Origin of the sequence: Mycobacterium sp. D16Q16 (assembly GCF_002013745.1) — a bacterium.
In the GTDB taxonomy this organism is placed as follows: Bacteria; Actinomycetota; Actinomycetes; order Mycobacteriales; family Mycobacteriaceae; genus Mycobacterium.
The window spans coordinates 56,088-153,687 of the sequence record NZ_MAEY01000023.1 but is presented as its reverse complement, the minus strand read 5'-3'; the positions used below and the strand labels follow the sequence as shown (position 1 = coordinate 153,687).

At 64.4% G+C, this 97,600-nt stretch carries 98 protein-coding genes, 2 pseudogenes and 1 riboswitch (1 of these 101 running past the window's edge); of the genes and pseudogenes, 69 read left to right on the top strand and 31 right to left on the bottom strand.

What is annotated here, in order from left to right:
• The 6 genes and pseudogenes from B4394_RS25570 to B4394_RS21410 form a co-directional block, all read left to right on the top strand.
• Positions 1-322: pseudogene (locus B4394_RS25570) on the top strand (hypothetical protein); the annotation flags it as partial.
• Between the two features lie 69 nt (positions 323-391).
• On the top strand, positions 392-823 hold the full coding sequence (locus tag B4394_RS21425; protein ID WP_078316223.1) for a hypothetical protein: 432 nt from the start codon (positions 392-394) through the stop codon (positions 821-823).
• Positions 820-969 (top strand): hypothetical protein, encoded by a 150-nt coding sequence (locus B4394_RS25565; RefSeq protein ID WP_217697781.1) that lies wholly within the window; start codon positions 820-822, stop codon positions 967-969. Before B4394_RS21425 ends, B4394_RS25565 begins: the two co-directional genes overlap by 4 nt.
• Complete coding sequence (locus B4394_RS21420) at positions 966-2,174, top strand: hypothetical protein (RefSeq protein WP_502688538.1); 1,209 nt, start codon at positions 966-968, stop codon at positions 2,172-2,174. The genes B4394_RS25565 and B4394_RS21420 overlap by 4 nt, the downstream gene beginning before the upstream one ends.
• A gap of 88 nt (positions 2,175-2,262) precedes the next feature.
• The gene (locus B4394_RS21415; protein WP_078316222.1) at positions 2,263-3,303 is read left to right on the top strand and encodes a hypothetical protein; all 1,041 of its coding nucleotides are present in this window, start codon (positions 2,263-2,265) and stop codon (positions 3,301-3,303) included.
• 45 nt (positions 3,304-3,348) lie between these two features.
• The gene (locus tag B4394_RS21410; RefSeq protein ID WP_078316221.1) at positions 3,349-3,777 is read left to right on the top strand and encodes a hypothetical protein; all 429 of its coding nucleotides are present in this window, start codon (positions 3,349-3,351) and stop codon (positions 3,775-3,777) included.
• On the opposite strand, the gene B4394_RS21405 is transcribed toward B4394_RS21410, so the two are convergent.
• Positions 3,763-4,692, bottom strand: a complete 930-nt coding sequence (locus tag B4394_RS21405; RefSeq protein WP_502688539.1) for an HNH endonuclease — start codon at positions 4,690-4,692, stop codon at positions 3,763-3,765. The two genes, B4394_RS21410 and B4394_RS21405, sit on opposite strands and share 15 nt — an antisense overlap.
• A 278-nt stretch (positions 4,693-4,970) precedes the next feature.
• The gene (locus tag B4394_RS21400) at positions 4,971-5,201 is read right to left on the bottom strand and encodes a hypothetical protein (RefSeq protein WP_139360355.1); all 231 of its coding nucleotides are present in this window, start codon (positions 5,199-5,201) and stop codon (positions 4,971-4,973) included.
• Between the two features lie 82 nt (positions 5,202-5,283).
• On the opposite strand from B4394_RS21400, the gene B4394_RS21395 reads away from it, so the two are divergent.
• The 30 genes and pseudogenes from B4394_RS21395 (at position 5,284) to B4394_RS21255 (ending at position 32,338) form a co-directional block, all read left to right on the top strand.
• Complete coding sequence (locus tag B4394_RS21395) at positions 5,284-5,685, top strand: hypothetical protein (RefSeq protein WP_286142224.1); 402 nt, start codon at positions 5,284-5,286, stop codon at positions 5,683-5,685.
• Positions 5,682-6,038 carry an MFS transporter gene (locus B4394_RS21390; RefSeq protein WP_078316218.1) on the top strand — a complete coding sequence of 119 codons (357 nt, stop codon included), beginning with the start codon at positions 5,682-5,684 and terminating at the stop codon, positions 6,036-6,038. The genes B4394_RS21395 and B4394_RS21390 overlap by 4 nt, the downstream gene beginning before the upstream one ends.
• Positions 6,019-6,408 carry a hypothetical protein gene (locus B4394_RS21385; protein ID WP_286142222.1) on the top strand — a complete coding sequence of 130 codons (390 nt, stop codon included), beginning with the start codon at positions 6,019-6,021 and terminating at the stop codon, positions 6,406-6,408. The genes B4394_RS21390 and B4394_RS21385 overlap by 20 nt, the downstream gene beginning before the upstream one ends.
• Positions 6,405-6,857, top strand: coding sequence for an AAA family ATPase (locus B4394_RS21380; RefSeq protein ID WP_078316217.1), 453 nt, complete (start codon positions 6,405-6,407; stop codon positions 6,855-6,857). The genes B4394_RS21385 and B4394_RS21380 overlap by 4 nt, the downstream gene beginning before the upstream one ends.
• Positions 6,858-7,020: 163 nt before the next feature.
• The gene (locus B4394_RS21375) at positions 7,021-7,416 is read left to right on the top strand and encodes a hypothetical protein (RefSeq protein ID WP_078316216.1); all 396 of its coding nucleotides are present in this window, start codon (positions 7,021-7,023) and stop codon (positions 7,414-7,416) included.
• A complete protein-coding gene (locus tag B4394_RS21370; RefSeq protein ID WP_078316215.1) occupies positions 7,388-9,025 on the top strand; it encodes a terminase large subunit domain-containing protein in 1,638 nt (545 codons plus the stop codon). The genes B4394_RS21375 and B4394_RS21370 overlap by 29 nt, the downstream gene beginning before the upstream one ends.
• Positions 9,026-9,037: 12 nt before the next feature.
• On the top strand, positions 9,038-10,477 hold the full coding sequence (locus tag B4394_RS21365; RefSeq protein ID WP_078316214.1) for a phage portal protein family protein: 1,440 nt from the start codon (positions 9,038-9,040) through the stop codon (positions 10,475-10,477).
• A complete protein-coding gene (locus tag B4394_RS21360) occupies positions 10,471-11,715 on the top strand; it encodes a head maturation protease, ClpP-related (protein WP_078316213.1) in 1,245 nt (414 codons plus the stop codon). Before B4394_RS21365 ends, B4394_RS21360 begins: the two co-directional genes overlap by 7 nt.
• A gap of 3 nt (positions 11,716-11,718) precedes the next feature.
• Positions 11,719-12,096 (top strand): DUF2190 family protein, encoded by a 378-nt coding sequence (locus B4394_RS21355; RefSeq protein WP_078316212.1) that lies wholly within the window; start codon positions 11,719-11,721, stop codon positions 12,094-12,096.
• Positions 12,097-12,112: 16 nt separating this feature from the next.
• Complete coding sequence (locus B4394_RS21350) at positions 12,113-13,024, top strand: major capsid protein (protein ID WP_078316211.1); 912 nt, start codon at positions 12,113-12,115, stop codon at positions 13,022-13,024.
• A complete protein-coding gene (locus B4394_RS21345) occupies positions 13,024-13,506 on the top strand; it encodes a hypothetical protein (protein ID WP_078316210.1) in 483 nt (160 codons plus the stop codon). Before B4394_RS21350 ends, B4394_RS21345 begins: the two co-directional genes overlap by 1 nt.
• A 3-nt stretch (positions 13,507-13,509) precedes the next feature.
• On the top strand, positions 13,510-13,872 hold the full coding sequence (locus B4394_RS21340; RefSeq protein WP_078316209.1) for a hypothetical protein: 363 nt from the start codon (positions 13,510-13,512) through the stop codon (positions 13,870-13,872).
• On the top strand, positions 13,872-14,279 hold the full coding sequence (locus B4394_RS21335; RefSeq protein ID WP_078316208.1) for a hypothetical protein: 408 nt from the start codon (positions 13,872-13,874) through the stop codon (positions 14,277-14,279). Before B4394_RS21340 ends, B4394_RS21335 begins: the two co-directional genes overlap by 1 nt.
• Entirely contained in the window at positions 14,279-14,638 is a 360-nt protein-coding gene (locus tag B4394_RS21330; RefSeq protein WP_078316207.1) for an HK97 gp10 family phage protein, read from the top strand. Before B4394_RS21335 ends, B4394_RS21330 begins: the two co-directional genes overlap by 1 nt.
• Positions 14,638-15,048: a hypothetical protein gene (locus B4394_RS21325; protein WP_078316206.1), complete on the top strand. Its 411-nt coding sequence runs from the start codon at positions 14,638-14,640 to the stop codon at positions 15,046-15,048. Before B4394_RS21330 ends, B4394_RS21325 begins: the two co-directional genes overlap by 1 nt.
• A 98-nt stretch (positions 15,049-15,146) precedes the next feature.
• Positions 15,147-16,232, top strand: a complete 1,086-nt coding sequence (locus tag B4394_RS21320) for a hypothetical protein (RefSeq protein WP_078316205.1) — start codon at positions 15,147-15,149, stop codon at positions 16,230-16,232.
• Positions 16,233-16,329: 97 nt separating this feature from the next.
• Positions 16,330-16,785: a hypothetical protein gene (locus B4394_RS21315; RefSeq protein ID WP_078316204.1), complete on the top strand. Its 456-nt coding sequence runs from the start codon at positions 16,330-16,332 to the stop codon at positions 16,783-16,785.
• Positions 16,786-16,846: 61 nt separating this feature from the next.
• Positions 16,847-17,209 carry a hypothetical protein gene (locus B4394_RS21310; protein ID WP_078316203.1) on the top strand — a complete coding sequence of 121 codons (363 nt, stop codon included), beginning with the start codon at positions 16,847-16,849 and terminating at the stop codon, positions 17,207-17,209.
• 15 nt (positions 17,210-17,224) lie between these two features.
• Positions 17,225-20,926: a phage tail tape measure protein gene (locus tag B4394_RS21305; protein WP_078316202.1), complete on the top strand. Its 3,702-nt coding sequence runs from the start codon at positions 17,225-17,227 to the stop codon at positions 20,924-20,926.
• Positions 20,923-22,653, top strand: coding sequence for a DUF7257 domain-containing protein (locus B4394_RS21300; protein WP_078316201.1), 1,731 nt, complete (start codon positions 20,923-20,925; stop codon positions 22,651-22,653). The genes B4394_RS21305 and B4394_RS21300 overlap by 4 nt, the downstream gene beginning before the upstream one ends.
• 40 nt (positions 22,654-22,693) lie before the next feature.
• A pseudogene (locus B4394_RS21295) lies at positions 22,694-24,455 on the top strand (hypothetical protein).
• Positions 24,456-24,470: 15 nt separating this feature from the next.
• Positions 24,471-25,310: a hypothetical protein gene (locus B4394_RS21290; RefSeq protein ID WP_078316200.1), complete on the top strand. Its 840-nt coding sequence runs from the start codon at positions 24,471-24,473 to the stop codon at positions 25,308-25,310.
• Between the two features lie 8 nt (positions 25,311-25,318).
• Positions 25,319-27,868 carry a hypothetical protein gene (locus tag B4394_RS21285; RefSeq protein WP_078316232.1) on the top strand — a complete coding sequence of 850 codons (2,550 nt, stop codon included), beginning with the start codon at positions 25,319-25,321 and terminating at the stop codon, positions 27,866-27,868.
• An 18-nt stretch (positions 27,869-27,886) separates the two neighbouring features.
• On the top strand, positions 27,887-28,048 hold the full coding sequence (locus B4394_RS25510; protein ID WP_176138352.1) for a hypothetical protein: 162 nt from the start codon (positions 27,887-27,889) through the stop codon (positions 28,046-28,048).
• Positions 28,049-29,101, top strand: coding sequence for a glycine-rich domain-containing protein (locus tag B4394_RS21280; RefSeq protein WP_286142216.1), 1,053 nt, complete (start codon positions 28,049-28,051; stop codon positions 29,099-29,101).
• A gap of 19 nt (positions 29,102-29,120) precedes the next feature.
• A complete protein-coding gene (locus B4394_RS21275) occupies positions 29,121-29,492 on the top strand; it encodes a hypothetical protein (protein WP_078316199.1) in 372 nt (123 codons plus the stop codon).
• Positions 29,493-29,628: 136 nt separating this feature from the next.
• Positions 29,629-30,309 carry a hypothetical protein gene (locus B4394_RS21270; protein ID WP_078316198.1) on the top strand — a complete coding sequence of 227 codons (681 nt, stop codon included), beginning with the start codon at positions 29,629-29,631 and terminating at the stop codon, positions 30,307-30,309.
• Complete coding sequence (locus B4394_RS21265) at positions 30,306-31,541, top strand: peptidoglycan-binding domain-containing protein (RefSeq protein ID WP_078316197.1); 1,236 nt, start codon at positions 30,306-30,308, stop codon at positions 31,539-31,541. Before B4394_RS21270 ends, B4394_RS21265 begins: the two co-directional genes overlap by 4 nt.
• A gap of 111 nt (positions 31,542-31,652) precedes the next feature.
• On the top strand, positions 31,653-31,949 hold the full coding sequence (locus B4394_RS21260; RefSeq protein ID WP_078316196.1) for a holin: 297 nt from the start codon (positions 31,653-31,655) through the stop codon (positions 31,947-31,949).
• A complete protein-coding gene (locus tag B4394_RS21255; protein WP_078316195.1) occupies positions 31,946-32,338 on the top strand; it encodes a DUF2746 domain-containing protein in 393 nt (130 codons plus the stop codon). Before B4394_RS21260 ends, B4394_RS21255 begins: the two co-directional genes overlap by 4 nt.
• An 80-nt stretch (positions 32,339-32,418) precedes the next feature.
• On the opposite strand, the gene B4394_RS21250 is transcribed toward B4394_RS21255, so the two are convergent.
• The 4 genes from B4394_RS21250 to B4394_RS21235 are packed head-to-tail and all read right to left on the bottom strand — an operon-like array spanning position 32,419 to position 37,622.
• Positions 32,419-32,874 carry a hypothetical protein gene (locus B4394_RS21250; protein ID WP_078316194.1) on the bottom strand — a complete coding sequence of 152 codons (456 nt, stop codon included), beginning with the start codon at positions 32,872-32,874 and terminating at the stop codon, positions 32,419-32,421.
• A gap of 9 nt (positions 32,875-32,883) precedes the next feature.
• Entirely contained in the window at positions 32,884-33,375 is a 492-nt protein-coding gene (locus tag B4394_RS21245; RefSeq protein ID WP_286142212.1) for a hypothetical protein, read from the bottom strand.
• 33 nt (positions 33,376-33,408) lie between these two features.
• Positions 33,409-37,326 (bottom strand): alpha/beta hydrolase, encoded by a 3,918-nt coding sequence (locus B4394_RS21240; protein WP_286142210.1) that lies wholly within the window; start codon positions 37,324-37,326, stop codon positions 33,409-33,411.
• Positions 37,326-37,622 (bottom strand): WXG100 family type VII secretion target, encoded by a 297-nt coding sequence (locus B4394_RS21235; RefSeq protein ID WP_078316192.1) that lies wholly within the window; start codon positions 37,620-37,622, stop codon positions 37,326-37,328. Before B4394_RS21235 ends, B4394_RS21240 begins: the two co-directional genes overlap by 1 nt.
• Before the next feature lie 218 nt (positions 37,623-37,840).
• On the opposite strand from B4394_RS21235, the gene B4394_RS25965 reads away from it, so the two are divergent.
• Positions 37,841-38,416, top strand: a complete 576-nt coding sequence (locus B4394_RS25965; protein WP_078316191.1) for a TetR family transcriptional regulator — start codon at positions 37,841-37,843, stop codon at positions 38,414-38,416.
• A 3-nt stretch (positions 38,417-38,419) separates the two neighbouring features.
• Here the strand turns inward: B4394_RS25965 and B4394_RS21225 are convergent, their stop codons facing one another.
• Entirely contained in the window at positions 38,420-38,686 is a 267-nt protein-coding gene (locus tag B4394_RS21225) for a hypothetical protein (RefSeq protein ID WP_078316190.1), read from the bottom strand.
• Between the two features lie 98 nt (positions 38,687-38,784).
• The gene (locus B4394_RS21220; protein ID WP_078316189.1) at positions 38,785-39,531 is read right to left on the bottom strand and encodes a tyrosine-type recombinase/integrase; all 747 of its coding nucleotides are present in this window, start codon (positions 39,529-39,531) and stop codon (positions 38,785-38,787) included.
• Positions 39,532-40,386: 855 nt separating this feature from the next.
• Between B4394_RS21220 and B4394_RS21215 the strand changes: the two genes are divergently transcribed.
• The 3 genes from B4394_RS21215 to B4394_RS21205 are packed head-to-tail and all read left to right on the top strand — an operon-like array spanning position 40,387 to position 43,207.
• Complete coding sequence (locus tag B4394_RS21215) at positions 40,387-40,908, top strand: hypothetical protein (RefSeq protein ID WP_078311662.1); 522 nt, start codon at positions 40,387-40,389, stop codon at positions 40,906-40,908.
• Positions 40,908-42,056 (top strand): hypothetical protein, encoded by a 1,149-nt coding sequence (locus B4394_RS21210; protein WP_078316188.1) that lies wholly within the window; start codon positions 40,908-40,910, stop codon positions 42,054-42,056. Before B4394_RS21215 ends, B4394_RS21210 begins: the two co-directional genes overlap by 1 nt.
• Positions 42,053-43,207, top strand: a complete 1,155-nt coding sequence (locus tag B4394_RS21205) for a hypothetical protein (protein ID WP_286142208.1) — start codon at positions 42,053-42,055, stop codon at positions 43,205-43,207. The genes B4394_RS21210 and B4394_RS21205 overlap by 4 nt, the downstream gene beginning before the upstream one ends.
• Here B4394_RS21205 and B4394_RS21200 read toward each other — a convergent pair.
• A complete protein-coding gene (locus B4394_RS21200; RefSeq protein WP_078311548.1) occupies positions 43,147-43,569 on the bottom strand; it encodes a helix-turn-helix transcriptional regulator in 423 nt (140 codons plus the stop codon). The genes B4394_RS21205 and B4394_RS21200 overlap by 61 nt on opposite strands.
• A gap of 262 nt (positions 43,570-43,831) precedes the next feature.
• Positions 43,832-44,524, bottom strand: coding sequence for a GAP family protein (locus B4394_RS21195; RefSeq protein WP_078311547.1), 693 nt, complete (start codon positions 44,522-44,524; stop codon positions 43,832-43,834).
• A 204-nt stretch (positions 44,525-44,728) separates the two neighbouring features.
• On the opposite strand from B4394_RS21195, the gene B4394_RS21190 reads away from it, so the two are divergent.
• Complete coding sequence (locus B4394_RS21190; RefSeq protein ID WP_078311660.1) at positions 44,729-45,424, top strand: CPBP family intramembrane glutamic endopeptidase; 696 nt, start codon at positions 44,729-44,731, stop codon at positions 45,422-45,424.
• Here B4394_RS21190 and B4394_RS21185 read toward each other — a convergent pair.
• Entirely contained in the window at positions 45,421-45,855 is a 435-nt protein-coding gene (locus B4394_RS21185; protein WP_078316230.1) for a DoxX family protein, read from the bottom strand. The two genes, B4394_RS21190 and B4394_RS21185, sit on opposite strands and share 4 nt — an antisense overlap.
• An 81-nt stretch (positions 45,856-45,936) precedes the next feature.
• On the opposite strand from B4394_RS21185, the gene B4394_RS21180 reads away from it, so the two are divergent.
• Entirely contained in the window at positions 45,937-46,497 is a 561-nt protein-coding gene (locus B4394_RS21180) for a TetR/AcrR family transcriptional regulator (protein WP_078316187.1), read from the top strand.
• Here the strand turns inward: B4394_RS21180 and B4394_RS21175 are convergent.
• Genes B4394_RS21175 through B4394_RS21165 form a run of 3 tightly spaced genes read right to left on the bottom strand, consistent with a single transcriptional unit; the run spans position 46,494 to position 50,483 of the window.
• The gene (locus tag B4394_RS21175) at positions 46,494-47,057 is read right to left on the bottom strand and encodes a DUF4352 domain-containing protein (RefSeq protein WP_078316186.1); all 564 of its coding nucleotides are present in this window, start codon (positions 47,055-47,057) and stop codon (positions 46,494-46,496) included. The genes B4394_RS21180 and B4394_RS21175 overlap by 4 nt on opposite strands.
• Positions 47,054-48,700 carry a CocE/NonD family hydrolase gene (locus B4394_RS21170; RefSeq protein WP_078316185.1) on the bottom strand — a complete coding sequence of 549 codons (1,647 nt, stop codon included), beginning with the start codon at positions 48,698-48,700 and terminating at the stop codon, positions 47,054-47,056. The genes B4394_RS21175 and B4394_RS21170 overlap by 4 nt, the downstream gene beginning before the upstream one ends.
• 10 nt (positions 48,701-48,710) lie before the next feature.
• Positions 48,711-50,483, bottom strand: coding sequence for a hypothetical protein (locus B4394_RS21165; RefSeq protein ID WP_078316184.1), 1,773 nt, complete (start codon positions 50,481-50,483; stop codon positions 48,711-48,713).
• 105 nt (positions 50,484-50,588) lie between these two features.
• Between B4394_RS21165 and B4394_RS21160 the strand changes: the two genes are divergently transcribed.
• Entirely contained in the window at positions 50,589-51,533 is a 945-nt protein-coding gene (locus B4394_RS21160; protein WP_078311542.1) for an NAD-dependent epimerase/dehydratase family protein, read from the top strand.
• Here B4394_RS21160 and B4394_RS21155 read toward each other — a convergent pair.
• Together B4394_RS21155 and ppgS are read right to left on the bottom strand one after the other, a co-directional pair.
• Positions 51,477-51,845, bottom strand: coding sequence for a DUF2304 domain-containing protein (locus B4394_RS21155; protein ID WP_078292552.1), 369 nt, complete (start codon positions 51,843-51,845; stop codon positions 51,477-51,479). The genes B4394_RS21160 and B4394_RS21155 overlap by 57 nt on opposite strands.
• Complete coding sequence (gene ppgS, locus B4394_RS21150) at positions 51,842-52,540, bottom strand: polyprenyl-phospho-N-acetylgalactosaminyl synthase PpgS (RefSeq protein WP_078311541.1); 699 nt, start codon at positions 52,538-52,540, stop codon at positions 51,842-51,844. Before ppgS ends, B4394_RS21155 begins: the two co-directional genes overlap by 4 nt.
• Before the next feature lie 111 nt (positions 52,541-52,651).
• On the opposite strand from ppgS, the gene B4394_RS21145 reads away from it, so the two are divergent.
• A complete protein-coding gene (locus B4394_RS21145; RefSeq protein WP_078311540.1) occupies positions 52,652-54,037 on the top strand; it encodes a WS/DGAT/MGAT family O-acyltransferase in 1,386 nt (461 codons plus the stop codon).
• A 19-nt stretch (positions 54,038-54,056) separates the two neighbouring features.
• On the opposite strand, the gene B4394_RS21140 is transcribed toward B4394_RS21145, so the two are convergent.
• The 4 genes from B4394_RS21140 to B4394_RS21125 all read right to left on the bottom strand — a co-directional run bounded on the left by B4394_RS21140 (position 54,057) and on the right by B4394_RS21125 (position 61,874).
• The gene (locus B4394_RS21140; protein WP_078316183.1) at positions 54,057-55,349 is read right to left on the bottom strand and encodes a polysaccharide biosynthesis protein; all 1,293 of its coding nucleotides are present in this window, start codon (positions 55,347-55,349) and stop codon (positions 54,057-54,059) included.
• Positions 55,346-56,710 (bottom strand): M1 family metallopeptidase, encoded by a 1,365-nt coding sequence (locus B4394_RS21135; RefSeq protein ID WP_078311538.1) that lies wholly within the window; start codon positions 56,708-56,710, stop codon positions 55,346-55,348. The genes B4394_RS21140 and B4394_RS21135 overlap by 4 nt, the downstream gene beginning before the upstream one ends.
• The gene (locus B4394_RS21130; protein WP_078316182.1) at positions 56,707-60,711 is read right to left on the bottom strand and encodes a Pls/PosA family non-ribosomal peptide synthetase; all 4,005 of its coding nucleotides are present in this window, start codon (positions 60,709-60,711) and stop codon (positions 56,707-56,709) included. The genes B4394_RS21135 and B4394_RS21130 overlap by 4 nt, the downstream gene beginning before the upstream one ends.
• 191 nt (positions 60,712-60,902) lie before the next feature.
• Positions 60,903-61,874 carry a TerC family protein gene (locus B4394_RS21125; protein ID WP_078316229.1) on the bottom strand — a complete coding sequence of 324 codons (972 nt, stop codon included), beginning with the start codon at positions 61,872-61,874 and terminating at the stop codon, positions 60,903-60,905.
• Positions 61,875-62,130: 256 nt separating this feature from the next.
• Positions 62,131-62,243, top strand: a riboswitch (SAM riboswitch).
• Positions 62,244-62,275: 32 nt separating this feature from the next.
• Here B4394_RS21125 and B4394_RS21120 point away from each other — a divergent pair.
• From B4394_RS21120 to B4394_RS21105, 4 genes are all read left to right on the top strand, one after another.
• Positions 62,276-63,571 (top strand): aminotransferase class V-fold PLP-dependent enzyme, encoded by a 1,296-nt coding sequence (locus B4394_RS21120; protein WP_078311536.1) that lies wholly within the window; start codon positions 62,276-62,278, stop codon positions 63,569-63,571.
• An 82-nt stretch (positions 63,572-63,653) separates the two neighbouring features.
• A complete protein-coding gene (locus tag B4394_RS21115; protein ID WP_078311535.1) occupies positions 63,654-65,243 on the top strand; it encodes a flavin-containing monooxygenase in 1,590 nt (529 codons plus the stop codon).
• On the top strand, positions 65,240-66,199 hold the full coding sequence (locus B4394_RS21110) for an SDR family NAD(P)-dependent oxidoreductase (RefSeq protein WP_078311534.1): 960 nt from the start codon (positions 65,240-65,242) through the stop codon (positions 66,197-66,199). Before B4394_RS21115 ends, B4394_RS21110 begins: the two co-directional genes overlap by 4 nt.
• 52 nt (positions 66,200-66,251) lie before the next feature.
• The gene (locus tag B4394_RS21105) at positions 66,252-66,689 is read left to right on the top strand and encodes a hypothetical protein (protein WP_170914974.1); all 438 of its coding nucleotides are present in this window, start codon (positions 66,252-66,254) and stop codon (positions 66,687-66,689) included.
• A gap of 3 nt (positions 66,690-66,692) precedes the next feature.
• On the opposite strand, the gene B4394_RS21100 is transcribed toward B4394_RS21105, so the two are convergent.
• Positions 66,693-67,214, bottom strand: coding sequence for a 2-oxo-4-hydroxy-4-carboxy-5-ureidoimidazoline decarboxylase (locus B4394_RS21100; protein ID WP_078316181.1), 522 nt, complete (start codon positions 67,212-67,214; stop codon positions 66,693-66,695).
• A gap of 114 nt (positions 67,215-67,328) precedes the next feature.
• On the opposite strand from B4394_RS21100, the gene B4394_RS21095 reads away from it, so the two are divergent.
• Positions 67,329-68,015, top strand: coding sequence for a hypothetical protein (locus B4394_RS21095; protein ID WP_078311532.1), 687 nt, complete (start codon positions 67,329-67,331; stop codon positions 68,013-68,015).
• A gap of 6 nt (positions 68,016-68,021) precedes the next feature.
• Here B4394_RS21095 and B4394_RS21090 read toward each other — a convergent pair whose 3' ends face one another.
• A complete protein-coding gene (locus tag B4394_RS21090) occupies positions 68,022-68,510 on the bottom strand; it encodes an inorganic diphosphatase (protein ID WP_078292562.1) in 489 nt (162 codons plus the stop codon).
• Positions 68,511-68,666: 156 nt separating this feature from the next.
• On the opposite strand from B4394_RS21090, the gene dacB reads away from it, so the two are divergent.
• The 3 genes from dacB (at position 68,667) to tilS (ending at position 72,066) form a co-directional block, all read left to right on the top strand.
• A complete protein-coding gene (dacB, locus tag B4394_RS21085) occupies positions 68,667-70,064 on the top strand; it encodes a D-alanyl-D-alanine carboxypeptidase/D-alanyl-D-alanine endopeptidase (RefSeq protein WP_078311531.1) in 1,398 nt (465 codons plus the stop codon).
• A 68-nt stretch (positions 70,065-70,132) separates the two neighbouring features.
• Complete coding sequence (locus B4394_RS21080; protein WP_176138356.1) at positions 70,133-71,134, top strand: Rv3626c family coenzyme F420 biosynthesis-associated protein; 1,002 nt, start codon at positions 70,133-70,135, stop codon at positions 71,132-71,134.
• Positions 71,113-72,066: a tRNA lysidine(34) synthetase TilS gene (gene tilS, locus B4394_RS21075; protein ID WP_078311529.1), complete on the top strand. Its 954-nt coding sequence runs from the start codon at positions 71,113-71,115 to the stop codon at positions 72,064-72,066. The genes B4394_RS21080 and tilS overlap by 22 nt, the downstream gene beginning before the upstream one ends.
• Positions 72,067-72,075: 9 nt before the next feature.
• Here tilS and B4394_RS21070 read toward each other — a convergent pair whose 3' ends face one another.
• On the bottom strand, positions 72,076-73,572 hold the full coding sequence (locus B4394_RS21070; protein WP_078316179.1) for a flavin-containing monooxygenase: 1,497 nt from the start codon (positions 73,570-73,572) through the stop codon (positions 72,076-72,078).
• Positions 73,573-73,661: 89 nt separating this feature from the next.
• Between B4394_RS21070 and hpt the strand changes: the two genes are divergently transcribed.
• Complete coding sequence (gene hpt, locus B4394_RS21065) at positions 73,662-74,243, top strand: hypoxanthine phosphoribosyltransferase (protein ID WP_078311527.1); 582 nt, start codon at positions 73,662-73,664, stop codon at positions 74,241-74,243.
• A 55-nt stretch (positions 74,244-74,298) separates the two neighbouring features.
• Here the strand turns inward: hpt and B4394_RS21060 are convergent, their stop codons facing one another.
• The 7 genes from B4394_RS21060 to B4394_RS21035 all read right to left on the bottom strand — a co-directional run bounded on the left by B4394_RS21060 (position 74,299) and on the right by B4394_RS21035 (position 80,083).
• On the bottom strand, positions 74,299-74,907 hold the full coding sequence (locus B4394_RS21060; protein WP_078311526.1) for an SIMPL domain-containing protein: 609 nt from the start codon (positions 74,905-74,907) through the stop codon (positions 74,299-74,301).
• Between the two features lie 3 nt (positions 74,908-74,910).
• Complete coding sequence (locus B4394_RS21055; protein WP_078311525.1) at positions 74,911-75,660, bottom strand: SIMPL domain-containing protein; 750 nt, start codon at positions 75,658-75,660, stop codon at positions 74,911-74,913.
• A gap of 24 nt (positions 75,661-75,684) precedes the next feature.
• Positions 75,685-76,716, bottom strand: a complete 1,032-nt coding sequence (locus tag B4394_RS21050) for a zinc-binding dehydrogenase (protein WP_078311524.1) — start codon at positions 76,714-76,716, stop codon at positions 75,685-75,687.
• Complete coding sequence (locus B4394_RS21045) at positions 76,716-77,909, bottom strand: LLM class flavin-dependent oxidoreductase (RefSeq protein WP_078311523.1); 1,194 nt, start codon at positions 77,907-77,909, stop codon at positions 76,716-76,718. Before B4394_RS21045 ends, B4394_RS21050 begins: the two co-directional genes overlap by 1 nt.
• Positions 77,906-78,871, bottom strand: a complete 966-nt coding sequence (locus B4394_RS21040) for an alpha/beta fold hydrolase (protein ID WP_078316178.1) — start codon at positions 78,869-78,871, stop codon at positions 77,906-77,908. The genes B4394_RS21045 and B4394_RS21040 overlap by 4 nt, the downstream gene beginning before the upstream one ends.
• A 10-nt stretch (positions 78,872-78,881) precedes the next feature.
• Entirely contained in the window at positions 78,882-79,025 is a 144-nt protein-coding gene (locus B4394_RS25505; protein WP_170914968.1) for a hypothetical protein, read from the bottom strand.
• Positions 79,026-79,264: 239 nt separating this feature from the next.
• On the bottom strand, positions 79,265-80,083 hold the full coding sequence (locus B4394_RS21035; protein ID WP_078311520.1) for a Coq4 family protein: 819 nt from the start codon (positions 80,081-80,083) through the stop codon (positions 79,265-79,267).
• Positions 80,084-80,145: 62 nt separating this feature from the next.
• On the opposite strand from B4394_RS21035, the gene B4394_RS21030 reads away from it, so the two are divergent.
• Positions 80,146-80,808, top strand: coding sequence for a TetR/AcrR family transcriptional regulator (locus B4394_RS21030; protein ID WP_078311519.1), 663 nt, complete (start codon positions 80,146-80,148; stop codon positions 80,806-80,808).
• On the opposite strand, the gene B4394_RS21025 is transcribed toward B4394_RS21030, so the two are convergent.
• The gene (locus B4394_RS21025; protein ID WP_139360359.1) at positions 80,805-82,373 is read right to left on the bottom strand and encodes a substrate-binding domain-containing protein; all 1,569 of its coding nucleotides are present in this window, start codon (positions 82,371-82,373) and stop codon (positions 80,805-80,807) included. The two genes, B4394_RS21030 and B4394_RS21025, sit on opposite strands and share 4 nt — an antisense overlap.
• A 205-nt stretch (positions 82,374-82,578) precedes the next feature.
• On the opposite strand from B4394_RS21025, the gene B4394_RS21020 reads away from it, so the two are divergent.
• The 15 genes from B4394_RS21020 to clpC1 all read left to right on the top strand — a co-directional run.
• The gene (locus B4394_RS21020; RefSeq protein WP_078311656.1) at positions 82,579-83,004 is read left to right on the top strand and encodes a hypothetical protein; all 426 of its coding nucleotides are present in this window, start codon (positions 82,579-82,581) and stop codon (positions 83,002-83,004) included.
• Positions 83,005-83,165: 161 nt separating this feature from the next.
• Complete coding sequence (gene ftsH, locus B4394_RS21015; RefSeq protein ID WP_078316176.1) at positions 83,166-85,457, top strand: ATP-dependent zinc metalloprotease FtsH; 2,292 nt, start codon at positions 83,166-83,168, stop codon at positions 85,455-85,457.
• A gap of 1 nt (position 85,458) precedes the next feature.
• Entirely contained in the window at positions 85,459-86,073 is a 615-nt protein-coding gene (folE, locus tag B4394_RS21010; protein WP_078311516.1) for a GTP cyclohydrolase I FolE, read from the top strand.
• Positions 86,074-86,080: 7 nt separating this feature from the next.
• The gene (folP, locus tag B4394_RS21005) at positions 86,081-87,109 is read left to right on the top strand and encodes a dihydropteroate synthase (protein WP_078316175.1); all 1,029 of its coding nucleotides are present in this window, start codon (positions 86,081-86,083) and stop codon (positions 87,107-87,109) included.
• Entirely contained in the window at positions 87,106-87,492 is a 387-nt protein-coding gene (gene folB, locus B4394_RS21000) for a dihydroneopterin aldolase (RefSeq protein WP_078292579.1), read from the top strand. The genes folP and folB overlap by 4 nt, the downstream gene beginning before the upstream one ends.
• A complete protein-coding gene (gene folK, locus B4394_RS20995) occupies positions 87,489-88,025 on the top strand; it encodes a 2-amino-4-hydroxy-6-hydroxymethyldihydropteridine diphosphokinase (RefSeq protein WP_139360353.1) in 537 nt (178 codons plus the stop codon). The genes folB and folK overlap by 4 nt, the downstream gene beginning before the upstream one ends.
• The gene (locus B4394_RS20990; RefSeq protein WP_078316174.1) at positions 88,025-88,492 is read left to right on the top strand and encodes a DUF3180 domain-containing protein; all 468 of its coding nucleotides are present in this window, start codon (positions 88,025-88,027) and stop codon (positions 88,490-88,492) included. The genes folK and B4394_RS20990 overlap by 1 nt, the downstream gene beginning before the upstream one ends.
• Positions 88,493-88,562: 70 nt before the next feature.
• Entirely contained in the window at positions 88,563-90,056 is a 1,494-nt protein-coding gene (locus tag B4394_RS20985; RefSeq protein WP_139360352.1) for a DUF6779 domain-containing protein, read from the top strand.
• A gap of 154 nt (positions 90,057-90,210) precedes the next feature.
• The gene (locus B4394_RS20980; protein ID WP_078316173.1) at positions 90,211-91,164 is read left to right on the top strand and encodes a Rossmann-like and DUF2520 domain-containing protein; all 954 of its coding nucleotides are present in this window, start codon (positions 90,211-90,213) and stop codon (positions 91,162-91,164) included.
• Positions 91,165-91,173: 9 nt separating this feature from the next.
• Positions 91,174-92,118 (top strand): pantoate--beta-alanine ligase, encoded by a 945-nt coding sequence (panC, locus tag B4394_RS20975; protein ID WP_078316172.1) that lies wholly within the window; start codon positions 91,174-91,176, stop codon positions 92,116-92,118.
• A 12-nt stretch (positions 92,119-92,130) separates the two neighbouring features.
• Entirely contained in the window at positions 92,131-92,553 is a 423-nt protein-coding gene (gene panD / locus B4394_RS20970) for an aspartate 1-decarboxylase (protein ID WP_078311653.1), read from the top strand.
• 2 nt (positions 92,554-92,555) lie between these two features.
• On the top strand, positions 92,556-93,371 hold the full coding sequence (locus B4394_RS20965) for a type III pantothenate kinase (RefSeq protein ID WP_078311511.1): 816 nt from the start codon (positions 92,556-92,558) through the stop codon (positions 93,369-93,371).
• Between the two features lie 65 nt (positions 93,372-93,436).
• Positions 93,437-94,939, top strand: a complete 1,503-nt coding sequence (lysS, locus tag B4394_RS20960) for a lysine--tRNA ligase (RefSeq protein ID WP_078311510.1) — start codon at positions 93,437-93,439, stop codon at positions 94,937-94,939.
• 162 nt (positions 94,940-95,101) lie between these two features.
• Positions 95,102-95,446: a histone-like nucleoid-structuring protein Lsr2 gene (lsr2, locus tag B4394_RS20955; protein ID WP_078292586.1), complete on the top strand. Its 345-nt coding sequence runs from the start codon at positions 95,102-95,104 to the stop codon at positions 95,444-95,446.
• 337 nt (positions 95,447-95,783) lie between these two features.
• Positions 95,784-97,600, top strand: the 5' portion of a protein-coding gene (gene clpC1, locus B4394_RS20950; RefSeq protein WP_078311509.1) for an ATP-dependent protease ATP-binding subunit ClpC. The gene runs 718 nt beyond the window's last position; 1,817 of the gene's 2,535 nt are visible here — the first part of the coding sequence; the start codon lies at positions 95,784-95,786; the stop codon falls past the right edge of the window.

Genomic DNA, 97,600 nt, shown 5'->3' with positions numbered 1-97,600 from the left:
GGACCCCAACGACCCCCCACCCCCTCACTGCCCGAAGCATCCCGGAGGTACTAGCACGCCGTGCCATGGCTGCGAGGCTGCACGGCACAACCGTCAGGGCATCGACCGAGCGAACAGTGAACGGCAACGGGCGCAACGTGAGTCCGAGCAGCACGCCGCGCTGGAGGCCAAGCTCGCCACCATCGCCGTCTGCGAGATCTGCGACGACGACGGCTACGACGGCACCCGGGTTTGTGATCACATCGACCGCTCAGCGATCGCCAGGGCCGGAGCTGCCAGGGCCCGCGCAGCGCTCGAAAGTCCCTCCGCTGCGGCCGGATAGTCGCCAACCGTCCGAAAACCCGCCAGCGTCCACCACAGCCCCAGGAATCGATATGCGAACGGAGACACGGTGACCGAGAAAGCAAGACCCGAGAGGTTCACCTGCCCCGGCCTGGTCGAGGGCGGGCGCGTCGCCGTCCAGCTCGCAGACGGCACGCTGGCCGAGGGGTACTGGTATGGCGGCCAGCTGCACGACAACCCGCGCGAGCCCGTGGCAGAGCCCTCGGGGCACGCGTACAACCCCCACCACTGGCCGTTCCGCGAGGGCTTCGGCGACTGGCCGACATCGCCCTACACACTCGCGTCCGTACCCGCTTTCCGCATCGCGATGAAGCTCGACGCCCCGTTCTGGCCGAACCGGCCTCCCGCGCCCTGGCGGATCTGGCCGGTGAACCGAGAGTGGCGGATCGAGAAGCGGGTCGGCGATGGCTACGAGACCTGGTGCCGATTCGACACCAGCACCGAAGCCTTCGCCGCGTTTGCCGCCGGTGGCTCGCGATGAGACCCGGCGACGCTGACCGCATGGCGCAGATGTGTGAACACCTCGGCATGCCGCTACAGCCGTGGCAGCGTCAGCACCTCGCTCAGATCGAACAGCACGATATCGATGTCCAATTCGCCAAGATGGTAAGGGGATTCAACCGTTGACCAAGTGCAAGCGGTGCGAACGCGCAACCGATCTGTTCGTGTGCAAGGCCTGCATATCCGAGCTGCGCAAGCGACTGGCCGACCTACCGTGGTGGATCGATCGACTCACCGAAACCGCTGTCGGGCAGGCGAACCTGGGCGATGGTGCACGCAAGGGCGAGCGTCGCGACGTGCTGCACGGCGACGAGAGTCTCGTGAGCCACGTCGAGCCCTTCCCGCGCGACAAAGACACCACCCCGACGCCGAGAGACCACCGAGAGCGGCACCAGGCGGCGCTATGGCATGCCCTGGCGCTCGGCCGGGTCAACGGTCGCGCCAGCGACGAGCTCGACCGGATCGGCAACGCACTGTCGACGACCATCCGCGATATGTGCGAGACGCGTGGGCTCGAGGTGCCCGAGTTCCGCACGCAGCCAACGCCGCTACTGGTCATCGAAGCGGAGGGCGAGCAGCCGGACGATCGGTTCGATATCGATTCCGCGCCACCAGCCCGGGCCGGCGCATGTCGGCGGTGCTTCGTGACGCTGCCAACCTCGGCGGCCGGGGCACTGTGCGACGACTGCGACGGCGCCCCAGAAGCGCGTACACCCAACGAGACGCCCGTGGACAACCTGCGCGTGACCTACGCCGGACGGCGCGGGGAGGACACGCTCTCGGTCGCGACGACGGCGCGCATGGCTAAGTGGCTGCACCGGCAGGCCTCCAATGTCGCCTTGCAGGAGAACGGTGCCGAGATCTGCGACGAGATCGAGCAGCTGTTCCGATCGATCACGCGCGTTGTGAACCGCCCGCCTGAGCCCATGATCATCGGGCCATGCATCACCGACCCGGCACCCGACGAGGTACTCACCGCGCGGGCCCGCAAGGGCGACAACGCGACCCGGTGTGGGTACGCGCTCATGGCGCCAAGTCACAGCGGCTCAATCGTCTGCCCGCAGTGCGACACCGCGCACGAGGTCGCCGACGTGCTGGCGCGCAACCTCGGCGAGCTCGACGACCGCAACGCCACCGTGCGCGAGCTTGTCGACGTGGTACTGCCGCGCCTAGATGAGCACGTACCGCAGAGGACGATCGAACGCTGGATACAGAACGGTCGGGTGCCGGTGCGCGGACGTGACGCCCACGGTCACCAGATGGTTCGCATAGGTGACGTACGCACCGTGCGCGCCGATCGGCCCCGCAACGCCAGCGCGCGGGTGAACTGACGAAGTCAAAGTGTCGGACCTAACCTGCATACTTCGGCCAAGCGCACTCCAACGCCGCTGGGAGGGCGCATGACTCACGGGAGCACGCATGGAGTTACCGGCCAAATCTATTGACGGTGCAGAAAAGGGCGTCCGCTCGCCACTGGAGCGGGCCAGGCTCAGCGTCCGAAGCTTGGTAGATACAGGTAAGACCTACTACCGGTGGCAGAAGGAGGTCGGCGATCACCTGAGGGAGCAAGGCCAAGCCGCGAAATTCTACCGCGCTTTACCACTACTTCTATTTAGCTATTTGATTTTGATCGCCTCGCCTTGGATGCTCAACATAACCGCGATGAAGATTGCCGAACTCGAGGTGATCCACATTCCCCGCCTGTTCGCGCGGGTCAGTGGTGACATGGCATTCTATCCGAATGGTTATTCCCTACTTGGGGCGATACTGTATCTGCCAGTTCTCGTAATATTCGCCCGGAAGAAAATCTCACCGTGCATCCGAGATTCAAATGGCTGGCGCAAAGCCGGATATTGTATAGGTCTGCTTCTTTACACCCTATGGTCCGCCCTGCTGCTATATGCCATCGCACGGATGGGGCTGCTGTTCGGTATCCAGTTCATGCTATCCACGATTCTTTGGATACTGATCCTATGCTTCTGGCTCACTCAAATCGGAATATATTTACTCACGTTCACTACATGGTTCTGGATAATGAAGATTATTTCAATCTATAAACCATTGCTCGGCCTAGCGATAACTGGGCTGGCTTTCTATTACGGTGTGAACATAGCCCGCTTCCTCGCGGATGCTTCAAAGTTTGCATACCCTGCTAATCTTCATCACCTATTCGGTGTCATTAGCGTGAGCGTGGTAGTTATCCAGTGGTATGCGACAGCCTGTAGTTCGGTGGCTACAGCCATACCTTGGATTGTTAAATTCCGCATTGTCCTAGGGCTGCGACGCGAGGGAGATTCATTCCGCGAAGGCTCCTACTACCAGCGATGGTGCAACCAAGACCGGGACGAGTGGCCAACGGTTCGAGAAGCCGTGATTGACGGGTGGCGGACGCGAGGCGAAAGATCAGACTCCAACCTCTGGCAGGTGACCCGGGAGGTATTCCGGGAGGTATTCCACTAGACGTGGATCAGGGCGATGTCGGCCCCCTGGGGTAGAACCAGCCCCATGGACGCGCGCAAGGCCATTGGCGAGATCATCGAGGGCATCCCGAACCTGTTCGGTCTCACACGCAAGGTGAGCATCGGCGCCGAGGGCGAGATCGAGACTGTCGTCTACACGCAGGCGCAGGTCGCCGACCTCATCGCCTCGGTGCTGCCAGACGGTCTCAAGCCCAAGGGGTATCTGGTGATCAAGCTGCCCGGCATCCAGACAGACGATGCCGGCCGCCGCTACGTCGAAGTGCCGATCACCGCGCGACCATGGGCCCCGGGCGAAGTGCGCATCTCACCTCGCGGGGATGAGGTGGCCGTGGCCAACATCCCGCCCGTTCTGCCCATGCAAGACGCCCGCGCTCTGGCCTCGGCACTCATGACCGCACACACCGCATGGCGCCGCGATAAGCGCAGTAATGCCCACGGATTACGCGGACGTTAGCTTGTTCGACTTGCTTCGATTGCACCGCCAGCACAGCGTCTGCAGGTTCTCCACGGCCGTCATGCCGCCCTTGGATACCGGAATGATGTGGTCCACCTCAAGAAGTAGATGTGGCTCAGCGGCAAGTGACACTGAACAGGATTGGCACGTGTAGTTATCTCGGGACTTGATGGTTTCGCGCAGTCTGGAGGTCATCATGGCACGCTGCCCGGCGACGCTCTTTCGCCATCGGATCTTCTGCGAAAGGGTTTCTACGAGCACATCGATCGTTGGAGCGTTCAACGTGATGGTGGCCCGCTGAGAGCTATTTCCGCCTGCGCTGACGTACTCAAAAATGTACACGGGGTACGGAACGGTAATCGTTGACAGGTTCACCCCCACATGTCGCATGAACGCATCCTTGTAGAGCCAGAGAATGAACGCCGGTGGGTTGATCGATTCGGTGATGCTATGTTCGCGCTGTTGAAGGTTGGCGAGGGCGGCTTCGAGTCGGGTGATGCTGTTGCCGAGATCCTCGGCCTGGGCGAGTTGGGTCTCATTTGGCTTGATGTTGAAGTACTTCATCAAGTACTTGAGAGGGTCGGCGCTAGCGTTGCGCACGACCTGTAGTGAGCAGTTGTGCACGTCAGGTGCTTGGTAGTTCGCCATATTTCGGTCGCGGCGATAGTTCCAATGACTAGTGTTCTGGAACGATGCGAGGTGCGCATGCATACCCGTTGGCGAGAAGCCGAGTTGGAACAATCCGTTGCTGCGAATTTCCTCGGTGTAGGCGGCGAGGTCGTTGTGCTCCGCGACGAACGACGCGATGTTGGTCTTGTGCGCCAAGAACTCTTGGCTACGGAAGTACACCTCTCTGAGGATGAAAGTGACAACCCAGAACAATATGAATGCCCCCGCGAGGACACCGACAATCATAAAAAGGGCATCCATACCCGTCTGCGATCCTTACATGATTCCGTTGGAACGCTTGGAACTGTAGCGATGCACGGCGCCCGTTTCCGGGGATTCCTGAAATCAAGGATTGACCTGGTGGGAGTGACAGTGGACAGCCTGCGGTTCTGCGACACGCGGGCCCTGGATAGTCCCCCAGACCTGCGCGTATGGCAAAATGGCGCTCAACATGTCGGTGGGACAACTATGTCCACTGCATGAAAACCCCGGCCTAGCTGGGGTTTTCGTCGTTTCAGGGTGAGCTAAAGCAGCGTTGGTGCGTGCCTGATGGCCTGACGTTCCTTACGCGCTATGGCCAGCTCCTCGCCGATTGCAACCAACGCCTGGGTCTGCGCTAACTGTATTTGCCATTGCAGAAAATCCCGAACAGCAGGATCGAGCCCATCCAAGCTAGCTCTGGTGTCGTACTTTCCGCAGATTTGGATGGCACCGGCCGCCGCTTCACGCACCCGGTCAAGGTCTTTGTCATTCATGGTGCCGATGCTATGTCGGCGCAGATCCATCGTGTGGGTAACCGAATGATGGCACCCATCCCTTAGCCCAAGGGGGCCACTGATGACTAACCAGCTCTTGGTGGATCTGCTCACCCGCACGTTCGCAGCCGGTGCTCTGCAACATCCGGGTGACGACAACAGCCCCGCCCGTGTGATCCCGATTCCCGGGTTCCGCTCGACCGGCATGCCCGAGGAGCAGGCCCAGGAAATGATCGGTCAAGCCTCGAAACTGTGGGCCGAGGCCCTCGCATCGGCCATCGCCGCCGAGTTCGATGTCCTGACGAAAGCTGATGCGGCGCAGCTGCGTCAGGACGCCGCAGAAGCCCCGGACGGCACCCGCATCCTCACGCTGTACGACCGCACAGACCACCAGCGCACCACACCCCTATGGGTGCTGACCGTCGGCAAGACCGATGACGTGATGATCGATGCCCGCCAACTACGAAAGTTCCTAAGCCCATGAGCCATATCAAGATCACCGTTGACGGCAAGACCCTGATGGACGCCGACCCCGGCACATGGCGGCACACCCCGCCGGATATCCCGGATTTGCGGCGCCAGAGCGGCGGGCAGCCGTGGGGATTGGCCGTCATGGGCGCTGTCGCGCAGACGGCGACGCTGACACAGATGGGCCGCGACGTTGGCGACACCACGATGACCATCACCACCGGCGCCCAGGGTTGGACGATGGATGTGCAGCACGGCGGCGGCGAGCCTTCCGGTGTACCGGCCAAGGTGATGCCCACGCCGAGCACGCCGCCCGCCCACGCTGCCGCCGCTGCACCGGACGCCGTACATGCCGAGGCCCGGCAGTAAGGCCAGCACCACCGATCGCGGTCTGGGCTGGAAACACCAACAGCACGCCGACGCGCTGTTGCGCCGTCACCTCGACGGCACGCTGTGCTGGTGGTGCGCACTACCCATGTTCAAAGCGCCCTTGCTGGAACGCAACTGGGACCGCAAGCAGCTGGCCGCAGACCACAGCCAGGCTCGGGCGTTCGGCGGTCAGCGTGCCGATCGCCTTCTGCACGGCATATGCAACAGCCAGCGCCAAGACGGCCGCCACGACGCCCGCAGGCCCGCGGTACTTGAGGTTCATCCCTCGCAGTGGTCGGTAGCCCTTGTGGCTCTGGGCATCACCGCCGCGCCGGTCATCGCTACCGACAACCTGGTGATGGACTGGTGACCCTATACCTGGTGACCGGCCCGCCTGCGGCCGGCAAGTCCACATGGGTGCGACAGCACGCCCGCCACGGCGACATCACCATCGACTACGACGCCATCGCTTCGGTGCTCACGCCCGCCGGTGGTGACCCGCACGACCCGCCCCAGCACATCCGCTCGGTCACCAAGGCCGCACGGCTGGCCGCGATCGACACCGCGCTGACATTGGCCGGGCAGTGCGATGTGTACCTGATCCACTCGATGCCTGGTGAGGGCTTGCTCGCGCGATACCGATCCGCTGGCGCTCAAGTCGTCACCATCGACCCTGGTCAGAGCGTGGTCATGGCCCGATGCAAGGCCGAGCGACCGTGGCGCATGGCCCAGGCAGCAAAGCGTTGGTATGCCGACCAGTCGCACAGCAAACATGTCGACCCTGCTAGCAAACGCGACGGAGGTGTGATGTCGTGGTGATCACCGGCCGATGTGCCGAAAACGTCCTGACCTGCGCCGATGCACACACGCCAAAGCGCCATAACCGCAGGTCAGAGCCCCTCCCCCCGAAATTATCCAGGTGGGGGGCCTTCCTGACCCCCGGAGGCTCCCGTCAGGATTTTTTTTCGGGCAGCGAACGGCAATGACCGCCCGCAAACCAGCAAAGCAGGCAGCAAAGCCAGCTAACACCCCAGTTAAGCGGGCCCCCCGCAAGCAAACACCCACCAAGACCCCAGGTCAGAAGCTTATCGCGGACCTGTCCGAGCCGGGCGACCCCTATTCGCTGCAGATCCTCATTGAGCAGGCTGGCCACGCCGCCGACTACCTGGCCCGGATGAACGGGCTACTAGAAGGCGACCGTGATAGCTGGCTGCAGGTCAAGATCGGCACTACCGCGACGGAGGTTGTGGTGAACAACGTGCTGATACAGCAGCGGGCCCAATCCGAGCAGCTGCGCAAGCTGATCGCGGCGGTACACGCCCGACGCGGCAAGGCACCGAGCAAGCCCAATGGTCCAAACCCGCTCGATAAGTACTAAGCCGAGCACACCGGCCTGGGTCGGTTCCTGGCCACGCCTCAAAGGGCGCCAAACCCCTGAGTTCGAGTCTCGGCACCCGGGCGATGAGTCGGCGCAGGCCGACCGGTGCGGCCGGTTCGGGTTCGATATCGGGCTGCGCACCATGCCGTGGCAATGGGGATCGCTGCAGGGCATCTTGTCGGTGCAGGACGCCACGGCTGACGAGATCGAGGACGCCGCCCGCGAGGGGCGCGAGCCCGTCCGGCTCTGGACGCACCGCGACGTGTGTATCGAATGCACACGCCAGCAAGGCAAGACGCTGCTGATCGTCCTGCTGATCTTGTTCCACATGTACGTGCTGCGCTCGGCGCGCATCATCTACACCGCCCAGCGCTGGTCGACCGCGTACGACGTGTTCAAGCGCGTGTGGGCCGTCATCGACCGAGTGCCGTGGCTGCGCGAGCGGCTGGCCGAGAAGCCCTCCAAGGCCGGCAACCGTGGCGTGATCAAGCTGCGCGACCCGAACACCGGTCAGATCGTGTGCGAAGCCGAGTTCGGGCCCCGCTCACAGGATTTCGGACGCGGCTACACCGAGATCGACCTCTTGATCGTCGATGAGGCCTACGACATCGACCCCGGCGAAGAACAGAACCTCACCGGCGCCCAGTCGGCTGCCAAAAATCCACAGACGGTGTACATCTCGACCTCACCGGTAGCCAGCATCCACCCCAAGTGCCACACCCTGACCGGCATGCACAAGCTCGGTCACCAGCGAGCCCCGGACCTGTACTACGCGCTCTACGCCGCACCCCGAGAGATGGCGCGCACCGAACCGGATACATGGGTGGCCGCCCAACCGTCGTACGGCGTGGCGACCAACGAGCGCGAGATCCGCTCCAAGCTGCAGAAGGCCAAAACACTGGAGCAGCGCGCAATTTTCAACGCGGACTATCTCGGATGGGGCGACTACCCGCCCGACGAGGAAGAGATCAGCTCGCCGATCCCCGAGGCGATATGGGGCGATATGGGCAATCCAGACGCCAAGCTCACCGGCTCCCGGGTGATCGCAGTGCGCCGCGCACGCAACCGCGATGCCTGGTCAATCAGCGCCGCGCAGTGGTCGGTTGACGCACGCAGCCACATCGAGGTGGGCCCACTGCGCACCGGCTCACACACCGAGATCGCCAAGTACCTGATTGCCAAGGTGACCGAGTGGAACCCCATCGCGCTGGTGATCGACCGCAAGAACACCGCCAACGTCCTGGAACCACTACTGACGGCCGCGGGCATCGAGCCGCAGATGATCGGCACCCCCGAGATCGCCCTCGCATGCGGCGGCCTGCTCGATGATGCGTTGGCGGGCAAGCTCTCCCACAGCGATCAGCCCGTGCTCAATGACTCGGTGGTCAGCGCGACCATGCACGAGCTGCCACAAGGCGACTTCATCTGGGCCGAGGACTACACCGGCGCCGGAACCCCGCTGGTGTGCGTATCGATGGCGCACTGGGCGCTACTGAAGTTCGGGGTCAAGGCACCCGCCAAGACCGTCAGTCCCCGCACCGGGGCCTCGCCAGAGCGCCAATCACAGGGCCATGGCGCTGATTTCGACGCGATGACGACCGCATTCTAACGAGAGGGGGCGATGATGGCACCGAAGAAGACCGCCGCCCCGCGTACTGAAAAGGGCTACGTGCTCAGCTCGGCCGGCGCCACGGGCTGGGGTGGGCCCACCGACCAATTCGAGCAGACCACCGATCTGATCTGGCCGCTGTCGGTGTGGACCTACACGCGCATGGTCCGCGAGGATGCCCGAATCTCGTCCGTGCTGCGGGCAATTGGGCTGCCCATTCGACGTACCGCGTGGCGCATCCGCCAAAACGGTGCCAGCGATGAGGTCACCGAGTTCATCGCACGCAATCTGAGCCTGCCCATTGAGGGCGCCGCCGACGAGGACGAACCCCAGGCGCGGACTCGAGGCCGGTTCTCGTGGGACAAGCACCTACAGCAGGCCCTTATGGCGCTGCGCTACGGGCACTCGGTATTCGAGCAGGTCTACCGCCTCGAAGGCGAGGGCGCCAACGCTCGCGCGGTGCTGCGCAAGCTCGCCCCACGCCCCCAGGCCACCATCGCGAAGTGGAACGTCGACCGCGACGGCGGACTGGTCTCGATCGAGCAACAGCCCTCCAGTGCGTTCGCCATGACATCGAGCGGATTGGCGATACCGGCTGGTGGGCCGCTGGATTCGACCATTTCGGTCAACCAGCTCATCGTGTACGCGCACGAACCCGATCCGGGTGTGTGGATCGGTAACAGCCTGCTACGCCCTGCTTATAAGCACTGGAAGCTCAAGGACGAGCTGATGCGCATCGAGGCCGCCGCCGCCCGGCGCCACGGCATCGGTGTACCGGTCATGAAGGGCAACCAATCCGATTCCGAGGACCCGGAGCGGATGGACGAGCTGCTGGCCATCGCGTCGGCATTCCGGGGTGGTGAAACGGCTGGCCTGGCCATCACCGAGGGCGAGGAATTCGCCATCGCCTCACCGTCGGGTACCCCGATGGACCCGCGCCGCGCGATCGAGTATCACGATCACCAGATGGCGCTGGTTGCGTTGGCGCACTTCCTGAATCTGGACGGCAAGGGCGGCTCGTACGCCCTGGCCAGCGTGCAGGCCGACACGTTCGTGCAGTCCGTGCAGACGGTCGCCGACGACATCCGCGACACCGCCCAGGCGCACGTCGTCGAGGATCTGGTCGACCTCAATTTCGGCGAAGACGAACCCACACCCCTGCTGGTCTTCGACGAGATCGGTTCCCGACAGGACGCCACCGCCGCAGCGCTGCAAATGCTCGTCAACGCAGGGCTATTGACACCCGACCCCCGCCTTGAGGCCTTCATCCGCGCGGCCACCGGACTACCTGGACCCGACCCGAACGCGCCCGAAGCCGAACGGGATCCCGGCGAGCCCAACAACAACCCCGAGGACAGTCGCGGATCGGTGCACGTGCGCACCCATACCCGGGCACGTCCCGGCGCCAGCACGAGCACGGCCAAGAGGAACGGAGACCCGACGCTGTGGTGACCAGGAATCTCAAGGCAGGCGAGCGCCCCCCGTGGTACAGCATCCGCAACGCCACCACAGCCGACGACGGCCCGGCCGAGCTGCTGATCTACGACGAAATCGATTCGTGGTACGGCATTTCCGCCGAACAGTTCACCCGAGACCTGGGGGCCATCGACAACGATGCCATCACGGTGCGCATCAACAGCCCCGGTGGCTCGGTGTTCGACGGCATCGCCATCCTCAACGCGCTACGCGACCACCGGGCGAAGGTGACCGTGGTGGTCGATAGCCTCGCCGCCTCGATCGCCTCGGTGATCGCGATGGCCGGCGATGAGATCGTGATGAACCGCAACAGCCAGATGATGCTGCACAACGCATGGGCGGTGTGCGTGGGCGATGCCCGCGACATGCACAAGAGCGCCGAGCGGCTGGCCCAGCACAACACCAACATTGCCCAGATCTACGCAGACCGGGCAGGGGGCACCGCCCAGGACTGGCTCGCGGTAATGGCCGAGGAAACCTGGCTGCTCGCCGACGAAGCGGTCGATGCCGGTCTTGCCGATCGCGTCGTCGAACTCCCAGAGAAGGAATCAGACTCCGCAGCCGCGCGCGCGTCGGTGTTCGATCTGTCGGCGTTCAAGTACGCGGGCCGCCAGTCGGCCCCCACGCCACGGATGCCCCTGGCGCACAACAAGACCCCTCAGCCCGGACCGGGCGAGGTTCACAGAGGAAAGGAGCCCATTGTGGCAACCCTGAATGAGGGCCTCGCCAAGCTGCTCGGTATCAACGCCGACGCTTCCGACGAGACCATCCTGTCCGCCGCCGCCGAAGCGCTCGAAGAGCGCGCCGACGACACGGACGAAACCCCGCCCGTTGCACCGACTCTGGAGCAGGCCACCGCCTTGGTCGCCAAGGCCGGCCTGACAGTGGTCGAGAAGGCGCAGTACGAGGCCACCGTCGCAGCCGCGCAGGCGGGCGCCGAAGCCCGCGCACAACAGCTGCGCGAAGGCGACGAGCGCGTGGTCGATGCGGCCATCCGCGACGGCAAGGTCGCCCCGGCACGGCGCAATCACCACCTGCAGGCACTGGCCGCCGACCGCGAGGGCCACACCGCCGTGCTGGCCGCGCTGGCGCCGGGGCTGATCCCTTACGCCGAGACGGGGCATTCGACACAGCCCGCCGATGGCCCCGTGCCCAACGACCTGAGTTGGTTTGACTCCGCGCCCACCGCGCCGAGTTCGGAAGGAAAGGAATAGATCATGGTCAACGAGAACGTGGGCGTGTATGAGCCGGGCCGGGACATCACCGGCCGCGCAACGGCGGCCGTCACCGGTAAGCGGTTCCTCAAGATCAGCGGCAACCGCACCGCAACCGGGAACATCGCCGTCGCTCCTGCCGACGCGGCGGGCCGGGCGTGCGGTGTCTCTAAGTACGACGCCGCCAGTGGCGAGATTGTGGGTGTGGCGCGCGGCAATTCGCGTGTCACCCATGTGAGCGCCGAGGGCGCGCTCGCCGCATTCGATCAGGTCGAGGTCGGCACTGCCGGTAAGGCCAAGAAGTTCGCCAGCGGTGTCGCCGTTGGCTACGCACTCACTGCGGCGGCCGATGGCGCCGACGCCGAGATCAGCCTCTACTAGGAAAGGGCAACCCACCATGGCAACATCTCCCGTCGCGTACCCGCTGGGTGCGCCGGTCATCAACGACAACAAGATCTCGGTTGATCTGGCGTACAAGTCGCCCGGCCGGATCACCAAGCGGCTCTCGGATCTGACGCTGCAGAAGTTCATTGCCCCGGAACTGTTTTCTTCCTCGGGGGCGAGCACCACCGCCGGGGCGATCATCTACGACGTGATCCGCATCAACGAGCTGTACACCAAGAACGATGTGGAACAGCGCGGCCCGTCCGATGAGTACACGATCGTTCAGGGTGAGCGCACACAGCCGCAGGTCGCCCAGTCCGAGGACTGGGGTGGCAAGTTCTGGATGTCCGATGAGGCCATCCGGCGCAACGACCACGCCCAGATGGACCGCCTGACCACACAGCTGGCGAACACGCTGGTGCGCAAGATCAATCAGCGCACCGTGGCCGTCCTGGACGCGGTGATCGCAGGCCTGGGCGGTGCTGGCGTCATCCCCGGGCACGACTGGGGCAACGTCACCCTGACCGGTAACAGCCCGACTCCGAACAACGCACGCCCGTTCGCCGACATCATCGCCGCACAGCTGTCGGCCGATGTCGAAGAGCTCGGCTACACCTACAACGTGTGGGTGGTCAACCCCGTGCAGTACGCGGACCTGCGCATCGCCTACGGGCCGGACTTGCCGCAGATCCTGCAGGACGCCGATATCTCGATGTTCCGCACCAACCGGGTGGCCAACGGCAGCGCCTATGCGGGCGTGCGTGGCGGTGTCGGGTTCCTGGACTACGAGCAGATGCTCTCCACCGAGACCTGGCGCACCCCGGAGAACAAGAAGAACTGGGTGCAGTCCTCGGTACTGCCCATCATGGGCGTCACCGACCCGTACGCCATCAAGAAGGTGACCGGCCTCAAGGGGGCCCCGTAATGCCCGAGGTGAGCGAGCATGTAGTCACTGCGGCCACGTGGGAGTACGTGACCCCCGCCGGTACGCGGCGGCGGGCGTTCTTCGGCCAGACCGTCACGCTCGCCGACGAAGAGGTCGCCCGCGGCCTCAACGTCGGTGCGCTCGGCGTCGAGCTGCCGGCCGAATCGACCGATGACGAAAGCGACTCGGCCGAGGCCAATGTCACGGACGGCGGTGATGATGGCGGCCAGGGCGATGGCGCCGACACCGGCAGCAGCAGTGACGGCGGCGTGGATGGCGATCACAGCTCCACCGCAGGCGATTCCGGTGACCCGGGCGAGGGCGCCAGCACCGAGGGCGCTGCTCCCCGGGATAAGCCGCTCAAGGCAGCGACCAAGCCCGTCCTGGTCGACTGGCTGATGGACAACGGCACCTACGACCGCACCGAGCTGGAGGATCAGGACAAGGCCGACCTGTGGGCGCTGATCGAGGCCACGGACTAGTTCGTGACCGACTTCCTTGACGTAGAGGCGTTCGCCGCCATGTTCCGGCCGCTCTCGGCTGCCGAGAAACTGGTGGCGGCGCCTCTACTGACGGTCATCTCCGACTGGATCCGCGACAAGAAGCCCGCCATTGCCGACGACGATCCGGCCGCCAAGATCGTCACCTTCGAGGTCACCCGAGACGCGCTGCTCTATGGCGAGTTCGGGCCGGTCTCGTCATTCACCAAGACGGTTGGACACCGCACCAAGCAGGCTGCGATCGATCGCGAAGCCGTCGAGAAGTTCATCGCGCGCCGTCACTACCGCATGCTCGGCCTGGCGCTACAGGCCAAGGCGCGTGGCCACTTCCCGAGGTGCGATTACTGATGGACACCCTGGGCGGGCAGCGCATCGGGATCGTATGGGATGTCCCGGTACTCGACGGGCACGGTGATCCGGTCCTGGACGAATTCCGCAAGCCGCAGGTCACCGAACACGTTGTGTGGGCCGATAACTGCCTGTTCGAAGTGCAGTCCACCGCCGAGGACAACCAGGCCATCACCACCACAACCAGCCAGCAGGCATGGGCGTTCCTGCCGGTTATCGATGGCCACGTGCCCACCGTCGACGACAGCGCCGCAGCCTTGCCGGTCGCCGTCGCTGACATCGGTTCGGCCCACCGGATTCGACACCTGGACCGCGACTACAGCGTCACCGGCGACGCGGTGCTGGAGTTCGACCTCGACGGCCGAGAAGACCACGTCTTTTGCATCTGCGAGCGAAGGGTCGGCTAATGGCCAAGGATCACAAGCCCAACCCGCTCGTGGCCCTGGGAGTGCCGCAGTCGGCAATCGACGAGGCGATGCGTACCTCGGCGCAAGCCAAGGCCGACAAGCTGCGCGTCGGCAAGCAGATGGCCGCACACGCGAAATCGATCTCTCCGGTGGACCACGGCGACTACGGCGCCGCGTGGAAAGTCCAGCAGGGCAAGGGCCGCGACGATGAGACCAAGGTCGTCAACGACAATTTCAAAGCCCACTGGATCGAGGACGGCACCGGGGGCACCAGCCCGACACCGGAATTTGCCGTCGCGGCCAAGACCGCGATCGCGTTCGGCGGCACCGCCGCCGATGTCATCAACAGGCCCGATTGATGACCGTCGCGCTGCACGCTCAGATGCCCCCCAACGCGATCGTGATGATGCTGGCTCACCTGGCACCCCTGGGCCCGTGCGAGATGGAACGCAAGCCTGATGATCCGCTGCCGTTTCGTCAGGTCCACATGATCGACGGCACCTACGACGCAAACCTGTTCTACTGCACTGCGGTGCTGTCGATCCACACCTTCGGGCAGACCATCACCGAAGCCCAACGTGAGGGCGCCAAGACCGATCAGCGGATCATGCTGCTCGGCGCCGACATCGTCGATGTGCCCATGCCCGATGGCGGCATCGCGAACGTCGACTACCTCGATTTTCAGCAGCTCTCGATGCTGCGCGAATACCAGGCTGATAACGCTTTTCGTCTCAAGGCGATCTGCGAGCTCGGTTTGTCCTTCACCTAAACGTCGCGGTCTCTTCGATCGCGCCGCGGCCCTATGCCGCATCAAATCGCCGGAATCTGTTCCCCTTTCCGGTTCCTCACCTATGAAAGGAGCGTCAGATGACGCAACCCACACCCGGCGTTGACTGGAGCGACGGCGGATTCAACGATGTAGATCCCCGGTTCGCCATTCGTGGCCCCCTGGTGGCCGTGCTCGCACGCGACTACCGCGGCGCCGCCACCGACATCAGTCCGCACGTGTTCAATCCGCTCACCGAGGACGGCAAGCTGCGCCCGGATCTGTTCGCGCAGCGCAAGATCGGCGGCGAATGGCGCAACAACCCCGAACCCAACCAGGGCTGGCTGTTCCTGGGCGCCAACACCAAGACGGGCGGGCCCGAGCGCGAACCGAACATCGACGTAAGTCCACTGGAGATCCTGCAGTCGAACTACCCGATCGAGAAGGACATCACCAAGATCGACAAGACGGTGAAGTTCACACCGATCGAATCGCTCAAGCCTGCCGTCAAACGCCTGCGCAACAACCTGCCGCTACAGGACGAAGACGGCAACCTGCTGGTCGAGGACGCCGGACAGAAGGACTACTTCGTCGGCACTCCACTGGAAGCCGATTTCGTGCCCCGACAGCTGCTTTTGATCCGTGCACGGTCCCGCGCGGGCGGCAAGCTCTACACCGTCGAGCCCATCCCGCTGTGCAAGCTGACCAAGATCGGCGCGGCCAAGATGGACAAGGAAGACCCCGACGCCGCCGAGCTGGAATTCTCGCTCGAACCCGACCCGTTCTTCATGATCCCCGACCCGCGTAACCCGGGCATCCTGATCCCGGGCCTGGACGGCGAGTGGGTCGGCGGCAAGGGCTGGACCACAATTCAGGGCGCACCCAAGGTGTCCAACACCGCGCCGACGGTCACCGCGGGCGCCGCAGGTAAGGCCTCGATCGTGCTCGCCGATCCCACCGGCGCCGGTGATCCGTTCACCATCGAGGCCGAAAGCACCATCGATGACGGGACGACCTGGCTGCCGGCCGTACTGGACAACCCGGGTGCTGTCGCCTCGGCGGGCGGCAACACCACGGTCAAGGTCAAGACAGTGGCCGCCGGTACGACCAAGTTCCGCGTCAAGGTGACCGGCACCAACGGCGCTTCGGTCTACACCCCGAAGTCCGCAGTCGTCACCATCGCCTGATGAACCCCTACCTGGCGGGCGTCGGGCTGCGCCCGCCAGGTAGGCACCACCTTCTGCAGCCCGAAAGCCCAAGCCCAACAGCCCGAAAGGAACATCCATGAGCACCAACCACGACCAAGACACCAGCGAGCCTCTACATCCCGTTGACCCCAGGAAGGCGCGCGAGCAGGCCGCCGATCATCTCGGGTTCATGGCCGGTGTGTTGTTCAAGCTCGACGACGACGCGACGTGGGAGCTGCCCAATCCGGCGTTCCTCGATACCGAGCAGCGCAAACGGTACCGCGAATATCAGCGGGACATGAACAACCTCGACACCGAGCTGGTCGATCACCCGCTCGTCGACGGCAAGAAGGTCGAGCGCACCATCTACCCATATCTCAAGGACGGCAAGGACTTCGACCCCGACGAGCAGCTGTGCATCGCGCTCATGGGCCAGGACACCTACGCCAAGTTCCTGGCCGCGGGCGGTGTTCCCGGCCAGATCGATACGCACTGGAAACTGATGCAGCGCCAGCTCGAGGAGCGGACAAAGATCGACTCCAAAAGTAATTGAGGCAGTAGCGCTGTGGTGCCGCTGGCCCAATGCGATCGAAGCTGATCTTCGGTTTCGCGGTGTGCGCATCGCCGATTGGCACCAGGGCACCCGTGATGAGCGCGGCGCCCTGGTGCTCTCCAGCCGTCAATTGCTGGTGCTGATCCACCAGCTGCCCGAAGACTCAGAGTTCAAAACCCATGCGCCCCCGCCATTTGGACGCGACGGCGACTGGACGGTCATGCAGAAGATCACCGCCGAAACACACAACGAGCTGGCCGCATACCGCGCCAGCAAGTACGCGGGCACCCCGCACGAATACATGTACACCAAGTACTCATCTCCCCTCGAATCCCGCAGACAGGCCGAACTGGCCGCCGCTGAAACCGAATTCATCGAATCGGCGCGAGATGAGTTGCTCGATGACGTGTTCGGCGACCAATGACCCAGGAGGTGAGTGATGTCTGTCGAGATCCCCATCGGGGCCGCCGCTGATCACCGGTCGTGGAAGCGGGTCGCCGATGATGCCACCCGCACGTTCGGCAACGCGGGCAAGGACGCCGGCCGCGAGTTCGCCAACGCACTTTCGGGCAGCTCCAAGGAGGTCGAGCAGTCCCTCAAGCGCATGGGCGATCGGGCATCGGACGCCTACGACAAGGCATCGGACGCTGTTGGTCGACTCAAGTCCGAAGAGGCGCAGCTGCAGCGCCTACGTGACAGTGACGCCGACGGCGCCCGGGTCATTCGCCAGGCCGAGAAGGTGGAAACCGCGCGGCGCGCCGAAGCACGCGCCGTCCGCGATGCGACGGCGGCGTACAAGGAATACCAACAGGCATCCGATGATGCCGGTCGACGCAACAACACCAACGCCATGGGCGGGATGCGCGCACAGGCGGGGCAGGCCGCCCAGCTCGGCCGCGATATGGCTGACGGGTTCTCCGGCGGGTTCGTCAACGGCGTCAGCGGTGCGGCTTCGATCGCTCGTCTCGGCGCGGCCGGGGGGCCGATCGGCATGGCTCTGATGGGTCTGGCTGCCGTCGGCGTTCTTGCAGGCCGCCAGCTTGCCGACGGTATCGCTGACGGTATGGCCCAACTTCGGGTCGAGGATGTGTTCCGCACCCGCATGGGTATCGACCCCGCCACCATGGGCAAGCTCAGCGACGCAGCAGGTAGCGCGTGGGCCAAAGGATTTGGACAATCCGCACAAGAGAACCTGTCCATCCTCGATCTGGGGTTTCAGGCCCGGTTGATCGGCGCCGACACCAACGAACAGGATGCCCGCAAGTTCGTCGAGCGCATGCAAACCACCCAGACGGTCACCGGAGAGGATCCGCGCTCACTGGCTCTGGGTGCTCGCGGCCTGGTGTCCGGCGGCATGGTCACAAGCTATGTCGACGCCTTCGATCTGATCATCGCCGCCCAGCAAAAAGGCCTGAACCTCTCGGGCGACATGATGGACACACTCAACGAGTACGCCATCAACTTCAAAAACCTCGGACTATCGGGCTCAGAAACCCTGGGCCTGATCAACCAGATGTTCGAGGCCAACATCCGCAACACCGACCTGGCCGCTGACTCGTTGCGCGAGTTCGCGATCAGCGCCAACGACGGCTCCACCACCACCCGTGCGGCATTCAAGGCACTCGGCTTCGATTCGGAGGCGATGGCCAAGTCATTCGCCGCAGGCGGCGACGAGGCTAAAAGGGCGTTCGAGGCGATCATGGTCGCGATGGCGGCCATCGAGGATCCGCAGCAGCGCTCCAATATCGGTCTGGCACTGTTCAAGACGCGATGGGAGGAAGCCAACACCGCCATCGCGGCCATGGACCTCAAGAAGGCCGGTCAGCAGTTCGACGACATCGCGGGCAAAACCGACAAGGCCTCTGATGCGCTGGGAGAGCACGCCAACGGCTGGACCAAGCTCGGCGACACCATCTCCAATGAGATGGACCGCATCGGCAAGAAGCTCGCCGACTCCGGTCTGGGCCGATGGATCGGCCAGGGCCTTCCCGGCTGGATCGGCGACCGGCTCACCGAAAACGATTTCGACAAGCAGGTCCAACGCGGCAACGTCAACTTCGACGAACGTCTTGCCCAGTCCCCGTTTAAGACTGGCGCACCGATGCCCGCCTCGGGAACCCCGCAGTGGAACGAGCTGCTCGATCTAGCCAGCACCGGACGCATCCCCGGAATCACCGCGCGCGACGGCAAGATCACCGACGCCGCCGGAAACCCGATCCCGGAGTTCAATCCGCCGGCCGAACCCGCCCCCAACTTCTACAAGGACTGGTACCCGGGCGCCACCGCAGCCCGCGCCATCGGTCCGGGTATGCCGTTCGATGAGGCCAAAAAGCAAATCGAGGCCGCCGACAAGGGCGACAAAACCAAACCCCCAATCGACCCGAAACTGTGGTCCCTGGAGGCCAATCCGGTTGCTATGCCGCCAGGATTGGGCACCGCGCCCTCAGGTGCGCCCGGCACCCTGGCCCCTTCGCCCACGGGCGGGGCAGGACTGGGCCGCTACGAGGTTGACCCGATGCGCGTGTACGACGCCGAATCCTCGGCGATTCGCGCCAAAAACTCCCTGGAGCAGGACCGTATCGCGCTGATCCGCCTCGAGCAGCAGGGCACCGCCGATCAGGACGCGCTGCTGCGCACACGCAATCAGGTCGCCGACGCCGAGCGCTCCTATGTCTCGGCGCAGATGAAACTGGCTGAGGCCCAGCAAGGTACGTGGAAAAAGATGGAAGGTTCGGCCAAGGATCTTTCCGATGGCATGGGGCAGATCGGCGCCGCGCTGGACAAGGATTTCGGGATCTCCAAGGGCCTACCGGGCATGGCGGAGAACCTCGTGAAGTTCCTGGCCAACATGGCCGCCGCCCCGCTGCTGGGGCAGCTGGGCGCGATCAGCGCTGTCAACCCGTCCAAGGGTGGATACGGCGCGATGGGGGTTCTGGCCGCACAGGGTGCGTTCGGCCCGCAGTACACCGGCATCAGCGCGGGCACCGCGGCTGGGCCGCAGGGGATTGGGCCCGCAGCCCTGGGCGGCGCCATGGGCCCATACCCCGGCGATGCGGCGCTCATGGCGAGCGTCAAGGCCGGTACCTACGTGTCGCAGGCCGGGGTTGGTGATCTCACGCAGGGGATCGGCGATTGTTCCAGCGCCGTTGAGGATCTCGTCGACATCCTCGATGGACGGCCCACGGCGGGCCGCAACCTCTCGACGGGCAACGCCGCCGAATGGTTGACAGGGCGCGGCTTCCTGCCGGGCATGGGCAAGCCTGGAGATTTCCAAGTCGGCTACAACCCCGCGCATATGCAGGCCACCTTGCCCGGCGGAACCAACATCAACTGGGGCAGTGACGCCTCGGCCGCGCAACGCGGGATGGACGGCAGCCAGGGCGCCTACGATCCGGCGTTCACCTCGCACTACTACCGGCCCGTAACCAGCGGGGGCGCACCCACACCGGCACCGGTGCCTGTCCCTGCACCGGCTGGCGCGAACTTGGCTGTCACGGGCAACGCGGCCGCGGGCGGATACGACCCGGCGATGAGCAATCCGGCGTTGACCAACCCCGGATTGACGAACCCAACGCTACCGGCCACCGCCGGTGGTGGTTGGGGTGGCCCGAGCGGGCCCGCGCAAGCCTGGAGCCCGTCCTCAACGCGCCTCGGCGGGGTGGAACCGGCGGCCGGCAGCGGAGCAGGCGGGGTCGGCATCACCCCGGGGGGCACCATCGATACCGCGATCGGGATGGCCGCCTCGGCCGCCGACATCTTCGCCCCGGGTGCCGGGCAAGCAGCGCAGACCGGAATCAAGCTGGCCAACAGGGCCATTCAGTTCGGTGCCCAGGCCGCCGGTATCGGTGTGCAGGGCGCGATGGACACGTTCTTGCCGACGGGCGGCTCGGAGCTGGCCAACAAGAGTTGGCTGACCAAGATCCTCGGCGGCGTCGCCGGGGCCGCCCCGGCGATACCGAATGCGGCCGGTAAGGCCACCGCGCCGCCGAACCCGAATCAGAGCGACCCGAACGCGCAAGGCGAGCAAGGGAAAGCGGGCGACACCCACATCAGTGTCACCAACAACCGCGCCACCGAGGACGGCACCGGCCGCGATATCGCCTTCCATCAGCAGGCACGAAACTCTGGGCCAGGGATGTGAGCGTGGCGATCCGCTATCCAGCCAACCCGGTCACCCCGCACGGCTGGTATCACCTGGTCAACGGCGAAAAACCCATGATGCGGCTCACGGCCTATGACGGGTCGGTCGAAATGTTCCTGCTCGGCGGGTACGCGATACCCGACCCGCACATGGCCCCCGAAGCCGTACATGTCGTGGACCTCGAAGGCCTGATCGCGCCGTGGAAGCACGTCACCCAGAAGGGCGCCACCGAAGACGGGGTTCTGCACGTGGACGCATTCCTGGATCCGGTCGAGGTCAAGCTCACCGTCAAATGCCGGGGCCGCAACGCCGCGCGCACCCGCCGGGTCTATCGGCACCTGATCGATTCCCTGGATGCCATCAAGTGCTCCCGGTTGGACTTCTTCGATCACGACGGCGGGTATTGGTGGGCCGACGTGCGCTGGTTCCAAGGCGGGCAACCCGATCCGGTCTCGGGGATGCGCAAGGGCACCTCACAGAAGGCCACGCTGCGGCTGCAGGCCGACACCGGCACCTGGAAGAGCTTCGATCACACCGACGCGTTCGCGTTCACCTACGACGCGATGACCGACACCTTCACCGTCGATCACCGCGACACCCGCGATCTCGGCGATGTGCCCCAGCACTACAGCGGCACCGGCGGGGGCTACTGCACCGCCAATGGTGATCAGATGATCTGGGTCGATGACCCCGATGATCTGCTGCTGACCACCTCGCGGCGGGTGATCAACGGGCCCTGGCCACACTTCGATACCGACACCGACAACCAGGTGATCTCACAGGTGCACGGCGGCTTTCAGGAGTGGTCGCTGCCCGATTCGGCGCGCAACATTCTGGGCGGGCGGCTCAACCGCAACCCCGATGGCAGCTGGGCGGGCGATGGGGTGTTCGTCGAGTACGGCGCCGGCTATCTGCGCCTGTACTACACGATCAATTTCGTTGAGACCACGCTGCGTTGGTGGCCGCTGGCGATGGTGATCCCGCCGATCCTGGGCGAGAAGTTCACGCTGGTGTGCGGCTACACCGGCAATCTGCGCACGTTCAAGTTCCTGCGCAACGGCCTGGAGATCTTGTCGGTCACCGAAGCTGGCACCGGATCGCCGCTGGGGGCTGATCACCGGGGCGTGGGCAACGGCGCGTTCGCCGCCTCTGCGGTGCTCACCCAAGCCACTCCCGCCCCGATCCGCAAGATCTCCGCGGGCGATAACGCCGAGGTCGCACAAACCGGGTTCCTCAAGCGCATCAACATCGGCGATCAGGACATGTACGACGACTACGTCCTGTTCGGGCCGTTCACAAAAGTCAAGATCTACGACGGGCCGGGTTCGGGCGAGTTCGTCGAGTTCGGTCCGCTGCTGCCCAATCAGGTGGTGTTGCTGCGCACCGATCCTCGCGTGCACACCACCTTGGTGCAAGACCTGACCTCGGTGCCGCCCTCACCGCAGGAACTCGATATCTTCCAGGACGCGGTCGACAAGTTCATGAGTTTTGCCGGGATGAACGGATCGGCGTTCGCCGAACAGATCGAATCACTGTTCGGCATCCGGCCACCGCAAGGCCCGCTGTACAAGTACCTCACCGGCCGATTCTCGAAAAACGTTGCAATACCGGCGAAGTCGCCAGGCAACCCGGCGCAGCCGTATTTCGTGAAGGTCTCGATCGAGGGCGGTAACGCCGACTCGAAGGTCATCGCCTCGGGCACCCCACGGCGGAGATACCCGCTCTAATGCCTCCTGCCGTGTGCCCCTGCGACCGGGGGGCCATCTCGTGATGCCCATTTCCGATGAGCAGCGCTGGGAGGCAGCCAAACGCTCGGGCGACATCGCGCGCATCGCCACCACGGCGCGGGCGTTGACGGAGAAAAAGTCCAAGGTCGACACCAGCTATCGGTTCACCGTCTGCGACAAAATGTGGACCCCCATGGCCTCGGTGGGTTCCGATCTCATGGAGGGCTCCGGTGCCAAGCCGCGCAACGATTGCCCCACCGGCAAGCTGACATTGAAGGGCAGCTCGCCGCTGATCCAGATGTTCATGGACTGCCGCAACACCCTGGTCGGGGTCGAGATGGAAACCGCCGGGACCCGCACCAACTTTTACACCAAGGTCCACCGCTACCGCTACGAACGTGGTGCGTGGACGGGAAACGTTGAGATGCGCGGCATTTGGGACATCCTGAACTACTACGTGATCTGGCCGACGTGGTGGCTTCCCTTGGCAGCCCAGCCCGTTTCGCACGCGATCTTCATGTGGGCCCTGCAGACGTGCGTGGAGAACATGGTCGCCGAGTGCGCTATGCGCATACAGTCCGGCTGGCTAGAAGCGGTCAACAACGGCCTGTCGCTCAACGGCGATATCCGCGCATGGTTCGGCACCATCTTGCAGGCCCTGGCCCGTGATGGGCTCTCGCCGCAGACGTTCGGGAGGATGCTGCGCACCCCCACCTACGTCAAGCGCACCAACCCGTTCCTGGACGCCTCGCCGTTGTGCGCCAAGACCGTTCGCATGGAAACCTGCGGAACCGTCATCAAGGACGTGACCCGCGCCTACGGCGTCGACACCGGCATGGATCTGTGGCGCCCGGGTGATCCGCAGCCGGACAAGTGGGCCAACCTGGATTCACCCACCTACGTGTTTTCCACCCGGGACCGCCAACAGATCACCGGACCCACCAAAACCGTTGCCGATTCGGTCATCAAGACCGTCATCGATCTCGGCGGATCCCTGGGCGGCATCTTCGCCCCGATCGTTAAGCAGGTGCCCGGCATGGATGGGGTGTTCTACGCCCCCACGCTCGGTGTCGATTTCGAACAGCCCTACGCCTACGTCGTGGCCCCCGAATCCGGCGAAGACTCCAACATCATCTCCTGTGAGATCGCCGACCACACCCCCGAGGGCTGGCAGCACATCATCGGGGGTCGATCGCCCAAATGGGCTGGTGCCCCTCGGCTTAACCGCCGGGGGGCACCAGCCCGAGGGCTAAATCTGACTCAACGACCTTATGAACGCCACGTTCGCGTGGTTGATCGATTCGCTGATGATCGTGGTCGGGTTCTCCGGCATTCCCTCGGATCTGCTCTCGGGGTTCCTGAACAACAGTTTCCTGGCGTTCCAGATGGTCCAGGTGTACGAGCGCCGCGACGAAGTCGGGCCTTTCCATCCGGCGATCGAGCGGTTCTACCCGACCGCCAGCGCCCCGTACAACATCGAGACCGTATTCGCTTTCATCAACGCGATTTTCGACTCCCAAGGTGCTACGACGGCGCAGGTCACTTTCCGTAACGGTGACCAATATGCCTTGGGCCGAGACATTTTCGAGGGCGGCTTGATGTCGCTGGTGTATCACCGCCGCACCAAGATGGTGACCGACTACATCGAAAACACCATGTGGCGCATCACTTCGACCGAGCAGACGCTGCTGGTGCAACTCGGCGACGGCCGCCGCGACGAAGCCCCCCTGGGCAAGATCCAGCGCTTCATCACCGGCGCCTTCGAGGCAATCAATGTCATCACCCTGGCTCCCCAGTCCTGACCGGAGGTTTCTCATATGGCTTGGCCGATAGTCGATTTCAACGGTGCCCGCTACTACCAGGGCCAGGGAATCACCCTGGTTCCGGTGGAGGGCAGTGGCGTGGCACATGTGCTGCTGCGCGAGGACGGCGGCATTGTCGGCGGCGTCTCGGCCGTCGAACAGGGCCCACCGGGCAAGCACGCGCAGCTGGACCCCGCTATCGCGCTCACCCCGCTTGCGTTCGCGGATGTCACACCCGATTCGGCGTTCTTCGAGCTGCTCACCCCGCCCACGGACACCACAGCCGGGGTGTGGAAGATGCACCTGGCGCTGCACGTGGGCAAAGACGGCGAACCGGGCACGATGGTGTGGAACCCGGCAGATCTGTCAGCCACCCCGAAAGCCGGATGGCTACCGGCAGTCAAGTCCGGCGTCGACGGTTTCGAGCTTGTGCCCTACAAGCTGCCCGAGGTGTTCTATCCGGGATCGATCAGCAATATCGGCACGGGTAACCCCAACGGCACCATGGCGCCGGTCAATATCCCGGCACGACCATGGGCGCGGCGTATCCGAGCACAGGGCTTCGCCGTGGTGACCGGTGAAGCGCCCGATGTGCGCGTGAATCTATTGGCTCGGCTCAACGGTGAGGCCAACGGCAACATCGTCGGTCGCTGCATCGGCATCGCGCAGACCGAACGGCTGATGTTCGCGCCAGGCAAGCCCATCCAGTCCGACACTGTGGGGGATGGCTACGACACCATCGCGGCCGGCGCGACGGCCACGGTGCATATCCGGTGTGAGCGCCAGGCGGGCACCAGCACCTACACGGCCCCCGGAGCCATGGCGCAGTTCTGCATCGAGGCGTGGCCGCTGTGAGCACCGAGATGCCCGAGGTGCCCGACTGGGCGATCGACATCCCTTCGGCTCCGGTTCATCAGAAACGCGGCAACGAGCTGGCGCGACCGTTCACCGCCCAGCAGCTCCAGGAATTCGGCCGCCAGTTCATCGAGCAGTTCCTCGGCCGTGTGGTGCTCGCCGTGGTCGGGCACCTGATTCCCGGCGTGGGCTCGTTCGATCAGCTGCGCGCCTGGGCCGCGGACAAACCCGGCCTGGGTGATCTCGTCGAGTTGCTCACCGGTGTTGAGGACGGCGACCTGACCGATCTCGGCACCTGGGCACTCGGGATCCGCAACGCGCTGGCGGGCATCGACCTGGCGCACCCCGAGTCCATCCTGGCCGCTATCGCCAAGGTGGCCGGCCAGTTCTTCAAGGGCGTCATCCCGGCGGCGTGGATTGCCGATGTCGCCCAGGACTTGACCACTGGCGCGGGGGGATTCACCGACCCGTCGGTCGTCGAGGACAACCCGGACTGGCACTTCGATGCCACCCAGAGCGGACACCTGTCGGGTAAGTCGATCTACGTCAACGCCGATGGCCATCTGTATGCGATCAGTGTCAAGGACTCCTTCGAGGTGGCGCCGGGCCAGATCGTCGACATGGCGGCCTCGGCCATGTGGCAGGGCGTCACCGCCGCCGGGGGATCGAACCCGATCCGGCTGTGCATCACGCCCTTCGGCCCCGACCGTACGAAGCTGCCCGACATCGTGATCAAGCAGATACAGCCGGTGGCAGCGGACTCGTCATGGGTGCGCACGAGCCTCACCGGATCCTGGAACGTCCCGAATGACGGAACGGTCAAGTGGGCCACGGTGACCCTGATCGTGACGCCGGGCGCCACCGGCGGCCGGGTGCACTTCTCGAATGTCACCTCCGCGATGTCGAACCTGGGCCCGGTGCTGGGCAAGTTCCGCTCATTCTTCGACACCATTGGCGGCCAGGCGAACTCGGACATCGCCCAATTCGAGCAGCGGTTCGCCGCGATCACTGCGGACGGCAAGATCACCGCCTCGGAAATCCTCGGGCTGCTCGGGTTGGGGAATATCCCCACCCTGCCGCAAATCAAAATCGAGGACCTGTCAACGACATTCAACCAGCTAGAAGACATCTACGACGGCGTCGTGGTGACACCGATCAACGCCTTCGTGGCATCGGTCAAAGACTGGTTTGGCCTGAACAACAACAAGACTCAGAAGCTCGCTGGCAACGGGACCATGGCGGCCAGTGATGTAACGGGCAATTTCGATATGAGCCGGGTCAACGATTTGGTCAGCAACCTCGGAAACATGCTCTCCGGTGTCAAGACGGGCGCGGACGGAACAGCCACCGGCACAACGGGAACCATCCTCGATCAGATCGACCAGGCCAAGACTTCACTACTATCGCTGCTCGGTCTGTCGCAGGATGCGCTCAAGAGTGCCATTGCCGCCCAGACCACCCTGCAGGAGCAAGAGACCGAGCAGAACACCGGCGGCGGCAACAGCTACAGCTTCGTGTTCTCCGGTGCCGATGGCGCCGCCTTGAACTCGACGGACTGGACCACCGGACCCAACCCCGGCGATGTCACCATTCGCGGCGACTCAGGCTATGCGGGCGTCAAGACCGGCAACCCCGACGGGTACTTCTTCGCCAGCCCCAACTACACCTACGCCACCGACGGCCAGTCCGCCTCATTTGTGTTGGGCGACACCCAAAACGGCAACTACTACTCCGGTGTCTACATCCGATGCGACGCCAGCCGCACCCAGGGCGCCTACTGCCTTGCCAAAGAGGGCGAGATCCGCATCGGCAAGTTCACCCGCTCGGGTACCAGCTGGTCGTTCAACACGCCGCTGACGCTGCAGACCGGGCTCTCGGCGGTCAAGCAGGGCGCGCGTATCGAGATCCGCTGCGCGGGCACCAACTACTTCGTGCGCGTCAACGGCCGACAGGTCCTCTCGGCCACCGACGCGGGTAACACGATCAATATCGGTGCCGGTTATCGCAATTCGATGTTCAGCGTGCAACGCGCGAGCCCGTTTTTCACCTACGACTCTTACCGGGTCGCGGCATTCGCGATGTCCGACTACAGCACGGCGGGAGCGGGATTCTCGATGTCGAATTCGTGGAGCATCAGGCGGGACAGCACCGCGGACGTCACCTACGGTCCCTATTCCTCCGGTGCGTTCCCGTCCGGGTTCTTCACATTCAACGACTACACCACCGATGTCACTCTCGATGACCTGGGCACGGCCCGAATCGAGATCGCCACCACCGGCCTGTACCGAATCAACACGACGTACCGATCGGTCACCGCCAAGGGCACGTCTGTGCCCTATTGGGTGGTGTACAAGAACGGCTCCCGCATTACTGGGGCCATTCCGTCGGGTTGCCCGTTTGAGATACCGCTCGTGGCGGGAGATGTCGTGCAGCCGGGATTTATCGCGGTCGACTACGACCTACGGTCCAACGGCTCAACAGGGTCGGAAACCGTTGTGTCACGAAGCATCACAGCCCTATCCGGCATCGCCACATTCGATGGCCGGCGAATCGCATAATCCAGAGAGGCCCAAGCGATGACCACCACATTCACCATGCCCGAACTACCAGGCATCACCTTCACCGCCGAGCGCGGGGGCCTGGACCCCGACGGCAAGCTCAACCCGTCCTGGATTCAGATCACGGGAGCCGACCAAGACGGCAAATTGGTCTGCTCGGTAGGTTTCGCCGGGCCGTAAATGCCCTGGTCTCCCAACCCGACCGTTCCTCCAGCGCGGTCGGGCGGTAAGTGGTCTCCTAACCCGGTTGTCCCACAGAAGCCGACAGGCGGCAAGTGGCATTGGGTTCCCCGAGCCTTCGCGGCGGATACGGGTATCGGTGAGGATTCGGCGACGCTGCTGGCCCATCTGCTGGTGACCGACACCAACATCGGATCTGACACCGCAGAGCTGACTGCGCATCTGTCCGGCCGCGACGACGGGCTCGGCTCGGACGCGGCCACGCTGCTCGCACACCTGACGGGCACCGACACCGGTACCGGCGGCGACTCGGCCACGGCCATGCTCAAGTACTTCCTGTCCGGCACCGACGAGGGGATCGGCTCCGACAGCGCAGCCCTGCTCGCACACCTCACCGGCGCCGACCTCGGTCAGGGACAAGACACCGCGACACTGGTAGCCCGCCTGGCCGGATCCGACACAGGCGGCGGATACGACAGCGGCACCGCAGTGTTCAGCCCCCACTCCCCGGAGACCCAGCAGTACACCATCCCCGGGACGATCACCTACCTGATCCCATCCTGGTGCCGGTACATCGACGTCGTACTGGTTGGCGGCGGCAACGGTGGCGGTGGAGGGTTCGCCGGATTCGTCACCGGCGGTGGCGGTAACGCTGGCAACTGGGCGCACGTCACGCTGGAGCGCGGCGTGGACATCCCGTGGTCGGCAACCTCGATCACGTTCATCATCCCCGCCGCGACAGCTGGTGGCACGCAGGGCAACAAGGGCGCTGGTGGTGGAACCGTCACCGCCTCGGTGTCAGGGTCGGGGTGGTCGGGGCTCTCGGCCACTGGGGGCACCGGTGATCAATTCGGCACCACCCGCAACGGGCAATCGCCCGGCACGCACACCTACAACGGACAGCCCTTCAACGGCGGTGCCGTGCAATCCACCAGCCAAGCCGCAGGCAATCCGCCCGGTGGCGGCGGTAACGGCGGCAACGGAAACGCATTCAACGGCAACCAAGGCGGCGCGGGGGCACCCGGCGGCGCCTGGGCCCGGGCATACCAGTAACCAGCAATAGGAGGACAACGTGGGAGCCAACTCAGCTCATCAAATCGACATCTGCAACAAGATCGCGGCAGCCGGCAACACCGTCAAGGCGTGCAGCGGCGACCCCGGCAGCGGCACCAGCGCAGCCAACGTGATCGCCTCAACGCCAGCATCATTCAATACCACGTGGGGCGGCGCGGCTGACGGTACAGGCGGCGACGCCGGATACTCCGTCGCGCTCGGTTCGGCGGGCACGTTGCAGATACCGGCCTCCACGGTGGTGAGCCATTACGCCATATTCAACGGCTCCACCTACCTGCGCGGCCGCGCGCTCGATACGCCAATCACCGTGGGCGCCAGCCCCGTAAACATCGACATCACACCCAAGACCCGATACAAGGGCGGCCAGTAATGCGCCAGCTGCTCCCGGTACTAGCCCCGTGCCTGGCACTTGGCGCCGCCGCATTCCGGCTCGGCTGGTGGGCATCTGACCGGCTCTCGTCATACGCACAGGAAATCGACCCACACATCGAAAGGGAGTACACCCGATGACCACGGTGATCACGAAGCTTAAGGCCCGTGAGGTTGACAACTTCTGTCACGCCCGCCGCGGCTTGCCGTACGCATTCGGTGGCGCATTCAGCACCGACCCGAAACGCTCCACCGACTGCTCAGGGCTTGTCTTGCAGACCGGCGCGCTGCTGATGGGCCGCACCGATTGGTCCGGAAACCGCTACGGCTCAACGGAATCATTCCGGCTGAACTATCAGATCGTCTACGACATCGGGTTCAAGCGCCTTCCCGCCGGCGGGATTCAGGCGCTCGGTTTCCAGCCGATCATGCTCGTCGGGTTGCAGCACGGCGGCGGCGGCGAATACAGCCATACCGCATGCACCCTGTTCTACGCCGACACCCCCGGTGGTGACATCAAGCAGTCGGTGCGCGGTATTGACTGGGAGAGCCACGGCAACCGGAATGGCGTGGGAGTCGACTACTACGACAACGCCCGCGCCTGGAACGACCCGCTGTTCAGCGACTTCTGGTACCTGGACGCCAAGCTCGAAACCGCCGCCACCTCACAGCCCGTCATCGTGGGGCCCGCGGACGACCAGCTCAACATGCAGTTCAACTGCCTGGGCGGCCAGACCCTCGTCGAGGCCGTCGCCCAGATCCGAGACAAGGTGTGCGGCACGGCAGATCGCAGCAAGGTCGGGGTGGTGCTCCGATGAGCGCCCGGCTGCCCCTCAAGCCGGGATCATCGGATGCGCGCGGCGACGACGTGACGCACTGGCAGCGGTGGGCCGAGCAGTACGCCTCGGCGTACGCGGACCTCATGGGCCCGGTGGACGGCTACTACGGCAACGGGGACTCCGCGTTCACCCGAGAAATGCAGCGGCGTCTCGGATTACCTCAGACCGGAGTCTTCGACGAGCTGACCGCAGGCCGGGTCGGCTACGGCGGCGCCGTGGCTTTACCACCGCGGCGCAAGATCTGGCTGTACTCGTCGCCGGGATCGGGTGCCGACTGGAACGTGGGTCCAAGCTTCGCCCTCGGCCAGTGGTGCAAGGACGTGCTCAAGATCAACCACCAGCCGCTGTCGTTCCAGAAGGGCGGCTACCTCGGATTGCTTGGCGGTGACGCGAAATTCAGCTACAACGAGGTCACCTACGACCAGTTCAAGTCGCTGGAATACTGCCTCGATCACAACCCCGACATCAATGACCCGGATCTCGAGCTGTGGTTTTCGGGGTACTCGCAGAGCGCGGATGGGATGGAGGACGCGCTCGAAGTCCTCTTCGGCGATGGCGGTTTCATCCATCCCGGCGACCCGACGCGGACGCCTTCGCCTCCCGGCAAGTACCGGCACCTGCGTGACCGGATCAACGGCGTGGTCCAGTTCGGAAACCCCTCGACGCCGGTCACGGGTATTGCCCGCAAGACACGGCCGACCTGGCTTGCGAATTTGGTCCGAAACGTCAACGCCCGGAATGACTTCTACGCCATCGCCCCAGACAACATCCGCCCGGCGTTCTATGCGATCATCGTGCAGGCCGAGCTGGAGCTGCCGTTCTTTGTGCACGTACTGCGCATCGCCGTACCCATCATCACCGACTGGGCCGCCGCGGCGCTGCCGTTCATCGGCCCTCTGCTCGGCGGGTTCGGCCCGATGGCGCAGCTCGGGCTCGGCATGATCGGCGGGCTGCAGGGAATGGGACAAAACCCCACGCTCGGCAGCCTCATGGGTCAGGCCGGATCGTCGCGCGATACCAAGGTTGACGACGATCTGCGACGACTGCTGTCGCCCACTGGAGTCCTGCAGAACATCCCCGGCCTGATCAGCCTTATTGCCGCGCTACCCGGCCTGCAGGCGCACGGGGAGTACCACTTGCCCAAGCCCGAGTTCGGCGGCCGGGACGGCATCGCGGTCGCCTACGACGTGATCGCCGGATTCCGGCGATGACCCTTGGGCCCCCGCGCGAGGAGAGCGCGCAGGGACTCTCCAGACACCGTAAGCCCAACAGCCGAATTCGCCGAATCGGTTATCCACAACCCCATCCGAGAGGAACTCGTCATGCACATCACCATCCCACCATGGCTCAAAGACGCTGCCATCGATACAGCTGAGCGGGCCATCAAGACCTTCGCGGGTGGATTCATCGTCGGCGCCAACTTGGCCGGCGCGGCGGTCAACGCGGCTCTGACCGAGATCAACTGGCAGCGTGGCCTCGACGTGGGAGCGGGCACCCTCGCGGTGTCGCTGCTGTTCTCTGCGGCATCGATCAAGCTTGGACGCTCCGGGACCGCGTCGGCGACCAAGGCGGTTGTGCCGTCCAGCCTGTTCAAACTCGTGGCAGGCGGCGGCCGGTGAGCCTGCTGACCGAGATGGTCAACGTCAGCGATATCGATTCGCCCAAGGAATTCGCCGCACTGGCGATGGTGCTGATTTCCCCTGTCGTGGCATCGGTCGCGGCGGCATGGGGTACCGCGACATTCGCGCATCGCAAGAAGGTGGGCAAGGCTCTTGGTGCAATCGCCGACGACACAGGAGCCATTCGCGAACAGACCGAAAACGATCACGACACCAACATGCGGGTCGACCTCGACGAGATACTCAAGGGCATCAACAGAATTGAGAAGCAACAGAATCAACAGGCCCGCGACATCGGCGGGCTACGCGAGGAGATGCGCACCGAGCGCACCGAGCGAGGCCAGGCCGATGAGCACATTCGCGAGCTGATCGAGCGTTTGCCGCACTGATTCACCCTCTGCCTAAACGGAACCGCCCCCACCCTCACCGGGTGGGGGCGATTTCGGCATTTGCGGCCTACCTCTCGCGGTTACTTCCCGCGCTGCAAAGGGTCCGCCGCCGGATCCCAGTCTTGGTCGTCCGCGCCGACATCGCGACGCTTCACCGTCGGGGCCGGCGGCCGGATCAGTCTCTTCAACCCCGCCAAATCCGAGTACTGTGCCCGCAATTCGCGCACACGCCCCGCGAGCACGGCATCACCAGACACATCGGCAGCTATTCGCGCGTACACCATGTCCAGCTGCCGCAACGCTTCCACGTACGCGCTGGCATACGCCCGCTCAATGGCCCGGCCCAACGCCTCCGGCTCCACGCCAGCCGCTTCCGGGCTCAAGTCGAGCCGTTGCAGCTCGCCGCGCACAGACACCGTCACCGCGCCGACACTGGTGGCCGGGGGACGCTGAATCTCGACCGTCCCGGCAACCTTGTCTACCCAGCTGCCCAACCACCCAACGAGATCATCACCGGCCAACTCATCGAAACCCATGGAGACTGGTCAATCACGCTGGGGCTGTTCGTAAGACTGCGGCCCGTCCTTCGTGATGATCGACGGCATCACACCGCCGTACGCCGAACCCGAGGCAGGAAAGTACGGCGAGGTCCAACTGGTGCCGACGCCACCGTGAACGCCGCGCTGAATATCGAACTGATACCCGTCGGGCGTGTGTCCACGAGCGGACTTCTTTTGTGGGATGTCCGATCCGACTGAATCGATCCAGCCCCAGGAGTTCCATAGCTTCACGAATGCGTCGAACACGTCGTCGCCGGTGAGGTCGCCGTAACCCCAGATCCAATACCCGGTATAGAAGTTCCACTCTCCGTTGGGTCCGACTGCGCCGCTGCCGGCGCTACGAGGCCCACGGCCTGGCGCTTGGAATCCGACGATCCAGCCGTCGGGCAGCTGTTGCAGGGTGTGGACGATGTGTTCGATGGTGCGCTGGCGCGCGAGTTCGTCGGTGAGGTCGGGGTGGATCTGTGGTGCGGTCATGTCATGTCCCATGCTAGTGCTGTGTGCGCGTTTCTAGCGCCTGATGCCTGCGATGATTTCGCCGATGACTTCGAGGCTGTTGCCGGATTCCCAATAGGAGCTGTGCGCGGACAGTCTGGTGTTGGTGATCCATAGCCCCTTTCTTTCTGCGATCCATTCCGGGTGAGCTCCGAAATCTGGTTCATGAGTCATACGGCCGTGTCCGATCGGGGTGCGGTCGGACACTTCGAGAAGCCGGATGGGGTCGTGGGGGTGAATCAGCGCCCATACCGGTGCCGATCCGGGTTCTAGGTGGACCCCTTGGAGTATGAGTTCTTCGACGGTGCGTGCGTGCATGCCCGCACCGCCCAGAGTCACCAGTGAGTGCGCGTTTAGTCCTGCGCCCTTGGCGGCTTCCCCGACGACGACCGCGCCGTAGGAGTGTCCGATCACGGTGCGGTGTGCGTCGGGCATCTGGTTGGTGTGATCGAGGCGTTCAAGGAAATCACGGAGCCGCGGAGCCCCAGCTTCAGCGAAACGGTTCATCGCTGCGCCTGGCAAAACCCATTGCGGCGCACGGTAATTCTGCCAATCCACCACCGCAGTGTCTGGCCGGCCCAGCTGGAAGTCCGCGCTGTCTTTGAAGCGTTCGGCGACTTGCATGTAGCCGGGGTGGTCACCGTCGGGGATGAGTTTGGTTGCCTTGGTGCCTGTTCCGGGCACCAGCACGCCGGTGTGTGAGGCTAGGTCGGGATTGCCGACCGAGGTGATGGAGCGCCCGTCACGCTCAAATCCGAGTAAATATCGTTGCGGTTGGTCGGGGTGGTTTTGGATGGCTTCTTCGATGCTGCGGAAGGCCTCGTTTTCGGGCATGCGTTCGCGCCAGTAACCGAGTGCATCGCGGGCGTACTCATCGCACACCTTGACCGGTAAACGGGCGTTGTCGCCGAACATCGGGTCTTGGCGGAACACACCGGTGCGCTCAGCCGGGCCCAGGTGGTCCCACAACTCACGCATCTGTGCCGGGTCGACGGGCCGCTCCAGCTGTCCGTCCAAGACCTTCTGCACCCACTCAGGGCGTTCGCCGTGTGCCCCGAGTAGAGCGCCGTTGTCGCCGGGTGGTTTTGGTGGTTCGCCGCCATCATGTCCGCGCCCCGCCCCTGGTGCTGGCTCGGCGGGCCGCTCGGGTCCGGGGCGCCCATTGGCCGCTGGTCGTTCGGTGGGTGCGGGTTCGTGTGCTCTGGCTGCTGCTGGGGTCGCTTCGCCCGGTGTGGTCTTGGCCAGGGAGGGTTTGGACTCCACCGGTGCGGGCGGCTCGTGTAGCGGCCGGTTGGGGGTCAGCGGTTCGCGGATCGATTCACGCAACGGCGTGATGGTCGACGATTTGACTGGCTCTCCATGCGCAGCAGGCGTACTGGGCACGTGCGGCGTGGTCGGGGAGGTCGGGTGCGCGGGCGCCGCAGGGCCAGCGGGCGCAGTGGGCCCGGTGGGTGTTGTCGGGGGTGTGTGCTCGCCGGCCGCCGGGGTGTGGGCTGGGACGGGTTCGCCGTGCTCGGGCAGCGCATTGTGCGGTGCGGGTGCACGTTCGGGCGGCACCGGGCCGTCGACAGTGCGCGGGGATTCGGTCGGATGCGCCGGGGTGCGCGGGCTTTCGGGTTCGATCGGACGCTCACCAGGCGCGAGGGGCCGTTCACCAGACGGCGCGCCGTGCTCGCCCGGTGCGGCGGGGCGCTCGCCAGGTACGTGATCAGCGGGTGCGGCCGGGTGGTCGCCGAATTGGGGTGTGGTGGTTTCTGACGGGCCGGGGCCGGGCCCGTCCGGTGGTGTGGGATGGCTGGCGGCGGATGCGGGTGTGCGCTCGGGCGGTGCGACCTGCGAGGGCTCACCGACGCGTTCGCCAACCGGGACCGGACGTTCTGCCCCGGCGGGCACGCTATGTGCCGGTGCTTCGCTGTGAGCGGGACCGCTGTTGTGACTGACTACGGCGGCGTCGTCGGGTTTGGGTTCGGCACGTTCGGGTGCCGGTGGTGGATGGTGTTCTGCGGGGGCAGCCGATGGTTGTTGTTGCGGTGCTTCTGTTTTAGGTTCGACAGCGGTGGGTTTGATTTCAGCGGCCGGGGCGCCAGGGTGCTCGATGGGGCCGGGTTTGGGTTCGGACAGGCTTGCCGCTGGTGGGGGAGCTTCGGTGGAGGGTCCGATTTTGAGTTCACCGGGTTTGATGCCCTCGGGCAGCTTCCCCAAGCTTTCGCTGATCTTGCCGGTTTGCGCCGCCACATCGGCCACCGGGTTGATGGCGGCGGCATCGCGGCCCAGGCCGGTTGTGGCTTTGATTTCGGCGTTGACCACACCTTCTGAAACACGGGCGCCGTCAACGCCCAGGGAGGTCGCCCGCGCTGCTCCGCCGCCGGGTACCAGGAACGTGGCTACCGTGGTGGCGTTGTATCCGGCCGCCTCCCAGATGTCGCCCTTTTTGATGTCTTCCCAGTCCACCAATCCCTTGACAACGTCCAAGCTTTTCTGTGTCTGCCCACCAGGGTCATGGGCAAACTCTGCGATCTGCTTGGCCGAATCAATAATCGCCGCACCAGGATTGAGCGCAGTCAACGCGGTTTTGCCCAGCCCGCGCCAGGCTTGCCCCGCACCGTCAGTGGTCGGGTCCAGCCCGGCCAGCATCGCCAGCGGGCCGGTGAACATCCCGGTCAGGTTCTTCAAACCACCGGCATCGAAGCTGATCAGCGCATTGAGCACCGGTGCCGCCGAGGGGAACTCGCGCGAAACCCACCCCTTGATCGCGTCTTTGGCCGCATCGATCTGCGCCCCGATACCCAGCAGGTCGGATTTGCGGGCCTCGACCTGGTTGCCGTGATTATCCAAAACGCCCTTGATGTCGCGGGCAACGGCCTTGATCTCCTCGACCGGTGATTCGCCGTGAAACAGAAAGTCGCCCAACGTGTCCAACATGTTCGACGGCGACAAACGGCGCAACAAATCCCGCACCGAATCCTGCGCGTGCTGCACGTCGTCGGCGAACCCTTCCAGCTCACTCGCGAGCTTGCCCGACAGCTGCGCCAGCTGGGTCAACGAGGACGTGATGTTGTCGATCGCCTTACCGATGGTCTCGGCTTCGGGCATCGTCTGCCCCGCCACCCCGACCTTAGCGGCCTGTATTTGTGCGGCGACCCTGGGAAGGGCCTGCCACAACGCTTTCCACGGCGCGGCCACCGCCCTGGCACCGGAGGGGTCGCCGTTGGGCCACACGTCGCCGACGAAAAACTCCACCACCGAGTACAACGCTGGGGCCATCACCCCGCCCCCATTGGCAGGACTGATCGTCACCGACATTTTCGGCTCATGCGATTTCGTCGGCATCCCCACCGACGGACTAGCTTGCGGAATCGTGGCGGCCGCATCAGCGAGCGCATAGTTGGCTGCCGACACCCCAATCCCGAACCCGACCGAGCGGGCAGCCCCTAATGCCTGAAACACGCCCGCCACAAGCTGCTGAGCGCGCGAGACGTACTCTTCGCCGAAATTTGACCCGGCATCATCTTGGCCCGCATTAAAACTCAAGGTGCCGCCCGAAAGTGCTTGCGCGGCAGCCCGCAACGCATCAGCAGCGGCCTCAACGGCTTTACCGGAGGCGGCCAGCTGCGGCGGGTCCACGTCGAGCTGCGTGCCGCCCCCCGCTGACCACATGTCGGCGTTGCTTTTGGTGGCCTGCACATAGCCTTCACGCGCACCGTGCAGGTAGTCGACGATCTTGCCGACCATCTCACCCAGCTCGCCGGTTGAGCCCACCCACTTACCTGTTGCTTCATCGGCGCTGACGGCGGTGTCACCGTCCCACGCCGCTGCCATCTTGTGTTGCCCGTCGCGGCCCTGCTCGACAGATTCGCTGATCAGGGTCCGTAGCGCCGCGACCGCCTCGGCCATATCGGCCATCGCGGCCGGATCAACCCGAAACCGCGTCACTACAGGCGCTCGCTGGCCTCATGCAGTTGGTTTGCGCTACCGCGCGCCCGCTCCGTGGTGTTCGTCAACAACTTCGCAGAACCGGCAGCCTCTTCATGCCAGCTATCCCAGATCGGGGAAAACGAGGACGCCGCACCTCCAGACCAACCATGCCCTAGCACCGAACGCACCCGCCCATCAGCGCTGCGCACCCCGCCACCAAGCCGCTGCGCTACCCCGGCGAGCAACCCAAACGCGCTGGACAGGGCAGGGGCATCGATCCGCAACACCCCATCAGAACCCGAAGGACCAGCCATCCGCACACCCCCCGCTCGGAAAATCTTCGAATCGAGTGACTCAGTTCACTCAAAGATTACGACAAATGTAGTGGGCAATGTGGTTGCTGTCTAGCCAAACAGCCCAATCGCCGCTAAACCTGACGGACTCTCTGACCTGGCCGCCTCTAGGCTGGGCAACAACTATGACAACTACCGAGTCCGCGCCCGCTAGGCGTACGCGAAGCAGGGGGCCCTCCATGGGGGTGCGCCGCCCCCAGGTGCTTGACGCCGCCGTGCGCATGCTGGCACTGGGTGGGGATCGGGCTCTGACCTACCGCACCGTCGATACCGCCGCCGGTGTCCCCTCGGGCACGACCAGTAACTACTTCCGCACGCGCGCGGCCCTGCTGATCGGCGCGGCGACCCACACTGAACGCCAACGCCGCCGCGCCTTCGACGAACTACTCGAACAACACGCACCCGCCAGCGCCGGCCACCTGACACGGATGCTCAAGGCCTATCTGACCGACGCGGCCAGCGACACCAGCCATGGCGGGACACTGGCCCGCGCTCACACGGCGCTGCTGCCCCTGGCCCTCGATAACCCCGAGCTGGCCAACTTGCTGGCCACCAGCCACCGGCTACACACTGACGCCCTGCGGCGTCGACTCGCCGCGATCAACCCCGCCCCGTTACCCCGGCTGGCCCCGCTGATCACCGACTACCTCACCGGCACGCTGGCCAACCAGCACGCCACCGGCACCGCAGACACCACCGGCCTGACCGCACTCATCGAATTGCTCAACTACACCGCAGCCCACCGCTTGCTGTGATCGCTATGACGCGTCGTCTGCCCGGACAACTCGCAGGCCCCGGCGTGGATCTTGTGCCTGGGCCTCGCGTACTGCCTCGGCGATGTGGTCACCGAGCTTGCTCACGAGATCTTCGGTCACGTAGTACTTCGCCGCTTGCCGGCCGATCCGCATCCGCTCGGCAGTGAAGTCGACCTGCTGGGAAATGTCTTCCCGCGCTACGTCCTCGGTGATGTTCAAGCCATGCTGCTCGGCGAGGTAGCGGACGAGGAACTGGGCGCGTTCGTTCATCCAAGGGGAGCGGCGAGCCATGTGATTGTGTGTACCAGATGACAGAACGCCCCGAGGCGACTACTCGGGGCGTTCTGCGGTTAGGTGGGTGAGCCTTGTTATGCGGCTCCGGTGTCTTGTTGGGCGATGCCCGGCAAGGCAAGGCGAGAGATGCCGTCGGCGCGCATTTTGTCGTTGACCTTGGTGTAGATCTGGGTGGATTGGATGCTGGCGTGACGCATCAGCTCTTGAGTAGTGCGCAGGTCCACGCCCGCTTCGAGAAGAGATGAGCCGTACCAGTGGCGCAATTTGTGACCACTGCCGGGCACGCCCGCGCGGTCGAACACCGCACGCAGGGTGTTGCAGACCGACCCGCGATGGACATGACCACCGCTGGTGCCAGGGAACCAGTAGCCCTTGGTGGGCATCTTGGCCGCGACCGCGGCGACATCAGGGTGCAGGGGCAGGACCTTCGTCTCGCCGCCCTTGCCCTTGACTTCCATCTGGCGGGCGACCAAGTCGAAATGCTCGCCGCGAACCTTGGCGATCTCGTGTGCGCGAAGGCCCTGCAGCGTGGCCAGCAGCACCTTGGCGCGTGTCGCGGTCCACATGCGCACGCCCAGGATGCGGGCAAGCTCATCGTGAGTGGTGGGACGCGGCACGTTGCGGGGCCGTCGCGGTTTAGGGATCAGCAGCATGGGGTTATCCATCCGGTGGCCCTGTTTTTGCAGCCAGAGGAACCATGCGGCCAGCGAGGTGTGATAAGTCCAACGGGTCTGCGTCGACCAGTCACCGCCCTCGGCGAGCCAGGTCACGATGTCCTCCATGGTGGCCCGCTCTGGTGCGACGTTGCACCACAGGGACATGCGGCGCACAGTACTGACGCGTTCAGTCACGGTCCGCTGGGAATGTGACTGCGCGTATTGCCATGTCTGCCAAAGGTTTACGAGAGTTGTGTGGCTCATCGTCGAGCCCCCCTTTCATTGTTTCTCAGCAACCCCCCAGGGTTGTGAGCGGAAACGTAAGTGATCAGTTGCCCGGCAAAGAAATCGCTCGATAACTGTTGTGTGTCAATGGCATTCCGGTTTCGCAACGCTGCCGGTGTGGTGTTTGCCGGGTTACCTGACCTTGGTAAGTGTCTGTGCCGCAAGTCAATTGATGGCTATCGAACTACACCAGGTGTAATTCGTACCTTACTATCGGCAACGAACTGCAAAATCGCGGCCAGCTTGCCTACTCCGTCGAACCGGCAAACATCACGGCCAGCGGTGGCCTCGGCCCAGAGAATCTGCCCGTCGCAGCTATAGGTCACCCGGAGCTGGGTGCGCGTTCCGGGGAGCCGGTATACCAGCCCTCCGGCGCATCCCGTCCAGATCCAGCCGTGCGAGTGCGCCGCCCGGTGCACCGAACGGTAGCCAGTCATCAGCTCCGCAGTCACGCCGCGCTCAGTCCAGGGTGCCAGCAGGGGCCATAATCCGATTCTCTACTATTCCGCAGACCGTGCACTTGTAATGAATAGGTCGGGGGTTCGATTCCCCCGGGCAGCTCCACGCGGATTATTCGATAGCTTTCGAGACCGCCCCGGCCACGCCACATCGACCTGCTCGAACTCGGCGAGCCGCTTCTTGCGTTCGTAGCCCTTCTCCAGTACTTGACGTAAATCACTCCGCTGCCGGGTACTTCTGCTGTGGGCACAACGTCGGACCGCTAGATTGATGCTCATGTGGTTCGCGGGGCGCGGTGCCAGCCGTCATGGCGTGGTCGTTGCTGCGGTGGATCAGGTGCTGGCCACAGCCACCGGACGGCAAGGCTCGGTGGTTGATGTCGCGCATAGCTGGGCGCACGCGAACGGCCGGGTAGTGGACATCGAGGATGCGCCGCTCGCGGCCGGAGTTTTCGGCCAGTGGATCTCGTTCCCCGACAGGGACCTCGTGCAGGTGGGGCATGGAGTCGTGGGCCGCGACCGCACGATCGCACATGAATTGGGCCATATGGTGTTAGGTCATCGCGGTCTGCCGGTGGCCGAGTTCGCCGCCGAGCACGTCCGAGCGGTGCCGCCTGAACTTGTTGCGCGCATGCTGCAACGCAGTTGTGGCGCCGATGAATTGACCCAGAGCGATGATCGTTGGCCACAGGATGAACTAGCTGCTGAGCGGTTCGCGGCATTGTTGGTGCGCCGCTTGCGGGCCGGCCGGCGTGAGCGCCCGAGCTGGAGCCCATACGTCGACGACGCGCTGGGGTAATGACTCTCTCGGTTTGGGAGTCGCTGCAGGCTGTGCGCATCGCGGTACTGATCGGATTTCTACCGGTACTGCTGTTCCGGATCTGGCGGCTAGTCCGCTACCCCACGTCGATCCCTGCCATCGCCGCCACTGTCTTTGGGTTATGGGTGTGGTTTTGGATGTTGATGTTCACCGAGCCGGTGTGGTCGGTGATGCCGTCCTACGTGCACGCGGTGAGCATCGGTGGTTGGGCACCCGTCTGGATGGCTGGCTGTCTGCAGATTTTCGTGATCGGCATCAGTGGTGATGTCTCGCAGGTCTGGATTCGACGGGGGCTGCGTGCCACCTTCGCCGTCACCGGCCTGGTCCTGGCTGTGGTCGCGGTAGCGGTGAGTCAGAGCCGTGTGCTGCTGTCTTCTGATGACATGTTCACGCTCACCAACGCTCTTCTCGATGGTGGAGATCGCGGTGCGGCGATTGCCGAAGTCGTGAGCAGCGGCTACCTGGCAGTGGTGCTTGTCCAGCTCGCCTGGGTCGGATTCCGGCACGCCGACCGCACGCCAGTCGGCGTGGGGCTGGGACTGCTGGCGACGGCCGCAGTGCTGCAATTGATCGCGATCGCCTTCACGGGAATCTGGCGCCCGCTGACAGGCGGAGGCGTGGGGATTAGCGGCCGCTATGGTCCATTGCTTCAGATCCTGCCCGGATGTATCGGTGCGGCCCTTATGGTGGTGGGATTCGCCTGGCCGCCCGTGATGCTACGTATTCAGGCGCGTCGGGAATTGCGGCGACTGCGGCCACTCCATGATGCTTTCATCGAGATGTACCCAGGGCTTTTCCCGCCGACAGAATCTCAAATAAGGCTGTCAGACTTGGTATTTGAGTGGCTGGCGCATATACAAGACGGCCTCACCCTGCTATCGCAGAGCCATGGGATACCGGTGGAAACCAGTGTGCCGATTCCCGTGGATCATGTGGATCATGTTCAGGAAGTGGCAAATTGGATTTCTGGTCAATCGGTTTTGGGAATCAGCCATGAATGGCTGCGTCCGCCAACGGGCATGAGCGATCAGGCGTGGGTGCTCGCCATCGCCGATGCCTATCGGGGCCGTGCGGACTCCTTTGGTGTGCGAGAAGCACGACGTGGGCATCTGCCGGTGGCGCCGTGACTACCCGCGCGGCGTGGGAGCTGATGCAGATTGTGCGCGTGGCCGTGCTCATCTGCTTTCTGCCGGTGTTGCTGTATCGAATCCGGCGGATTGTGCGTGATCCCACATCGGTCCCTGCCGTCGCGGTCACCGCCTTCGGGGTGTCGGTGTGGATCTGGTTCGTGGTGTACACCGACTGGGTGTGGGCGGCACTGCCGCCGGGTGTACGCGCCGTCAGCGTCGTCGGGTGGCCGGCCATCACGATCGCGGCGTGTTTACAGGTTTTCGTCATCGGCATCAGGGGCGACGCGTCGCAAGAGCGTATTCGCCGTGGGCTGTGGGTCACTGTTGCGGGAGCAGTCATCGCTCTCACGATCGTCGTTGTCGCCGTGCGTCACAGTGAGTTGATCGGGATGGCGGGCGATGCGCTGACGATCGCAAATATCGTGTATTCCGGGGCTGATAGCGGAGCGGCCATCGCTGTTGCGGTGAGCAGCGCGTACATGATGTTGGTGGTCCTTCAGCTCGCGTGGGTCGGCTCTCGGAACGCCGATCGAACTCCCGTCGGCGTCGGTCTGGGACTGCTGGCGGCCGCGTCGATGTTCCAGGTTGTCGCGAGCTTCTGCGGAGGGATCTGGCGCCCGCTGAGCCATGGCGAGGGCTTTATCAGCGGCGCCGTCGGAGTGTGGTTGCAGACGTGGCCGGGCTGTATCGCCGCGGTTCTGATTGTCGCGGGTTTTCTGTGGCCGCCGGTGATGCTGCGTGTTCAGGCGCAGCGGGAATTGCGGCGACTACGCCCACTCCGTGACGCTCTCGGCGGTATGTTCCCGGGGCTGTTTCCGCCGGTGGAAACACGAATACGATTGTCGGACTTAGTATTCGAATGGGTCACACATATCCAGGATGGTCTCACGCTACTAGCGCAGAGGCGCCGGGTGCCGCTCGTAACCAACTCCCTGGTGCCAAAGGGCGGCTCCGAACGGACTCTGGGTGTGGCGAATTGGCTTGTAGATGAAGCGGTTCCGGGATTCAGTTGCGAATGGCTGCGTCCGCCCGAAGGCGTGAGTGACGGGCCCTGGGTGCTCGCGATCGCCGACGCCTACCGAGAACGTCAGGAACGCTTGGAGGCTCCGGCTTCCTTGTCAGGTATGCCCTCGACTTTGCGCAAGTGATCGACCATATCGGCGATCGCCTGCCGACTGTTCTCGGAGAGCGCGTAGCTTCGTTGTGCGATTTCGCGGACCTTTGAGTCACGCAGCTGCACAAGCCAATCCAGATCGCGATTCACCGATGCGGCGTAGTCGGCGTCATAGAAGTAGGCGGGACTCACTTGGAAGAACTCCGCCAGCGCCGTGACGATATCGGGCGCCGGGTTGGACCGCTCGCCCTTGCGTAGAAGTGACAGATACGGCGAAGACACCTCGACGCCGCGCTCGCCAAGTGCGGCGACCACTTCGTTGAGGGAATAAGGTCCGCGCCCGGCCGGATGCACTGTGGCAAACAGATGGCTCAAGCGCTGCGAAAAGTCCGGCACCGCACCCCCTCACATACTTTCACTTCGCAGCCCAACGATACACGCACATGCTGTGCTGCTCACCGTAGGTCTGCGGGTGTCCGAGCGATATGCAACTTATCGGAAGGGTAAGTGATTGACAAGGACTATTTACTGACAGTAATGTCCGGAGTGTTCGTTCGGCTAATCAAGGTCGATCGCTCTCGGCTGGTCAATCGCTGTGCTCATCGTGGGGTTGAGCACAGCGACTGGTCAGCCGATTTTTGTATGAACCTGCCGCTGTTCAGCGGAGCCCCAGTGCGCTGTGATGCACCAGCGCACTGGCAATCAGGACGACTCCGAGGGACAGGAAAATCACCCGAATCGCAGTGGGGCCGTATCGCGTCACCGTCCGCACCAGGCCGCGCTGCGCCCGCCGCGCGCGTGGAGATCGCCGCGTCGACAGTACGAGAATCAACAGACTCGGGAGAATGGCGACCAAGCCGTAGCCGACCAGCAGCAGCGGCCACGTCGGCGGCAGCGGGTGACGTGAGGCCAACATCGCGAGTGCGCTCAGGTACGGAACAGATGTGGGAGCCTCCGCATAGCCCAGCGCAAGCCCAACGAGTGCGAGAAGCCATGGGTGGCGGCGCGCAATGGTACGAATCCACGGCGGTGTCACCGGCTCGGTGAACCAGGTCAATGAGGCAAAGGCGATCAACAGAATGCCGATGACCAGCTGGGCCCAATACCGGGTAGACGGGGTGATATCCGAACCACCGGCCACGTCGGTCAGCGAGCGCACGCCGAGCACGGTCGCCAGTCCAAACGTGAACAGTGCGACAAACAACCCGGTGACGAAGCTGAGGCCGCCGGGAAACGCCGATCGGCGTTCCAGCCGGGTCACATAGACGATCGTGGTGGCAATACCGATGTTAAGTACGTTGAGGGCGTCCAGACAGGCGAATCCCGCGAATGCCAGCAACAGGGTGAGCACGATTCCAGAACTTACGTGAGGGTGGATCGTGTTCCGGTTAACGCGGCCTTGTGGGCACTGCCACAGTCGGCCCCGCGCCGAGGTGCGGGACGATGGCCACGACTGGATCACACTCTGACCTGGGCCAACGAGACCGCCGGTACTCTGGGGCGGATGCCTACTCAGACCTCGGCTGTTGCTGCGCCCCTGCACGGATTGCGGAACATGCGCACCTACATCGACATTGCTGTCGTGGTCGCTGTTCTCGTCGCCACCAATCTGATCGCGCACTTCACCACGCCCTGGGCCAACTTCGTCGTGGTCCCGATCGCCGCGATTGGGCTCCTGGCTCTGATCCGCTACCGGGGCCACTCCTGGGCCGAGTTGGGGTTGGGCCGCGATCACTGGCGTTCCGGCGCCAAGTACGCGGCTGTCGCGGTTGTCATCGTCGGAGCGGTGATCGGCATCGGTCTCTTGCTGCCGATGACCCGACCGATGTTCCTCAACAGCAGCTACGCGACAACCGTTTCGGGCGCGCTACTGGCCTCTTTCGTCCTGATCCCGCTGCAGACCGTGATTCCCGAGGAGCTCGCCTTCCGGGGGGTTCTGCACGGGACGATGGCTCGGGCCTGGGGCTTCCGGGGAGTCGCGGCCACCGGGTCTCTGTTGTTCGGCTTTTGGCACATCGCTACTTCCTTGGGTCTGACGACCGGCAATGTCGGCCTGACGAGGCTGCTCGGGGTGGGCCTGTGGGCCCAGATCGCCGGTGTCGCCGGGGCGGTGGTCGCCACCGCGATCGCGGGTTTCGTCTTCACCTGGTTGCGGCGCCGCAGTGGCAGCCTCTTGGCGCCCATTGCGTTGCACTGGTCACTCAACGGGATGGGAGTGCTGGCCGCGGTTCTGGTCTGGCACCTGATCTAGCCCCATACGACGATCGCGGACGCTGCGAGAAATAGCAGCTGTTCAGCGGTGCGCCAGCCCAGGGGAGTGGACAGCGGGTTGGACCGCTGGGTCGCGGCATACACATTGGCCGGAAACATCACCACCAGCAGCACTCCCAGGCATCCGGCGGCCACCACACGTGTCGAGGGAACCAGCACGCCGATCGCGCCCAGCAGTTCGAGCACGCCGGTCAGCGCCACGAGGAGCCCGGCGGCCGGAATCCACGGCGGCACGATAGCGATCATCGCCTGACGCATCTTCGGGACGAAATGCGCGACGCCGGTCAGTGTGAACATCGCGGCGAGACCGACCGCCACGGCGGCCGGCCATGAATTGACGGGTGTGAACCCCTGGGCGCCGATCAGGCGCGCCAACAGGGTCCCCACGACCAGGGCGACAAGTGGTGCCATGACGATCTCCAATCTTGACATTGACTAGATAGACGATATCGGGAAACTAGTCATTGTCAAGATTTGCGTTATGCTGGTGCGATGTCGTATCACCATGGCGATCTGCGAGCGGCGATACTGGCCAGCGCGGCCGATATGGTGGCCCGGCGAGGCGCCACCGAGCTGTCACTGCGGGAACTGGCGCGCGAATCGGGTGTCTCGCACGCCGCACCCGCACACCATTTCGGCGATCGCCGCGGTCTGTTCACCGCCTTGGCCGCCGACGGATTCACCAAACTGGCCGGGGCCCTCGACGGCGCGCGCCCGGACTTCCATGCCGCTGCCCTGGCCTACGTGGACTTCGCCCTGGCCCATCCCGGTCACTACGCGGTGATGTTCGAACCCGCGCTGCTGGATTCCACCGATGCGCGACTCACCGCGGCGCGAGTCCGTGCCGGTGCCGCCTTGGATGCCGGGATCGCGACACTGACACCCCGGCAGACTTCGGCCGATAAGGTCACCGCGGCCCGTGCGGCCTGGTCCTTGGTGCACGGATTTGTCTCACTGTGGTCCAGTGGGGCGCTTGCTGATTCGCGCGATGATGCCGATCCGAGGGTGATCGCCTCGCAGATCGCGTACGCGCTCTTCCCGCCCACCGATTAGCCAAGCAAGACCTTGGCGCCCTTGGACTTGTAGTCGATATGTAGGTCGATCTCCTTGGGCACGGTGCCGGGCGGGACGTCGTAGACGAGCACCGACCGCTTCTGCATGCCGGGCCCGAGTTCTGCGCCAGGCTCGAGCTGTTCGGCGTTGCGTGCCAAGATGTTTGCCATGCTGTCGGGGGTGTACTCCCTGCCCGTTGCATCCTTGAGTTTCTGTTCGTCCCCGAGGAAGGAGTGCGTTGTCTGCCCGAGGTTCAGAACCTCGACGTGAACGACGACGAAGGTGCCGGTCGCCGTCGCCTGCAGCGCCGGATCCGCCTGGTCGCCAACCGTCCCGGCATCGTTTACCCGTGTGACGACAAGCGCGAGGTCGCCGTCGCGCACCTGCTGTCCGAGAGTGCCGGGCTTACCTTCTTCTGCCGTAACCACTTTGGTTTCAGCCCCGCCGCCGCTGGGGCCGACGTGGATGAGGGTTGGCCGACTCTCTGAAGCCTCATTGCCACCGCATGCCGTGAGAAGTATCCCGATAAGCCCAAGGGTGCAAAGGTGTTTCATGATCATGAAGTGCCCATCACGGGAATCGTGATGGAAGAGGGACGTTCCTCGTCGTGGTGGATCTCGAAGCGGATCGGGACGATGCGGCTGGCGGTCGCCAGCGGTTCACCGGAACCGGTGTTGCGGGCGTGGTTGGGAAACGCGCCGCCGCTGACCTGTACTCGTAGCCGGTGTCCGCGCGTGAAACGGTAGCCGGTGGGATGCATGGTCACGGCGACCGGCGAATCCGTCGGGCCATTGAACCGTACGATTCCATCGGAAACGTTGCGGGATACTCCCTTTCGGTCAACATCGCAGAGTCGGACGAACAGATCGCCCTGGCCGCTGTCCGTGGTCGCGTAGATAGACGCCGAGACGGGGCCGATGAGGTCCAGGTCGCTCGTCAGCGGATCGCTGGTGTACACCAGTACATCGGAACGCTTCTCGGTCGCGGAGTTGTCGCGCTGTCCGGAAAATCTCGTGTCCAGCAGTGGCCCACCCACAACCGGAGTGGGATCCGCCGGATCGTAGGTAAACGTGTCGGCGGGGTTATCGCTCTGTGGTGCATGCCAATCCAGTACGTCATCGGCCTGCAAATACAGCGGAGTGGGGGTTGACTTCTTGGGTGGCCAGTGATCGAAGTCGAGCCATTGGCCGGCCTTCTGCAGGTAGACCCGAACCGGAGAGCGATGTGTCGAGGAGACATCGCCCCGCAGATGAGCGGCCAGCCACGAGAAGCTGTCGGAGACCACCGCCTTGAGTGACTTCATGTGGTCCCATGGGCCAATGGTGATCCGCCGTGGGCAGTCGGCCTTCTGCAACTCGTCGTAGTCGCGAAGCTGACCCACCAGGAGGAGGTCCCACCATCCGGTCACCATGCTCACCGGTGTGTTGAGTTGCGCGAGCCGTGGGGTGTGATCGATCTCGTCCCAGTAGTCATCGTCGGTATGGTCGGTCACGGTGCGCCAGAACGGTTCTGGCTTGCCGATGGCGACGTTGTCGGCGTTGCCCAGGGGCAGGTGATCCATGGCGCGGCGTACCTGCTTCTCAAGGGCGCGCGTCCGGAGCAGGCGCTTGATCTGTGAGCCGTCGTGCGTGCCGATCGAGGCCGACCAGCTCAGCAAGTTGTGCAGATTGAAGGCCCCGCTCGGGTAGAAGAGCTCGGTGAAATTACTGGTGGTGATCGCCGGGCACATGGCCGCCAAGGGTGGCTCGAGGTAAGGCGCCACCGCCCACTGGGTGTGCCCGAGATACGACGGACCGGCCGTCGCGAGTGTGCCGTCGCACCAGGGCTGCTCCCGGACCCAGGCTGCCGTGGCCAAGCCGTCCGCGCGCTCCTGGCGGAAGGCGTCGAACTTTCCCTCGGAACCGAACTGGCCACGCGTGTCCTGCAGGACAACCTGAAATCCCTGACGTGCCAACAGCGTTGCCCACATCTGGCTGATCGCACCGTGCCTGCCGTACGGCGTGCGGAAGATGACGGCGGGTAGCGGATCTTGCCCGGGCGGCCGGAAGTGGTCGGTAGCGAGCTTGACGCCGTCGGGCATCGTTACCTTGATGCCCCGACGTGCCTGCACGTCGGCGGTGACGGGTTCGGGCAGGTCGAGCAGCTTTTCAAGGAAAGGGGCAGAAAGTCGTCCCGTCCAGGTGAAAGCCAGTTCTCCGAGCATGGCGCCCAATCTACCGGGGCGCGAGCGCTCCCACCGGCCCGACGGCGACGCACAGCGACAGCGACTGGGTAATCGGCTGCAGGGTAAGCGAATTCCCTGAACCTGGGAGTCTGATGAACACTCGGTTGAGCCCGGGGCGAACCGGAACCTTGACCCTGGGCCCATTAGTGAACGATGCCCACGCCGCGCCCTCGGTGTTGGCGAGGTAGTTCAGCTCGACGATCCAGTCCGCGGGAAGCAGCGGCCCGGTCAGTGGCATGGTCTGGATGGACTGCACCAGGTAACCGCATCCCGGGACCGGCCCCTCGGTCAGCGCGCGCACCCACGTCACCTGGGCTTCCAGCAGATGGCCGTAGCGGTCAAGCATACGTAACTGCGTTGTGGTGGAACCGATCTCTGGCCGTGGGCGGACCAGCGCGAACATATGGCTTAACAGGTTCTCCGGCCGCACCACATTCTGAAGCACCAGTGGGTCGACTTCCTGGTCAAGCACCGCGGGCCCATCCGCGATCGCTGCCAAGGATTCCTTCACGGTAGCGATGTAGGGCGAGGCGGGATTGTTTCGCCAGGTGGGCAGATAGGTGGCCGTCGAGACCAAGCTGCTTCCCACGAACAATGCCAATGCGAACGCGACTATCGCGGTGCGTCGGACAGAGTTGTCCAGGTAGGCGCTGCCCGGTCGGTTCGGGGCGGTGAGCCCCACCGCGGCCAGCAGCGTCGCGACCACCACCAAATCCGGCAGGTATCGCAAGGTTTGTGCAAGCAGCAGCGCCGTGAACGCCGATGAGCGCATGAGATAGATCGGTACCTCGCTGGCGGCCAGGTAACCCAGCAGTGTCAGCCAGACCGGTGCGAGTCGCTGTTTCCGGGAACACGTCAGTACGACCGTCGCACCCAGCGCGAGCGCTCCCAGCCAAATCACCAACGAGGACGGTTCGGCCCACGGTGAGCTGGGCACCCAGCGGTCCCAGCGCCACGGGCCACCCACCAACCCGGGGAGCACCCCGTGCGTGAAGGAGCGTTGCAGCAGCGACCACGTCATCGACAGGTCGGTGCTCCACCGTTTCTGGTCCACCACCACCAGGTACAGGGCGATCCACGCCACGGTGAGCGCCCCGGCCGGAATCCAGAGCGTCGCGCCGCGTCGCCAGGTCCGTGTCAGTGCCGACCACCCGTCGCCGCGCAGAGAGGCCAACAGCGCCACCACCGCGAACGCGACGAACGGAATGACCACCGATTTCTCGAAGAACAACAGCCCGCCGAGGAAGGCGGCCATAGCCGTCACGGCGTACCGGCGGTTTCCGGTGCGATCCAGCAGCACCGCGTCGGCCACGAACCAACACATCGCGGTCAGCATCGGCAGGGAGTTCAGCGCCGCGGCCCACCAGGTAAAGCCGGGTATCGCCAGCGGCGTGAACAGTGCGAACGTGAGCGGCACGAGCAGCACTGGTCGCCAGCCCAGAATCACCCACAGTGCCCGCAGCAATGCCAGGGATGCCAATGCCTGCAGAATCACCAGGCTCAGCGCGGGCCAGAACCAATTCAATGGTGCGAGTTTGGTGATGATGCCCGCCAGCAAGAAGGCCGCGGGCATGACATGCCCATCGTGGTCATCGAACAGGTACGACGGGGCGAACAAGCCCTGTGTGCCCGCGCGGCCAACCAAGATCAGGTCGTCCCAGTAGAAGTCGCCCCCGAACGCCAGCACGCCGCGAACCACAAGGTGCACCACGAGGAGAGCCGCGGCGGCCACGGCAACGCGGTTGGTTCTGGCGAAAGGCATCAGGGCCCGAGACTAGCGATGAACGCTCGCGCGAAGAACATCAGGCACGGTCGGTAGGGTGGGGCCGAATGCCGTGAGCTATGCGAATAAAGAGGGAGTCGCCACGTGCGGGCAATGGTTACCGGAGCCGCAGGATTTATCGGATCAACGCTGGTGGATCGGCTGTTGGCGGACGGGCACGAGGTAACGGGTCTGGATAATCTGGCTACCGGCAAGGTGACGAATCTGGAGGCTGCCGAGGCGCAATCCGCCTTCACCTTCGTCAAGGACGACATTGTCGAGGCGGATCTGAACGCCGTCGTGGCCGAATTCTCGCCCGAGGTGATCTTCCATCTGGCCGCGCAGATCGATGTGCGGCACTCGGTGGCCGACCCGCAGTTTGATTCCTCGGTCAACGTAGTCGGCACCGTGCGGCTGGCTGAGGCCGCGCGTAAGGCTGGCGTGCGCAAGATCGTGCACACCTCCTCGGGCGGATCGATCTACGGCACTCCAGAGCAGATCCCCACGAACGAGTCCGTTCCCACCGATCCGCATTCGCCGTACGCGGCGGGCAAGGTGGCCGGAGAGATCTATCTCAACACCTTCCGGCATCTGTACGGACTGGAGTGCTCGCATATCGCACCAGCCAATGTGTATGGGCCACGCCAGGACCCGCATGGCGAAGCGGGTGTTGTCGCCATTTTCGCGCAGGCGCTGCTGTCTGGTCGTTCCACCAAGGTGTTCGGTGACGGCGGCAACACCCGTGACTACGTCTTCGTCGACGATGTGGTGGAGGCCTTTGTTCGCGCCTCCGGTCCTAACGGCGGCGGACAACGTTTCAACGTCGGCACCGGTGTGGAAACCAGTGATCGGCAACTGCATTCGCTGGTGGCTGCGGCAGCTGGCGCGTCGGACAATCCTGAGTTCCACCCTCCGCGACTGGGCGATCTGCGACAGTCCTGCCTGGACGTCGGCCTGGCCAAGAGCGTGCTGGGGTGGGAGCCGAAGGTGGCGCTAACGGACGGAATCGGCCGGACTGTCGACTTCTTCCGGGGGCTCGGCGCCGCGTAGCGCGACGGCTCGCGCGAGCCGTGAATACCGCAGTTCCAAATCCTTGAAACGCAGGTAGGTGCTGAGCGTCGTGAACGCGAACGCGATGATCAGCGCGTAGAGCATGAGGTCGGTGCCTCGGCCCAGGCCGAGCCAATGCGCCAGTGTGGTGGTGTCATTGGGACGCAGGATGGCGTAGATACCCGCGACCACGAAGAGGACGAACCCGAGCTTCACCCATGCCTTGGCCTGCGCGGTGCTGCGTGAACGCAGCAGATACACCAGCAATAGCAAAACCGCGACGATCAGCAGCGGCTGTATCCAGGTGATCACGGCAACCTCCGGCGGAACGCGGTGTCGAACATGATGTTGACTCCGTTGATCAGTGACTGGCCTTTGGCCATCGAGTACTCGGTGTACAGGATGTCGACGGGCTGTTCGGCTACCCGCCAATGGTTTTCGGCGATCATCGCGATGAACTCGCTGGCGTGGCCCATGCCGTTCATCGTGATGTTGAGACCGGTGGCGACGGTGCGGTTGAACACACGCAGCCCGTTGTGAGCGTCGGTCAGGTTGAGGCGGCGGGTGCGGGGACTCAGCAGCACAACGGTTTTCAGTACGATGCGCTTGATCAGGGGAACATGGCTGGGTGCGGACCCCGCACCGAAACGGGTGCCGACGATGATGTCGAGCGGTTCGAGTCGCAGCCTGTCCACCATGGCCACCACGTCCTTGACCTGATGCTGGCCGTCGGCGTCGAAGGTGACGAAGATCTGAGCACCGGGCTGCGCGCGCGCGTATTCGACACCGGTTTGTATCGCGGCACCCTGCCCCAGATTGACCGGATGCCGGACTAGATGCGCCCCGGCACCGTGCGCCAGCGCGGCCGTGCGGTCCGCGCTGCCGTCGTCCACACAGACGATGTTGGGGAACGTGCCGAGCGCCGCTGCGATGACGTCGGCGATGACTGGCCCCTCGTTATAGGCGGGGATGACCAGCCAGACGTCACTGTTACCGGTGTTGCTCACTGGGATCAAGGTAGCACCGGCAACCCATCAGCGGATGTCGGCTCTACCCGGCCCCCGACAAGTCCTGCCATTCCGGCAGAAGGGACCGTTGGCGGCACTAATGTTTCGGCCATGCAGCGGCTGTCTGGGGTAGATGCGGCGTTCTGGCACGCCGAAACGGCGGGTTGGCATATGCATATCGGGGGACTGTCGATCTATGACCCCACCGATGCACCTGACTACAGCTTTGAGCGGGTTCGCGGCCTCATCGTGGAGAGGCTTCCGTCGATGCCGCAGCTGCGCTGGCGAGTCACCGACGTCCCGCTGGGATTGGACCGGCCGTGGTTCGTCGAGGACGAGGAACTGGATCCCGACTTTCACATTCGCCGCATCGGTGTTCCCGCACCCGGCGGTCGCAAGGAACTGGAGGAACTGGCCGGCCGGCTGATGTCGTACAAGCTCGACCGATCGCGCCCGTTGTGGGAGCTGTGGGTCATCGAGGGCGTCGAGGGCGGACGTGTCGCCACGCTGACCAAGATGCATCACGCCATCGTCGACGGCGTTTCGGGCGCGGGCCTGGGCGAGATTTTGTTCGATATCGCCCCCGAGCCACGGCCGGCGCCGGACGACACGGTGGGGTCGCTGGTGGGCCTCGGGTTGCCCAGCCGTGAGCGCATCTTGTTGAGCGCATTGGTCAACCTGGGCGTCAAAACGCCCTATCGGGTGGTTCGGCTGGTGCAACAGACGGTTCGCCAGCAGCTGGCGGTGTTCGGTATGGAGCGGAAATCGCCGGGCTACTTCGAGGCCCCGCACACCCGATTCAATGCGCCGGTGTCGCCGCACCGCCGGATATCCGGGGCGCGTCTTGAGCTGGCGCGGGTCAAGGCACTCAAGGACGCCTTTGGCGTCAAGGTCAACGACGTGGTGCTGGCCATCGTGTCCGGGGCCGTCCGGGACTATCTGGCCAAGCGCGACGAACTGCCGGACAAACCGCTGATCGTGCAGATTCCGGTATCGGTGCGCACCGAGGAGACCGACGGCGAGGTGGGCAATCAGATCAGCTCGATGACGGTCTCACTGGCGACGGATATCGACGACCCTGCCGATCGGATCAGGGCTATCTATGAGGGAACGCAGGGCGCCAAGGACATGGCGCGCGCGATGTCGGCACACCAGATCATGGGGTTGACCGATACGACACCGCCGGGGCTGCTGCAATTGGCGGCGCGGGCGTACACCGCCAGTGGGCTGTCGCGGAATCTGGCCCCCATCAACCTGGTGCTCTCGAATGTCCCGGGTCCCTCTTTCCCGCTCTACATGGCGGGCGCCAAGTTGGAGTCGATGATCCCGCTGGGTCCGCCCGTCATGGACGTAGCCCTCAACATCACCTGTTTCTCTTATATGGAGCACATGGATTTTGGGTTCGTCACTACCCCGGAGGTCGCGGCGGATATCGACGAGATGGCCGACGGTCTCGAAGCGGCGCTGGTGGAGCTGGAGCACGCCGCGGGGATCTGAGGGTGCCAGCCGGCCCGGCTCAGTCGATGATGTCCCCGTCGGTCTCCGGGTCCCGCCAGAAGGCGAGTGCGGCCACATGCACGACCATTCCGACGACCGGTCCGACGATCAACGCGATGACCGTCCGCTCCTCCAAACTGAGGGGCAAGAGCAGCAGCAGCGCCGAGACCACGGTGGCCCCAACCCATCCCGCCGAATAGGCCAGGTGACGGGCGTGGGCGACGGTGGCTGCCCCGGTCAGCGTCAGTAAGGCGATCATCACCGCGCCGGCGGTCAGCCAGCCCAGAAGCGGACCACCCGCCTGGTATGCGGGATCGAACACTGTTCGCAGCAACCAGGGGCCAACGGTCGTGGCGAGCGCGATGCCTACGGCTCCCACACCGATGATGATCGCGGCCGGGGTGATAAGTGCACTGAGGCGCCGATCCCGCTCATCCACGAAATGGGCTATGAGGTTGCCCTGCAGCGCAGTCAGCGGAACCAATAGCGGCGCACGAGTCAGGGTGACGGCCAGGATTACCACGCCGCCGGTGGGGCCCAGATCGCCTGTCGTTGACTGCAACAGCACCGGGAAGCCCATCACCAATACCGCGCTGGCCGCGGCCGCGGCGATCGAATGCCGGGCGCCGCGCAGGAACTCCATGGTGTCGACGAGTGCGGGCACTGTGAGTGCCTCCCGGGTCGGCTTCGAGACCACGGTGAGCAGTAACCAGGACATCGATCCCGCGACCGTCGCCCATAGATACCCGACGAGCCCGATGGTGGCTACGAAGGTGACAACCGCCACCACCAAACGGATCCCCGCATCGGTCACCATGAGAACGCCGTACTGAGTCCACCGGTTCGATCCGGCCAGGGCGCCCAGGGTGGTCGCGTGCATGCAGAACCCGGCGAGCCCGCCCGCAAGCAATGCCACACTGAGCCAGCGAAACTCGGTGAACACATGAGCAGCCCACAGCGGTGCGGTGCCGACGATGCCGATGGCGGAGGCGATGGCGAAGGCGATGGCGATCCTGATCGGCAGGGTGGTGGCCAGCGGTGACCGTTCACGCTGCGCCAGCGACAGCCGCACTTCGCGGGTGGTCTCCTGCAGCAGCCCATTGGCCGCGCCGGTCACCAAGCCGAATGCGCCCCAGAAGACTGCGAACACCGAGAACGACGCGGGACCCAGCTCGCGGGCCGCCAAGTACAGCACAGTGTAGCCGCATATCGCGCTGATGGCGGTGGCCACACCGATCCGTGCGACGCTGGAGCGGACCGATGAGCCGCTCGGGTTGAGAGGCTCAAACTCGGTGGGGCCGGCGTCGGTCACTTCCGGTCCAGGGGCGGGAGCTGCTTCTCGTACAGCCACGCGGTCCACAGCGGCCGCAGCGATTCGTCGGAATAACCGGCCGCCAGGCCCGTGAAGTCGTCGGTGATGACGGTGCTGTGCCGGTATCGGGTGGTCCAGTCTTGCAGCAGTGCAAAGAATTTCGTATCACCGAGCCGCAATCGCAACGCATGCAATGTCAACGCTCCACGCTTGTACACGCGATCGTCGAACATCAGTTGCGGGCCGGGGTCGGCCAGGATCAGATCTTGGGGGAGGTCTTTGAGCTTTTGGTGGTAGTGGCGTGCGCGGGCATCGGCCGACGGCCCGCCGGACTCCTCGGACCACAGCCATTCGGCGTAACAGGCAAACCCTTCGTGGAGCCAGATGTCGCGCCAGCGGCGTGCGGTGACACTGTTGCCGAACCACTGGTGCGCCAGCTCATGCGCGACCAGTCGCTCGGAGCGCCGCTCGCCATCGCAATGGTTGGCACCGAACACCGAAATGCCTTGTGCCTCAAGCGGAATATCGAGCTCGTCATCGGTGACCACCACGGTGTAACCGGCGGCGAAGGGGTACGGGCCGAACTGTTTGATGAACAGCTTCATCATCTGCGGCTGCCTGCCGAAGTCATGCGTGAACCGCTCATACAGCCGCGACGGGAGCGCGGCGTTCATCGAGATCGGGTTCTTGGCGAGCTTGACGGTTTGATAATCCCCGATCTGCAGCGTCGCCAGATAGGGCGCCATCGGCTCGGGCTGCTCATAGATCCAGGTCGTGTGTGCGGCCCGGACCCGCCGTGATACCAACTCGCCGTTGGACACAACGCAGTATGGGCTGTCGCTGCTGATGACAAACCGATAGCTTGCCTTGGAGCTGGGGTGATCGTCGCACGGAAACCAGGACGCCGCGCCGTTCGGCTGTCCGGCGACCAGCACGCCGTTGGACAGCTCCTCGAACCCGACGTCCCCCCACATGCTGCGGATGGGGCGGGGTGATCCGCCGTATCGGATAACGATGGTCATGGCGGCTCCGGCCGGGATTCCGGTGGCCAGCTTGATGGTGATCTTTCCGCCGCGATGCCCGAAATGTGTGGGACGCCTGCCATTCACGGTCACCTTCGAGACACCGAGAGAGTCGGCGAGGTCGAGGGTGAACTCCTTGAGGGTGGCGAGGGTGACTGCCGTGATCGTCGCGGTACCGGTCAGCCGGTTGATGGCCACCTTGTATTCGAGGTCCAGCTCGTAGCGGGACACCCGATACCCGTAATTGCCGTTCTGCGGCAGGTAGGGGTCGATAATCGGAGGCCGTGGGGGGAGCCTTTTGGCTAGTTTCCTTCCTGGCTTCTTATCGGGTTTGGTCATGCGGCCCCGGAGTTCTTATTTGGGGAAACCTTGCCGCCCTTGGGCTTTTTCGGTGCCATCGGATCCAGCTTGCCCCAAGGAGAAATGGGGTTGCCCTGCCACCTCGTGGACGGTGGGACGACGTCACCACGGACCACCAGCGAGGCGGGCCCGACGGTGGCGCCGGCACCCAGTTCGGCGGCGGGAAGCGCTACGCAATGTGGTCCGAGGGTGGCGCCCTCGCCGAGGACCACGGTGTCCATCCGCATGATCCGGTCGTGGAACAGGTGTGTCTGCACCACGCAGCCGCGGTTCACGGTCGCGCCCCTGCCCAGGGTCACCAGATCGGCCTCAGGCAGCCAGTACGTTTCGCACCACACTCCGCGCCCGATTTTTGCGCCCAGGCCGCGCAGCCACCAGTTCTGCATCACCGTTCCCGATGCGGCGCGCGCGAACCATACGGCAGCAACGGTTTCCACGAAGGTATCGGCAACCTCGTTACGCCAGACGAACGAGGACCAGAGGGGCTTCTCCACAGCTTTGGTGCGTCCGACCACGACCCACTTGGCGACGACGCTCACCACGCCGGCCACGGCGCCGGCGATCAGCAGTACCACGCCACTGAGTGCACCGGCAGCCCAGAAATTGAACCGGATGGCAATCGTCTGCAAGGCCAGGAGCACCCCGACTCCGATCCCGAACGTCACGATGATCGGGATGATGCGGCACGTCTCCACGATCCCCCGCATGACCTTGAGCCGGAACGGCGGCTCGAATGTCAGCGCGGAGTCGGCGCCATCGGCCTTGCGCCGAAGCCGCTTTGGTGGACTGCCGATCCACGACGAACCCGACTTGGCCTTGTGGGGAGTCGCAGAGAGGACGGCGACCAGCGCGTCATTGGGCACCTTGCGGCCCGGCTGGGTGATCCCGGAGTTCCCCAGGAATGCGCGCTTGCCAATTCGGGCCTTGGCGATGTGAATCCAACCGCCGCCCAACTCGTAGGACGCGACCATGGTGTCGTCGGCGAGGAATGCGCCGTCGTCGACCTCGGTGAACTTCGGTATCAGCAGGGCTGTCGAAATCTCGGTGTCCTTGCCGATTTTCGCGCCCAGGATGCGCAGCCACCATGGGGTCAGTTGGCTGGCGTAAATGGGGAACAGATAGTTCCGGGCAGCGTCCATCAGGCGTTCGGTGGCCCACAGTTGCCATCCCTGCCGGCCGCGCACGGGGTGATACCCCTCGTGCACGCCGATCGACATCAGTCGCACCAGGGCGACGGTGATGGCGGCGTATACGACCACGCTGACCAGCGCCGCCCCTGGTGTCCAGATGAGCGCGGGCACCACGGCTTCACAGATCGTCGCCGTATTTCTGATGCCGAAGGCCACCACACCCAGACCGGCAGCCAGCGCGAGCAAGGGCAGTCCGCCCAGCAGAATCGACGTCACCCCGTAGATCGGTACCCATTGCCCGGCGCGGGGCGGACGGTAATCAGGCCAGGGATGGCGGGCCTTGCCCGACTTCACTGCCGGTGAGCCCTTCCAGTACTGGCCGTTCTTGACTCTGCCGACGACGCCGGAAGCCGGTGCGACATCGGCGTTCTTGCCGATGACCGCTCCCGGTAGCAGGGTGGTGCGGGCCCCGACGGTGGCGTCGTCACCGATGACGATGGGGCCGACATGGAACTTGTCGCCGTCAACCCAATGCCCGGACAAATCGACTTCGGGTTCGATGGAGCTGCGGTCGCCAAGCTCGAGCCAGCCCGTCACGGGCGGAGACGAATGCAGGTCGACGCCGTTGCCCACGCGTGCACCCAGCGCCCTGGCGTAGTACACCATCCACGGTGCGCCGGAGAGGTTTTCGGCGCCGCTGGCGGTGGCGAGCCGGTCGGCGATCCACACCCGTAGATGCACACTTCCGCCGCGCTCGTATGTCCCGGGTTTGACTCCGGACAGCAGTAGCCGCGCCCCGATGACGGTGATACTCATGCGACCCAGGGGAGTGATGAAGAGGACGAACGCTGCCAGCAGCACCCACCAGTTGACCGTTACCAGCCATGGCACATCGCTGAACATGGCGAATACGTTGTTGGCCAAAGCGAGCCAGGTCGCCCATTGCAGACCCGTGAGGGTGGTCAGCGGAAGCGTTGCCGCCAACTGGGCCAGCTCGGTCAGCCGCGGCACCGGCTTCACAATTCGGGTTTCGACCTCGAGGGGAGGTGCCAGCTCGTCCAAATAGGTGGCCAGTGATCCCAGTCGTGGCTGGTCATACAGGTTCGCGACGGTCACCTGCGGGTAGCGCTGCCGCAATGCCGCGACGAGCTGTGCCGCGGAGAGCGATCCTCCACCGAGAGCGAAGAAGTCGGCCTCGGGTCCGTCGACCGTGGCCGCCAGGATGTCTCGCCACAATCCGGCGAGCCAGCCCATGGTGCCGCCCAATTCGGCGGCGTCGTCGTCGGTATCCGCGCCGGGTGGTGGCCATGGCAGTGCGTTGCGGTCGACTTTTCCCGAAGTGCGCGTGGGCAGTTCGTCAAGTTTCACCAGTCGCGGCACCAGCGCCGCCGGAAGTGACTCGGCCAGGCTCGCGCGGGCTGCGGCGATATCGAAGTTAGGGTCGGCGCTGGCGATGTAGCCGACCAGCAGCGGGGTGCCACTGGCGGTCTTGCGCACCGCGGCCGCGCCGCCGCTCACGCCGGGCAGGTTGACCAGCGCCGCGTCCACCTCGCCGAGTTCGATGCGGCGTCCACCGACCTTCACCTGGTCGTCGGCGCGGCCCTGGAAGTACAAACCGTCGGGTTCCAGGCGCACCAGATCACCGCTGCGGTAGGCCCGCGACCATCCCAAAGTGTGGAGAGCAGCGTACTTTTCGGCATCCTTTTCAGGGTCGAGGTACTTGGCCAAGCCGACACCGCCGATGACCAGCTCACCGACCTCGCCGTAGCCGACCTGGTTACCCTGCGCATCCACGACTGCCAGATCCCAGCCCGGAAGCGGTAGCCCGATACTGACGGGACTGACCCCGTCGAGTCGTGCCGCACATGCCACCACGGTCGCCTCGGTGGGGCCGTAGGTGTTCCACACCTCGCGGGCCGCGCCGTCTTCACCGGTGGCCAGCCGTTCGGCCAGATCGGGAGGGCAGGCCTCGCCGCCGAAAATCAGCAGCCGCACCGCCTCCAGCGCCTCCGCCGGCCACAGCGCGGCCAGGGTGGGCACCGTCGACACCACGGTGACATCGCGGGACACCAGCCATGGGCCCAAGTCCATGCCGCTGCGCACCAGGGACCGCGGTGCGGGTACCAGGCAGGCGCCGTAGCGCCACGCGAGCCACATCTCCTCGCAGGAGGCGTCGAAGGCCACCGATAGTCCGGCGAGCACGCGGTCGTCGGGGCCAATTGGGTTGTCCTGCAAGAACATTTGTGCTTCGGCGTCGACAAAGGCGGCTGCGTTGCGATGCGTCACCGCCACGCCCTTGGGGGTGCCGGTGGAACCCGAGGTGAAGATGATCCAGGCGTCGTCGCGCGGTGTCGGTTTGGTGGCGCGCCAGCCTCGTGACGAACCGGGTCCACGAACCAGGCCGCCCGGGGTGATCACGGCGGCGACCTGTGCCTCGCCGAACACCAGCGCCGCGCGTTCTTCCGGGTCGTCGGCGTCGACGGGAACGTATGCGGCTCCTGCGGCCAGGGTCGCCAGGATCGCCACATAGAGCGAGTAGCTGCCCGAGGGCATCCGGATCCCGACGCGATCACCGCGCCCGATTCCCCGAGTGCCGAGCCATTCGACACTTGCCTCGACGTCGACGATGAGCTCGGAGTACGTGAGCTGGATGGTGCCGTCATCGATGGCGGGCGCGTCGGGGTGCTCGGCGGCTGTGGAGTAGAGGATGTCGATCAGGGTCCGGGCCGGAGGGGCTGACCTGCCGAGCAGGTACTGCGGAGGCACCGGGTGGGCCGGGGTTTCATGGGCGACGGGCTCGGCGGCCTCTTCGTGCGCGCGGTTGGTGGGTGACTCGTCGGGGCCGGTCACGCTGCTCCTCGTTAGTTTCCGCGTCGGTTTCTGTGGGCCTGGAGGGGTACCGCAGCGAGCCTATCGGTCCGGGTGCGGCTGGGCTCGCCGCCGCGCGGAAGTGGTCCGCCGGGCACGGTGATCCCGTGGCCTCCAAGTTTGCCACGGCGGTCCGCCGGCCGATCTGTCCGGTATCGGCACGGAGTAGAGCCCTAACCCTCTGTGGCAGTGCGCCGGGTCTTGTACAGGCTGGCGACGGTGGTGATGAGCAGCGTCACGATGATCACCGCAAGGCTTGCCAATGTGGGGATTTCGGGTACGTGCACCGGCTCGCCGCCGTTGATGAACGGCAGTTCGTTCTCATGCAATGCATGCAGGATCAGCTTGACGCCGATGAAGAACAAGATGAACGCCAGCCCCTGCGACAGGTACACCAGGCGCTTGAGCATGTCGCCGAGTAGGAAGTACAGCTGGCGCAGGCCCATGAGGGCGAACACGTTGGCAGTGAACACCAGGTAGGGCTCTTTGGTGAGCCCGTAGATCGCGGGGATCGAGTCGAGCGCGAAGAGAAGATCGGTGGTGCCCAGCGCGACGATCACCAGGAACATCGGCGTCATGAGTCGCGTGCCGTTTTCCTTGACCCACAACCGCAGACCGTCCCACTTGTCGGTGGTCCGCAGGTGCTTGCGGGCGAACTGCACCACGGCGTTGTCGGCGTCGTCGTCATGCTCGGTGTCGCGCGCCAGGTTGATGGCGGTGTACACCAGGAACGCGCCGAACAGATAGAAGATCCAGGAGAACTGGTTGATGGCTACCGCACCGAGGGCGATGAAGATGCCGCGGAAGATCAGCGCCAGGATGATGCCGATCAACAGGGCCTCTTGCTGATAGACCCGGGGCACCTTGAAGCTGGCCATGATGATCAAGAAGATGAACAGGTTGTCCACGGAGAGGCTGTACTCGGTGAGCCAGCCCGCGAAGAACTCCAGCCCGAACTGGCTGCCGTGGAAGACCCACACCCAGAGGCCGAACGCCACTGCGAGCCCTATATAGATGCTGAGGGCGGTGGCGGTTTCACGAACGGTGGGTTCATGGGGCCGTCTGCCGATCACCACGACGTCGACCAGCAAGATCGCGACCGTGACGGCCAGGGTGATGATCCACTCGAGCTGGGATACCTGCATGAAATAACCTCCGGTCGCCAAAACGCCGGAGGTCTCTTCCGCCGGCGAGTGACCGGCCTGCGGCACCGACCGGTCCGACAATGGCCGATGTGATGACGACACCGCAGCGAAGGAATACTCCCCTCCGCTAGTCAGTCTGCCCTATGGCGCGGGGATCGGAAAATCGGGCTGGACTGACGAGCTGACACCGCGGATTTGAAATCACCCTGCGTAATGCGCTTGACGGTGGCTGCGGACGACGAGCAGACTGCGCACAGGTCATGAGAACCAGCGATAAGCCCTGGCTAGCTGGTCGGCAACCCTCCTCCACGGTGGGGTGCTCCAGGTGACGACCGGGCCGCGCTCAACCGGGCGTGGCAAGCGTGGACTCGCCGGGCGGGTCCGGTGAGATGGGATGTCACATGTCAGTGTCCAAACAATCTGGGTCCGAGCAACCGGCCGCGCGTGTGGTGGGAGCCGACACCAAAGTTCCTCTGGCCCAAGGTGGCTGGATCAGATACGCCAATTTTGACTACGCGGCCAGCGCACCCGCGCTCTGTGCTGTCGCGGACCGCATCGCCGAGTTGCTGCCGTACTACGCCAGTGTGCATCGTGGTGCCGGATACGCCTCACGTGTGTGCACGGCTCTCTACGAGGGTGCCCGTGAGACGGTCGGACGCTTCGTCGGGGCCGCCGCCGACCACCATGTGATCTTCACCCGTAACACCACCGACTCGTTGAATCTGCTCGCCTCGGCGGTGCCGGGTGAGGTGGTGGTTCTCGATATCGAGCACCACGCAAACCTGTTGACCTGGCAGCGATATGAGGCCCGGGTGGTAGGGCATCGAGCCACCGTTGCGGACACCGTTGCCGCGCTGGCTGACGAGCTGGCCCGTCGGCCGGCCGCGCTGCTGGCCGTCACCGGGGCTTCGAATGTCACCGGCGAGGTGCTGCCGCTGGCCGAACTCGCGGCCGTCGCGCACCGGTACGGAGCGAGGATCGCCGTCGACGGCGCACAGTTGGTTCCGCACCGCCGAATCGACTTGGTGGCAAACGGAATCGACTATCTGGCGTTTTCCGGGCACAAGCTGTATGCGCCGTTTGGCGCCGGAGTCCTTGTGGGGCAAAGCGACTGGCTCGACGCCGCGAGGCCTTATCTCGCGGGTGGTGGGGCGGTGCGCAATGTTGGTATTGAGGGGGCCGAGTGGCTCGCGGGACCGCAGCGGCATGAGGCGGGCACGCCCAATGTGGTTGGCGTCGCCGCCGTGGCGGCTGCGTGCGAGGCACTGGCCGCGCTGGGGGAGATAGGCCACGTCGAGGATGCGCTCACCGCGCAACTTCGGGACGGGCTTGCCGCGATTGAAGGTGTTGACACCCTGCGTATTTGGAACAGTGGCCGGGACGTGCTGGGCATTGTCTCCTTTACTGTCGCCGGATACACACCGTCGGTCGCCGCGGCCTATCTGTCGGCCGAGCACGGAATCGGGCTACGCGACGGCAGATTCTGCGCGCACCCGCTGTTGGACAGGTTGGGATACCCGGGGGGTGCGTTGCGCGCAAGTATCGGGCTGGGAACCACCGCGAGTGACATCACACGCCTCGTCGACGCGATCGGTGAGCTTCTCCGTCGCGGGCCTGCGCTGACCTATACCGAGCGTGATGGGCAGGTCGGGCCGGTTGATGACAGGCGGCCACTCCCGGATTTCCTGGTGGCCTAGGCACCAACACAGTACCCGTAACTCATAATACGTGATACTTTCAGTTCGACACATCACAGGGTCGGACTGACAAGGACGTCGAATGACTAGTACACGTGTGCGGGGTAGCGAAGTCAACGGTGGGGAACGGGCAGTTCCCGACCATGAGGTCGTGATCATCGGAGCAGGCTTCGGCGGCATCGGAGCGGGTGTCGAGCTGACCAAAAGGGGAGTCCACGACTTCGTGATCTTGGAGAAGTGGGGTGCTGCCGGAGGCACCTGGCACGCCAACAAGTACCCGGGCGTGGCCGTCGACATCCCAACCTTTATCTACAGCTTCTCCTATGACCAGAAGACCACCTGGTCAAAGTTCTTCACCCCCGGTGACGAGCTTGAGGGGTACGCGAACGAACTCGTGGACAAGCACGAACTGCGCCGCAAGATCCGATTCAACACGCGGGTGGTGCGTCAGGAATTTGATGAGGCGCACAACATGTGGGCTCTTACTCTGGACGATGACAGCGTCATCACTGCCCGGCACGTGATCGCCGCCACGGGTGGCCTCGAGCAACCCAAGCTCCCCGAGATAGACGGCATCGATTCGTATCAGGGTGTACTGATGCATACCGCGTTGTGGGACAAGGATGTTCAGCTGGCCGGAAAACGAGTGGCAGTCATCGGCACAGGTGCCACATCGCTGCAGCTGGTTCCAGAGATCGCTCCTGAGGTTGGCCATCTCAGCGTCTTTCAGCGCACCCCCATCTATGTGGGGCCCAAGCCCGACTTGAAGTACAACGCATTCTGGCGCGCGCTGTTCGGATTCCCGGGCGTTGCCAAGGGCATTCGGCACGCCATCAACCTCAGTACCGCGTACATTCCGGACGCAGTCTTCAAGCTCGACTCCAAGTACGTCGAATCCGCGTCGATGGCCCTGGCCAACCGGATGCGTGGCTGGATGCGTACGCAGGTCGACGACCCGGTAACCCGAGAGAAGCTGCTGCCCTACTACGGTTTCGGCTGCAAGCGCCCCTCCTTCTCCAATACCTATCTCAAGACGTTCAACCGCCCCAACGTGGCTTTGGTGACCGAGCCCATCGAGCGGATCACCGAGAAGGGCCTGCTTACCGCGGACGGGGTCGAGCATGAAGTGGATGTGTTGATCTGCGCCACCGGGTTCGCGATCTGGGATCACATGCCGGCCTTCCCGACCGCCGGACGGCGCGGCAAGGATTTGAAGCAGTTCTTCCAGGAGAACCGTTATCAGGCATACCAGGGTGTTTCGATCCCGGATTACCCCAACTTCTTCCTCGTCCTCGGACCCTACGGATACGTCTTTGGGCCTTATCACATGCTGATCGAGTCGACCACCGCGCACGCGGCCCGGGTCATCGCGGAGACGAAGAAGCGTGGTGCGACCACCGCGGAGGTCAAGCAGGATGTGCACCAGGCCTACTTCGACAAGATGCACGAGCGCAATAAGAATCACCTGTGGCTCTCGCCGGCATGCTCGACGGCCAACACCTACTACATCGACAATCATGGTGATTCACCGTTCCGCCCAGGCGGTTTCGGTGAAATGTACTTCCATAACAAGTACTTCCGGCTGGACAACTATCGGTACGGTACCGAGACAGTGGCGCCGGTCGTGAAGGTGGCGTCGCGACGCAAGCGCAACAAGGAGGTTGTGGGATGAGACTGCTGCCCGGACGTAAGCCAGAACTTGTCGTGGTGACCGGTGCCGGAAGTGGCATCGGGCGAGCCATCGCCATCCAATTCGCACGGGGTGGTGCGGAGGTGGTTGCCTCCGATCTGGATCTGACGACCGCTCAGGAAACGGCCGCGATCATCCATCGCAAGGGACATCGGGCGGTGGCGTTTCAGCTCGATGTCACCGACCCGGCGGCCTGGGAGCGGTTCGCTGATCAGGTGCGGGCCGAATACGGCGTTCCCGACGTACTGGTGAACAACGCGGGCATCATGGTCGGCGGGCGCTTCTTCGACCTGGAACAGGAGCATTGGGAAAAACAGTTCAGGGTCAACGTATTCGGTGTCGCCTATGGCGGACGAGTCTTTGGCAAGCAGATGGCCGAACGTGGCCGCGGTGGTCAGATCGTCAATATCGCCTCGGCGGGCGCCATCACCCCGACGCCGATCTTCCCCGCCTATTCGGCCTCCAAGGCGGCGGTGAAGATGCTGAGCGAGTGCATGCGAATGGAATTGGGCCCCAAGGGGATCGGTGTATCTGCGGTATGCCCCGGTTTCATCAACACGAACATCGGGGTAAACGCCACTGTCGCCGGTCTGGACCTTCGTGATGATGTGCGCGAGCGTGCGAACAACGCCATGAGGGCCTTCCAGTCCTCTGCCCCGATGCGGGTATTGGACCAGTTGATCGGTCCGCCGCAGGTCGCGCGTGCCACGGTCCGCGCGGCGCGTTACAACTTTGCGGTGGCCCCGGTGCGTCCGGAAGCGTGGCTGGGCTACTTCTTGAGCAGGCTCCTGCCCGGTCTCAATCGCCATTTCATGTATCCGATTCCGTACTGGCTCGGATTGGATATCGACACGCTCATGCCGAAGGTGCAACGCGTCATCGACAATCTGACCGAGCGCACCCCGGCGGCGCCGCTCACCGAGCAGTCGACAGTGTGATCGGGGGCCTATCGGCTCACCCGGAATTCAACGATGGCCATGCCCGGACCTCCTGGGTACCGTGGCGGCTGTGGCGACACAACATCAGACGTTTCGGATTTTCACTGACGATGCTGCCAGCTGGCGCGAACTGACCAATGGAACGGGTGTCACCGCACGCGTCAACGCCCCCGATCTCAAACAGGCACAGCGGGCCCGGCATTCTCTGCGCACCGCGCGCAAGGACGCGCCCGCGGTCATCCTGGATGTCTACGTGCACATCGAGGCCGACTCGCGATCGGCGCGTAAGCACTTCGCGAGTCTGAGGGTTCCGGCGGCGGTCTCGTATGCGGGTACCCCGGAAGGGCTGGCGGGTTTGATCGCCGATATCTACCTGGCTGGTGTGGCCGACGGGGTGACTCTGATTCCGGCGTCGCCCACCACGGATATCAGTTGTGCCGCACGCCGCGTACTCGCGTTGCTGCCCCAGCGGATACCGCTGGCGGCGTAGCGATCACCAGTTGTCGTAACCACCCTCGGGGCCGAGCATGCGCTCCAGGCGGGTGCGGTTGATCTTCGCGAGTTCGTTGCGCGTCACCTTGCGCTCGGTATCCACGTCATGGTGCATGCGGTCGGAGATCGCGCGCAGCACCGAGGCGCCGTCCTGCCCACACATGTGCATGACGAAGCGATGCCCGAAGTGGTGCTCGTATCGATGCGCGGCGGCCCGCAGCGCGGCCATCATTCCCGGGGTCTCATCGCGGATCGCACACTGTTCGGCATGGGACCGCGCGCTTCCTGGACGTTTTCCCAGCGGCGGATAGGCGATCAGAACCTCGTCGAGTGACTCCTCGGACAGCGCGAACAACTCGTTGTCGGCCAGTCGGAACAGGGCGTCATGGTCGGCGAACGGCCGCGCCGCGGCGATCTTCCGTGCCCAGGTCACACTGCCGCCGCATTCGTACAGCGCGTGGACCGCTTTGGTGTCGGGCATCTCGTTGAACGTGTCGCGGCCGATGCCCTGATGCATCAACATAAGACCATGATTCGACGGGTCGCCGCTGTTCGCTAGAGGGGGAGCGTGCATTTTGCAGGAGCTTAACGCGACGTAACATTGCAGCGAGTAGGACTGGGGAGGGAGTGGGGGACAGTGACGGATCCAGCCTGGCAGCAGTACCCGCAGGAGCCGTGGCCGCCCGGCGAGCCGATTCCCTATCCCGAGGATCCGAAGCCGCCGAAATGGCCATGGATAGTCGCCGGCGTCAGTGTTCTGGCGGTGCTGGCGATAGCCCTGACGGCGATCGTGGTCATTACCCGCCGCACCGAGGTGGCAGCTCCGACGACGGTCACCGTCACTCCGTCGACGACGTGGACGGGGCCCAATGACGTCCCGCTGCCGTCGAGGACGACGACCGAGCCTCCTCCGCCCTCCCCACCGCCGCCGAACCCCAGCACCGGTGCCGAGACCACACCCACGACCACCGAAGCGCCTCCGGTGCCGACCACGACCGAGGCGCCTACACCGGTGCCCACTGCCGGAGAAGGCCCTGGCGGGTCGGGCACAGGAGGCAAGAGCGTCACCTACAGTGCGTGGGGCTCGGGCGTCGACCCGCTGCCACCGCATTTCGGATTGAAGGTCAGTTATTGGACCGGCACCGAGCTGGTGACGATCCAAGACATCAAGCTTCCCTGGGGTGTCTCGGTGATGATCACCAACTCTGCGGCGTCGCCACGCATGATTGTCGACTGGGGTGAGGCCAGCTGCTCGATCACAGTCGACGGTGTCGTCGTCGTCAGTAACAGCGGCCCGATGGGCGCCGTATGCGTGGCGCCCTGACCCGGGTCAGTGGCCCTGGGTCTTGAGCCGTTCGAACGACGCGATGACCTCGGCCTCGGCCTCGGTGCGGCCTACCCAGTCGGCAGCCTTGACGAACTTGCCGGGCTCCAGGTCCTTGTAGTGGACGAAGAAATGCTTGATGGAGTCCAGTTCGAAGGACGACACGTCGCCGATTTCCTGGATGTGATCCCAGCGCGGGTCGCCTGCGGGCACGCACAGCACCTTGTCGTCACCGCCGCCGTCGTCGACCATCTTGAACATGCCGACGGGCCGAGCTTCCACGATCACACCGGGGAAGACGGACTCGGGTAGTAGTACCAGGGCGTCCAGCGGGTCGCCGTCCTCGCCGAGGGTGTTCTCGATGAAGCCGTAGTCGGTGGGGTAGGCCATCGGGGTATAGAGGTAACGGTCCAGGCGTACTCGGCCGGTCTCGTGATCGACCTCGTACTTGTTGCGCTGCCCCTTGGGGATCTCGATGGTGACGTCGAACTCCACACCCGCTCCTTGAATGTCGGTGGTACTCAGTCGGTCGGTCTTCGCGCAAGCGCTCATCAGTGTCTGCAGGTCTTCGCGCCGGTGCTCATCCGCGTCTGCAGGCCTTCGGGCAAGCGCTCGTCCAGCGCGCACCAGGATAGCGATACCCTGCAGAGCATGGTCACCGCCAGGGCACTTGATCCGCGTCGCTGGCGGCGCTCTACCCACGTCCTGCTGGCCGTCGCCGTCGTGTTGGCGATTGCCGCGCTTGTTCTCGTGGCGTCGCTGACCACCGGAGCCTCCACCGCCCGCCAGCCGCAGAACGCCGATCCCGAACCGACGCTGGTTACCCCGAAACCGGGCGTCGTGCCGGTTTCCGATTCGGCGCCGGTTCCGACCGCAGATGGTTTGACACAAGCGCTGGACAAGGCGCTGGCCGATCCGGCGCTGGCCATGTTCACCGGACGGGTAACCGACGCACTGACCGGCCGCGAGCTGTGGCAGCAGGGCTCCACGGTGCCGATGGTTCCCGCATCTACTAACAAGGTGCTGACCGCCGCGGCGGCATTGTTGACCCTTGATCGGGCCGCGAAACTCACCACATCAGTAGTTGCGGATACCGCGGGACAGCGGGGACTGGTGACATTGGTCGGCGGCGGCGACCCGATTCTCAGTGCTGCGCCGGCGGACACCGACACCTGGTACCGCGACGCCGCGCGCATCAGTGATCTGGCCGATCAGGTACGTAAGTCGGGGGTCACGGTCACGTCGATCACGGTCGACATCAGCCGGTTTGGTGGCCCGTCCATGGCGCCCGGATGGGACCCGGCCGATATCGACGGCGGTGATGTCGCGCCCATTCAGGCCGTGATGCTCGACGCCGGACGTACGCAGCCAACCGATTATGACTCGCGTCGTTCCACCACGCCCGCCCTCGACGCGGGGCGTGCACTGGCTGCGGCGCTCGGGGTTGACACCGACATGGTGCGGTTGGACTCGGCGCCGCCGTCGGCGAAATCCATTGCCTCCGTTCAGTCAGCCCCGCTGATGGAGCGGCTGCGCGAGATGATGAATGCCTCCGACAACGTCATGGCGGAAACCATTGGCCGTGAGGTGGCGTTGGCCTCGGGCCGGCCGCAGACCTTCTCCGGAACTGTCGATGCGGTCACGAGTCAATTACGCAGCGCAGGAATCGATCTCACAGGTCTGACGCTGCGTGATTCCAGCGGGTTGTCAGTGGACGACAGGGTTACCGCGCGCACCCTCGACGAGGTCATCGGAGCCGCCGCCGGCCCTGATCAGCCGAAGCTGCGCCCGCTGCTGGATGTACTGCCCATCGCCGGTGGCAGTGGCACGTTGTCCGAACGCTTTGTCCTCCAAAACCAAGCCGCGGCAGGATGGTTACGCGCCAAGACGGGATCGCTCACGGGCGTGAACACCTTGGCCGGTGTGGTCACCGACGCCAGTGGACGGGTGCTGACCTTCACGCTGATGCAGAACCAGGCGACCGCACCGACCGCGCGCAACGCGGTGGATAACACCGCAGCGGTATTGCGGTCCTGCGGATGTAGCTGATGGCCGTGCCGGATCGCATCGGGAAGGGCGGAGCCGGAACCGAGCGTCCCGAGCTGACGGTTGGCCGCATGGTCAACTGGGATTTCGCCGCGACCGTGGGCGCCAAACTGGCGCGGCCCGCGCCGCCCACCACCGAGTACACCCGCCAGCAGGCCATCGCCGAGCTCTCGGATGCGGCGCGGCGCGCGGAGGCCCCGGTGCGTGAGCTCACTGGCCTGGCGGACGGCCTGGTGGTACCGGAGGCGCGGATCATCGATCGCCCCCGTTGGATCGCGGCGGCGGCCGAGTCCATGCGCGTGATGGCTGGCGGTGACGGCGGTTCCGCGGGGTTCCTGTCGGGCCGTGTCACCGGGGCGCAAACCGGTGCGGTGCTGGCCTTCGTGTCGTCGGGCATTCTCGGGCAGTATGACCCGTTCACCGCGGACGGTGCGGGTGCGTTGCTGCTGGTGTACCCGAACATCATCGCCGTGGAACGCCAACTTCGGGTGCTGCCAAGCGATTTCCGGATGTGGGTGTGCCTGCACGAGGTAACCCATCGCGTGCAGTTCTCGGCCAACCCGTGGTTGGCCGACTACATGTCGGGCACCCTGGCGACTCTCGCGTACGAGCAAGAGGAGGATGTGGCTGGCATGCTCGGCCGGCTGGCCGAATTTGTCCGCGCGCCGAAAGATCAGGGCCAGAACGGGATCGTCGATCTGCTGCGCGCCATGCAATCCGAAAGCGGCAGGGATGCACTGGATCGCCTGCTGGTACTGGGCACGCTGCTCGAAGGGCACGCCGACCATGTGATGGACGCGGTGGGTCCGGCCGTTGTCCCGTCGGTGTCGACCATCAGGTCTCGCTTCGAGGCGCGACGCTCACGCAAACAGCCACCGTTGCAGCGGATCATCCGCGCCCTCATCGGCATGGATGCCAAGATGCGTCAATACACCCGCGGTAAGAAGTTTGTCGACCACGTGGTGGGAACCGTGGGGATGGAACGCTTCAACAGAATCTGGCAAGACGCCGAGACACTGCCCAAGCCCGCCGAGATCGATAACCCGGACCAATGGATAGCCCGAGTACTTTAGCGCTGCGGCAGGCTGTCAAATCGTTTGGTGTTCAGCATCTTCGGGATGCGCGACAGGTTGCCGTGGCGGTCTCCGGTGGTGCGGATTCGCTGGCGCTTGTGGCAGCCGCTGTTGCGCAGGGCTGGGCCGTGACCGCACTCATCGTCGATCATGGGCTGCAGCAGGACTCCGCCGAGGTTGCGGGCCGGGCACGGAATCAGGCGTTGGCTCTGGGGTGTCATGCTGCCTTGGTTCTTTCGGTGATCGTGGACGGTGCTGGTGGTCTTGAAGCGGCGGCGCGCGATGCCCGCTACGCCGCGCTGCGCGAGGCCCGGGATGGCCTACCCGTACTGCTCGCCCATACTCTCGACGACCAAGCCGAGACGGTGCTGCTGGGACTGGGACGAGGCTCTGGGGGGCGTTCCATCGCGGGAATGCGTCCCTGGGATGATCCGTGGGGGCGACCACTTCTGGACATTCGCCGAACCGAGACGCGCGCCAGCTGTGCCGAATTGGGTCTGACCCCGTGGGAAGACCCGCACAATGTCGACTCCCGCTTTGTCCGGGTGCGGCTGCGTCACGAGGTGCTGCCGCTGCTGGAGCAGGTTCTTGGTGGCGGTGTTGCCGAGGCGCTCGCCCGAACCGCGGCATCATTACGGGACGACGGCGATGCGCTCGATGAACAGGCGCGGGCAACCTTCACGGGTGCGGAGCGCCTGGCGATCTCTGGTCTGCGTGATCGAGCACCCGCCGTGCGGCGACGGGTGCTCAGGCTCTGGTTACTGGCAGGCGGTGCACAGGATTTGAATGACAGCCAGATTCGTGCGGTGGACGCGCTCGTTGTGCAGTGGCGTGGACAGGGAGGGGTCGCGGTGGGCGCCGACCTTCCGTACCAGCGTCTGGTGGCATCCAGATCAGGTGACCATCTGGTGCTGTCGATTCACGATGTCTGACAAACGGGTCTACGTGATGGCGAAGTCCTCGCGGATTGGCGACGTGAGTGTGCGGCGGTAGTCCACGGGAGGCCAGGGCCATAGCTCCGGTACCCCGTCGGCTCCCAGATACCAGCTGTCACATCCGGTGGACCACACGGTATTGGGCATAGCCCGGCGCACTTCGGCGTTGAAGGTCTCGGCGGCGTGCGCCGTAGGCGCTACCGATTTAACTCGGCCGGAACGGATCTCGTCGATCCAATGCATCGCGAACTTCACCTGTGTTTCGGCGATCGAGATCAGTGAGTTGTTCCCGATCGGGCTGTTCGGGCCGATCAACAAGAAGAAGTTCGGAAATCCGGCGAGGCCCACGGCCCGGTATGCGCGCGGTCCGTCACTCCACGCCTCGCTGAGCTTGATCCCGTCGCGCCCGATCACCTCCATGGGGCGCAAGTATGAGTGCGCGTCGAAACCTGTGGCGCACACCAAGATATCGAGTTCGTGCAGAACTCCGTCCTTGGTGATGACGCCCTGCGGCACGATGCGTTCAATCCCCTCGGTGAACACCTCGACATTGCGGCGTTGCACCGCCTTGAAGAATGGCACCGACATCACCAATCGCCGGCAGAGCGGCTCGTAATCGGGATGCAGCTTCTGGCGTAGCGCCGGGTCGCGGATGAGTAACCGATGCGATGCCCGGACGAATCCCTGGATGAGCCGCCGCCGGATTCCGGGGTTGACCACTGATCCGCCCACACCGCGTTCAAAATAGAAGCGCCACAGGCGATAAGAGAATCTGTTCAGAATCGGCACGCGGGACCATATCGACTTTGACATGGCCGAATAGGTGAAGTTGGGAACCGGTGCGACCCATTGCGCTGAGCGCTGGAACACCGCGAGACTCTGCACATCTTCGGCGAGAGCGCTGATGATCTGGACTCCGGAGGACCCGGTGCCGATAAGTCCGACCCGCTTCCCGGCATACGGCACCGAGTGATCCCACCGGGCCGAGTGAAAACACGGACCGGCGAAGGACCGCAGCCCGTCGATATCGGGGAGGCGTGGCAGATGCAGCACTCCGGTGGCACTGATGACGACGTCAGCGGTGTCGCGGCTCCCGTCGGAAATCTCCAATTCCCAGTGGGACTGGCCAGGCCCATCGACCCATTCGGCTCGGCTGACGGCTGCCCCGAAGCGAATGTTCCGGCGCAGACCCTGCTCGTCGGCGAATCTGACGAAGTACTGGTGGATCTCCGGTCCGGGTGAGAAGCCTTTACTCCACGCAGGATTCGGGGCAAAGGAGTACGAGTAATAGCGCGACGGTACATCGCACTGCAGGCCCGGGTAGGTGTTGTCCCGCCAGGTTCCGCCGACCTCATCCGCCTTCTCGTAGACGGTGAAGTTGGTAATGCCGCGGTGCCGGAGGGTGGAGGCCATGCACAGCCCGGACATGCCGGCCCCGATCACGACCACCCGGATATCGCGGGACGGCAGCTTTTCGCTTGCCCCGTAAGCGCCATTGCTCACGTTTCCATAGTGGCCTATTTCGTAAACAAAGTCACTAGCCAATGTCTCCGGCTTGGAGAGCTAACGCCCTCCATGGCACGCTATCGGTCGTGACCTGCGAACAGGATCAGGCATGTGGCGAGCAATATTGCGGCGACGTGAAGTCGGTGCTCCTCACTGAGGAGCAGATTCGCGCCAAGACTCAGGAGCTTGGCGCAGCTATCGGCGAGAAGTATCGCGACATCGAGGGTGACCTGCTGCTGGTGACCGTGCTCAAGGGCGCCGTCATGTTCGTGTCGGATTTGGCCCGGGCTATTCCGATCCCGACCCAGATGGAGTTCATGGCCGTTAGCTCCTACGGCTCGGCAACGTCGTCCTCCGGCGTGGTGCGCATTCTGAAAGACCTGGACCGGGACATCCAGGACCTGGACGTCCTGATCGTTGAGGACATCATCGATTCGGGACTCACCCTGAGCTGGCTCATGCGCAACCTCGCCTCACGCGGGCCGCGCTCGCTGAACGTGGTCTCGCTACTGCGTAAGCCCGAGGCCAAGAAGGTCGACGTCGACGTGGCCCTCGTCGGCTTCGAGATCCCCAACGAGTTCGTGGTCGGTTACGGGCTGGACTACGGCGAGCGCTATCGCGACCTGCCCTTCATCGGAACGCTGCACCCGCGGGTCTACACCGACTAACCGTCTTTGACGCTCTCCGCGTGGGCGCTCATCGTCTGACGGTCTTCGTGCGCGCTCATCCCAGCTCCCACGTCACGGTGATCTGGGTGCTGACGGTCTGCTGACCGGCCTCCACCGGTGGCCCACTGGCCGCCCGCAACATTGCGAACTCGGCACGCGGGGAGGGGTTGGAGTGGCCGCCGGTCTCGTCGATACGCAGGACCTTTCCGAGAGTGCCGCCGGAGAGGGTGGCGTACTGCTCAGCTCGGGCCTTGGCGTCGGCGAACGCGCGCTCACGCGCCTGCGTGGACAGATCGCTGCTGTCCTGCAGATCGAAACTGACCCCGGAGAGCTGTGCGGCTTCACCTCCCGCGGTGACCGCCTTGTCCAGAACGTCGGACACCTTCGACAGTTCGCGGACGGTGATCCGTACCGAGTTGTCGGCGGCGTACCCGGTGATCCGGTTGCCGTCGAACTGCGGGTGCACCGACATCCAGGCAGTCCGGACGTCTTCGGCCGCCACCCCAGAGTCGAGTACCGCATCGATCACCGCGCGAGCCTTGGCCTTCACCTCGGCCATCACCCCGGCGATGCGGCGTGAACGTACTGAAACGCCGACGGTGGCCATGAACACGTCGGGACTCCCGCTGGCCTCTCCATGGCCGACCACCGTGATGTCACCCATGGCCTAGTTCAGCTCCCAGATGACGCTTACCTCGAATGTCACCGTCTGCTGTCCGGGTTCCAGCGGTGGCGCGAATGAGGCGTCCGCCTGCATGGGGGCCCGCTTGCCCATCATCGGTGCGGGGGGAGGCACCGAGCCGTGGGACTCATCGATCCGCAGCACCTTGCCCAGCGTGGAGCCGGACAGGCCGGCGTACTGCTCGGCACGGGCCTTGGCATCGTTGAAGGCGCGCTCCCGCGCACCCTTCACCAGGTCGGCATCGTTGTCGAGATCGAAGCTGACCCCGGAGAGCCGTGCCGCGTCGCCACCGGCCTGCACGGCCTTGTCCAGCACGTCGGAAGCCTTCTTGAGATCGCGGACGTTGATGCGCACGGAGTTGGTGGCGTTGTATCCGGTAATACGCGCGGGACCGCCCTGCGGGTAAGTCTGTTCGGGCTGGATGGACAGCTCGTTGGTCTGTACGTCCTCCCGGGCCACTCCGGCCCGGACCACGGCGTCGATGACGGCCTGGGCCTTCTCACTGGCCTGAGACAGTGCGCCGGATACGTCCCTGGCGGTCACCGATACGCCTACGTCGGCGCGCAAGACGTCGGGTGCGCCCTTGACCTCGCCCTTCCCAATGACCGTGACGTTACGAGTCGACTCTGGGCTGCCGGTGGAATCGTCACCGCAGCCGGCGAGGAGAACGGCCATCGCCGCGGCGCCTGCCACGGCGGTTGTCCGGGTCAGTGCTTTCCGACTTAGTACCCGCATGTCACTTCCTGTCCTCCCCGACCTTTACGGCACCACCAAGATCTTGCAGTGGTGCCCCGGATTACCGAGATCGGCAAATGCCGAACCGACATCTTCCAGACCTACCTCACCCGTGACGAGATGTGCAACATCGATCTCGCCGTGTGCGATTCGCCGCAACGTTTCGGAGAACTCCGCAGCGTCATAGGCGAGGACGAATTGGAGCGCAACTTCCTTGGCGATCCCGAAGTACGGCGTGATGGCATCGGGCTCCATACAGACGCCGACCACCACCACCCGGGAGCTGTGCGGCGCGTCCCGCAGCACGTCGTTGAGGATGCCCGGCACCCCGACGGCCTCGAAGATCACCGGAGCGCCCTTGCCGACCCGGGACCAGGCCTCGAAGGTAGGTTCGGTGCTGGGGTCGACGACCTCGTGTGCCCCCATGAGCCGGGCCAGATCGCGCCGGGCCGGGGAGAAGTCAGCGGCTACGATCGGCTCGATGCCCAGGTTGTCCAGGGCGGCTATCACCGCTATGCCGACGGGACCGCACCCGATGACGATTGCTCCGGTGCCCGGCCGGATGCCTGATTTGTTGACGGCGTGCAGACCGACCGCCATCGGTTCGGTCAACGCCGCGTGCCGGGGGTCGAGGCCGTTGGGGATGGGCAGCAGCAGCGGTGCGCTCAGCAGCATCTGCTCGGCGTAGCCCCCGAGTGTGCTGTTGCTGTAGACGATGGGTTCGATTCCCTTGGCGGATAGCAGAATCGGAATCGAAGTGACTGCGGTTCCGGGTGCGGGAGCCTGCGTCCCCGGTCCCGCTTCGATCACTTCCGCGGCGAACTCGTGCCCCATGAAGACATCGGCGCCAAGGTCGACGCCGTCGGTCAGACTGGGCATGCCCGCCATCTGTTGTGACAGTTCGATGGCCTGGGCCCCGTGTTTTGCGAAATGCAGATCGGATCCGCAGATTCCACATGCGGAGACCTTGACGAGCACCTGGCCCTCGCCGGGCACCGGGTCGGCCACATCGTCCCGGTAGACCATCGCGCCGTTACGCAACACCGCTGCTCGCATCAGTTCGAGGCCTTCTGCGCTCGGTCGTTCTGATGTTCGCCGATGGCCTTGGCGACGGCCTCGCCGGCACGGCCCAGCAGCTCGCCACGCTTGGCCTGCGCCCAATCGTGCGAGACCTTGGCGGCGGTGAGTTGGCCGGTGAAATGCGGAATTACCTTGCGGGCGAACAGCTCATAGGATTTGAATGTTGCTTCCGGCGAGGCCCAGTCATGGCCGAGCATCAAGAAGGTGCCGAATCCACCCGATGTGTCGAGCAGATCCTGGATGTAGTCGATGGCATCGTCAGGCGTCCCGATGCAGCAATTGCCCTCGTCCACATAAGCCTTGACGAAATCACGCGGGTCCTGATGCGCACCGTCAACGTCATTCGCGAGCGGTAGCACTCCAACCGCGCCGAAGTAGTGTGCGTAATCCGGCAAGCCATATGTGCAATCCTCGATGGCCTGCTCGCGGGTCTCGGCCAGGTGCATGATGCCGAGCACTCGCCACGTCGACCGATCCGGTTCGGGATGGCCGTGGGCGGCCGCCTGCTCGCGTACCACCTCCCAGGCATTTTCCAGTGCCGCGAATCCGCCCGGGATAGACGCCGACAACGACAGCAGGCCCGCGCCGAGTTTCCCGGCCAGCCGGGGTCCTGACGGGGAAAACATTGCTGCGGTAAGGATTTCCGGATAGGGGTGGGTATAGGGCCGCAGCTGCAGCTGCGCGTCCCGAAGGGTGAACCAGGACGTTTCGCGGCTTATGCGTTCCTCCGGCGCCGCGCGCAGCAGTGCCATGATCGCTTCCAGCGACTCCTCCTGCATCTGACGCTGATCCACGGGGTCGATGCCCATCATGTACGCGTCGGTGGGCAGCGCGCCCGGTCCGGTGCCGAAGATGACGCGGCCTCGAGTGATGTGGTCCAACAGAATCCAGCGATCCACCACCATCAACGGATGGTGATAGGGCAGCGAGACCACCCCCGTGCCCAGTCTGATGTGCTTGGTGCGTTCGGCCGCGGTGGCGATGAAGACCTCGGGACAGGAGATCAGTTCGTAGCCGCCGGAGTGATGCTCACCGAACCATGCCTCGTCATACCCCAGGCGGTCCAGGGCTACCACTCGGTCTAGGTCGTACTCCAGTGCGGTGGTCGGATTTTGGCCGACGGGGTGAAACGGCGTGATGAAGGCGCCGAATCGCAGTGGGGCGCTCATCGCGCAACCTCGTGCAGGAATCCGAGCAATGCGGCATTGACCTCGTCCGGCCGCTCCTGCTGAATCCAGTGCCCGGCACCTTCGATCAGGATGTCACCCCGATTGTCGGTACGGTATTGCGCACTGCCCGCATGATCCGTGAAGCCGAGAACCGGGTCGGCGGTACCTGCGACGAATAGCGACGGCACAACTACATTCGCTCCGGCAAGCCGCTCGGTAAGCGCCCAGTTGCGGTCGAAGTTCCGATACCAGTTCAGTCCGCCGGTGAAACCGGTGCGGGTGAATTCTGCGATGTAGTGGTCTAATTCGGCCTGACTCAGCCATTCGGGAAGCTCGCCGGGATCGGCCATGCGCTCGATGAATCCGGCCGGTCCCGGTGCGATCATCGTCTCACCGTCGATATGGGCCATTCCGGCCATCATGCGCCGCATGGTGGCCGAGGGGTCGCGATTGAGGTCGGCATCGGCGACCCCTGGCTCCTGGAAGTACAGAATGTAGAAGAAGTTGTCGCCGAACAGTTTTTTCCATGCTTGCGTGGGAGCCGCCTGACTGCGCCGGGTGAAGGGCACCGAAAGACCGACAACGCCCTCGACGCGCTCGGGGACGGCGAGCGCGGTATGCCACGTGACGACGGCGCCCCAATCGTGCCCGACGAAGGTCGCCTTGCCCGCACCCACCTCGTCGAGAATGCCGAGCAGGTCATCGGATAGCGCTTCGATGTTGTAGTCGTCAATATGCGCGGGCGTACTCGATCTGCCGTAACCCCGCTGATCGGGTGCGATGACGTGATATCCGGCGGCGGCGAGGGCCGGAATCTGGTGGCGCCAAGAATATGCCAACTCGGGGAAGCCATGGGCCAGAACGACTACCGGCTGGCCAGGATCACCCGCCTCGACGATGCGCAGGTGCACGCCGTTCGTGGCGATGTCACGTTCCCGGATATCCACAGCGGCATCGGTCATGAGCGCATTCTCACCTTCTGAGGGCGGCCAACAGCGTTGTTGTCGCTTCTTCGCCGGAGAGGCTCATCAGCGTCGTGATTGCCACTAAACCACAACGCGCAATCGCCGACCAGGGATGCCGATTGTCGGTCACATCGGGATCGATGGCGTTCACCGCCCCGCTCGGCCATGGCGCGTTCGCGGGCGTTCAAATAGTAGACATTTCAGTGATTTTGTCACGCGATGTGAGTTGCTTTCGGACCGCGTTGGTGATGGCTGGGGGTTCCCCAGAGTGCGATCCGCAGGTGAAAATCATCCGGTGCTGGAAGAGGCTTGAGAGCTACTCGATCACGGAGTATCGACCACGGAAGTCACTGCTCTGTTGGGGGCGAATCATGGTGAAGTGGTGGCTTTTCAGGCAGCGACGGGTCCCGCGGTGAGGATCCGCTCGTAGTTCCATGGGGTCGGCGCCGTGATGGATGGCGGCGTCCATTCGGTGGTCCACCTACCCTGCGGATGGGCTACCTCGACTGGACTCACACCGAGGATCGACTGGGCCTCGCGATAAGGCAATTCGAGCAGCTCCTCCCAGGGAGCGGCCATCAACAGGTCGGCACGACGGCCGCGCTCCACCGCCTGGCGGTAGTAACGGAGTTTGAACGGCGCCGATGCGCCCGGCAGGGTGAGTGCGCCGAGCATGCCGAGCTTCTCCAATGGGCCCGCGGGTTCCATTTGCCCGCAATGGAATCCGATGTTGGCCATTTCGCCGGCGATGTCGGGACCGTAGCCGCCGATGGTGTGGAACATGTCGTGGAGGGCGGTGCCCCTCATGATCATGTAGTAAAAGTCCTCGTCCCAGTTGTTCTTCTCGGCGATCGGTCTGATGATCGTGGATTCACCAAAGACACCCGCGTCGAGCTTGTTGGTATTCAGGAACGACAGGTACGCGTGCCCCAGGCTGCCGAATGGCAGCGAGTTCAGATACTCCACGTCGTTCAGCACGGCGAGCAGGTCGGGTTTGTGCTTGAACAGCTTTCGGCCATTCGGATGGGCACGCACCTGATAGTAAGCACGTGCGAAGACGGGTGCTTCCATCCCGAGGAACGCCTCGTAGATGTCGCCGTGGTACTTGGCGTCGATCAGCATGCGCCAAGCCTTCAGCCAGGGGGTCCATGTCGCGCGGTCTGGTACGACACCGCCGGGATTAGAGTATTTGACCAGGTTGTTCGGCATGCAGCCAATAATAGGCAGATCTAGTGAAGTGTCAATATATTGTTTGAGGAGGCGGCTAGGGGATGGCTCGCAAAAGTGAGGGCGAGAGTAAGGCTCCCCGCGGCCGCGGTAGACCACCTGGAGGCGGAAATACCGCAGAGCAGGCACAGGCCCAGCTTCTTGATGCCGCGGAGCGGCTGTTTGTCGAGCGTGGGTATGGCGCATCCACCATGGAGGCCATCGCACGGGAGGCCGGATACAGCCGCGCGGTGGTGTACCGGCATTTTCGGAACCGGGACGACCTGATGGATGCCCTGGTGGTCCGCGCGACGATGAGCGAGATCGCCAAGATGATCGGCCGCCTCATCGTGCTGAAGGACCTCGCCGAAATCATCCCCGAGTCGATGGTGATCGTGTCGGTGGAGGTCGGCGCCAATCCGTTACTGCGGGTGCTTGCCGACCGCGATGACCACGGGACCGTCGCATCGTTAATTGTCAACGCCCCCCATCTCATTGACCTGCTGACATCCCTGTATGCGGGTGCCTTCAGTACCCGGATGGCGGAGGTGCGCGCGGGTGTACGGCCCGAGGATGCGGCACGGTACGTGCTGTCCGTCGCGTTGTCCCTGCTGCTCGGGCTTATCCCGGGAACCGACAACCCCGAGCAGGTTCGGCGCTATGTCCGAGTTTTTGTGCTGCCCACACTGCTCGCAAACCCGCCGGAGCCGGAGGACGTCTTCGTTTAACGTGCGGTTGTGCGAGCTCTGATGAGATCGGTCACGATGTTGGGGATCTCATCGGCGCTCCGCGCGACCCTGCTGGCCCCGCCTGGGGTGGCTTCCGAAATCTGTTTGAGGACATCAGCATCCGCATCCTCGGTGATGCCGAGGGTGATGAGCACGACGGGGCGTGCCGGGTCTTGTTCCTTTTTCAAGGTGGCAAGCAGCCGATCTAGGGAGATGCCGTTCGGGTCCTCGTTCGCGCCGTCGGTAATGATCACCACGCTGTTGATGAAGTGCGGGTCGTACGTGGACTGGACCTTGTGGAACGCGGCGAGAGTGGTGTCGTACAAACCGGTTCCACCGCCGACGAGGGAGTCCAGACCGCGGCCGTCGTCGAGGAGGAGCTGGCGTTGGGTCTTGTCGCCCACCTTCTCGCTGAGGGTGCGAAGGGGCTGCAGCTCTCTCCAGTCCTGGCTAGGTCCGCCCTTGTCGATAGAGAAGACCCACAAGCCGATCTGAGCGTTCTCCGGGAAGAGGGGCAGCCCGTTGTCGATCGCCTGACTCAGCAACGCCACGCGTGACACCGGCCCCGCGGGGGCCCGCATGGACCCTGAGACGTCGAGTACGGCGAGCATGCGGGAAGGCAAGGCCAGCACCGCATATCGGCGCATCGCTGTGTCGAATGCGGTCAGGTCATTCACGGTGAGCGTCTCCACCGCGCCCACGCCCTTCCCGTCTAGCGGGGCGAAGTCCGGCCCCCGGAATCCGGCGTTCGTCAACGCATCCGCGCCTCCGCTGCCGGAGAGGCGCTCGGCGAGTGCCTCTCCGGCCTGTTTGGCCTTGGCATGCCGATCGTTGGCGGATTCGGTGACCGCTATCGGATAGTTCAGGGCCAGTGTGCCGGTTGTTGGGACAACGGCGGTGAGCAATGCGCCCGGGTGCTTGTCGTTGTAGTCCAGGAGCTGTTGTTCGGTCGAAATCGCCAGTCCGCCGGTCTTTGCCACCTCGCCGAGACGTTCCTCGGCGCTGCTCTGCCGAGTGTTTGTCAGCTGCGCCTGCGCGATCGGAACGAGCGCCGCGGTGATGGCGTTGGCATCGCTCTTGCCCTGCTCGGCCTCAGCAAGTGCTCCCAGCACCGGTCCCGCGGCCACGGTGTCCTCCAGCGGATTCCCGATCCGCAGCCCGGGCTGTTTCAGAACGCTCAGCCATGAATCAAACGTCGGCGCCTCGCCCTGTTTGGCGACCACCACCACGGGAGTCCTGGCCAGGGACTGGCTTGCCGAATCCAGCGGAGACCCGGTGGTGCGCATCTGCTTCACCAGCCAGATAGAGGAATCGGGGAGCCACAGTGCGGGCGCGCCACCGGGCTTGCCGATTGCCGCCGCCGTCGCCGCGGAGGCCTTCGCGTCCACGGTGATTCTTGTGCAGCGCAGTTCCTTGGCGCTCGCGCCGTCAGCCACCTCTGATATGACCGGAGCGATGGCCGGGTCGGCGGCGACGGTGAAGGTATCGACATCTCCGCATCGGCCGGACAGCTTCGTGAAGGCGAACACCCCGAGCCCTCCGAGCAGGAGGGCGATTGCCGTCAGCGCAATCCACTTGGACAGTTTCGAACCACCCGAACGCTGTCTTCTGCGATTGCGTTCACTGTGGCGACCAGGCATGACCGGACCTCTTCGTTCTCGGCGGCACGCAGACTCGGTGCCCGCGCTCGTGAGGCTCGGGCGATAGTACCGTGAACAAGATCACTGTCTGGAGGGCTGAGCAGGCAGTTGGCGGTCATCAAGGGGAGTCATGCGGGCTTGGGTGGGTCTGGCGGTATGCGCACTATTAGCTGGGTGTTCCCTTGATTTCGGTCCGACGGACGTCGAGGTGCCCGTCGAGGAGGCAGAAGCCTTTGGCCGGATCGACATCCCTGCTGGATTGCAGGTGCTCAAGGTTCGGATGGATCACGGTATCGACACCCGCTACCGCGTCGCGTTGCGTGTCAGCGAGCGGGATGTGGCGACGATTCTGCGGAAGTCGACGTTCACCGCGCCTTTTCGCCCCGTGAACAACCCGTCCTCGATGACGGTCATCGCGGGTCCTCCGTTATCCACCGCAACGAACGTCAAGGAGGCTCAAGACCACGTGGAAAAGCCCTGGGTGTATCGCGACATCGTCCAAGACATCAGGTCACCTGACGAGGTATACCTGCACATCAGCCTCTTCAACACCTAGCCCCGCGACAGGCCCGGGCACTACCTCCGTTTTCTCCGTGGGCGTAGTGCGCGCCACAGATGCGAACATGCAGGTGAGGTAGCCTGAGAGTTCATTATGTATGCCTATGGCCTGCCCCATGACGACGGAAGGACCGGGCCGCTGACCGCGGCCGACGCTGTATGAACCGGACAAACGTGTTTCGCACCCTGGGCGTCATCGTGGTGGTGCTGCTGCTGGGGTGGTCGTTCTTCTACTTCGGCGACGACACCCGCGGCTACAAACCCGTCGACACCACGGTCGCGATCAAGCAGATTGACACCGACAACGTCAAGAGCGCCCGCATCGACGACCGCGAGCAGCAGCTGCGGCTGGACCTCAAGTCCGGAAACGGCGATACCGAAGGCAAGGACAAGGTCATTACCAAGTACCCGACGGGGTACGGAGTGCCGCTGCTGGAAAAGCTGAACGGCAAGGGTGCGACGGTCAGTACGACGGTGAACCAGGGCAGCATCCTCGGATCGCTGCTGCTGTACCTGCTGCCGGTGATCCTGCTCGTGGTGCTGTTCTTCGCGTTCAGCCGCATGCAGTCCGGCGGTCGTGGCATGGGCTTTGGTTTCGGCAAATCACGTGCCAAGCAGCTGTCCAAGGACATGCCAAAAACCACCTTTGCCGACGTGGCCGGGGTCGATGAGGCCGTCGAAGAGCTTTACGAGATCAAGGATTTCCTACAGAACCCGTCGCGCTATCAGGCGCTCGGCGCCAAAATCCCGCGCGGCGTGCTGCTCTACGGTCCGCCCGGCACCGGTAAGACGCTGCTAGCTCGCGCGGTCGCCGGTGAGGCCGGTGTGCCGTTCTTCACCATCTCCGGTTCGGATTTCGTGGAAATGTTTGTGGGCGTTGGCGCTTCACGTGTGCGCGACCTCTTCGAACAGGCCAAGCAGAACAGTCCCTGCATCATCTTCGTCGACGAGATCGACGCCGTCGGACGTCAGCGCGGCGCCGGTCTGGGTGGTGGGCACGACGAGCGCGAGCAGACCCTCAACCAGCTGCTGGTTGAGATGGATGGCTTCGGCGACCGGCAGGGTGTCATCCTCATCGCAGCCACCAACCGTCCCGACATTCTCGATCCGGCGCTGCTGCGCCCCGGCCGTTTCGACCGGCAGATCCCGGTGTCGAGCCCCGACCTGGCCGGCCGCAAGGCCGTGCTCAAGGTCCACTCGGCGGGCAAGCCGTTCGGTCCCGATGTCGATTTCGACGGTCTGGCCAAGCGCACCGTGGGCATGTCCGGTGCCGATCTCGCCAACGTCATCAACGAGGCCGCGTTGCTCACTGCGCGTGAGAACGGCACCGTCATCACGGCCGCCGCGCTGGAGGAATCGGTAGACCGGGTTGTCGGCGGTCCGCGCCGCAAGGGCCGCATCATCAGTGAGCACGAAAAGAAGATCACCGCTTATCACGAGGCCGGACATACCCTGGCCGCCTGGGCGATGCCCGATATCGAGCGGGTGTACAAGGTGACCATCCTGGCGCGCGGTCGCACCGGCGGTCACGCCATCGCGGTACCCGAGGACGACAAGGGCCTGGCCACCAGGTCCGAGATGATCGCGCAGCTGGTGTTCGCCATGGGTGGCCGCGCCGCCGAGGAACTCGTGTTCCGTGAGCCGACCACCGGCGCGGTGTCCGATATCGAGCAGGCGACCAAGAAGGCCCGCGCCATGGTCACCGAGTTCGGTATGAGCGCCAAGCTCGGTGCCGTGCGATACGGCACCGAACATGGCGATCCGTTCCTGGGGCGCACCATGGGCACCCAGCCCGACTACTCGCACGAGGTTGCGCGCGAAATCGATGAGGAGGTGCGCAATCTCATCGAGGCCGCGCACACCGAGGCGTGGGCCATCCTCACCGAGTACCGAGATGTGCTGGATACCTTGGCCGGTGAGCTGCTTGAGAAGGAGACCGTGGTCCGTAAGGAACTCGAGGAGATCTTCAAGGATGTCCAGCGGCGTCCACGACTGAAGATGTTCGACGACTTCGGGGGCCGGATTCCGTCCGACAAGCCACCCATCAAGACCCCGGGCGAGCTTGCCATCGAACGTGGCGAACCCTGGCCGCCCCCGGTCCCGGAGCCCGCGTTCAAGAAGGCCATCGCCGAGCAGGCAGCGGCGGCCGCGCCCGCAAACGGGGCACCGGCGGTGCCGAGCGGTCCTGTGCCGAATGGTCAAGGTGGCCAACCTGTTCCGGCGGGAACCCACCCTGGTCAGGCTCCCGGTGCCAACTACGGTGCCCCTGCCGGCTGGTACGCGCCGGGCTGGCCTCCGCAGGGACAGGCCCCCTACCCCCCGCCGGGATACCCGCCGCAGGGCCACGCCCAGTACCCGCCGCATGTCCAGCAGCCCTACCCGTATCCGGTGCCCGCTCCACATCAGCAGTCGGCACCCGCCCCGGATGAGGGCAGCGAGAGTAAGAGCTGACATGAACTCGCCCGAGACGGCCGAGTACAACGGCCAGCCGACCGGTCACGTCTTCGACCAGGCACGTGCCGAGGCCGCAGTCCGTGAACTGCTCTATGCCGTTGGTGAAGACCCGGACCGAAATGGGCTGGTGGATACCCCGGCCCGCGTGGCACGCGCCTACCGGGAGATATTCGCAGGTCTATACACCGATCCCGACACGGTACTGAACACCACCTTCGACGAACAGCACGACGAGTTGGTGCTGGTGAAATCGATACCGATGTACTCGACCTGTGAACATCATCTGGTGTCTTTTCACGGCGTTGCACACGTCGGATACATCCCCGGCCAGCACGGCCGGGTGACTGGACTCTCGAAAATCGCTCGTCTGGTTGACCTTTACGCAAAACGGCCCCAGGTGCAGGAGCGGTTGACGGCGCAGATCGCCGATGCGCTGGTGCGCAAGCTCGAGCCGCGCGGCGTGATCGTTGTGGTCGAGGCCGAGCACTTGTGTATGGCCATGCGCGGCGTGCGCAAGCCCGGGGCGACGACCACCACCTCCGCGGTGCGAGGCCAGTTCAAACGTGACGCCGCCTCGCGGGCCGAGGTTCTCGACCTGATGATGAGGGCATGATCGGGACGTGACGGACACTCCCGCACTGACTCACATCCTGGGAGTCGTTAATGTAACCGACGACTCCTTCTCTGACGGTGGGCAATTCATCAGGCAGTCGGATGCGGTGGCGCACGGATTGGCTCTTGCCTCCGCCGGTGCGGACATCATCGATGTCGGTGGGCAGTCGACTCGACCGGGCGCGACGCCAATCAGGCAGAAAATCGAGATGCAACGGGTCATCCCGGTGATCAAAGAGCTTGCCAGCCATGGGATCAACGTGAGTGTTGACACCATGCGCGCGGAGGTCGCGGCCGCCGCGGTGGAGGCGGGTGCGAACATGGTCAACGATGTCTCGGGCGGCCGGGCGGACCCGGAGATGGCTCCGCTGATGGCGGATCTGGGTCTGCCCTGGATTCTGATGCATTGGCGTTCAAAGAATTTCATACATACACCGGCCGCCAAGAACTACGGCGACGTGGTCACTGATGTCTCGCGTGAGCTCATGGAGTCGGTGGAGGTCGCACTTAAGGCCGGGGTCTCGCAGGACAAGATCATCCTTGACCCAGGTCTCGGTTTCGCTAAGACTGCACACCATAATTGGCTACTGCTGCAATCGATTCCGGACCTGCAGGAGCTGGGCTACCCGATTCTCATCGGCGCCTCCAGGAAGAGATTCCTGGGTGCGTTGCTCACCGACCTCAAGGGTGTGGAACGGCCGGCCGATGGGCGCGAAACCGCAACCGCGGTGATCACCGCACTCGGGGCGTTGCATGAGGTGTGGGGTGTGCGCGTCCATGACGTCACGGCGTCCATGGATGCGCTGAAGGTGGTGCGCGCCTGGGAGACCGGTGGTGCCGAGAGCATCGAAGAGGAGGAGGAAGAGAGCCACGGGCAGCCGCAGAACCAGCAGCCCGAGCCCGTCTCCGATATTCCTCAGGACGAGGTGACCATGGAGGTGACGGTGCGGACCGTGCGACCCGAGCCCAGTAAGACCGCGGGTGGCAGGTGGCGGCGCGAGGTTGCGCAGCGCGGAACCAAGGGTGGCAAGAAATGACCGACCGCATCGAGCTGCGGGGCCTGAAAGTCTTTGGCTATCATGGAGTTTTCGAGCATGAGCGCCGTGACGGTCAGGAGTTTTCGGTGGATGTCACCGTCTGGCTGGACCTCGATACCGCGGCAGCGACGGATCAGCTGACCGACACGCTCGACTATGGAGAGCTGGCTCAGCGTGCCGCTGCGATCGTGTCCGGCCCGCCACGCAACCTCATCGAATCGGTTGCGGGCGCGATCGCCGATGACGTGATGACCGATTCCAGGGTCCATGCCGTCGAGGCGGTGGTCCACAAGCCCGACGCACCGATTCCGTTGACGTTCAGCGATGTCGCGGTGGTGGCCCGTCGTTCCCGGAGATCGAGGAACGGGGGATCCTCGCAGTGACCCACGCGGTGCTGTCCATCGGATCCAATCTTGGTGACAGGCTCACGCACCTGCAATCGGTCGTCGACGCGCTGGGCGTGGACGTGGTGGGGATATCGCCGGTGTACCAGACCGCTCCGTGGGGACCGGTTCCGCAGTCGGACTTTCTCAACGCCATCGTCATCGCGCAGGGCCATGAACCGCGTGAGTGGCTCACGGTGGTGCATCGGCTGGAGCAGGCCGCCCAGCGAGTGCGCGGCGAACGTTGGGGTCCGCGGACTCTCGACGTCGACGTGATCAGCTGCCGGCGCGGTATCGATGGCGACGTGGCCAGCACCGAGGTCCTGTCCGATGACGCTGAACTCACGCTGCCGCATCCGCGTGCGCACCAGCGTGCCTTTGTGCTGGTGCCGTGGCTGGCCCTTGACCCGGAGGCGGTACTGACCGTCGGTGGACGCCTCTGCTCAGTAGCCGATCTGGTCGCCGGTCTGGCCCCGGCCGAACGCGATGGTGTCCGACGGGTGGACGACACCCTCACCGGTCCGGTGACTTAGTGGGGCCCACCCGGATCCGCGATCTGCTGATCGCGGGCGCTCTCACCGCGATCCTCGGCTTCTTCTTTGTCTCCGCGTCCTACGGGTCCTTGCCGCCGATCCCTTTGCTTGCCGGTGTTTCACTGCTGGTTCTCGCGATCGCGGAGGGTGGCTGGGCGTTCTACATCCGTAACAAGGTCACCGACGGCGAGATCGGGGTCGGCACGGGGCGTTTGCCGGCGCTGCTGGTGGCGCGTTCGGTGGTGGTCGCGAAGGCGTCGGCGTGGCTTGGCACGCTGATGACCGGATGGTGGCTGGCGATGCTCGTCTACATCCTCCCGCGGCGAGCGCAGCTGGCCGCGGCGGTGGCCGACACACTCGGTGTGATGATCGCGACCGGTTGTGCGCTGGCACTCGTGGTCGCCGGGCTATGGCTTCAGCATTGCTGTAAGTCGCCGCCGGAGCCGCCCGCGACTCCCGCCCGGTAGCACTCGCGCATGTCGAATCGCCGATTCGAGGTCGGCCAGCACACTGCACTGTCCGGGTACAGTCACCCCCATGACCATTCCGACCCGAGCGGCGAAGCCGCGGCGTGGCAGCCGACGCCCGGGGTGGGCGTTGCTGACGGCGTTGCTGGTGCTGGCGATCGGGTCCGGGATTGCCCTGGTTTTCACCGATAAGGCCATCTATTTGCGCGTCGGTTTGTTGCTGGCGCTATGGGCTGCCGTCATCGCTTCTTTCGCCGCGCTGACCTACCGCCGGCAGAGCGATACCGACCAGGCCAAGGTGCGTGACCAGAAACTCGTCTACGACCTGCAGCTGGACCGGGAGATTTCGGCGCGACGCGAGTACGAATTGACGGTCGAGAGCAGATTGCGTCAGCAGCTGGCGGGGGAGATCGAGGCGCAGGCCGCCGACGAGATCGCAACGCTGCGCGCCGAGCTCGCCGCGCTGCGCACCAATCTGGAGATTCTTTTCAACACCGAGCTCAGTGATCGGCCCGCGATCGAACACGATCCGATTCGGGCGCTGGGGCCCTGGCCTGGTGCCGAGCCGGTGCCCGCACCGAACGCGGGCGCACCCGCAGCCGCGTTCGCCCCTTCCGTGCGCGAGCCGCAACCCACGCCCGCCGCCGAGTATCAGGACGTCACCGCGGTCGAGGAAGACAATCGGACATCGGAATACCCGATCATCGATGTCGCCGAGGATCCGCATCACGTCGACGTGGACGAGGCACCTCCCACCCCGCCCTATCCGGCACCTCCGTACTACGGGTCCGCTCAACCTCACGAGCCGGAGCCGTATCAGCAGCCGGTGTCCTCCGGGACGCATTGGCGTCCGCAGCCCGAACCGCATGTGGCCCAGCCCCCGATACCGAAGCGTGAACCCGTGGTTCCAGCGGCCCCGGCCGCCGCGGAATCCGTACAGCCACCGTATTGGGCTGCCAGGCAAGAGGATTGGGATGCCGCGGCCGACGGCGAGGACTGGGATCCCGCGCCTCAGCCGATGGCCCCACCGGAGCAGCCCGCCCCTCAGCCCGCGTGGAACGCGCCTGCTCCAGACTGGAACGCGCCGCCACCGCCACCTCCGAGTGCCTGGGCTCCGGCACCCGCCGAAGGTCAATGGCTGCCTCCCGGAACCTCCGGAAGCAATTGGGCCGCCCAGGAACCTGCACCGGCACCTGCCCCGTACCAGGCGGAACCACCCGTAGGGCGTCACTCGGGGACTCCGTCACGACACCAGGCGCCGACCGCGCCCGAGGCCGCTGGTGGCGGGCATTGGGCACCCGAGCCGTCCTATCCTCCGCCTCCGCCGGCGCCTGAACAGCCGAGCCATCCCGAGAGTGCGGGCGGCCACCGCGCGCCGGAACCCGAGGAGAAGGGCGGCCGGCGCCGGGCTCCGGAACCCGAGGAGTCCGACGAGACCCGCGGCCGGCGCCGTGTCGAGGAAACCGGCGGCTTCTCGGTCGCCGACCTGCTGGGGCGCCTCCAAAGCGATCCCTCCGAGTCATCCGAGTCCGGTGGCGGCCGCCGGAGGCGCCGCGAGGATTGACCTCAGCGGATTTGGTCATCGTGCGTGAAAGTGAGCAATCTAACGGCCTAGGCCCCTGCCGATAGCGCTGCGGTGGGACTAGCCTGCTGATGACCGTCCGGTACCTGCCAGGCAGGACTGGAACGTATCTAGTCTGCGAGGTGTCTCGTTCGCCATGTCTGAGGCTTTCAATGCTGATAGCCAAGCCGATGGGCCATTCGACGGCTTGCGGCCCGCGCGTCTGGCGATCGGGATCATCTCCGCCGGCCGAGTGGGTACGGCCATGGGTGTCGCGCTGGAGGCTGCGGGCCATTTTGTCGTCGCATGCAGCGCGGTATCCGACGCCTCGCGGCGGCGGGCTGAGCGGCACCTTCCGGAAAGTCAGATTCTGCCCGCCCAAGAGGTCGCTCCACGCGCCGAACTGTTGATCCTCGCGGTGCCGGACCACGAGCTGGCGCCGCTGGTCTCGGGGCTTGCCGCCACCGGTTCGGTACGGCCCGGATCCATCGTGGTGCACACTTCGGGCGCCAACGGCGTTGGAATCCTGGAGCCGCTGACTGCCCTCGGTTGCATCCCGCTGGCCATCCATCCCGCCATGACCTTCGCCGGCGGTGACGAAGATATTGAACGACTTACCAACTCTTGCTTCGGAATTACTGCCGCCGATGAGACCGGGTATGCCATCGGTACGGCGTTGGTGCTGGAGATTGGTGGCGAACCGGTGCGCGTGCGCGAAGACGCCCGTACTCTCTATCACGCGGCTCTGGCGCACGGCAGCAACCATGTGGTGACGCTGGTTCTGGATGCGGTTGAGGCGTTGCGTTCAGCACTCTGGGGGCAGGAGCTGTTGGGGCAGGAGACAATTGGTGATGGTCCGGGCGGGCTGCCCGAACGGATGCTGGCACCTTTGGTGCGCGCCGCCGTTACCAACGCGCTGGAGCGTGGTCAGGCCGCTCTGACGGGCCCGGTGGCGCGCGGCGACGGTGCCGCTGTCGAGCGCCATCTCGACGCACTCGCCGAGACTGATCCGGCGCTGGCCGAGGCGTATCGCGCCGATGCTCGCCGTACCGCGCAGCGTGCGCACGCACCCCAATCGGTTTTCGCCGCACTGGAACCCCGGACTAGATAGGGCTGTTTGATGACGAGTTTGTACGGGCCGAAGGGGCCGAAGGGCTATGTCAGTGGAGAACTCACTGTTCACCACGATCCCGACACGATGTACGACGTGTCGAAGGCATTGCGGCATACCGGCCGCCGGATCATGTTGGTACCGACCATGGGTGCGTTACACGAGGGGCATCTGACACTGGTCCGGCACGCCCGGAAGGTGCCCGGCGCTGTGGTCGTTGTGTCGATCTTCGTCAATCCCCTGCAGTTTGGTGCTGGCGAGGATCTCGATGCCTACCCGCGCACACTGGAATCGGACGTCGAGAAACTACGCGGTGAGGGTGTCGAGCTGGTCTTCGCTCCCAATGCGGAGGCGATGTATCCCAACGGTCAGCGCACTACCGTCCAGCCCGGACCGCTTGGCGCCGATCTCGAGGGTGCCTCTCGTCCAACGCATTTTGCCGGAATGCTGACGGTGGTTCTCAAGCTGCTGCAGATCGTGGCTCCAGACCAGACGTACTTCGGTGAGAAGGATTACCAGCAGCTGGTGCTCATCAGGCAGATGGTCGCCGATCTCAACCTCAAGACGCGCATCGTCCCGATACCGATTGTCCGTGAGGCGGACGGATTGGCGATGTCCTCACGGAATGTCTACCTGAGCCACGAGCACCGCGAGCAGGCGGGCGCGCTGTCGGCGGCGCTACTTGCCGGAATCTATTCGGCCGCAGGCGGTTCGGAATCGGCTCTGGACGCGGCTCGTGCGGTGCTCGATGAGGTACCCGCCATCGAGGTGGACTACCTGGAGATTCGCGGCGCCGATCTCGGCCCGGCTCCCGCGCAAGGACCCGGCCGCATGCTGGTGGCGGCCAGGCTGGGCTCAACCCGGCTTTTAGACAATGTTCCCTTGGAATTGGGCGGCGGAATCGGTTCCTCCGGACCCGCCGACCCCGATCACGCATTACCATGGCGAAACTGACTGGAGGACATGATGTTCCGGACAATGATGAAATCAAAGATCCATCGCGCCACCGTGACGCATGCGGATCTGCACTACGTCGGCTCGGTCACCATCGATCCCGATCTGATGGAGGCCGCGGACCTGCTGGAGGGTGAGCAGGTCACCATCGTGGACATCAACAACGGCGCCCGGCTGGAGACCTACGCGATCACTGGTACGCGTGGCAGCGGGGTCATCGGGATCAATGGTGCCGCAGCGCATCTCGTGCACCCGGGAGATCTGGTGATCATCATCGCCTACGGTGTGATGACCGATGCGGAAGCTCGCGTCTTCGCTCCGCGTGTGGTGTTTGTTGACTCAGACAACAAACAGGTCGAACTGGGCGAGCACTCTGACGATCCGGCGTATGTGCCCGAGAACTTCGGCTTGGTGTCGCCACGCGGTTTGGTGTAGCCGTGCTGCTGGCCATCGACGTACGCAACACGCACACCGTTCTCGGTCTGGTCGCGGGTACCGGCGAGCACGCCAAGGTTGTTCAGCACTGGCGAATTCGTACGGAAACCGAGATCACCGCCGACGAGCTGGCACTCACCATCGACGGACTGATCGGCGACGACAGTGAGACGTTGACCGGGGTTGCGGCACTGTCCACCGTGCCATCTGTGCTGCACGAAATGCGGGGCATGTTCGACCAGTACTGGTCGGCCGTTCCGCAGGTCCTCATCGAGCCGGGTGTTCGCACTGGCCTTCCGCTTCTTGTCGACAATCCGAAAGAGGTCGGCGCCGACCGAATTGTGAATTGTCTTGCCGCGCATCACAGATTCGGGTCGGCATGCATCGTGGTGGATTTCGGGTCGTCGATCTGTGTGGATGTGGTATCGGCCAAGGGCGAGTTCCTGGGGGGTGCCATTGCCCCGGGTGTGCAGGTGTCCTCCGATGCCGCGGCGGCCCGCAGCGCCGCCCTGCGGCGGGTCGAGCTGACCCGGCCGCGTTCCGTCGTGGGCAAGAACACGGTCGAGTGCATGCAATCGGGAGCGGTTTTCGGGTTCGCGGGGCTGGTGGACGGGCTGGTGGAGCGGGTGCGTCGCGATATCGACGGCTTCAGTGGCGCCGGCGCCACGGTGGTGGCCACGGGTCACACTGCCCCGCTGATCCTCCCCGAGACGCATACCGTCGACCGCTACGAGGAACATCTCACGCTCGACGGCCTGCGGCTGGTGTACGAGCGCAACCGGGCTGACCAGCGCGGCAAGGCCCGCGCGGCCAAATAGAGATCCATACGTAAGAATCGGCAGCGCACTTCCGGCGCGAGGCACTACCGCTAAGCTGCCGAGACGTGACTGATCCTGACGCGCAGACCAGCTTGCCGGAACAATTTCGCATTCGGCAGGCCAAGCGCGAGAAGCTGCTCGCCGAGGGCATCCAGCCGTATCCGGTAGAGGTGCCGCGGACCCACAGCCTCAAGCAGATTCGCGATGCTTACGTGGATCTGGAGACAGATACCAGCACGGGTGACCAGGTGGGTGTTTCGGGTCGCGTCATTTTCTCCCGCAATACCGGCAAGCTGTGTTTCGCGACGCTGCAGGAGGGTGACGGCACGTCATTGCAGGTCATGATCAGTCTCGGCGGTGTTGGCGAACAGGCACTCGCCGACTGGAAGACCGATGTGGACCTTGGTGACATCGTGTTCGTGCAGGGCGAGGTCATCAGCTCACGGCGCGGCGAACTGAGTGTCCTGGCAGACGGCTGGCAGATGGCCTCCAAGTCCCTGCGCCCGCTGCCCGTTGCTCATAAGGAGATGTCCGAAGAGACCAGAGTGCGCCAGCGATACGTGGATCTCATCGTGCGGCCGGAGGCGCGCCAGATTGCGCGGCAGCGGGTCGCGGTGATGCGCGCTATTCGTGACGCTCTGCACCGTCGCGGATTCCTGGAGTTGGAGACGCCGATCTTGCAGACCCTCGCCGGAGGTGCTGCCGCTCGCCCGTTCATTACGCATTCCAACGCACTCGATATCGACCTGTATCTGCGTATTGCGCCGGAACTTTTCCTGAAAAGGGCTCTTGTTGGCGGCTTCGACAAGATTTTCGAGCTCAACCGAGTTTTCCGAAATGAAGGGTCAGATTCGACGCATTCTCCCGAATTCGTGATGTTGGAAACATATGAGACGTACGGCACATACGACACCGCCGCAACAATGATCCGCGAGCTCATCCAGGAGGTAGCGGACGATGCAATGGGCACCAGGCAGGTGACGTTGCCCGACGGATCGAGCTACGACTTGGACGGCGAGTGGACGACGTTGGAGATGTATCCGTCGTTGTCGGAAGCTCTTGGTGAGGAGATCACCCCCGATACACCGATTGCCACGCTATGGAAGATCGCTGATCAGGTGGGTGCAGAGATTCCCACAGACCGCGGTTACGGTCACGGAAAACTCATCGAAGAACTGTGGGAACACCAGGTCGGCGACAAAATGTACGCACCGACGTTTGTTAGGGATTTCCCAGTGGAGACATCCCCACTGACTCGTCAGCACCGGAGCATCGCGGGTGTCACCGAGAAGTGGGACTTGTATGTGCGCGGCTTTGAATTGGCGACCGGATACTCGGAGTTGATTGACCCGGTGATCCAGCGTGAAAGGTTCGCTGACCAGGCACGATTGGCTGCTGCCGGTGATGATGAGGCGATGAGCCTGGATGAAGACTTCCTCGGCGCGATGGAACATGCGATGCCACCCGCGGCCGGAACCGGGATGGGTATCGACCGCTTGTTGATGGCGCTTACCGGACTGGGAATTCGCGAGACGATCTTGTTTCCGATTGTCAGACCGACGCTTTGATCTACGCGTTCGAATTTTGTCTCACTTTTCAACTATGAGTGTAGTGAATCGCTTGCCTTGAGCGGAACACGCGCAGCCTTGCGCGTATGTTGAACTTTGCGGCAATCCGTGGCATGTTTGAGGCGGACCAACGGGGGTTCTGCTTTTGGAAGGACAAAGGGAATGGCTAAGAAGGTCACGGTCACGCTTGTCGACGACGTCGATGGCGAAGCGCCTGCCGATGAGACCGTTGAATTCGGTATTGACGGCGTGACTTATGAGATCGACCTTTCTTCTAAGAATGCAGAGAAGCTGCGCAATCAGCTCTCTACATGGGTCGAGCACGCTCGACGTGTCAGCGGGCGTCGTCGTGGGCGGGGGAGCTCGGGCACGGGTCGCGGGCGCGCGAGCATCGATCGTGAGCAGAGTGCAGCCATCCGGGAGTGGGCACGCAAGGAAGGGCACAATGTGTCCTCACGCGGCCGTATTCCCGCCGAAGTCATTGACGCGTTCAACGCGGCCAACTAAGACTGCCGACGGGCACGTCTCCCCGGGAATTTCGCTTACGGCGAAGCCGGGGCAAAATCGGAAACGTTTTCACCGCATCTGGCGTTGTTCGGTTGCCTAACAAGCACCGCCGGGTGCGGTGATTCGTATATTTGGGGACGGTTCCTCCGGGTTCCGCGGGTTCCTCTGAGTACCCTCAGGGGCCGTCTCCTGGTATGCGAGCACCGCACCGACCACGGCTGACCACTAGAGTGGCGATTAGGTCCTAGTGCCAGCGGAGATGAGCCGTTTGGGGGGAGCCCCGAGCGGCACCAAGAACCGCTTGCGCAAAGGCCGGACGAGGAAGCGAGGGAGACCGATGTTCGAGAGATTCACTGACCGCGCAAGGCGGGTGGTTGTGCTGGCCCAAGAAGAGGCCCGCATGCTCAATCACAACTACATCGGCACCGAGCACATCCTGCTGGGTCTGATTCACGAAGGCGAGGGCGTTGCCGCCAAGTCGCTGGAGTCGCTGGGTATTTCCCTGGAAGGGGTGCGCAGCCAGGTCGAGGAGATCATCGGCCAGGGGCAGCAGGCACCGTCCGGGCACATTCCCTTCACTCCGCGCGCCAAGAAGGTGCTGGAACTGAGCCTGCGCGAGGCGCTGCAGCTCGGCCACAACTACATCGGCACCGAGCACATCCTGCTGGGCCTCATCCGTGAGGGTGAAGGCGTCGCGGCGCAGGTGCTCGTCAAGCTGGGCGCCGAACTGACGCGGGTGCGCCAGCAGGTCATTCAGCTGCTGAGCGGTTACCAGGGCAAGGAGACCGCCGAATCCGGTACCGGAGGCCGTGGTGGTGAGGCCGGGACCCCGTCGACCTCGCTGGTCCTCGACCAGTTCGGGCGCAACCTGACCGCTGCTGCCATGGAAGGCAAGCTCGACCCGGTCATCGGTCGCGAGAAGGAAATCGAGCGGGTCATGCAGGTGCTGAGCCGCCGCACCAAGAACAACCCGGTGCTGATCGGTGAGCCCGGTGTCGGCAAGACTGCCGTCGTCGAGGGCCTGGCGCAGGCCATCGTGCACGGCGAGGTACCCGAGACCCTCAAGAACAAGCAGCTGTACACCCTGGACCTCGGGTCCCTGGTGGCCGGCAGCCGCTACCGCGGTGACTTCGAGGAACGCCTCAAGAAGGTGCTCAAGGAGATCAACACTCGCGGCGACATCATCCTGTTCATCGACGAGCTGCACACACTGGTTGGTGCGGGCGCGGCCGAGGGCGCTATCGACGCGGCCTCGATCCTCAAGCCCAAGCTGGCCCGTGGCGAGCTGCAGACCATCGGTGCGACCACTCTCGACGAGTACCGCAAGTACATCGAGAAGGACGCCGCCCTGGAGCGTCGTTTCCAGCCGGTGCAGGTGGGTGAGCCGACCGTCGAGCACACCATCGAGATCCTCAAGGGTCTGCGCGACCGCTACGAGGCGCACCACCGGGTGTCCATCACCGACGGCGCGCTGGTTGCGGCGGCCACCCTGGCCGACCGGTACATCAACGACCGGTTCTTGCCGGACAAGGCGATCGACCTGATTGATGAGGCGGGCGCCCGCATGCGTATCCGCCGGATGACCGCTCCGCCAGACCTGCGCGAGTTCGACGAGAAGATCGCCGATGCCCGCCGGGAGAAGGAATCGGCCATCGACGCTCAGGACTTCGAGAAGGCGGCGCGCCTGCGCGATTCTGAGAAGCAGTTGGTCGCTCAGCGAGCGGATCGTGAAAAGCAGTGGCGTTCAGGCGATCTGGACGTGGTCGCTGAGGTTGACGATGAGCAGATCGCCGAGGTGCTGGGCAACTGGACCGGTATCCCCGTGTTCAAGCTGACCGAGGAAGAGACCACTCGGCTGCTGCGCATGGAAGAGGAACTGCACAAGCGGATCATTGGCCAGGAGGACGCTGTCAAGGCAGTCTCGAAGGCGATCCGCCGCACCCGTGCCGGTCTGAAGGACCCACGGCGTCCCTCGGGTTCGTTCATCTTCGCCGGACCGTCGGGTGTCGGTAAGACCGAGCTGTCCAAGGCGCTGGCCAACTTCCTGTTCGGCGACGACGATGCGCTCATCCAGATCGACATGGGCGAGTTCCACGACCGCTTCACCGCGTCAAGGCTTTTCGGCGCTCCTCCGGGATACGTCGGATACGAGGA

Coding starts and splice junctions, on each gene's coding strand:
- B4394_RS21415 (WP_078316222.1), top strand. CDS start 2,263: ATGGAGTTACCGGCCAAATCTATTGACGGTGCAGAAAAGGGCGTCCGC.
- folB (WP_078292579.1), top strand. CDS start 87,106: ATGACCGACCGCATCGAGCTGCGGGGCCTGAAAGTCTTTGGCTATCAT.
- B4394_RS21135 (WP_078311538.1), bottom strand. CDS start 56,710: ATGACCAAACCCGATAAGAAGCCAGGAAGGAAACTAGCCAAAAGGCTC.
- B4394_RS20985 (WP_139360352.1), top strand. CDS start 88,563: ATGACCATTCCGACCCGAGCGGCGAAGCCGCGGCGTGGCAGCCGACGC.
- B4394_RS21180 (WP_078316187.1), top strand. CDS start 45,937: ATGTCGTATCACCATGGCGATCTGCGAGCGGCGATACTGGCCAGCGCG.
- B4394_RS21220 (WP_078316189.1), bottom strand. CDS start 39,531: ATGTCCCTGTGGTGCAACGTCGCACCAGAGCGGGCCACCATGGAGGAC.
- B4394_RS21215 (WP_078311662.1), top strand. CDS start 40,387: ATGTGGTTCGCGGGGCGCGGTGCCAGCCGTCATGGCGTGGTCGTTGCT.
- B4394_RS21055 (WP_078311525.1), bottom strand. CDS start 75,660: ATGCGGGTACTAAGTCGGAAAGCACTGACCCGGACAACCGCCGTGGCA.
- B4394_RS21320 (WP_078316205.1), top strand. CDS start 15,147: ATGACGCAACCCACACCCGGCGTTGACTGGAGCGACGGCGGATTCAAC.
- B4394_RS21365 (WP_078316214.1), top strand. CDS start 9,038: ATGATGGCACCGAAGAAGACCGCCGCCCCGCGTACTGAAAAGGGCTAC.
- B4394_RS21120 (WP_078311536.1), top strand. CDS start 62,276: ATGTCAGTGTCCAAACAATCTGGGTCCGAGCAACCGGCCGCGCGTGTG.
- B4394_RS21335 (WP_078316208.1), top strand. CDS start 13,872: ATGGACACCCTGGGCGGGCAGCGCATCGGGATCGTATGGGATGTCCCG.
- B4394_RS25965 (WP_078316191.1), top strand. CDS start 37,841: ATGGGGGTGCGCCGCCCCCAGGTGCTTGACGCCGCCGTGCGCATGCTG.
- B4394_RS21330 (WP_078316207.1), top strand. CDS start 14,279: ATGGCCAAGGATCACAAGCCCAACCCGCTCGTGGCCCTGGGAGTGCCG.
- B4394_RS21175 (WP_078316186.1), bottom strand. CDS start 47,057: ATGATCATGAAACACCTTTGCACCCTTGGGCTTATCGGGATACTTCTC.
- B4394_RS21170 (WP_078316185.1), bottom strand. CDS start 48,700: ATGCTCGGAGAACTGGCTTTCACCTGGACGGGACGACTTTCTGCCCCT.
- B4394_RS21305 (WP_078316202.1), top strand. CDS start 17,225: ATGTCTGTCGAGATCCCCATCGGGGCCGCCGCTGATCACCGGTCGTGG.
- B4394_RS21395 (WP_286142224.1), top strand. CDS start 5,284: ATGACTAACCAGCTCTTGGTGGATCTGCTCACCCGCACGTTCGCAGCC.
- B4394_RS21060 (WP_078311526.1), bottom strand. CDS start 74,907: ATGGGTGACATCACGGTGGTCGGCCATGGAGAGGCCAGCGGGAGTCCC.
- B4394_RS25510 (WP_176138352.1), top strand. CDS start 27,887: ATGACCACCACATTCACCATGCCCGAACTACCAGGCATCACCTTCACC.
- B4394_RS21145 (WP_078311540.1), top strand. CDS start 52,652: ATGCAGCGGCTGTCTGGGGTAGATGCGGCGTTCTGGCACGCCGAAACG.
- B4394_RS21350 (WP_078316211.1), top strand. CDS start 12,113: ATGGCAACATCTCCCGTCGCGTACCCGCTGGGTGCGCCGGTCATCAAC.
- B4394_RS21290 (WP_078316200.1), top strand. CDS start 24,471: ATGGCTTGGCCGATAGTCGATTTCAACGGTGCCCGCTACTACCAGGGC.
- B4394_RS21040 (WP_078316178.1), bottom strand. CDS start 78,871: ATGACCGATGCCGCTGTGGATATCCGGGAACGTGACATCGCCACGAAC.
- B4394_RS21125 (WP_078316229.1), bottom strand. CDS start 61,874: ATGCAGGTATCCCAGCTCGAGTGGATCATCACCCTGGCCGTCACGGTC.
- B4394_RS21050 (WP_078311524.1), bottom strand. CDS start 76,716: ATGCGAGCAGCGGTGTTGCGTAACGGCGCGATGGTCTACCGGGACGAT.
- ftsH (WP_078316176.1), top strand. CDS start 83,166: ATGAACCGGACAAACGTGTTTCGCACCCTGGGCGTCATCGTGGTGGTG.
- B4394_RS21045 (WP_078311523.1), bottom strand. CDS start 77,909: ATGAGCGCCCCACTGCGATTCGGCGCCTTCATCACGCCGTTTCACCCC.
- B4394_RS21325 (WP_078316206.1), top strand. CDS start 14,638: ATGACCGTCGCGCTGCACGCTCAGATGCCCCCCAACGCGATCGTGATG.
- B4394_RS21400 (WP_139360355.1), bottom strand. CDS start 5,201: ATGAATGACAAAGACCTTGACCGGGTGCGTGAAGCGGCGGCCGGTGCC.
- B4394_RS21035 (WP_078311520.1), bottom strand. CDS start 80,083: ATGCCGAACAACCTGGTCAAATACTCTAATCCCGGCGGTGTCGTACCA.
- lsr2 (WP_078292586.1), top strand. CDS start 95,102: ATGGCTAAGAAGGTCACGGTCACGCTTGTCGACGACGTCGATGGCGAA.
- B4394_RS21375 (WP_078316216.1), top strand. CDS start 7,021: ATGACCGCCCGCAAACCAGCAAAGCAGGCAGCAAAGCCAGCTAACACC.
- B4394_RS21390 (WP_078316218.1), top strand. CDS start 5,682: ATGAGCCATATCAAGATCACCGTTGACGGCAAGACCCTGATGGACGCC.
- B4394_RS20980 (WP_078316173.1), top strand. CDS start 90,211: ATGTCTGAGGCTTTCAATGCTGATAGCCAAGCCGATGGGCCATTCGAC.
- B4394_RS21110 (WP_078311534.1), top strand. CDS start 65,240: ATGAGACTGCTGCCCGGACGTAAGCCAGAACTTGTCGTGGTGACCGGT.
- B4394_RS21355 (WP_078316212.1), top strand. CDS start 11,719: ATGGTCAACGAGAACGTGGGCGTGTATGAGCCGGGCCGGGACATCACC.
- B4394_RS21370 (WP_078316215.1), top strand. CDS start 7,388: ATGGTCCAAACCCGCTCGATAAGTACTAAGCCGAGCACACCGGCCTGG.
- B4394_RS21285 (WP_078316232.1), top strand. CDS start 25,319: ATGCCCGAGGTGCCCGACTGGGCGATCGACATCCCTTCGGCTCCGGTT.
- B4394_RS21210 (WP_078316188.1), top strand. CDS start 40,908: ATGACTCTCTCGGTTTGGGAGTCGCTGCAGGCTGTGCGCATCGCGGTA.
- B4394_RS21410 (WP_078316221.1), top strand. CDS start 3,349: ATGGACGCGCGCAAGGCCATTGGCGAGATCATCGAGGGCATCCCGAAC.
- B4394_RS21315 (WP_078316204.1), top strand. CDS start 16,330: ATGAGCACCAACCACGACCAAGACACCAGCGAGCCTCTACATCCCGTT.
- B4394_RS21080 (WP_176138356.1), top strand. CDS start 70,133: ATGGTCAACTGGGATTTCGCCGCGACCGTGGGCGCCAAACTGGCGCGG.
- B4394_RS25565 (WP_217697781.1), top strand. CDS start 820: ATGAGACCCGGCGACGCTGACCGCATGGCGCAGATGTGTGAACACCTC.
- folE (WP_078311516.1), top strand. CDS start 85,459: ATGAACTCGCCCGAGACGGCCGAGTACAACGGCCAGCCGACCGGTCAC.
- B4394_RS21225 (WP_078316190.1), bottom strand. CDS start 38,686: ATGAACGAACGCGCCCAGTTCCTCGTCCGCTACCTCGCCGAGCAGCAT.
- tilS (WP_078311529.1), top strand. CDS start 71,113: ATGGATAGCCCGAGTACTTTAGCGCTGCGGCAGGCTGTCAAATCGTTT.
- B4394_RS21345 (WP_078316210.1), top strand. CDS start 13,024: ATGCCCGAGGTGAGCGAGCATGTAGTCACTGCGGCCACGTGGGAGTAC.
- B4394_RS21115 (WP_078311535.1), top strand. CDS start 63,654: ATGACTAGTACACGTGTGCGGGGTAGCGAAGTCAACGGTGGGGAACGG.
- B4394_RS21165 (WP_078316184.1), bottom strand. CDS start 50,483: ATGCCTTTCGCCAGAACCAACCGCGTTGCCGTGGCCGCCGCGGCTCTC.
- B4394_RS21190 (WP_078311660.1), top strand. CDS start 44,729: ATGCGCACCTACATCGACATTGCTGTCGTGGTCGCTGTTCTCGTCGCC.
- B4394_RS21405 (WP_502688539.1), bottom strand. CDS start 4,692: ATGATTGTCGGTGTCCTCGCGGGGGCATTCATATTGTTCTGGGTTGTC.
- B4394_RS21030 (WP_078311519.1), top strand. CDS start 80,146: ATGGCTCGCAAAAGTGAGGGCGAGAGTAAGGCTCCCCGCGGCCGCGGT.
- panD (WP_078311653.1), top strand. CDS start 92,131: ATGTTCCGGACAATGATGAAATCAAAGATCCATCGCGCCACCGTGACG.
- B4394_RS21100 (WP_078316181.1), bottom strand. CDS start 67,214: ATGTTGATGCATCAGGGCATCGGCCGCGACACGTTCAACGAGATGCCC.
- B4394_RS21020 (WP_078311656.1), top strand. CDS start 82,579: ATGCGGGCTTGGGTGGGTCTGGCGGTATGCGCACTATTAGCTGGGTGT.
- B4394_RS21270 (WP_078316198.1), top strand. CDS start 29,629: ATGACCACGGTGATCACGAAGCTTAAGGCCCGTGAGGTTGACAACTTC.
- B4394_RS21385 (WP_286142222.1), top strand. CDS start 6,019: ATGCCGAGGCCCGGCAGTAAGGCCAGCACCACCGATCGCGGTCTGGGC.
- B4394_RS21260 (WP_078316196.1), top strand. CDS start 31,653: ATGCACATCACCATCCCACCATGGCTCAAAGACGCTGCCATCGATACA.
- B4394_RS21280 (WP_286142216.1), top strand. CDS start 28,049: ATGCCCTGGTCTCCCAACCCGACCGTTCCTCCAGCGCGGTCGGGCGGT.
- B4394_RS21250 (WP_078316194.1), bottom strand. CDS start 32,874: ATGGGTTTCGATGAGTTGGCCGGTGATGATCTCGTTGGGTGGTTGGGC.
- B4394_RS21185 (WP_078316230.1), bottom strand. CDS start 45,855: ATGGCACCACTTGTCGCCCTGGTCGTGGGGACCCTGTTGGCGCGCCTG.
- dacB (WP_078311531.1), top strand. CDS start 68,667: ATGGTCACCGCCAGGGCACTTGATCCGCGTCGCTGGCGGCGCTCTACC.
- B4394_RS21235 (WP_078316192.1), bottom strand. CDS start 37,622: ATGGCTGGTCCTTCGGGTTCTGATGGGGTGTTGCGGATCGATGCCCCT.
- panC (WP_078316172.1), top strand. CDS start 91,174: ATGACGAGTTTGTACGGGCCGAAGGGGCCGAAGGGCTATGTCAGTGGA.
- B4394_RS21265 (WP_078316197.1), top strand. CDS start 30,306: ATGAGCGCCCGGCTGCCCCTCAAGCCGGGATCATCGGATGCGCGCGGC.
- B4394_RS21245 (WP_286142212.1), bottom strand. CDS start 33,375: ATGACCGCACCACAGATCCACCCCGACCTCACCGACGAACTCGCGCGC.